Raw genomic sequence first — 82,630 nt, forward strand, 5'->3', positions numbered from 1 at the left:
TATAAAGGTGTAAATGTTGAATTAGAACATGGAACAAGATATCCAAGAGCAAATGTGACAAATAATAATCCTATTCTAACTGGAAAAATTGCACTGGCACATTTATTAGAATTCCCTGATTATTATACAAGACTAAGTAAGCTTGAAGAGGAAGCCAAAAAGTACTGGAATAATAGAAAAAATTAAAAATTATTATAAGCTAAAGATATAAGATTATATGCAAAAGATAATATAACCATACGTAGGATTAATAATGAAAGAAGGGATTCATATGTTTTTTATTGGAGTTTTTGGTATAGAAGATAAAGAAGTTGAAATCATGACTTTGAATAATTTTACATGTAAAAGCTGTAACATACAGACAAATAGCAGATTGTACAAAAGATATAGTTTCTTTCACTTCTTTTTTATACCTTTATTCAAATGGAATATTGAATATTATGTTGTTTGTAATTCATGCAATTCGGTTTATTCTATTCCAAAGGAAAAAGGAAAAGCTATAGAAGATGGTGAAGATATACAAATTACATACTGGGATTTAAATGAAGTCAACTCTAATTATTATGGCTATACTTCATTTAATAGGTGTTCAAGCTGTGGTAGAGAAATAGACAAAAACTTTGATTACTGTCCTTACTGTGGAAACAGAATAAAACCATATTAATGAAAAATATAAAAACATATTATTTTATTAGTGTAATATATTTCTTTACTTAGAAATATATTAATAATAGATAATATGTTTTTAAGATCTTGAACATATCTTTAAAGTCTTGAAACAAAAATAATAGGAGCGGATTTTAAATGAGTACTGTTAAAGAAAAAATAACCTCATACTGTCAAAAAAGTAAATTGAATATGAAAAAATTTTCTATTAAAGCAGTTGAGGAAGGATATTTAGCAACTGATGGTGAGGCTTCTCTTATTTTCAGCAAAGACGGAACCCTCCTCTGTTTACCAATGTATAAATTGTAACCGTTTCATAAAAACCATAGAATTAATGGGTAAGTAATGACTATTAATTCTATGGTTTTAATATTTTATTATTTGAAAAAACTAATACTGAAACATTAGAATGAAGAGCTAAGTAAACCTTATATGAGTAGCTTGAAATATTTTCTATTGTTAAACTAGCATATAATCTGCATTAGTGTTATAATCGTGAAAGTGACAATTTGGAAGGAGACTTTATATGTACAGTAAGTTTTTTTTATACGAAGGAAAAAGTAAAAAAGTTGAAAACGGAAGACCATGGATATATAGACATGAAATAAATGAATATGATGGCGATTATGAAAATGGAGACATTGTTGATGTTTATAACAGCAAAGGATATTTTATAGCAAGAGGATACATAAATGATGCAAGTAAAATTGCCATAAGAGTAATGACAAGAGATATTCATGAAAAAATAGATGAAGAATTCTTTAAAAGAAGATTTAAAATAGCTTGGGATTATAGAAAAACTGTTATAGATACCTCTTCATGTAGATTTATATTTGGAGAAGCTGATTTTCTTCCAGGTCTTACAGTAGATAAATTTGAAGACTATTTTGTAATTCAAATATCTACATTAGGAATGGATAGACATAAAGATTTAATAGTTAAAATATTAGTTGAAGAATATGGTGCTAAAGGTGTTTATGAAAGAAGCGATATTAAAACTCGTGAAATTGAAGGATTAGAACAAACAAAAGGATTTTTAACAGAACCATTTGATACTAATGTTCAGATTATAGAAAATGGTGTTAAATACATAGTTGATATAGAAAATGGTCAAAAGACTGGTTTCTTCTTAGATCAAAAAGAAAATAGAGCTGCAATTCATAGAATCTGTAAAGATAAAGAAGTGTTAGACTGCTTCACTCATACTGGTTCATTTGCACTTAATGCAGGTATAGCAGGTGCTAAATCAGTTCTTGGTATAGATGTATCACAACATGCTGTAGATTGTGCAAGAAGAAATGCTGAATTAAATAATCTTCAAGATACAGTTAAGTTTGAATGTCATAATGCATTTGATGTTCTTGGTGAGTGGTCTAGAGAAGGAAAAGAATTTGATGTTGTTATTTTAGATCCACCAGCATTTACAAAATCAAGAGATACAGTGAAACAGGCTATAAGAGGTTATAAAGAAATTAATCTTAGAGGTGTAAAGATGGTTAAGAGTGGTGGATATTTTGCTACATGCTCATGCTCTCACTATATGTCAGAAGAACAATTAAAGAAAACTGTTTACGAAGCTGCTCATGATGCAAGAAGAACTCTTAGACAAATAGAAATACGTACACAAAGTTCTGACCACCCAATACTTTGGAATAGTGATGAAACATTCTACTTGAAATTCTTTATATTCCAAGTATTCTAGTATATTTTTATTATAAAAATTATTTATTTAGAATTGTAGTTTATTGAAAATAATTGAAAATATGGTAATATATAGATAGAAATAACAATTAATATAAAAGTATTAATATAAACATAGGGGGATGATCATTATGTCATACAGATACTTACTAGATATAGCATTAATCCTGTTGAGCACAAAACTTTTATCATTATTAACTAGGAAATTTAATCTTCCTCAAGTTGTTGGTGCTTTGCTTGCTGGGGTTATTATGGGGCCTGCGATGCTTAATATATTACATGGAACTGAATTTATTAAGCAGATGGCAGAATTGGGTGTAATTGTTCTCATGTTCACAGCAGGTATGGAAAGTAATCTTGATGATTTAAAAAAATCTGGAAAGGCTTCTTTTATTATAGCTACACTTGGAGTAGTAATTCCTTTAATAGGAGGAACTATTGTAGCATATTTTTTCAATAATGGCGAAATAACTAATGTAAGTATGACACTACAGAACATTTTTATAGGAATAATTTTAACAGCCACATCTGTGAGTATTACAGTAGAAACTTTAAAAGAGTTGGGCAAGCTTACTACAAAAGCAGGAAATGCTATTCTTGGTGCAGCTATTATAGATGATGTACTTGGAATACTTGCATTAACAGTAATAACAAGTTTAGCAGATCCAAATGTAAATATAGTAATGTGTTTCCTTAAGATAGTTTTATTTTTTGTATGTGCACTTATAGTAGGTCATTTTATACACATATTATTTGATAAATGGACACTTAAATATAATGTTGATAAAAGAAGATTTGTTATAGCATCATTTGCAGTTTGTTTATTGTTCTCATTTTCAGCAGAACAATTTTTTGGAGTAGCAGATATAACTGGAGCTTTTATAGCCGGTCTTATATTCTCTCAAAATAATGAATCATCATATATGATGGCAAGATTTGAGACTGTTTCATATATGCTTTTATCTCCAATGTTTTTTGCAAGCATAGGCATAGGAATAAGTGTTTCTAAATTAGATATTTCAACATTAGTTTTAACTATACTTCTTACTCTAGTAGCTATTTTAACAAAAATTATAGGTTGTGGATTAGGAGCAAAATTATGTGGATACACTAATAAAGAAGTAATTCAAATAGGTACCGGTATGATTTCAAGAGGTGAAGTTGCCTTGATTGTTGCTAGTAAGGGGCTTGACTTAGGACTTATGAGTAATTATTTTATACCACCAGTAATAATAATGGTCATAATAACAACTGTTGTAACACCAGTATTATTAAAGATTGTATTTAGTGATAAAAATAAAATTATAGGGGTAAAAACTCAAAATTATTCTTAAAGAAATATTCTTTACATTTAATAAGTTTAAGTGAATGTTATTATTATCTTGACTAAATTATTAATATAGTATATCTTATTATGAGGGAATGAAGTCTCCCGTGATAATAAATCTAAAGTGCGTAAATGCTGATGACTTCTGTGGTTAAAAATCGCAGAAGTATCAGCTTTTTTTCTTTTAGTTAACATATTATATGTTTTAGCATTTTAATTTGAATCTTTATATGTAACTGTATTAGATTTAAATTATATAAATTAATAAAAAATAGACAGAGGTGAAAAATGATTAAGAAATTATATGAAGATTATAAAAACATATTGATTTTAGGCCTTATGGCTTTATTAATTGGTGCTGTTGTAGGGATCATTGATACTATCTTTGGAAAAGTATTATTAGAAATTTCAGATTTTAGGACTGAAAATTTTAATAGACTTATATGGTTTCTTCCAATAGCAGGTCTTATAATAATAGGCTTATACGATAAAATAGGGAAAGATTCTATTAAGGGAATGTCACTTGTATTTGGTACAGCTCATGGAACTGAAGAAAACATACCAAAAAGACTTGTACCACTTATTATGTTAACAACATGGATTACTCATTTATTTGGAGGAAGTGCAGGAAGGGAAGGTGTAGCAGTACAAATTGGAGCAACTATTTCTCATATATTTTCTAAGATAATAAATATTCCAAACAGTAAAAGAATATTTATAGTTACTGGTATGGCAGCTGGTTTTGCAGGACTTTTCCAGACACCAATAGCAGCTGTTTTATTTGCTCTTGAAGTGTTGATAGCAGGTACTTTAGAGTATGGAGCATTATTTTCAGCCGTTATAGCATCATTTACAGCAAGCTATACTTCACATTTTTTAGGACTTGAGAAATTTTCATTTGCACTTTCAGAAACAGTGAATATTAACTTGTCTTTTGTAATTAAAATAGGACTTATAGGTATTATATTTGGGGTTACAGGTGGAGCATTTGCTTATGTTCTAGGAACTACGAAAAAATATTTCAGCAAGCTCATTCAAAACCCATACTTAAAGATTTTTACTATTGGTATATTTTTGACTTTAACATTGTTTTTATTTTATAAGGGTAGATATTCAGGGCTTGGAACGAATCTTATATCTTTAAGCTTTAGCAATGGTCAGATTTATTATTACGATTGGATATTAAAATTTTTATTTACAGTAATTACATTAAGTGCAGGATATCAAGGTGGAGAAGTAACACCACTATTTTCAATAGGTGCAAGCTTGGGAATAATACTAGGTGGACTATTAGGACTTCCAGTTACATTTGTAGCTGCTTTGGGGTATGCTGCTGTTTTTGGAAGTGCAACCAATACGTTATTAGCTCCTATATTTATTGGAGCAGAAGTATTTGGGTATAATTATCTTCCGTTTTTCTTTGTAACATGTACTTTAGCATATATATTTAATGGGAATAAATCAATTTATTCATCTCAAAAATTATTTGATTTGAAAAATATTAATATATAAAGTCTTTATTATATTACTAAAACATGATATCCTATAATTTGACATTATTTATAAAGACACGGAGGATAAGAGAATTTATGACAAAAGATATGACTATGGGAAATCCTGCTAAACTTATTGTTTTATTTTCAATACCATTACTAATAGGTAATATATTTCAACAGTTTTATAGTATGGTTGATACTATAATCGTTGGGCGATATGTTGGTGTTAATGCATTAGCGGCAGTAGGCTCTACAGGTTCCATGTTTTTTCTTATAAACGGCTTTGTAGTAGGTATAACAAGTGGTTTTGCAATACTTGTAGCCCAGAAGTTTGGTGCAAAAGATGAAAAAGGATTAAAGCATGCAGTAGGAAGTGCTGTTATTTTATCAATTTTAGTAATAATTATTTTTACAGTTGGAAGTTTATTAAGTGCTAACCCACTTTTAAAATTAATGAACACTCCTGAAAATATATTTAATGATGCATCTACATACATAAGAATAATCTTTGGTGGAATATTTGCTACTTTAACATACAATATGCTATCAAGTATTCTTAGAGCATTAGGAGATAGTAAAACTCCCTTATATTTTTTAATAATATCATCAGTGTTAAACATTGTTCTTGATTTAGTATTTATAATAAACTTTAAAATGGGTGTTGCAGGAGCGGCATATGCAACTATTATTTCACAAGGTTTTTCAGCATTATTATGTCTCTTTTATATGCTGAAAAAATATAAGATACTAAGACTTAAAAAGGATGATTTTAAAGTTAACAAAGATTATTATATTACTCACTTAAAAATTGGAATACCTATGGCGCTTCAATTTTCAATAACTGCAATTGGTATAATGACAGTGCAAGGTGCTATAAATGTATTTGGATCTGTTGTTATTGCATCATATACAGCCTCTTCAAAAGTTCAGCAGATAGTAATGCAGCCAGCAATAACTTTAGGAGTAACTATGGCAACATTCTGCGGACAAAACTTAGGATCTGGTGATTTCCATAGAATAAGAGCAGGCGTAAGAAAAGGTGTGGAAATATCATGTATAACTAATATAATAGCTGCTTTTGTTCTGATGTTTGGTGGAAAATACTTTATGTCTTTATTTATAGAAAATCCAAGTAATGAAATTTTAAACTATGGACAATTAGTGTTTAATTACTCTGCATATTTCTTTGTACCATTAGGTTTGATATTCATATATAGAAATGCACTGCAAGGTATGGGACAATCATTTATTCCTATGATGGCAGGAGTTTTTGAACTTATAGCAAGAGCAATAGTAGCATTTACATTGCCTAAATTCATAGGATTTACTGGTATATGTTTAGCTGATCCATGTGCATGGCTTGCAGCAGCAATACCCTTAGGAATAGTTTATTATAAGAAAATAAAAGAAATAACTGAAGACAAAACTTCTGATTATGCAAAGATACAAATGTTAGATGTAGAATAAATAAATTATATAAAAAATAAATTGATAGCGTAAAGTTATTGATTTATTTTTTATTTTTTTGTTATATAATTGGTTGTATAAAAGGAGGTAGGTCGATTTGGATATATATACAATAGGTCATTCAAATTATCCCTTAGAAAAATTAGTAGATATGCTTAAATATTATAATATAAATACAGTTGTAGATATAAGAGGCACTCCTTATTCTAAATATAATGTTCAGTACAATAAAGAAGCTCTTGAAAAAAGTCTTAAAGAATTAGGCTTTATATATATTTATATGGCAAGAGAATTTGCTGCAAAGAGAGTCCCAAAAGTTTCATATAACAAAGAAGGATATTGTGATTTTGAAAAAGCAGTAAATGAAGATTCTTTCAAAAGTGGTATAGAAAGATTAAAAAAAGGATGTGAAAAAGGCTATAGAATAGTGCTTCTAGGAGCTATGCAGGATCCAATAAGATGTCATAGAAGTATATTAGTTGGTAGAGAACTAGAAAAACATGGATTTAATATTCATCATATTTTAGATGATTATTCTTTAGCAACCCAAAGGGATATAGAACAAAATCTCTTAGATAAATACCATAAAGATAGAACACAGCTTACAATAGAACACTTATTAGGTACATCATTAAGTGAAGAGGAACTTATCAATGATTCTTATAAAAAGGCTAATAAGGAAATTGGATTACGAGTAGAAAATATAAAAAATAAAAATATATAATTTAATGTTGTATATTTTTTGAATATTATTTATAAAATATAATTGATTAATTTATATCAATTACATGCCAAAACAAAGCAAACATCTAAAAAATATTGATTTTAATAATAAATCAATATTTTTTTATAAAACTATATCAGTATTGATATATATCACTATTGATAATTATATCTATAGTGATATAATAAATAATATAAAGATTTTATAAGGAGGATTTGCATTTGGAAAAAATAGCAATAATAACAGACAGTGCTAGTGATGTAAGTCTTGAACTTTTAAAAGAATATAATATTTCATTATTACCTTTTAGAGTATTTTATCAAGATAAAGAATATGCTGATAGAATTGAACTTACTCCAGAAATGATGTACGAAAGATTAAAGGATGAAATTCCTAAAACTTCATTACCAAGTACTGAATTAATAATAGAAACTTTAGATAATCTTGCAGATGAGGGATATACTCATGCAATATTTATTACAATATCTCAAGCATTTTCAGGAACATATAATGCTATAAGACTTATATGTGAAGATTATGATAGATTAAAAACATTTGTATTTGATTCTAGAAGCCTTACTATGGCAGAAGGTGCACTTGTTGTAGAATCAGCAGAATTAACTAGACAAGGAAAGAGTTTCGAAGAAATTTGCGACCTTTTACCTAAAATTAGAGATAATATAGAATTATTCTTTACAATTGATACATTAGAATATTTACAAAAAGGTGGAAGAATAGGAAGAGTAGCTAGTGCTGTTGGACAGTTTTTAAATTTAAAGCCAATAATAACTATTCCTGATGATGGTAAATTTTCTGTGGCATCAAAGGTAAGAGGATCTAAACAGGCTATTTCAAGATTAGAAAATATCTGTAGAGAATATCTTGAAAAAGATAAGTATAAAGTATGGGTTCTTGATGGAGATGCTAAAGAAAAGGCATATGAATTAGTTGAAAAAATTAAAGAAATGCCAAATGTAGTGGAATGTACTTATGCAGGGACAATAGGAGCTTCACTTGGAATAAATACTGGACCAGGATTAGTGGGATTTGCTTTGGAAAGGGTAGAATAATCTATGACTACATTGCCTAGTTATGATAAAAATTCTATAAAAGAAGAAGAAAAGAGATTATATGAGGAGTATAAAAAGAAATTAGCTGCTTTAAAAAAATCTCAAAATGACAAGGAAAAAAACACATCAATATTTACAAAAGGTCTTCTTCCTATATATGTTCTATATCTTTTATCTTTAGGCCCTACAAATGGTAATGAAATATCTAAAAAGATAGGAAAAAGAACAAATGAAAAATGGGTTCCAAGTACTGGAGGAATTTACCCTCTTCTAAAAAGAATGGAAGCTGATAACCTTATAGAAGGTCAATGGGATAATCCTAATAAGAAATTTCAAAAGACTTATATTCTAACTGAAAAAGGATTCCATGAATTTGAAAGTAAAAAAGCAATACTTAAGGATAAAATAAAAGATTCATTAGAAGTATTTGAGATAATTTTTCATGATTTATATAAAGAATAAATACCATAATAATATTGCATAATAAATAAGAAGAATTTTATATATTATGGAGGATTTTATAGTAAATGAGTAGAAGAAATTTTTTAAATATTGGAGAGGTTGGCAACTTTACTAAAAAAGCAGTTGAAAATTTCGAAGAAAACATAGTTAATAGAAAAAATTATTTAGAAAAAGTAAAAGAAGATTCAAAAAGCAAAGAATAGTGCTATCTTAATCATATTGAAGTTCGGATTTCAATTCTGAACTTCTTTTAAATTGAAATAAAGTTCTTTTTTCTTGTATAATTAAAATATTAAAATAAATATTATTATTAAACATAAGGTTACAACATAATTAAGGAGCTGAGTTAAAATTTGAAAAGGGTTATAATAATAGGGGCTGGACCAGCAGGAATAATGGCAGCATTAGAAGCTTCTAAAAACCATGAAGTTATTTTGGTTGATGGAAATGAGAAAATAGGTAAAAAATTGTTTATTACAGGTAAGGGAAGATGTAATGTAACAAATGCAAAAGATATTTCAGAATTTTTTGATTACATACCTGGAAATTCTCATTTTTTATATAGTGCATTATATAGTTTTACTAATGAAGATACTATGAATTTTTTTGAAAAAGAAGGAATTAAATTAAAGGTTGAACGTGGAGATAGAGTTTTCCCTAATTCTGATAAATCTTCAGATATCTTAAAGGGGCTAAATAGTGCATTGAAAAAGACTAATGTTAATGTAAAATTAAACTCTAAAGTTACAGATATCAATTGCAAAAATAATAAAATTCAATCTGTAGTAATAAATAACAAAGAAATTTTAAAGGGTGATTATTTTATATTAGCAGCTGGTGGAGCAACTTACCCACTTACTGGTTCTACAGGTGATGGAGCTTTATTTGCAAAAAAATTAGGTCACACAATTGTACCTTTAAGACCAGCACTTGTACCACTTAAAGTTAAAGATAATACTACAAAGAATTTAAATGGATTATCATTAAGAAATGTAGAATTGAATATTAAGGAAAATAATAAAAAATCTATATACAAAGAATTTGGTGAAATGAACTTTTCTGTTCTAGGTATATCTGGTCCTATTGTATTAAAGGCAAGTAGATTTATAGAAAATGGCAGATTATACACAGCACATGTAGATTTAAAGCCTGCTCTTAATATAGGGGAATTAGATAAAAGAATTCAAAGAGATTTTTCAAAATATTTGAATAAACCGTTTAAAGAATCATTAAATGATTTACTGCCACAAAAGATTATTCCAATGATAATAATGAATTCAGGAATAGATGAAGATAAAAAAGTGAATGAAATAACAAAAGAAGAAAGAAAAGCTCTTGTAAATTCAATTAAAGACTTTACTTTTGAAATAGGTGGCCTTAGACCAATAGCAGAAGGTATAGTTACAAAAGGCGGAGTAGATGTAAAGGAAATTGACCCATCTACAATGAAGTCAAAAATAATAGAAAACTTATCTTTTTGTGGAGAAGTTATAGACGTAGATGCATTTACTGGAGGATATAATGTTCAGATAGCATTTTCAACAGGATTTATTGCAGGAAATAATATAGAAAATTAGTGATTTTAAATTAACTATTTTATAGCAAATATAGAGTTTAATATAATTTTTTGCAAAATAATAGGTAAATATATTAAAGATATTCTTGTTTGAGACAATAAAAAATTATATAATCTTATTGTAGGCGTTAAATTATGGGACTAAGAAATGAGGTAAATAAAATTGAAAACATGCGTAGCAATTGATGGACCAGCAGGTGCTGGTAAAAGTACAATAGCAAAACTTGTTGGTAAAGAACATAATCTTATGTACATAAATACAGGAGCTATGTACAGAGCTGTTGCTCTAAAAGCTAAAGAAAACAATTTAGGTCCAGATAAGGTTTCTGAAATAATAAACCTTATAGACAAAATGGAAATGCATTTTGAAAATGATGACTTAATAGTTGATGGAGAAAACATTCAAGATAAGATAACAATGCCTGAAATAAGCAGTATAGTATCTGCATATGCAAGCATTCCTGAAGTGAGAAAAGTTCTTGTAAAACTTCAAAGACAAATGGCTGATAAATTTGATGTAATTATGGATGGAAGAGATATTGGTACAGTAGTATTAAAAGATGCTAATTTTAAATTCTTCTTAACAGCCAGTGCCGAAGAAAGAGCAAATAGAAGATTTAAAGAACTACAAAACAGAAATATTGAGTGTTCTTACGATACTATTTTAAAAGATATAATTGAAAGAGATTACAAAGATACTCATAGAGAAACTGATCCATTAAAGAAAGCAGATGATGCTATAGAAATAGATAGCACAAGCCTTGATATTAATGGAGTAGTAGAAGTAATAAATAATTATATATATAACAAAAGATAATTTTACATGGATAACTAAATAATATTATCCAGAGAATAAGGTGGTAGCTAGTATGAGAAAAGTGACACTTGCTAAAAATGCAGGATTTTGCTTTGGTGTACAAAGAGCTGTAGACGAAGCATTAAGAATACAAAAAGAGTATAATAAAAAGATATATACATTAGGTCCTTTAATACATAATAGTGACGTAGTTAAGTTTTTAGAAGAAAATAATATTTTTTCTATAGAATTAGATGAAATATCTAAATTAAATCCAGGAGATATAATTGTTATAAGATCACATGGTGTACCACAAAAGGTTTTATCTACACTTGAAGAGGCTGAGCTTACAGTAATAAATGCAACTTGTCCTTTTGTGAAAAATATTCAAAAGAAAGTTCAGAAATATTCTAATGAAGGTTATCATATAGTAATATTAGGTGATAAAAATCATCCTGAAGTAATAGGTATTAATGGATGGTGTGATGATTCAGCTACAATTACTAAAGATGGTAATTTGGAAGAGAACCTTCCAGATAAAGTATGCGTTGTTTCACAAACTACTGAAAAGAAGAAAAATTGGGATAATACTTTAGAAAATCTTAAAGATGTAAAAGAATTATTACCATATAATACGATTTGTGCAGCAACTGACGTAAGACAGAAGAGTACATATGAACTATCTAAAGAAGTAGATGCAATGATTGTAGTTGGAGGTAAAAATAGTTCTAACACTACAAAATTATATCAAATTGCAAAAGAAAACTGTGAGAAAACAATTCATATAGAAAACTTAAGTGAATTGCCAGATGATTTTATTAATGATGATATAAAAACAATAGGTGTTACAGCTGGTGCTTCAACACCAGATTGGATTATTAGGGAGGTACTTGATAAAATGAGTATGGAAAACAATGTAAACAACGAAGATCAATTAGCATTAATGAATGCAACAGATATGAAAATTGTAATTGGTACTGAAATTAACGAAAAAGTAATAGCAAAAAATAATGATGGTATCGTAATTGCAATGAGTGGATATGGAATGGATGGTTTAATTCCATACAACGAATTAACTTCAAAAGATAATGCAAAAGAATTTGCTGAAACTATAAATATTGATGATACAATAAAAGCTAAAGTTATAAAATTACAAAACAATGATGGATTTGTTGTGTTATCAAGATTAGAATATGAAAAAGATGAAGCTTTCAAAGAATTACAAGAATTATTCGATGAAAAGAAAACTTTTGAATTAACAGTAAAAGAAGCTAAGGAAAAAGGACTTGTAGCTTACTATAAAGGTGTAAGAGTATTTATACCAGCATCTCAAATAGATACTAAATTCACTGAAAACAAAGAAGATTTTGTTGGAAAAACAATTGAAGTAAGATTAATTGATTTCAGTGCAAAAAATCCAGTTAAAGTAGTTGCTTCAAGAAGAGTTTTACTTGAGGAAGTAAAAGAAGCTAAAGAAGCTGCTGCATGGAATACTTTCAATTTAGGAGATGTAGTTAAAGGTGAAGTTAAGAGATTCACAAACTTTGGTGCTTTCGTTGAAATTAATGGTGTAGATGGATTATTACACTTATCTCAAATTTCATGGAATCATGTTAAGAGTGTTGAAGATGCATTAAAAGTAGGTCAAATCGTAGATGTTAAAATCATAGGATTAGATAAAGAAGCTAAAAAGCTTTCATTAAGCATGAAAGAATTAATGCCAAAACCATGGGAAAATGTTGCTGAAAAGTACCCAGTTGACTCAGTTGTTTTAGGTAAAGTTGTAAGATTAAGCAAGTTTGGTGCTTTCGTAGAATTAGAACCAGGTGTAGATGGATTAGTTCATATATCAAAGATTTCTCACAACAGAATTGAAGATCCAGCTGAAGTTTTAACTATAGGAGAAGAAGTTAAAGCTAAAATCTTAGGCGTTGATGAAGAAAATAAGAGAATAAGCTTAAGCATTAAAGATATTTAATATATAAATAAAAATGCAGGTATCATATAATTGGTACCTGTTTTTTTATTATTCAAAAGGATACTTTTAATAAACAGTCATATTTCTAAATATACTAGAATATATAGGTTTTGATTTATTGGTTCTATAATTATTTGACTATATTTTCCACCAGAATTATAATTTAAGTAAATAATAAAATTAAGAGGAAAGAGTTATGATAAGTATAGAAAAGCTTTCAATGTTTAACATAGATAAATTTAGAATACTTTATGAAACTATAGAAGACTCGTATTTATGCGATAAAGGTTTTTTTGATATTTATGATAAGGAATCATTTTTAGTAAAATTCATAATAAGAAAGCAAGTAAAGTTATTTAAATCAAATGATAATTATGTAGGCTATTTGTGGCACGAATGTCCTGATGATAGCAGTAAGTGTTGTACTATTTATGGGATAAGCTTTAAAGATGATTTTATAGAACATATAACCTCTAATTTTTTAGATCATTTATCATTTAAAGCATTAAGGTTTGAGATTGTCCAGAATGCAAAAAATAAGCTTATAATGAACAGATTAGGATTTAATATTCAATTTAAAAGTATTATTATGAGTCTTGATTTATTAGAGCATTCTAAATTGCCTGAATTTAAACTTCCTGACAATCTTAAAATCAAACATTTTATTAAAAATAAAGATGAAGGATTAAGGTGTGATATTCAGAATAGAATATTTGGAGAAAAGAGTCGTGTACCATTAACAGTAAGTGATATTTATCAGGAAGAAAATGAGGAATATTTCATTGAAGATTTTAGTGTGTTTTTAAAGAATTCTAATGATGAAATTTTAGGTTATGGTCAAATAATACTTTCAAAGAATCAGTATACAATTGTGAATTTCGGTATACTAGAACAATATAGAATGAGAGGTTATGGAGAAATACTTTTAAAGTACCTTATCAATTTATGTAGGCTCAATTCTATATATCAGATTTTTATAAGAGTTGAAGAGGCGAACATCAAAGCTATTAATTTATATACTAAAGTTGGATTTGTTAAATGTAACTCATGTATCTCATGGGTTAAGTTGTTTAAATAAAACTGAAAGATAAGAGGTTGACAGATATAATATTTCAAATAAAATATTATTAGAAATATAAAGTGAGGTACATGATGTGGAAAGAGCAAGAATAGATGACGTAAGAGAAAACATAAAACACTTAACTAAAAAACAGCAGGAAAATGTTATGCTTATAGCAAAAACACATGGTGTAACTAAACGCTTCTTAGAAATTATAGACAAGAAAGATGATGATGAATCGGTTATAGATATGATTCAGCTTTATATAGATGAAATGAAGCAAAAAAAGTAATGAGAAAACTTTATAATATAATAATGTAGCAACAAACTATTAACTGAATATTATATATTATACAAATGAATCACATATAATTAGGTTGACTTATATATTTTTTATATTAAAAACAATATCTATTTTTAGGTATTGTTTTTTAATTAATTTGCCCACACAATACAATCACATCTTCTGAAAAATTTCCTAAAGCATTATATATTTTTGCATATAAATAGGAATTTAAAATTCTAGAATTCCACTTCTAATTATTAAAATTATCATTATTCAAAAATATAATAGATATTTATTAAGGTTTTATGTATAAATTTATTTTTATGTAACACACTAAACAAATGAGATAATAATATAAATTTTAATAGCATGGTGATGTACAATGAAAGAAAACAAATCGAAGCCACAAAATTATATGTTAAGACAAATATTCTGGAGTATTATAGTTGTTATTGCATTTATAAAGTCTATTGAAGGGCAAAATCATATTTCTAAAAGAAAATACCACAAGAAAAAAAGACATGGCCATAATAAAATTATATGTATATGTAAGTGATTTATAGCTGCTTAATAAATTAAATTTATAATACTATCATATAACTAAGTGTAGTTTTCATAATAATATTTTAAGTTTAAATGTAAATAAGTTTATAAATATAAAACTTTTTTTAAAAAAGTATTCAAAATTACCAAGCCTTAATTATAGTATACTAAACTTTTATCAAAAAAATAATTATAACCTATAGAATTATAATTTATAAACTTGAATAAAATTAACTGTAGGTAGGAATAATTAATAACAGGTTATTTGAATTGAGGTGATGATAATTTGACAGAAGATAAGCAAACTTATAAGAGAGTATTACTAATCTTTGTAGCTATTTTATCTATATATGGAGCATATTCAAGTGGTAATAAATATAATGATTATTTTTATAATAAAGAGAGCTTAAAGCAACTGAATAGTAGTGAATGTGTTACAGCAGATAATTTATCATTTGATAATTCTGATAGTGATATTAAAAATATTGATAACATTGATAGTAGAATATCCTATGATAATTTTTTGAAATTAAAAATGGGAATGTCTTATGATGAAGTGAAAAATATATTGGGGGATGGTAAAGAAATACCACCAAGTGAAGCGCATGGTAAAAAAACAACAATATATGAATATAACGGTGAAGGTATAAGTAATATAACAATTACTTTGCAAGATGATTGTGTCATATCTAAAACACAATTAAATTTAAAGCATAGTGATGGTAAAGAGTTATCTTTAAATGACTACAATAAGATAAATAGCGGAATGTCTTATGACAAAGTCAAAGATTTAATAGGAGATGGAGAACTTACAACAGAATCATCTGTTGCAAATTCTATAATAGATGTATACAGTTATATTAATAAAGATGGTTCTAGTGCTAATTTTACGTTTGATAATGGCAGTCTAAGAATGAAATCTCAGTACAGTCTGAAATAAAGAGTCAATTTAGTTATGGCTCTTTTTTATATGGATTTAGAATTTTAATAAACAAAGGATTATTCATTATTTTTTGATATTTATAGTAGTCGTATATTATTTCTCTGTAAAATATATGTAAAAAGTTTTATGGCATATATAAGACTTTAATTAATATAAATTATTTGTTATAATACATAAGAAACTGTATATATTGCACGGAGGAGATAAATTAATGAGTTCTGATAATAAAGAATTAAAATATTACATAGAAACTTGGGGTTGCCAAATGAATGAAGAGGATTCAGAAAAAATTTCTGGAATGCTTAAAACTCAAGGATATACACAAACAGATGATAGGGAAGAGGCTTCTATAATTATATTTAACACTTGTTGTGTTAGAGAAAATGCAGAAAATAAGGTATTCGGTAACTTAGGTATAATTAAACATCAAAAAGAAAAGAATCCTGATTTAATAATAGCTATATGTGGATGCATGATGCAACAAAAAGGAATGGCTGATGAAGTATTAAACAAATTCCCATTTGTTGATATTATATTTGGTACTCACAATGCTTACAAATTCCCAGAATACTTAAACAGAGTAAAAACTGAAGGAGTTCAAATAAAAGAAATATTTGATAAAGAAACAGATATAGTTGAAGGTGTTCCAGTAGATAGAAAGAGTAATGTTAAAGCATTTGTTACTATCATGTATGGATGCAACAACTTCTGTACATACTGCGTAGTTCCTTACGTAAGAGGAAGAGAAAGAAGCAGAAAGCCTGAAGATATCATAAAAGAAATAGAAGGATTAGTTGCTCAAGGTTATAAAGAAGTTACTTTACTTGGTCAAAACGTAAACTCATATGGTAAAGGCTTAGAAGAAGAAATTACATTTGCAGATCTTTTAAGAAAGATTAATGAAATCGAAGGATTAGAAAGAGTTAGATTCATGACTTCTCACCCTAAAGATTTAACAATGGATGTAATTTATGCAATTAGAGATTGTGATAAGTTATGTGAACAAATACATTTACCAGTACAATGTGGTAGTGATAGAATATTAAACATAATGAACAGACATTATACTAGAGATTACTACTTAAATCTTGCTAAAGAAATAAGAAAAGAAATCCCAGATGTAACTTTCTCTACAGATTTAATAGTAGGATTCCCAGGAGAAACTGAAGAAGACTTCCAAGATACTTTAGACTTAGTTAAACAAGTACAATATGATGCAGCATTTACTTTCATATATTCAAGAAGAAACAATACACCTGCTGATAAAATGGAAGATCAAATTTCAGATGAAATCAAACATGATAGATTCAACAGATTAGTTGAAGTAGTAAATGAAAGCATAATTGCAGGTAATAAAGCTATGGAAGGTAAAGTTGTTGAAGTTTTAGTAGAAGGTGTAAGCAAAAACGATGAAAGCAAGTTAACAGGAAGAACTAGAAATGCAAAACTTGTAAACTTCCCAGGATGCAAAGAATTGATAGGAAAATTAGTTAACGTTAAAATAGTTAAAGCTAATTCATTCTCATTAGTTGGAGAAATTGTAGAAAATAATTAATTATTATCATAATCTGATAAAACATAATAATGAAGAGGAAATTGGATTTAAATAATTCGATTTCTTCTTTTTTGTTTATAAATTTAATACTAGCATAATTATGAAGAATTTTTATCGGATGAAATATATAAAGTTATAAATAAAAGGTTTGTGATAAAACTTATCCATGATGGTACAGCTATGGCTTCTGCATTTAATAATTATGATAATTCTGTATGTATTTCTCTAGGTACACGTTTTGGAGTTGGCTTCCCTGTAAAAACAAAATAACTATAGACTAATATATCTAAATATATTGATAGCAAAAAAGCTTTCCCTGATTGTTTTTGGGAAAGCTAGAACTATAAATCCAATAAAATAATTAAATCAATTAATTATTTTATTATATCTACAAATTCACATTCTATTACTTTAGGTAAATCATTAGGGTTCATTTCTATTTGTGAACCTATTTTACCGCCACTAAATACTATTGTAGGATAAGTTGTTGCAGTATTATGTATAAATGTTTTAAATACTTTTTTCATTCCTAAAGGAGAGCAGCCGCCTCTTATATATCCAGTGATTTTATTTATATCTTTAACATGTATCATTTCTATATTTTTTTCACCTGCAGCTTTTGCGGCTTTTTTCATATCGAGTTCTTCTGCAACAGGTACTACAAACACGTAATTCTCTTTTGAATGTCCAACAGTAACTAATGTTTTAAATACGCTTTCTTCATCTTTTCCTATTTTATGAGCCACAGCAATGCCATCTATTTTACCATCTTCATTTTTATAGCTATGAGTAGTGTATTCAACTTTATTTCTGTCAAGCAGCCTCATAGCATTTGTTTTAGTTTCTTTTACTTTAGCCATAATTAGATCCTCCTGCATACATTTATAATGTATAAAAAATTATTACATGATATATTCTATCATAATTTTAAATTTATATCATAGATGTTTAGGTAATAATTGTATCAAATAAACACCCTTCCATTTTTTAGGATACCTCCCTCTGTTTTTTTATAAAATAGTGCAAGGGGAGTGCTATATTTTTTGTAAATATATTTTTATTAATAAAAATTATTATTTTTTATTTTGGTTTTATTATATATATTAATATGTATATAATGTATATGAAAATATGGTGATATAAAGTATTAGTATATAGATAATATGATAAATAAAAAATAATATAAAATATAAAAATTTTAAAATATAGTTTTTATAACTTTATTATGTAGAAAAGCAAAAAAATAAAATTAAAATTTCAAAAAATATAAAAAGTATATATTTAAGTATATGGTTATTTTGAATTTTGTTTTTCTGTCAAAATCCAAGTTTTTAAAGATAAAAAACGAATAATTATTTATAAAATTTATACTAAGAGATATAGAAACGATGTAAATAGGATTATGTTTTAATAGTAATTTTTGTTGCTGGTCATGTATAAATATTATCTTTAAATATCAAAAAATCCATAATAATTCAGAATAAATAATAACTTTATACATAAAAATGTATAAAAATAAATTTTGATCTATAAAACTAATGGACTGAAATTGTGATTATAATCAATAAAATTTGCATTTGATTTTAAATATTTATTCAAAATGAATGATTAAATATAATTTTATTCTTTTTGAAAGGTTATATAAAATGCAAAATCGAGGTCCAGAATTTATTTAAAATAATAAAAGCAGTAAGAAGTATATAAAAAATAATTATGTTATAACAAAAATATAAAGTTATAAATTGGGAACTAAAAAATCAAATCCACTTCTTTTTGTTTTTAAAATATTATTTCGTTAAATGTATATTTAACGAAATAATTGCAATGAAATTAACTTTTTGATATAATAGAACTAAAGCAAGTGTTTAAGCCACTTTAGAGTACTTTTACAATATAGATATGATGTTTAAGACATTATTTCTTGAAATAAACGAAATGAATAAGGTGAAGAAAATGAAATATGATATTAAAGTATTGCACAATGATGATCTTCCAGAATGTATGGCTGATTTTATAAATTATTTAGAAACAATTAAGAGTAAATCTGAAAATACAATTTATGCTTACAAAATTGACTTGATGTTATTTTTTAGATTTCTTTTAATATACAGAGGAAAAGTTGATCAGGATAAAGTTGATTTTGATGAAATAAAGATTAATGATATTGATGATGATTTTTTAAGAAGCATTAAATTAAGAGATTTATATGCATTCTTATCATTTACAGAAAAATTCAGAGACAATGGATCTCATGCAAGAGCTAGAAAAGTTGCTACATTAAAATCTTTCTTCAAATTCTTGCATGGAAAAGCTAAGATTATAAACGAAAATCCAACATTGGAGCTCGAATCTCCAAAAATCAATAAGCGTCATCCAATTTATTTAACCTTAAATCAAAGTATTCATCTACTTGAATCTTTAAATAAAGAAGATAAAAATTATGCACGTGATTACTGTATACTGACTTTATTTTTAAACTGCGGAATGCGATTGTCTGAATTATGTGGTATCCAAATTGATAAAATTAGAGATGATACTTTGACTATCATAGGAAAAGGTAATAAAGAAAGAACAGTTTATTTAAATGAAGCATGCTTAAAGGCTATAAAAAATTATATGGCTGTGCGTGATAATTCTAAAGCTTCAGAAGAAAGTAAAAAATACTTGTTTCTTTCTACAAGACATCTTCCAATAAATAAGCGTACTGTTGAAATTATGATTAAAAAACATATAACCAATGCTGGATTTACTGACGAAAAATATACCCCTCATAAATTAAGACATACTGCTGCAACTTTAATGTACAAGTATGGGAATGTTGATATAAGAAGTTTGCAGAGCATTTTAGGGCATGAAAATGTATCAACGACTCAAATTTATACTCACGTTGATGATGATGATCTTAGAGAAGCTGTTAAATCAAATCCTCTATCTAAATTATAATCACTCTCCTGCTTTTTAAGAAGTTTTTATAATTAATTAAATATAATTACAAGGACGAAATACGATAAAATACTCTTATTTCGCCTTTGTATTTGATTTGATGCCGAATAAATATATATTTATTCGGTATTGTTATGTAAAATATATCATGAAGTAAATTTAAAGCTTTAAATTATAATATTGGTGACCCATAAAGTGTTCCGAATCTATCAACATATGTTGGATTATTTCCTTCATACACTATTAAACTGTTACCTTTTCTATAATAATATGGTTTTGTATTATATACTGCATTATTATTTATAGTAGTTCCGTCTGCTGAAATGGTTGCTATGTCAGCATCTAAATCTGCAGCATTATCATATTCATAAATACGTACCACATCATTATCTAAAGTGTAATTTGTTTCTTTACCTTTAAAGTAATTTTTAGCTTCGCCCGTATAATCTCCAACTTCATAACCTGCATTTACAATATCATCTTTAAAGTTGGTAGCAGAATATTTTATTTTATCTCCGACACCTTCTACTCCATCCTTGACAGCCTCGGCTCCATTTCTAACCATGTTTCCCGCTTCTTCTTTGCTTTCACTAAGTTTTTGTGTTGCAGTATTTCCGTTATCTGTAGCATTGTTAGCGTTATTTTTAGTAGATTCGCCGCAGCCTGATAATAATAAACCTACTCCTAAAAGTGCAGTACAAGTTAATGCTAAAATAGATTTACGTTTCATATATATCACCCTTTCTAATAAATTTAAGCTTCAAAATTAGTTTATCTATATTACTAAAAACTATTCATAAACTATAATTTTATTTTTGTAGGATATTTGTATATTAAAAAACAGCATGATATTATATCACACTGCTTTTTATTTGAATTATATTTCTTTTTTAATAAATCTTCTAACGCCAGGATATACTTCTTCGGTCATTTCTTCGAAATCAATATCGTTAAGAGCAGCTATTTCATCTATATATTCCATATGATCAAAAGCATCTTCATACTCTTCATCTATATCCTCTTCTAAACCACCATTAAAGTCATCTGAATTATTTAATGAAGACCCAAACTTTTTGTAGATTTCATCTAAATCCATGTTTTCTTCTTCTATTTCTTCTAATTCAGCTTCATCAAGGGATGCTTTTAGGTCTTCTAAAAATTCCTCTTCAAGAACAGAATTTTCTTCTTGAGTTTTAGCAATATCCTCTATTCTAATTGCTTTTGTATCAATTCCTTCTAATTCAAGGCATTTACCACAATTATCGCAAATTTTATTTTCATATATGTCACAGTAATCATCATCTGTGTATTTATAACCCATTTAATGCACCTCAATTCTATTAAAATAAAGTTATCTTTATATATTAACAGATTAGTTTGTTTTAGTCAAATAAAGCATATAAAAATTTTATTCTTTAGCATTTTATAAATTATTATAATGACATTAGCCTCTTATTTCATTTAACTTTTCTTCAACCATTTTAATAACTTTATCTGCATCTTTTTTGTTGTTTACATAATCATATTGATCTATGTCTATTATTAAAACTTCAGAAGCATCATAATGTTTTTCTACCCATTCATCATATCCGCTCCAAAGTATTTTATAATAATCAACTAAACTTTCATCTAGTTCATATCCTCTTCCTCTATCTCTTATTCTTTTAAGAATAGTTTCAAAGCTTCCTCTAAGGTAAATCATTAAATCAGGCGCCTTTTTAGGAAGTTCATCTAATTCCTCAAGCATGTTTTCTAATAAACCTTCATACATACTAAATTCTAAATCTGATATTCTGCCTAAATCCCTATTTACTTTTGCAAAATACCAATCTTCATATATACTTCTATCTAAAATATTATTTTTATGAGTAAGTGCGGCTTTAATACTTTTAAATCTTGTATTTAAAAACCAAAGTTGAAGTAAAAAAGGATATCTCTGCTTTTGTATCTCTTCTTCACTTGCTGTATAAAATAACGGAAGTATAGGATTGTCATCTACACTTTCATAAAATACTTCTGTATTAAAATGTTCCCCAAGCAGCTTTGCTAAACTAGTTTTACCTGCACCGATCATAGCTCCTATAGTAATCACCATTTTCACCTTATCCTTTCGTATTTCATAAACAAAATATTTGTTTATTAATCACATAGTTCTTATAATTAATATTTTTAAAAACCTGAATAAGTATATCATTTAATTTTATCTAAGTAAATGACCATTTTTCTGTTAAAAATATTCATAACAATAATATATTTATTAAATTTACTATATTCTTATTTTATAATAACACTTAAGAAATAAATTGCTTATAGTATTGCATGTAATTGTGTTAATATGCTAAAAATCTATAATTATACAGAAATATTGGGAAACACAAATGATAGAACATAGGTTTGCTATAGCTTATTTTATATGATATAATTATGCTATGAATAGAGAGGTGTGTGTGATGGCAGAGAGAAAAGATAAACAATTAGAAATATATGAATTTTTAAAATCTTATACAGAAAGTAAAGGTTATCCTCCATCAGTTAGAGAGATATGTGAAGCTGTATCATTAAGATCAACTTCAACTGTGCATGGCCATCTAAAAAGACTAGAAAAGAAAGGTCTTATAAAAAGAGATCCATCAAAGCCAAGAGCACTTGAAATAGCAGAATTTTCAACTCCAAAAACTGAAATGATTAATATACCTATAGTTGGTAAGATTACAGCAGGGTTACCAATACTAGCAACGGAAAATGTTGAAGACACTTTCTCCCTACCACTTAATTTTATTAAGCACGATAAAGAACTATTTATGCTTAGAGTTTCTGGGGAAAGTATGATAAAAGTAGGCATTAATGATAATGATTTAGCTATAATTGAAAGCTGTAATGATGCAGCAAATGGAGAAATAGTTGTAGCATTAATTGATGATAGTGCTACTATAAAGACATTCTATAAGGAAAAAGACCATATAAGACTTCAACCTGAAAATGATACTATGAGCCCTATTATAGTTGACAATTGTTTGATTTTAGGAAAGCTTGTTGGTATATACAGAGCGTATTAAAAACATAGTATTATTTCAACAAACTTATGAAATATAAAAATAATTGATTATAATAAACAACAAAAGCACTCAATTTTTATTACAATATTGTGTGCTTTTTATATATTTATCTGACTTATTCTAAATAATTTAGATAAATATATAAAAAGAAGGATAAACTTTAAGCTTACCCTACTCTTTTATCCATACTTTTAACAAATTAATTATTATGAACTTCTAATACTTTACTTAATCCTATAAGTACACCAATCTTACCGTGGTCAAAGTTTAATCCACCTTGCATATAAGCTATATATGGTTCTCTTACTGGACCATCTGCTGATAATTCTATTGTAGAACCTGATATAAATGCTCCTGCTGCCATAACTATTTCACTATCATATCCTGGCATAGCCCATGGCTCACATACTGCAAATGCATCTATTGGAGATCCAGCTTGTATTCCACTACAGAAATTAACTAATTTCTTTGGATCACCAAATTCTATAGCTTGAATTATATCTGTTCTCTTATCAGTTGATTTAGGAAATACTTTAAAACCTGCTATCTCCATTACTCTAGCTGTGAATATAGCTGTTTTAACTGCTTCCATTGTAACATGAGGAGCACTAAATAATCCTTGATAGAAGCTTCTCATAAGGCCATAAGTAGCTCCGTATTCTCCGCCTACACCTGGCACAGTCATTCTGCTTGCAGCTGCATCAACATATTCTTGTTTACCTACTATGTAACCGCCACCTGGTGCTATTCCTCCACCTATGTTCTTCATAAGTGAACCAGCCATAATATCTGCTCCAAATTCTGTTGGTTCTATTGTTTCAACAAATTCACCGTAACAATTATCAACAAATATTATTACGTCTTTTCTTACTTCTCTTATATGTTCAATAACTTCTGCTATTTGAGATACTAAGAATGATTTTCTTGAAGCATATCCTGTACTTCTTTGTATATGTATAAGCTTTATGCTTTCGTCCTTTAAAGCTTCTTTAATAAGATCAAATTGGAATTTACCTTCTTTATCTAATTCTACTACTTCAGTTGTAATTCCATATTGATCTAATGAACCTGGATTTTTCTTTTTAGATAAACCTAAAACACCAAGTAAAGTATCATAAGGCATACCAGATACACATAATATCTTATCTCCCGGTCTTACATTGCCAGCTATAGCACATCCTATTGCATGAGTACCACTAACAATATGAGGTCTTACTAGTGCAGCTTCAGTTTTAAATATTCTTGCATATACTCTATCAAGAGCATCACGTCCTAAATCATCTAAACCATATCCAGTTGTATTTGTAAAGTGTGAATCACTTATTCTTTCTTCTTGGAATGCATTTAAGACTTTTAATTGATTGAATTCTCTTATCATGTCGTATTCTTTGAATTGTTCTGCTATATCATCAATGGCCTGTCTATATATCTCAAAAGTCTTGTCGCTAATATTATAGTTTTTCTTTAAAAATTCTTCTGTCTTTTTTAACATGTTTCTTTGCTTCTCCTTCATGTAATTACTTTTTATATACAATTTAAAAGTTTTAGTTTTAAAACTCTAACTATTAAATACGGTAACTATTCCAAAAAATAAATAGGCAACGGATGCCTATTTATTTTTGTTTTCATATTCATCATCTGTAAATAAGATTGGTTTACTTGGTGTTATTGTAGATATAGAATGCTTATATATCATCATTTGCTTGTTATCACAATCTAATATTACAGTAAAATTATCAAATCCTTTTACTAACCCTTTTAATTGAAAACCATTCATCAAATGTATTGTTAATGGTACTTTAGACTTTCTTGCATTATTTAAAAAAATATCTTGAAGATTATTAGTTGATTTATTATTGACCAAAACTATACACCTCCACAGTGAAATTCTAATTTTATTATAACTCTACTTTATATTTATGTCATCAAGAAGTTTAATTATACCTCAAGCTCAGTTAGTATTTTATTTATTATTTCATCATCACTCAATATATCTTTATCTAAGAAAATACATCTTTTATCACGTCTGAACCAAGTAAGCTGTCTTTTAGCATAATTTCTAGAACCTTGTTTAATCATGTTTACAGCCTCTTCTAAAGAGATTTTATTCTCAAGATAATATAATATTTCTTTATATCCTATCCCTTGCATTGACTGCATATCTGAAGTATACCCTAAATTTTTAAGCTTTATGCACTCATCTAAAAGACCGTTTTCCATCATTAGGTCTACTCTTTTATTAATACGATTATAAAGCTTTTCTCTATCCATATTAAGCACATAATAATGGACATCATAATCGCTTTTATAAAAATCCTCTCCAGCGTTATATGAACTAAAAGGTTTTCCAGTAAGTTTATATACTTCCAGTGCTCTTATTACTCTTTTTCTGTTATTAAAATGAATCTCCTTATAACTTATAGGGTCAATATCTTTTAACATATCATGTATGTATTCATTTCCCTTTTCATCTGCAAGTTTTTCTAGTTCAAGTCTATATTCTTCATCTTTTTCTGCTTCTGTAAAAGTCATATTACATGTAAGTGAGTTAATATATAAACCTGTACCTCCAGCTATAATTGGAAATTTACCTCTGCTGATTATGTCTTTTAATGCTTTATCTCCATGTTCTTTAAAATCTGCTACTGAAAATGGTACATCTGGTTCTATTACATCAATTAAATGATGTTTAATGCCTCTCATTTCCTCTTTTGTAACTTTTGCAGAACCAATATCCATGTATTTATATATTTGCATAGAATCAGCTGATATTATTTCTCCATTTAGTTTTTCTGCAAGTCTTATAGAAAGTTCTGTCTTTCCTACTGCTGTAGGCCCTCCAAGAACTAAAAGTTTTTGTTTCATAGTAAACCTCCAATTTGTAGTCGTTCTTATATATAAAAACACATTAAGAATAATATTGTCTACTATATATAAGATTATTTAGTTTATTATTAATTTTTAAACGATTCTCTTAAATTTCTTATCTATATCTGTACTAGTAAACTTAACTATTACTGGTCTTCCATGAGGACAATGAAATGGATCATCTATATATCTCAAATCCTCTACAAGCTTAACCATTTCCTTCATATCTAACTCATCATTACCTTTAATAGCTGCCTTACATGCCTTAGTTGCTATAGCATTATGTTTAACTTCTATAGTTTTACCATTACCTAGATTCTTTAAATTATCTAATATTTCTAGGAATAGTCTTTTAGGATTTAATTTACCTAAGAAATATGGAACTTCTTTTAGTGCTAATGTAGTACCACCAAATTCCTCTAAAGTAAATCCTGCTTCTTTAAACACTTCTTTGTTTTCTTCAAAATAAGAGTAATCGTCCATTGTAAGATCCAATACACTTGGTACCATAAGTGGTTGAACTATAATATCTCCATTTTCTATCTCTTTTAAATATTTTTCAAAGTATATTTTTTCATGAGCAGCATGCTGGTCTATCATATAAAGAGTGCCATCATATTCACCTAATATATAGGTCTTATTATACTGTCCTATTATAGTAATGGGTGGAAATTTTGCAGTTCTTTTTTCCTGTGGTGTTATATTGTTGTCTATAGAAGCTTCATTTGCAACAGATATATTTTGAGATACTGTATCTTCAGTATCATCTACATGATTAGATTCCTTATATGATAAATTACCGTATGTTAAGGAATCCTTGTTATCTTCATTATTAAATTTCATATTCATATTAGACGCAAAATAATCATTATCATTTAATTGTTTATCAATACTAGATGAATATTCTTCATATTCATTGTTTTCCTGAATTACTTCTTTAGTTTCAAAATTACTACTATAATTAGTTTCTTCTTTGTGAGATTTTAAATCAACAGGTAAAATAACTTCTTTCTTTGTATCATTTTTGTTATCTGATACCATTAAATCATTATTTTTATAATTATCATAAGTTGTTCTTGAACTTACACTATTATATGAATCAATTGAAGAGGAATTTGTAGAAGAGGTACTTGCTTTATAAGCATTATTAGCTAATTTAACTTTTTCCTCTTCCTCTTTGATTTTAAATGTTATTTCTTCAAATGATGGAGCAGGTTTTACTTCTGTTTTTTCCTCTTCTTCTATAGCAAAATTATCAAATACTTCATCCCTTAAAGATTTATGAACTGCACCAAATATCTTTTTAAAAATACTTCTTTCATCATTAAATTTCACTTCTGCCTTTGTTGGATGTATGTTTACATCTACATATTCAGGATATATTTCAATGAATAGAATAAAGAAAGGGAATTTATTTACTGTAGAAAATGATTTAAACGCCTGCTCAACAGCAACAGCTAAACTTCTATTCTTTATATATCTCTTATTTACAAATATGCTCTGATTATTTCTTGATCCTCTAGCTATTTCTTCCTTACCTACATATCCATAAACAGTAACAAGGTCATCACTTTCTTCAAAATATAATATATTATCACTTATATTCTTGCCATAAATCATTCTAATAGTATCTTTTATATCTCCATTTCCAAAAGTATGTATAACCTTTTTAGAATTATTAAACAGTTTAAAGCTTATATTAGGATTTGCTAAAGCAATTCTTGTAATTATATCATTTATAAGTGAAGCTTCCTTAGAAGTTGATTTTAAGAATTTCTTTCTAGCTGGAACATTGAAAAATAAATCACGTACTTCGATTATAGTTCCATTATTTATACCACATTGTGTTACTTCTGAGAACTTTCCTCCTTCAATGCTTATCTCATAACCAAACTCATCATCTTTAATCTTAGATTTTAAATTGACCTTGGCTACTGAAGCTATTGAAGGAAGAGCTTCACCTCTAAACCCAAGAGTATGTATATTGTATATATCCTCTGATTCTTTTATTTTACTTGTAGCATGTGGTAAGAATGCTTTTTTTATATCATCCTTATATATTCCATCACCATCATCTACAATACGTATAAGAGATGTGCCACCATCTTCTATTTCTATTAAAATACTTTTTGCATTTGCATCTATAGAATTTTCAACTAATTCTTTAACCACAGACGAAGGTCTTTCAACCACTTCACCAGCAGCAATCTTATTAGCTGTATCTTCATTTAAAATATTAATTCTTTTCATTTATATATATTCCTCCTAAGTGAGAGTCCAAATCTTGCATTTCGTTTCTCGAACTTACACCTCTAAACGTATGTGAAGAGGTGTTTCCTTATAACGCTAACTGTTTTTCATAAAATATCGTTGCCATTTGTGGCAATGATATTATTATAATACAATCAAAGCTTTTATTAAATACAGTATGACTACTACTTTTACCAGTACTATAATCAAAGTTTATCATATTAATTGTTTTTATATAATTTCGTTGCCATTTGTGGCAACGGTATGAATTTTATAACCTTTAGTAATACATGTAAGTAAAAAAGTAACCTTTTAATATTATAAAAATATGTAGTTTCATGTACTAAAATAAAGGACTTACCACTGAATAATGATAAGTCCTTAAAGTTATTATAAAGTTAATGTTTTACTATTCAGCATTAAATACTTCCATATTTAAAGCATTATCCTGTTGAGCAACAATTGTTGTACATACTGCATCTCCAGTTATATTTACCGCTGTCCTTGTCATATCCAATATTCTATCAATACCCATTATTAGTCCAATACCTTCAACTGGTAAGTTAACAGAAGCAAATACCATAGATAAGGTTATAAGTCCAACACTAGGAACTCCTGCTGTACCAATTGAAGCAAGTGTTGCTGTTGCAATAACAGTTATATAATCTGTAGGTGTTAAGTTGATACCAAATGCTTGAGCTACAAATACAACTGCTACTCCCTGCATAATAGCAGTACCATCCATATTTACAGTTGCCCCAAGAGGTATAGTAAATGATGATATCTTCTTAGATACACCCATTTTAGTTTTTAATGTTTCTATAGACATTGGAATAGTAGCATTTGATGTTGCTGTTGAAAATGCAAATCCCATAACAGGTAAGAATTTTTTAATAAATTTAATTGGATTAAGCTTAGTAAATAATTTAAGTAATACAAGATATACTCCAAAGCATTGTAATCCAAGAGCTATGAATACACCAAGCATGTATTTGATTAATGGTAAGAATGCACTAAATCCTATTCCCGAGAATGTCTTTGCTATTAAGCAGAAAACACCAATAGGTGCAAGCTTCATAACAAGCATAGTCATTTCCATCATTATTCTATTTGCTTCATTAAAGAATTTCTCAATTATAGGAGTTTCACCAGATATTTTTGCAAGTATTATACCAATTATTAAAGAAAATAATATTATTTGAAGCATATTACCTTGAGCTAGTGAATTAATTGGATTCTTAGGTACTATGTCAAGTATTACATCTGCAAAACTTTTAGATTCTGGAACTGTTGTCTGAGCAGATTGAAGAGATGATACATCTAATCCAATACCAGGATTTATAAGATTACCTACAGTTAATGCTACTGTTATAGCAAGTGCTGTAGTGAAAAGATAAAAACACATTGTTTTAACCCCAACTTTTCCAAGTCTCTTAGTATCGCCAATAGACATGCTTCCACATACTAATGAGCAGAAAACAAGAGGTACAACTAGCATTTGCATTGCTCTTAAGAAACCATTACCTATAATATAAAATACCCCGTTTACAAAAAACGATTTTATTGATCCATCTGGAACTAAATAGTGCAAAATCACACCTGCTAATGCCCCTAAAAGCAGTGCAATAAATATTAGGGTTGTTAAACCTATTTTTTTCTTTGTATTAACTTGTTCCATACATATTCCCCCTTATTTTATTACTTATTCTTAATGCTATTTAACATATCTTCTTCCCATGTAGGAAATTCATAAAGATTTGATACTCTTAACATAAAATCATCTAGCTGAATATTTTTAATTTCACTTTTTTCACTTTTTTCATTTTTTTCGTTAAAATTAATTTTTTCAGGAGTATATTCTTCTAATTTACTGATAAATTCTAGACGAGTGCAGTAACCTCTGCTATGTGCATGATATACTCCATATTCTGGTGTGTTCATAAGCATTACAATAAATTTTGCAAGTTCAGAAGTGCTTGTAGGACAGATTTTTCTGCTTGAGTCATAATTATTATCGATATAATTATGTTGTTTGTCATATACATACCCAGTACGTACTATAAAATATTTTTGACTTAAATCCCTTACAAATTTTTCACCCTCTAATTTTGATTTTCCATATACACTTGTTGCATTTGGTTCATCAAATTCTGTATAAGGTGTATCACTTTCAAGTCCAAATACATTATCAGTAGATAAGTGAATAAATCTAGCACCTATTTTCCTTGAGCATATAGCTAAATTTCTTGCGACTATAGCATTGATCTTATATGCTTTTTCAGGATTCTTTTTGCATTCATCAATATCATTAAAATCATAGCAATTAATAATGGCATCCGGCTGATTTAAATAACAAAATGCTAAAGCTTCATCAATAACATTTACATCAACATCTTCAATACTTGTACTTAAAGTATTAATGAACTTTTGATCAAGAGATATTAGAATTGCCTGTCCTAATTTAGTTTCTGGACCTACAAGCCATACTTTGTGAATTTTCCTCATGATTATTCCCCCTAATATTATTTTTAATGTATATATGGATGCATAATACACAAGTGCACTTTTCATCCATAATTTTAATATTTTAACTATATTATACAATTAAAGTGTGTATTTTTAAACTCTTTATTGTAAGACTAGCAATACATAATCATATTTTGAAGCATTAACCCACTTTTATCAGATATGTAAGGTTCTCCTTCTTCAACAAAGCCTGCTTTTTTATAAAAATTTATAGTACTAATTCTTGCATTTAAATATAGCTGAGTAAACTTTTCTTTTTTTGCTTTTTCTATATGCTTGTTTAGCATTTTATGTCCAATCTTAAGATTTTCATATTCAGGAATAACAAATACATTAGTTATTTTTCCTTTTCCATCAATGTTAGTAAGTCTTGAGTACCCCACAATCTTATTTTTATCAAGAGCAACTAAATGATAGCTTATATTATCAAGAGAATCATATATATACTTGTTAATTTTATGATATGGTTCAAATAATATCTTATATCTTAAAAGTGCAACTTGCTTAAACAGTTTATCTTTAACACCTATATATTTTATTGTTATATCTTTCATGATATCAGCCCCTATTTGCTTATTGTTATAATTAATTATACACTATATTCAAAATATGTGGATATTTATTCAAATATTAATATTTTTATATACTAAAGTAAATAATAACATAATGCATTATCAACACTAAAAAATAAATATTTAATGTATAATTTCTTTGTTTTAATGTATAATTAAAATAAAAAAACAGAAAGGTGATAACAATGATAAATTTAAAAGAAAACTCATATAAAGGTAGAACAATGAATTTAAGTTTAGATGATGGCACTGAATTACAATGCAAAGTTATAGATATCATTGAATTTAACTCTAAATATTACATAGCTCTTGTAAATGAAGATGGACATAGAGCTTTCATGTATGAATATCATGAAGAAAAAGATTCTGATGATTTTGAACTTCTTAACATAGATAATGAAGAAACATTTAATAAAGTAAAAGAAATATTCAATAAAATTATAGATGAAGATGAAGCAAATGAATCTGCTGATGTAGAATAATAAAATAGTCTTTATTTAAAAAGCTACACACCACTTTTTATGAAATAAGCGGTGTGTAGCTTTTGCATTGTAGACAAATAAAAAGAAATCTGAAGATTATAACTCTAACCTTCAGATTTCTAAAATAATCACCGCCTATTTAATTATAAATTTTAATATAAATATTATACCTATTACTACTGTAGTAATACTAATATCTTTTGCTTTTCCACCAAAAATCTTAAGTACTATGTAAGATACAACTCCAAATACTATACCATCTGATATGCTGTAAGATAATGGCATCATGATTATTGTTAAGAAAGCAGGTATTGCTTCTGTAAAATCACTTAATTCTATTTCTTTAATAGGTTCGATCATAAATAATCCTACTAATACTAATGCTGAACATGTAACTGCTGAAGTTATAGCACCAAATAGTGGAGCAAAGAATAATGATAATATAAACATTATTGCAGTTGATACTGCTGTTAATCCTGTTCTACCACCTTCAGCAACTCCTGAAGCACTTTCAACAAAAGTACTTACTGTACTTGTTCCTACGCAGGCACCAAATGTAGTTCCAATAGCATCTGCAAATAAAGCTTTCTTTATGTTAGGTACTTTTCCGTTTTCATCTAACATCTTAGCTTTTGTAGCTACACCAACTAAAGTTCCTATAGTATCAAACATATCCATGAATAATAATGTGAATAAAACTATCACCATGTCTAATGAAAAGATATTATGCCATTCAAATTTGAATAATAATGAATCAATTGATGGAGGCATACTTAAAATACTTGTTGGTACTGTTGTAACTCCTAATGGAATACCTATTATAGCTGTTATTAACATTCCTATAAATAATGCACCTTTTATATTTTTAATATAAAGAATACCAGTTATTAAAATACCAATTATAGCTAAAAGTCCCGATCCGCTTGTTATATTTCCTAATTCTAATATTGTTCCACCATCTTCAGGATGAACTATTACTCCTGCACCTTGAAGTCCTACTAATGCAATAAATAATCCAATACCTACAGAAATAGCTTTTTTAATATTTGTTGGAATAGAATCTACTATTGCTTCACGTACATTAAATAATGTTAAAAATATAAAAATAAGACCTTCTAAAAGCACTGCTGTTAATGCAAATTGGTACGAATATCCCATACCTAGAACTACTGTATAAGCAAAGAATGCATTAAGACCCATACCTGGAGCTTGAGCAAATGGAAGCTTTGCGTAAATACCCATGATTAAAGTAGCTACTACTGCTGACAATGCTGTTGCAGTAAATACTGCACCACTATCCATTCCTGCTGCTGATAAAATCGATGGATTTACGATTAAGATATATGCCATAGTCATAAAAGTCGTAAGTCCAGCAATAAATTCTGTCTTAACATTCGTATTATTTTTACTAAGACCGAAATAATTGTCTAGTTTACCATTTGTTTTAAATAAGTTTTTCATTGTCTCACTCTTTCGTATATGTAATTGTCACTTAATTATAGTAAATTATATTTTAGATTTTTTCAATACTTTTTTCGAATGTTTTTTATTATTTTTTTATTTTTTTTCGTATTTTAACTCTTAAAACACTAATTATACCCTTTATTTTTGAATTATTAACAAATAATATTATAAATTGAAAAGAAAAAGAAGAACATAACCCTTATGTTCTTCTTTAAATATATTTTATGTTATTTTTCTTGCATTAACTTATAAATATAATAAATATTTACAAATACTATAATTAAGTTAACTATTGCAACAGGATAAGCTTTTATTGTAAAACCATAAAACACGAACAATATACTTCCTATAAGATTAATAAATCTAAGTTTGATAATATTTTTCATAAACATTGATAATCCTATAAGAATTGAAGCCGCATATCCTACATATTCTATCCATGGAACATTAAACATAGTTTCACGCCTTTCAATAATAATATCTTTATTTAGTATGCGTAAATTATGTTATTATATTAATTTATTTTTGCCCTAAAATTATTCCACTTTGCTTTGGAATGATTATTTCATCACATACATTAATATCAGAATAATACAACTCTGAAGATTCTTCATTTAGTAGAAGCTGCCACTTACCCTCTGGAAGTTTTATATGGATATTATCTAAACTACTGTTGTAAGCTATATAAAGTTTGTTATACAAATCAAGAGAATCATCATAATTTCTAAGTGTATATGAAACTAGTCCTTCATGAATTGTGTCATCAAAATCATATAGCTCTAAATTATCATTATTAAAACTATTAAGTGGTTTAAATAGTTTTCTTAATACTATAAGCCCTCTGTAATATTCAACTAAATCCTTGAATTCATAAGCTCTATTCCAATCTATCATGTTAAGCTCTGGTGATAAGTTATAGCTGTTATCTTCTCCATGCTTTGTTCTTGCAAATTCCTCTCCAGCTTGAATGAAATTCATTCCTTGACATGTAAAAGTTATGACTGCAGCGAGTTTATTTAATCTTATTATTTCTTCATCATATGATTCATAGTCTTTATCTTTTCGTAATGTTTCAATTAACTTATCATATAACGTAAAGTTATCATGGGCAGATACGTATGATATAATCTGTTTTGGTGATTTTGGCGAATATTCCTTGTTATTTTTACACCACCCTAATACACATGATTTTATCTTATCTTCAAATCCTTTACCGCCATTAATAAATCCAGGTACTTCACCATAAAATACATGTCCCTTTATAGAATCTCTAGTATCATCACAGAAAATACTTATATTTTCATCTAATAAAGCTATATTTTTCTTTAATGCAGGTATGGCGTTGTTTTCCATTGATGTATCATCTGCAGCCCATGGCTCACCATACATTAATATTTTTTCTCCATTTGGAAGCTCATTTAAAGATTTTCTTATTTCATTCATGGTTTCAACATCATGAAGTCCCATTAAATCAAATCTAAAACCATCAATATGATATTCTTTTGCCCAGTATACAATAGAATCAACCATATATTTTCTAAACATTACTCTATCACTTGCAGTATCATTTCCACATGCAGATCCATTAGACAACGTTCCATCTTCATTTACTCTGTAATAATAATATGGAACTGTCTTCTGCAATGAAGTATCTAAATTATAAGTATGATTATATACTACATCCATAATCACATTTATTCCTGCTTTATGAAGAGCTTGTACCATTTGCTTAAATTCTTTTATTCTAACGCTACCATCGAAAGGATTTGTAGAATAAGAACCTTCTGGTACATTATAGTTTACAGGGTCGTATCCCCAATTAAATTGAGTGTCATCCTTTAAGCTTTCATCTACTGAACCAAAATCAAAACAAGGTAATAAATGAACATGAGTTATTCCTAGGGATTCTAAATAATCTATACCTGTTTTATGAATTTTATCATTGTTTAGGGTAGTTCCAGTTTGAGTAAAAGCAAGATATTTACCTCTATATTCATCTTTTATTCCACTTGCTTTATCATAAGAAAAATCCTTAATATGAAGTTCATATATTACTGGATATCTATCATCTCTGTCTCTTATATAATCTTCCTCCCAACCTTCAGGATTTGTATCCTTTAAATCAAGTATCATACTTCTTTTACCATTTACTCCACAAGCTATACTATATGGGTCACATGTATAATTAACCGAATCATTAACATAAATCTTGTAATCATAGTATAAGTTGTTAAGATCATCATAAACTATGCATTCCCATATTCCTTTTTCCTTAGGCTCCAGTTCACGACAAAGGATTCTATCCTCTTCATTATAATTTCCGCTCTTATAAATATTTAATATTATCTTTTCAGCAGTTGGTGCCCATATTTTAAAAATAGTTTTTTCTTTAGTATAAGTTATTCCTAAATCATTATTTGAATATGTGTATTTTTCAATAAATTCATCTGAAGAATAAAGTTTTTTTAATTCAATAGGTGTTAGCATGTTTCTTCTCCTTTTACTTCTAATATTTTATATACTCTTAATATTTCGCCTACGCTCCAAGCTTGAGCAAAGCACCCCTTTGATATTGAAGGATTCATACCATCATAAATTTCTGGAAGCTGGCCTATACATCCTTCTCTTAAGGCTGCTTCCATTATACTTAACTGATTTTTGACTATTTCTATGGATTTTTTTGAATAGCCATTAACTTTTAAATATGCCATATAATATGCACCAAGAGGATATACCCATGTTGTTCCTTGATGATATGCTAAATCCCTATTGTATTGGCTTCCTCCATAAAAACCTTTGAATTCAGGATCATCACAAGATAATGTTCTTAGTCCATAAGGTGTATATAATTTTTCAAATACAGTATCAACTACTTTTCTTTCTTTTTCTGGAGATAATATTGAAAAATGTCCAGATACAGCCCATATCTGATTACACCTTATTTGATTATCATAATCATGATCTGAAACCACATCCTTAAGACATGATTTTTCTTCATTCCAGAACTTTTCATTAAAGCTCTTTTTTACTTTTAAAGCTAGCAATTCATAATCATCTACATTTCTGCCTAAAATCTTTCCTAAATCAGCCATTATATTTAAAGAATTATACCAGTAAGCATTAATTTCAACAGGTTTTCCATGTCTAGGTGTAGGAAGAATATCATTAATTCTTACATCCATCCATGTAACTTGATCTAAGTTGCTTCCAGCTTCAATTAGTCCATCAGAATCCATCTTTATATTAAAATCTGTACCATTCTTATACCAGTAAATAATATCTTCCATTATTACATAAGCTTCTTTTATAAAATCTAAATCTTTTGTCAACATATAATACTCATAAACTGTATTTATAAACAACAGCGAAGCATCTACTGTATTATACATGGCATTATTTTCACCTTCAGGGAAGAGGTTCGGCATAATTCCTTTCTTACAATACTGCATAAAGGTTCTTAGTATACTTTTTGCACATTCATAATTATTTACTGCAAGAGTCAATCCGGGCAGTGCTATCATAGTATCCCTTCCCCAGTCACTAAAAAACGGATATCCAGCTATTATAGTTTTACCATTTGTAGATTCTCTATTAACTATAAAATCATCTGCAGCCATAGCTAACATCTTACCAACTTCACTTTTTATTTTACTTTGAGATTGTAATTTCTTTCTATAGTTAATTTCATTAAGTATCATTTCATCAATAGTTTCACATATTTCATCTGTACTATAAATAACATAGAATTCTTTATTGGATTTTGGTTCAATAGTAAATTCTATTGTGTGGTTATAAGCATTACGTCCAATTTTATCCCTTCCATCTCTTTCATCATGAGAATAAAGAATATTATCAATATATTCGGTTTCAAATACGCTTACTTTTCCATTAGTTTTATAGTTTAAACTTATATTATTACTTTGAATTTTATTATCATCAGTAATAAAATTTTGAGTTTTTTCTAATAGATATCCTTTAGGAACAAATTCTAAGTATGGAGTCAATAGTAATGTTCCTTTTTCGTCTGAAAAATTGTTTACTTCATATTTTATACCTACAGCATTTTGTCCATACTTCATAACTATTATTTTATTTATTTCAAATCCATTTATATGATATGTCCACTTTGGAACATACTCAAACTCAAACTTACTTTCATAAAAAAAGCCATTCCTATTTAATTTTGAATTTAAATATTCCTGGCTTGATAGATCATATGAGTTATTTTTAACCTTTAAAGTTTCTCCTATATTAGAAACTAAATTATATCTATTATTGGGTGCTTTTAGACATGCCATTAAAATAGCATGATCATTTCTAGCATTTGAACCAATTATGGTTAGAGAAGAGAAACCGCCTAATCCATTTGTTAGGATAAAGCAGTTTTCTTGTCCTCTTTCCATTGAACTCCAATCATTTTTTCCATATATAAATTTCATATTTTAATCCTTTCCACTACTATATTTTACCTCTTCTCTTACTTCATTAGTAATTGTACCGCCACCTTGTCTGTACCACTCTTCAACAAACTTATCAAAGTAATCAATAGATTCTTCACCTGTAATTATCTTCAAATATGTCTGTTTTTCTAATTCCTTCAGCTTCCACCAAACTTTTGACATAGTATCAGTATTTTTATTATAAAAGTATGTTTGAACCTTATTCAGCTTTGAATTAAATAAAAGAGATGTAGCACTAATTCTAGATTTATATGCAGCCCAGTCTTCCATAGACGCATCTTTTGGATTTTCTAAATATCTTGCACATTGCTCATAATACGAATATTCAATAAGCTGCAGTTCATCAACATCCTTTTTACCTTCTAAAACTGCTGTTATATTCTTATATCCATTTACTAAAGCCTCTTTGTAATCTACATTTATTGAAAATGGTCTTGCAGTAGGATCTACATTATCAACATAGTATTGTTTTATTTCATATGCTTCTTTATTGCTATTGTTAAAATAATCAAAAAGAGCACTACATTCCTTCATAACAATTTCAGGATGCTCGAATCCTTTTCTTACAACAATAAACTTATTGCTTGGATTTTGAGAGCAAAAGCTTGTACTTCCATCATTATTTGTAGGTATCATATAAGGCTCCCAGTCAGCATTAGGATCATGCTTTAAAGAACCTATTAATGGATTATTAGGTGACCACCATAGTCCAAAAAATGCACCACATTCTCCATTTATAATAATATCCTCAATATTATTCTGATTACGCAACAAAAATTGTTTATCTAAAATTCCACTTTTATATAATTCATTTAAATAGGCTAAAGCATTTTTAGATTCCTTTTGTACTGATCCATAAACTATATCTCCATTTGAATTCTTTATCCATTTCTTTGGATATGAATTAAAAGAGGCAAAAATCACATCAGCTTGTCCAGTATAACTATATCCACGCTCATTAGTTAATTCTGGAGAACAAACAAGTCCTATTGTTTTTCCATCTCCATTATTGCCAGGATCCTTATCAATAAATTCATGTATTATATTAACAGCATCATTTAATGTTTTTGGTGGCTCTAATCCTAACTTATCCATCCAATCTTTCCTAAGCCACAGCATATTAGGACCATTATCAATATTTGTTTCAGGTAGTGCCATAAGCTTTCCATCAAAAGTCACATTGTCTAAAATATCTTTACCATAACTTTTATAAATATCTTTAATTCTTGGACTAGCACATTTCTCATAAACGTCGCTTAAATCCTCAATCATATCATTTTCTATAAGAAGTTTTAAATAAGAATAATCATTAACAACCATTATATCTGGGATGTTATTTTCTGAAATAGCCATATTAAGCATATTATTATAATTATTTTCGATATCTTCAAATACATCTACATTTTGTATGTTAATTTTATTTTTCAGATATCTAGTATAAGCATTATTTTCATAAGTATCACCATCTGGCATATTAGAATTATTCTCTCCTGTCATTTTACCTAATGTATAAGTTATTGTTTCAGGATATCTGCCAAAGGGAGTATTACACGCTTCTTCATACTCTTTATCAAATTGCTCTTTATTATGAAATGATTGGGTGTTATTATAACACCCAATCATGTTTTGTAATATATATATTAATGCAAATATAAAAATTAAAGGCTTTTTCATATTTCTTCCTCCCAGAATACATAATTTGTCATATTTTATATAATACATCAAATTATATTCTGTAACAATATTTTTCTAACCTTTTACAGCACCTGCACTACCTTGTGTATAATATTTCTGTATTGAACAGAATAAAATTGCTATTGGAATAGAAACTAATACTGCACCAGCTGCAAATCTTGTATAGAAGTTTGTTATATTTTCTTTAGTAAGCATATTCCATAAACCAATTGCTACTGTGTAATATTGAGTATCTGTACCACAAATAACTTTTGCAAATATAAAGTCTATCCAAGGAGCAATGAATGCTGTAACTATAGTTTGTACTATAATTGGTTTAGATAATGGTATAGTTATTCTTGTAAAGATTTGCCATCTTGTACATCCATCAATAATTGCTGCTTCATCAATTGCTTTTGGAATTGTATCAAAGTATCCTTTAGCTACGAAGAATCCAATACCTGCTCCTCCTGAGTATACAAGCACTAAAGATACAAGTTTTAAAGCTCCTTCAGTTAATCCCATAGCTTTTAAGATGTAGTAAACTGCAATCATTGTTAAGAAACCAGGAAACATACCAAGAATTAATGATATATCCATTAGTTTTCTTCTGCTTTTAAATCTCATTCTTGACATTACATAAGCCACTGATAATACGAAGAATGTAGATAATAAACAGCTGAATATTGCAACAACAAATGTATTACCAAACCATCTAGGGAAATTAAATAAATCAGTTTCAGTAAATAATCTTACATAGTTATTTATTGTATATGATTTAGGTAAGAAAGTTGATGTATATGCACCACTTTCACCTCTAAATGATATTAAAATTACCCAAGCTATAGGAAGTACCCATATGAAAACTAAAACTGCAAGAAATAAGTGTACAAGTGTGTTGGTTATTGCTTTTTTGCTCTTCATTATTGGAATCCCTCCTCATTTTTATATGATCCAGTTCTCTTAAATACAACAAGTGCAGAAACGGCTGATAGTATAAATATAAATATTGCTATAACAGCACCTAAGTTGTAGTCTTTTTGATCTATAGTTAATTTATATAACCATGTAACAAGTAAGTCTGTTTTACCAGCTGACATCTTGTAATATTCCATTGTTGCTGGTGCACCACCAGTTAATAAGAATATTACATTAAAGTTATTTATGTTTCCAACAAAATCAGTAATTAATTTTGGTGCAGTTACAAATAACATATATGGTAATGTAATTTTGAAGAATATTGTTACAGGGTTTGCTCCATCTACTCTAGCAGCTTCATATAAATCTTCTGGAATATTTTGAAGAATACCAGTCATAGTTAAAATACCATATGGAATACCAACCCATAAGTTAACAATTATAAGAGTTACACGTGCCCAAGTTACATCAGTCCAGAAAGGAAGTGACTGACCTTGTGCTAAGAAGCCTAAATTTCTAAGTAGAATATTAACAGCACCTTCTGGTTGAAGCATTGTATTCATAATTAGTAATGATACGAATTGTGGAACGGCTATTGATAATACAAAACCAAATCTCCAGAATGATTTAAATTTAGTTCCTTTACGATTGATTATTAATGCAATTACCATAGAAAAGAAATAATTCAAGAATGTAGCAAATACTGCCCATACTACTGTCCATCCTAATACATGCCAGAATGTACGTCCAAGTTCACCTGAAAAATCTAATAATTGACGGAAATTTGTCAATCCAACCCAGTGGAATAAGTTTCCTGGCGGTTGATGGTCTCTATCATAATTTGTAAAGGCCATAGTCATCATAAATATTACTGGTATAATAGTAAATAATATAATACCCATTGATGGTAAGAATAATAAAGTTTTATGAAGGTTACCATCTAAATATGTTAACATTTCCTCTTTGAATGTAGGAATATGTTGATTTCTCATACTCTTAACTTGTACTTTATATGCAGACTTTACAGCTGCTCTCCATATTACTACGAAACCTGCTATCATAAAAAATGTGGCAACACCATATAGCAGAATAAGCATTGAGTTATCGCCTATAATATACTCATACACTTGTTTAGATTCATTAAATATTTCACCTGTTTCTTTTTCACCAAGTGATCCTAACATATATATTGAATTAAATCCTTTTGTGATTAATTGAACTATGAATAAAATTTCTGTTAATAAAAATAAGATACCTTTTGTATACTCTTTATGAGCAAGGTTTCCAGCACCTAATATAAACATTGATAGCTTAGTAAATTTATCACCATATTTAAATGCATTTGAAACCGTATATTCTGCATTCATTTTATCAATTGCAGAAGTATTCTTTGAAGGTTCTTTTGGTTCGAATTTTAGCACCTTACATTCCTCCTTTTTATATAAGGGGCCTTTATATAAGGCTCCTTATAAGTTTAATAAATATTACTAATACTATTTGTTCATGCTTTCGCCCATATCTTTAGTCCTTTGCTCAGCGTTTTCTAAAGTTATATCCCCTTGGATAATAGATTTACCCATTGCTTCTGCTGGACTCCAGTAGTTGTCCATTTTCTTAACCATTGGTTGAGTTTTAGAAGCATTGTTTATTTCTGCAATTACAGCTGAAGCAACTGCATCATTTTTAATTTCATCAGATTCTGTAACTGATTTCCAAGTTGGAACATATCCTCTAACTTCATAGTGTAATTTTTGTGATTCTTCTCCACCTAAGTATGCTGCAAGTGCTACTGCAACTTCCATGTTCTTGCACTTAGGATTTACACCAACTGCTTTTGATCCTGCAAAAGATCTTAATTGTTTTTCTTGTCCATCTAATGTTATTGTTGGAAGTTGAGTTACTCCCATGTTATCACCTAAAGCTTTTTTAATTGCTGCTGCATCCCAAGAACCAGTAGTAAATGCTCCTAATTTACCATCTGTAAATTTAGTTAATGAAGCACCTGTTGAATCAGCTGGTTCACAGAAATACTTAGGATTATTCTTTAAGTTTACAAGATATTTAGTAACTTCAGGGTGATCCCCAAATGTCATTCCAGCATTTTCGTCTGTACCATTTGGTCCGAATAATTCTCCACCACCTGCATAGTAGAATGAAGAAATATACCAGCTATTATTAATTGGACATGAGAAGTTAGATACTCCATCTCCTAAATCTTTACTCATCATCTTATCAAGATTCTTTACATCATCAGCACTATATTTGCTCTTATCGTAGAATAACATAAATGTATTTGGTGTAAATGGGAATCCATAAACTCCATCTTTATATGTTACTGAATTAACCATTGCTTCACTGTTATTTGCTTTCATCTCATCAACATATTTACCACCAAGTTTAGAAATAGCTCCCGCTTCAACCATACTTGGAATTTGGTCATTTGCATATAAGAATACGTCTGCTGTAGCATCTAAGTCCTTTAAAGCTTCTTTATTAGCATCACCTTCAGATACTGCTGCATATTCAAACTTTATGTCCCATTCTGAATGCTCTTCATTAAACTTATCACAAAGATAAGGAATAATACCGTTTGGATATTTATCACTTGGAGTTTGATCTTCTTGTGGAGCCCAAACTTTTAATTTAATAGTTGTATCTGAAGAACCAGCTGAACCTGATTCACTCTTGTTAGCTGTGCTTGAAGATCCACATCCTAACATACAAGTTGCTGCAATTGATGCAGTTAATAAAATTGACAATACCTTTTTAACTTTCATATTTACGCCCTCTTTTCTTTTTTTGATTTCGTTTTCTGAAATCGTATTCTTGTTTACAATATAATTTTACTTTTTGTGGGACAAACGGTAAATATAAAAAAATTTAGAAACATATCAATATTTTACTTTTTTTAAAAAACTTATCATTTTTTTATAATTCAGCTGGTATTTTCACTATTATCTTTGTTCCTATTTCCAGTTCACTTTCAACCTGCATACTATAATAATCACCATAATATAGTTTTATTCTTTCATTAACATTACGTACACCATATCCTTTAGACTTATTAGTAAGTATAGTGTTTATCTTATTCTGTTCCATTCCTACTCCATTATCTTCTACAATCAAATATATATTACTATCTTCTTTTATTCCTGTTATTTTTATTTTTCCTCTTCCATCTGTTTTCAAATCTATTCCATGATCTATAGCATTTTCAACTAATGGCTGCAATATAAGATTTAAAACCTTATATTCTAATATTTCTTCATCTATATCCATAATCACGTCAAATTCATAATCATGCATCATAAGCTGGATATCTAAATATGATTTTGTATTTTTTAATTCATCTCGTATTGTAAGTATATTTTTCCCCTTATTAAGAGCAGTTCTATAAAAAGTAGATAAAGTCAAAGTAATTTTACTTATTTCTTTTTGGTCAGCTTCAATAGCCATCCAATTTATTAATGATAGTGTATTGTAAAGAAAATGAGGATTAATCTGAGCCTGAAGCGCTTTCATCTCATAATCTTTTTGTATTATTTTGCTTTCATAAACATCTTCTATTAAAGATTTAATTTGAAATATCATATTTCTAAATCCTCTTATTAAAGATCCGATTTCATCTCTTCTAGTGCTGTTTATAGTGACATTCATATCTCCCTTTTCTACTTTTTCCATATCAGCTCGTAATTTCTCTATGTCTAAAACCATAAATTTAGATAAAAAAGTGGATGTAGTAATGGATAATATAATCAAAAATATAATAACTCCTGCTGTTTTTGTAAATAAACTATTAATAGAATTATATATAAGACTTTCTGGTTTATATAAGATAATTGACCAATTTTCACAATTTGAACTACATTCAACAATTGCATAATTGCCAAGTTTATTATTTTTCTTATTATCTTTATATTCTTCATAGGTCATCTGCATATTTTGATTTATATCTTCAAAGCGTGATACTTCTAATATGTTGTTGCCATCTTTATCTATTACAAATATGCCATAATTTGAATCCTTCATGTTGTTAAACGACTCAAATAATTTACTATAATCTACGTCTAAATATAATACTCCAAAGCCAGAATTCAAATGAAGAGTAGGCATGTTTCTAGCAGAAAATGCTTTCTTATTTTCTTTTGATACGTACCAATGAATATTGCTATTATCTTTTAAATCATCAAACCATTCTTTATGTTCGATTTCTGATATTGGAGCAATAGTAGTATCATGTTTTACTATACCTTTTCTAGCATAGATAGTTACTCTATTAATATCACTGTGAAAATATTTCAACGAAGAAAGCATTGGATCCAGAATACTCGAAAACTGATCATACATTTCATAATAACTATTATAATTATGGTTTACCACATTAGAAATGGTCTGATTAAAACCTATATAATCTGATAAATTATTATATATTCTAAGTTGGTTGTCCATATTTGATACTGCTTGAGATAAATAATTCCTTATATTTGCTTTTTCCTGATTTATCACTATTTCTTTTGTCTGGTTATACCATATTACTGCTAGCACAACTATAGGAACAAATCCAAGTATAATATAAGTCAAAAGAAGCTTGTATCTAAATTTCAGATCACTTACAAAACCTTTAATCTTCATCTAAAGATTCACCTTCATTCCTATATTTTTGAGGACTAATTCCAAAATATTCACGAAAACTCTGACAGAAATAAGATACATTCCTATATCCAACTGCATAGCTTATATTAACTATTTTTTCATAACTATTCTCAAGAAGATCCTTGGCTTTATTCATCCTGCATGCCTTAATATATTTGCTTATATTTTGACCTGTTTCCTTTTTAAATACATAACTTAAATAACTTGGAGCAAGACATACATTTGAAGCTAATATATCTACACTGAGATCTTTTTGGTAGTTTTCTAATATAAACTTTTTTACACTTTCAATTTCTTTATGCACTATAGTTGTATCATTAGAATCACTTGTATTTATCATATCAATATATTCATTTATAACGTTAATAACATTAGTAAAGTCTGGCGCCTTGTATAGTCTGGCTAAATCATTTTTGAAATCGCTTTCCTTTACGTCAGTCATGTTTTTATACAATTCTTTTAGTATCTCAGAAAAAGTAAATTTAAGATAAACTTGTGGCATATTATCTTCCTTCTTGAATTTATTACATAACATATTAAGGTCTTTCTTTAATAAATCTATTTCTTTTAATTTTATATCTTTCTTAATTGATTTTAATATACTGTCATTGCTGAGATTAATATCATTTTCAATTTCTTCGCTATCTAAAAATACATAGGTATCAGTATAATAGAACTTTCTTTCCATGGTTAATTCCATCTTACTGAATGATTCAGAAATATTAGCAATATCTTTTAGTTCTTGTCCAACTGTTATATAACAGTTTACTTTATATTCTTTATAAACAATATTATGAATACTATGACCTATTTGTTTCAGAGTTTCATCACTTTCTTTATTATCAATAAATATGAGTAAAGATTGTCGTAAATTTAAATTTAAGTATTGGAATTCATAATTAAGATTCTTATGTATAAAATTTTTAAAATCAATTTTATCATCTCCAAAGAAATCATTATTAAATTCAATTAAAAACAGTCTGTTATACAATTTCAAAAAATCTAAATTAATTATTTCTTTAGTCCTATTTACTACATCAGTATAATTTGCTCCGTTAACTAAAGAATATAATATATGCTCTTTCATAAAGTCTAAATTCATATTTTTAATTTTGTTTTCTTTCTTTTCTTTATCAATATCCTTTATTATTTTATTTATTGTTTCTTTAAATTCACTAGGATTAACAGGTTTTAATATATAATTTAAAACACCCATTTTTGTAGCAAACTTTGCGTATTCGAATTCTTCATAACCACTAAATATCACAATTTTGTTTTCTATATTATTTTTCTTTACCTCATTAATTAATTGAATTCCATCCATAAAAGGCATTTTTATATCTGTAAATAATATATCAACATTGTTTTTTTGAAGAAACTCTAAAGCTTCTTTTCCATTAGATGCTTCATATATTTCTAATTCAATATTAGTTTGTTTTAATAAAAATTTAATACCTCTACGTTCTATTCTTTCATCATCTACAATTAGTATACTGTACATTACCATCACATCCTATTTTTATAAATTAAACAATATAATTTCATCAACTGTTTTACATATAATATTAAATTAAGTATATTGTAACATATAATGTTATTATTTAACAAAATATATTTATATTTACCAATTTTGTGAATTTATATTTATTATTGTTTCTTATAGTAACAAAAGCATATAGAAAATCATAAACCATAGTGTACAATTAATTAGTAAAATGAAGTGAACTAAGATGAGCATTGTAAGTAAATTATTCTATAAAGGATTAATACTTGCAGGTAATGAAATGCAGAAAAGTTTTAATGTATATACACAGCATCCACTTAAAACAAACGAGGATTTACTTTTTAATATAATTTATGAAAATAAGGATACCTTATATTTTTTGTATAGGAAAAATCAGCTTTTAAATATGGTTTCAGAAAAAACAACCGAAAGCCATGTGAAAAATGCATTGCAGAAAGTAGCACACACTCTTAATTTTAATTTGATTGATTATACAACTTATGCAGATAACAGTATTACTCCAGGTCGATATATTTTTTATCTTGAAGTACAGAACTTTAATGCTAAGGATGGGATTTATATGGTTGAATCAAAATTAGATATAAAGTGTGCTTCTTTCTTCATACCTAGCTTCTCCATAGTCTTCCATGAAGCAGTGTTTTGTGGGCAGCATTCTGCAAATATTCTATGAGTGCCATGTTCAAACATATATGCTATAGCAGCATTACTTGCTTCACTCCCATAACCATTTCTCTGATATTTTTCATTTAATACATATCCAAGTTCCCTTGAGTTAAAATCTCTATTTCCTAAGTATACATTACCTATGACCTTATGATTTTCCTTACGCTCTATGGCATAGAATTCATCACTTTTAGACCTAAATTCAATTTCTTTTTTTCCTTTTTCCCTAGTGAAATCTTCATACCCCTCAAATTCAGTATTAACTCTTTGGAGTATGTATTTACATAAATCCTCTTCATCCTTTAATTCAAAATTACGAATAATTAAATTTTCAGTTTCTATTCTCATAAATTCCTCTCCATATATCTATTTATTTTCTTTAAGCTCTGTTTTAAAAAAGTGTTGTTTTTAATTTAGTGAACTTTTTGGTAATATTTTTGGGGGATTGTACTTTTATTATTTAAAGATTTTTATTACTCAAAATTCTTCTGTATAAAAATTATTTATTACTTATGAAGACCTATATTATTGTCTTTCATTTCAAATAAAAGATTTATAAAACTCTTGTAATAAGGTATAAAACATCCATCATTAATCATTGCTATTATTTCATCCTTACCTGCATATTTAACGTTCTGAACTTATTCATATTGAAGCTTCAATGTGCTTAAGTATATATCTGCATGAATAAGATAAAAATCATCAAAACCATTTTTGAAATTAACAGTAAAGTATGGACGTTTATTATGTAAGTCAACCTTATAGCCTATTTCTTCAAATAATTCTCTTTCTGCAGCTTCAGTACTTGATTCGTTTGCTAATGCACTACCTCCAACCGTAAAATCCCACATGTTTGGCCAGCAGTCTTTAAACGGTTGCCTTTGTTGTATAAGCATTTGTCCTTGAGAATTAAATATGCACACATGAATCACCATATGATGTGCACCTTCTTCAAATTCATGACCTCTTATAATTGTTCTGCCTGTCTTAATTCTATTTTTGTCATAAATATCCCAAAGTTCCATTTTAGCACCTTCTTATCTTATTATTTTAAAAATTATTAGAGTATTTTTTATTTATTAATATCTATTTCTTAAATAACAAATGATAATATGTAATTAATATTACATATTATCATATAAAATTATAAGATATTCACACAAAATTGTATATTTGTTACAATTATACCATTAAAGTATTATCTCAAATAGATTATTGTATTAAATTTAATGATAAAATAAGAAAATCTAAATTAATTAAAAAAGATATTAGGAAAATAAAAAAATATATATAGGTGATACGTTTCGGCTTTTCTTTAAAAAACATACGACAATTTACGACATCAAATATAACTTGGGGTGATTAATAATATTTAATGTACAGATATGAATATTTTGAATTGACAATAACATATAAACAACTATGCCCCCAGCATAATTATAGCTTTACATAGAAAAAAGCTAGATAAACATTTGATTTTCTCAAATATTTATCTAGCTACTATGTAACGTTATAACCCTTCGTATGCAAAAATATAATATTATATTTTTATTATACTGTCAATAAAATTTAATAAACAATAAAAATTATTTATTTAGTGCTTTAGATTCTGAAACAATCTTATATAATATATTCATTGCTTCCATAGGATTTAAACTTAATATATCTATAGAACTTACTTCATTTATAAATGAATCCTTTTCTACAGCTTCAAAATTCATCTGCATTGTATCGTTATTATCGTTCTTTTTATGCTTTCTTGAATTTCTTTCATGCTCTAATTCTGCTTTTAATTTATTTAATTCTTCTTCTAATGATACTGCTTTTTCTTTAAGATAATTATTTTCATTAATAGTATCATTAAGTTGTTTTTCCTTATCACTTAATTCATTAATTTTATTTACAAGAGCTATTTCAACCTCTTGTTCTCTCTTTTCATATTCAGCAGAATTTTCAGATGAATTATCTTTTTCATAGCTATTTGAGCTTTCAAAATCAACTGCACTTTCTTTTATAGAATCACTGCTTAGTATATCTGTTTTATTGTTTCCTTCTAGATCACGTAAGATTTCACGAGCTCTTTCAATAACTTTATCTGGAAGTCCAGCAAGTTTAGCTACTTCTATACCATAAGATTCATCTGCTCCACCTTCAATTATCTTTCTAAGGAAAATTACGCTGTCTTCACTCTTTTTAACTGCAACAGAGTAGTTTTTAACGCCTTTTAATACACCTTCAAGTTTTACAAGTTCATGATAATGTGTTGCAAATAAAGTCTTACATCTTAAATTGTCATTTTTAGTTATATATTCAATAACTGACCATGCAATAGAAAGACCATCATAAGTAGATGTACCTCTTCCTACTTCATCTAAAAGAACTAAACTCTTGCTTGTAGCATTTTTAAGTATATTTGAAACTTCCCACATTTCAACCATGAATGTAGATTTACCACCAGCTAAGTCATCAGATGCACCTATTCTAGTAAATATCTTATCGCATATAGATATATTAGCTGAATTTGCAGGAACAAATGAACCTATTTGAGCCATTAATGTTATTAATGCTACCTGTCTCATATATGTAGACTTACCTGCCATGTTTGGACCTGTAATTAAAAGAAGTTCTTTATCGTCTTGATTTAAAGTTGTATTATTAGATACAAATTCTCCTCTTCCAATAACTTTTTCTACTACTGGGTGCCTTCCTTCATTTATTTCTATTATGCCATCTTCATTTATTGTTGGTTTAACATAGTCATTTTCAAGAGCTACTAAAGCTAATGTAGAAATACCATCTAAGTTTGCTATTATTCGTGCACTCTTTTTAAGTCTTCCTATATGTTTTTCTATTTCATCTCTTACTTCCATGAATAATTCGTATTCTAAATTCACAAGTTTTTCTTCTGAACCTAAAATCTTATCTTCCATAGTTTTAAGCTCTTCAGTAATGAATCTTTCTGCGTTTGTAAGAGTTTGCTTTCTTATATATCTACCTTCTGGTATTGAACTAAAGTTAGCTTTGCTTATTTCTATGTAGTATCCAAAAACTTTGTTATATCCTACTTTTAGCGACTTAATACCAGTAAATTCTCTTTCACGGTTTTCAAGAGCTGCAATCCACTCTTTACCGTGAATCTTACTTTGTCTTAATTCATCAACTTCAGCATTATATCCAGTCTTTATTATATTACCTTCTTTAATAGTTAAACTTGGATCTTCTTTTATTGAATTTTCAAGTAATGTTTTTACATCAGTTAACTCATCAATATTATCATAATAATCAGTTAATAATTCAGATTTAGCATCTTTTAAAAGTTCTTTCACCTGTGGTATTCTGCTTAAGGATGCTTTTAGTGAAAGTAAGTCCTTGGCATTTACATTTTTATTAGAAATCTTACCTACTATTCTTTCTATATCATAGATTTCTTTTAGGGCAGTTCTTAAATCTTCATTAAATCCAATAGAACTGAAAAGTTCTTCTACTCCACTTAATCTCTTTTCTATTTCAGACTTTATAATAAGAGGTTCATCTATCCATCTTCTTAAAGTTCTTCCACCCATAGTTGTTGCACTTTTATCAAGAACCCAAAGAAGTGAACCTTTTTTAGTCTTCTCTCTTATGCTTTCAGTAAGTTCAAGATTTCTTCTTGAGTTACTGTCTATTGTCATATAATTGATTATGTCATACTGCTCAAGTAAATTTATATTTGTAAGGCTCATCATTTGAGTTTCATTTATATATTTTAAAAGAACTCTACTTGTAAGCTCTCTTTCCTTATCAAGGCCACTTGCTTCTAAATCACTAAACTGCATTTTAAGCTCATCCATTGATACAAAGAATGTATTAAAATCTTTCTTTGTTATAAGCGCAGGACATATTCCCTTTATATCATTAATAAGCTTTTCATCTGCATTTATATCTACAATTATTTCCTTAGGATTTACTTTAGCAATTTCATCAAGTAAACTCATTCTTATATTTTTGAAAGATGTTGTCTTAAATTCACCTGTGCTGATATCTGATAAAGCTAATCCTATTTTCTCTTCATCTTCATATATAGCCATTAAATATGTATTATCATTTTCTAAATTTGAATTACTATCTACAAAAGTGCCAGGAGTTATTATTTTTACTACTCCTCTTTTTACGATTCCTTTAGTCTTTTTAGGATCTTCAAGCTGTTCACATATAGCAACCTTGTAACCTTTATTAACAAGTCTAGGAATATATGCTGCAGCTGCATGATGTGGGATACCACACATAGGTGCTCTTTCTTCAAGACCACAATTTTTGCCTGTAAGCACTAATTCTAATTCTCTTGATACTGTTACAGCATCATCAAAGAACATTTCATAAAAGTCACCTAATCTATAAAATAGGATACAGTCGCTATACTGCTCCTTAGTTTTCATATATTCAACCATCATTGGCGTTAAAGCCATAATTTCATCCTCCTTTTGAACTCTATAAATTCAAAATCTATAAAAATTCATACAAATATCTATGAATAAAATGTAAATGCTTATTCAAAACAGTATTATTGTATCACAGGGGTATTTACTTATCAAATCAGCATATCCAAATTATCATAACTACATTTTTTATTATTAAATTAATAAAAAGACATATTTTGAAGTTATATTATAAACAATATAGTTTACTTCAAAATATGTCTTTTGCCTTACTATTAATATAATAAATATTTATAGTTAAATACATTATTATACTAATAGATTTAAAAATAATCCACTTAAATACATTTGATTTGCTTGTAACATTGAGCTGTTATTAGGGTTATAGAAATAAGTATTATTAATATAATCATTTTTTAGTTTTGAATCAGGATATAATTCTTTTGATTCTTTGTTGTGCTTTGAGTATTCTTTCATATTGTTTACATAGTCATTTCTTTTTTCATATGCAGTATTATTAAAAGAATTATCAGAAGTATTAATATTTTTTATTCCACTAACAGTTGGTATGTCTTCATTTATTTTATCCATTCGATAAATTACATTATTGTAGCTTCTAATATAATTCAAATATATCATTATAATCACCTCTATCTACACACATAATAATATTTTTATATACTATATTATACATTTTTGTAAATACTATTTAAATATATGATTTTTATTATTTTGTAATTTTAAAATTTTTTTAGCGACTGAAAAAATAAACTGGTCACTAAGAACCAGCTTATTTTCAGCTAAATTATTCATTGTATTCATAATTAGTTATTTCTTTTATTGTGTTATCAGGATTTGCAAATACAACCTTAGGTTTATATGATTTTGCTTCTTCCTCTTCCATCATTGCATAAGCAATTATTATAACTTCATCACCAGGTTGAACTAATCTTGCAGCTGCACCATTTAAACAGATAATACCCGAATCTCTCTTTCCTGGTATAACATATGTTTCAAGTCTTGCACCATTATTATTATCAACAATCTGCACTTTTTCATTTTCAATAATTCCTGCAGCTTCCATTAAAGTTTTATCGATTGTTATACTTCCCATATAATTAAGCTCAGCTTGTGTAACTACTGCTCTGTGTATTTTACCTTTTAACATATTTAACATCATTATTCTTGTCCTCCAAAGTTTATTTGTTTATTATTTCAAAAATGTATATTAACTATTTAATTTCATAAGAAAAATTATCTATAAGTCTTGTTTTACCAATATAAACAGCCATAGGAACAAGAATATCTTTTTCTATAGTTCCACTTAAGCTTCTTAAATCTTCACTATCAACTACTTCTACATAATCAATTTTTGCAAGTGGTTCTTTATTTATCTCAGCTGTCATAATTTCCTTTAATTTATCAGCATTTCTTTCACCATTATCTAATGCTTCTTTCGCAAGTTTTAAACTTCTACTTAATACTAAAGCTGCTTTTCTTTCTTCTGGTGATAAGTAAGTATTTCTTGAACTCTTAGCTAGTCCATCCTCTTCTCTTATTATTGGACATGGTACTATTTCAACATCAATGCTTAAATCTCTTACCATTCTCTTTAATACTGCAACCTGTTGAGCATCTTTTTGTCCAAAGTAAGCTCTATCTGGTTTAACTATATTAAAGAATTTAGTTACAACTAAACATACACCATCAAAATGCCCTGGTCTCTTTGCTCCACACAAAACATCTGTAAGTCCTGAAACACTTACTGTTGTCGACCTATTATCAAAATACATTTCAGAAGGTTCTGGATTGAATACAGCTACAGCACCTGCACCTTCGCAAATTTCAAGATCCTTTTCTATATTTCTTGGATATGAATCATAATCTTCATTTGGTCCAAATTGAGTAGGATTTACAAATACACTTACAATTACTTTGTCATTTTCTTCTACAGCCCTCTTTATTAAGCTCTCATGACCTTCGTGTAAAGCCCCCATTGTTGGTACATATCCTATGCTTAATCCTTGTGATTTCCATTCTTTAACTAGATTTCTTACTTCATTAATTTCTTTAACTAACATTTTCCCCATCCTTTACTTATTAGCTATATATTTAAAACTAAACAAACTATATTTTTATGCGTTGCCACTTTTGCAACAGCTTATATATTGTAGACTTATGAATTATCTAAAAATTATTAATATAATTTATTTAATTCTGTTTCATCAATTTTATAAGTGTGCTTTTCTTCAGGGAAGCTTCCATCTTGAACTTCTTTAATATAGCACCCGATTGCTTCTTTCATAACAGTACCTATATTTGCATATTGCTTGACAAATTTAGGTACGAAATCACTGAACATTCCTAGCATGTCTTGATAAACAAGTATTTGTCCATCACAGCCTTTTCCAGCACCAATTCCTATTGTAGGTACTGAAACAGCATTTGTAATAAGCTCTGCAACTTTAGCTGGAATTCCTTCAAGAGTTATAGAAAACACACCTGCTTCTTCAAGCTTTTTAGCATCTTCTATTAATGTTTTAGCTGCTTCCTCAGTTTTTCCTTGAACTCTGAATCCACCAAATGCATTAATTGATTGAGGAGTTAATCCTAGATGTCCCATAACAGGAATTTGTGCATATACTATAGCTTTTATCTTATCTGCAATATTAGCTCCACCTTCAATTTTAACTGCATTGGCTCCTCCTTCTTTTATAATTCTACCTGCATTTAATACAGCATCTTCAACTGACACATGATATGATAAAAACGGCATATCAGCGACTATAAGAGCGTTTTTAGCTCCTTTTTTTACTGCTCTTGTATGATAAATAATATCATCAACAGTAACACCTAAAGTATCTTCGTCACCTTTAACTACCATTCCTAATGAATCGCCTATTAAAATTCCATTAATACCACTTTCGTCAATTATCTTTGCCATTGAATAATCATAAGCTGTAAGCATAGATAACTTTTCTCCATTTTGTTTTGCCTTTTGAAATGTTAATACTGTATTTTTCACTATTCCAATCCCCCTAATAGCTTATATATTTCTCTGTGTTTTTCTGAATTATTAACTAAATATTTTACTGCATTTTCATAATTTGAATTTGTCTCTTCCTGGGTGATGTTTTCGCTGATATTACTCATATTTAAATTTCGTTTTCCCACAAGCTTTAAAAGATTCATAGATAAGCTTTTATATAATTCTCTATGCTCATCTTTAATTGCTTCTAAATGCTTTTCTACAGTGTTTGCATCACCTCTTAAAACAGGACCAGTTAATGAATTTGTAAATCCATCTCTATGAATGTTATCTATGTTACCTTGAATTAAAGGATATAATGCATTTATAGCATCATGTTCACTTAATCCCATATTACGCAAATAGCTTGTACCTATATTTAAAAGAGAAAGAACCAAATTAGATACCATTACATTGGCAAGGTGATAAGCGGAAGAATCTTCTATATTTCTTATGAAATATTTATTTTCTAATGATTTTATAAGCTTTAATATTTTTAATTCTTCATAGCCTTTAAAATCAAAATCACCTTCTAAAGAAAAGTACATCTTTTCTAGCTTATTTAATTCAATATTTTTATTTGAAAATGCAAGCATGGGATGTATAGAATAGATCAATGCACCAGATAATTTAGTATTAGATAAAATAGTTGATTTTAAAGAGCCACTAGCATGGCATACAGACTTGTTATTTAAATCAAATTTTGAAATTTCTCTATCTATGATTGAAATGACATGGTCAGGTGTTGTAATAAATATTATATCGCTGTCTTTAATAAGTTTTTCTAAAGTATCATAATAATTTGAATTTGTAATTTTTGAAGCTTCTTTGGTACTCTGCACATTTCGTCCATAAAAGCCACTAAGTTTTATTCCTTTTTGAGTAAAGTAGCGCCCTAAATTCACGCCTACCTTCCCAGGACCTATAAATCCAATTTTTATAAGGTATCACCTCCAAATTAGTGACACAACAGCCTAATTTCAATCTCATTCTTATAGATATGAGTTGTTAAAAATAATAATCTAATGAAAAATATCTGGTGTAGCTCTAAAAGATACTACCCAGACATATTTTAACACTATAATATATTTTTTACAATATTTAATTATATCTCAATCAATTTCCTTAATGACGTGATCTTTAGTTTTTTATTATATTATGTTATTTAGCACTTCATAGATTTTATATTTACTTTGATAAATAAAGTCTTATTATTTATTACCAGGAATATGTGAAATCAATAGACGAGCTGACTTTGTTGATTTCCTGTTGAGTTCTTCTTATATATTTTTGAGTTGTAGCTATACTACTGTGATTTAATAATTCTTTTAAAAGCTCAATATCTCCATCAGTTGCATTATATACTGTCATACTGTATAGTTTACGAAAACTATGGCTACTTATATTAGTGAGTTTTAAATAACTGGTGATTATTGATAGCTGTTTATGTACTCCTCTTCTCTTAAGTTTTATAATACATTCATCTGCTTTTATGTTGTGATTTAACGCATATTCATATATAATTCCCTTGAGATTTTTATTAATATCTCTATACTGTAATTTACCTGTTTTCTTTTCTATTATTTCAAGTTTATCATTTTTTAAAGTAGAAGGCGTAAGCTTTAGTACATCGGATATACGAAGTCCTAAGTTGGCTTGAAGCAGAAAAGTCATAGCAAGCTGCTCATTAGGTCTAAAGGTCCTTGTTTTCCCATTATCATCATATTTAAATCCACTTTTACATAAGCTCATTATTTTATCATATTCTTCTTTTTCAAGTGGTCTTGCTGCTTTTTTCTGTCTTGATTTTTCAGGTAATTTGGCTTTTTCACGATTCTTAGTACTATCTTTCTTTTTTGTTCCATATTCATTGTAAAAATAATTGTTGCTTTTTTTATCTTCATTTTCGTGATTTAAATCTTCATTATTTAAACTACTCATTGCATTAAGCATCTTTGAAGCATTTTCTAAAGATAGTGTTCCTATGCAAAGTAATTTTATTATATTCTTTACTTTAGTTATTTTGCTTTTATCTATAAATTCTACTAATATATCTAATGCACTTTCTTCGTCTATGTCTCTATTTTTAACTGCTAATAATATTTCTTCCATGCGTCAACCTCTTAAGTTTTGTCCTATTTATATAATGATATTTTATTATAATTTTTCTGATTCTTCAAATATCTTTATGTATAGACAGTATATAATAATAAATAATATTATTATGTGCATCTATATCAATTAAAAATATCATAAAAAATAGTACTCATTATATCCGAATAAGGTGCACATTATGTTTTTTCGAATTTTTAGTTAATTTTAAAGATATCATTAAAACCCTGATATATAGTTGCTTTACAAAAACACTAATAAAAAAGTACCCAATTTCTATATTTTGAGTACTTTTTTGCTTGGTGCTAATTTATCATTTTAAAGGTAGAATATAAGCCTCAAAACATGTAATATTTTTACTTTTATTTGAAATGTTATACAATTAAATTTATTTGAAAATATAAATTTCAAATCTAATAAAAATACACAACTATACCTTTTTGTATTTTTAAAATCTACAATTTTAACATAACCAAATTGTAATTATTTTAAAATTGTAGAAAAATATACAATATAAAATTTTTATATAATTCTATATTTTTAAATTGAAAAATAAAAATCAGAAAAATTCAAAATAATATTTTATAGTTGAAATTTTAATGCAAAAAACAGAGGGAGCAATATAGTTTAAATAGAAAAATAATTACTACCAAATACATCTGACACACAAATCAATTTGTTTTTTCTGGGATTTCCATTAATCTGGTAATAACATCCTATTTTATGACATTCATTATCAATAGTAAAAATAGAAGTAGCCATAGTACTATATAAATCTTCATCTCTAGGAGCAATATCTGTTGACCTACATATAGATAAAACAGATTTTCCATAATACTGATCTTTAAGTAATTTTATTACCCCTCTAAGATTACATTCTCTATTTAATATTTCTTGCGCTCTATTTAAACGGAGGTAAGTACTATGATTTTTTGCATAATGAACTGCCCCATGAATGTATCTAAAGTGATTAGTTGCCACAAAGAAATTAGATATTCCTGATGAATCAAGCTTAACAACAATCACTTCAGAATTATATGCCTCTATATAATAACGTTCTAATTTATCTCCAATTATCAAAATATCTGGACTTAAAAATGTATTATAAAACTCTTTCATATACTCAACTGCTGCTTTAGCAGTTTTAAAGTCAGAAATAATTTTTTCGTACGCTTCAAAGACACTATAATCTTTTAAATCTTTTTTGCTATTATGATATTTTATATTAATGTCATTTTCCATATAAGAATCTGTAGCCACAAAAGATACACCATAATTATTTACACCACACCAAGTTCCGGTATTATCAGCTCGCTTAAAGGCAAGGTATTTTATATTATCTTTTTGCTTCAATTTAGGTACATCAAAAAAAGTTTCTTTATCCAAATCACATTGCTTAAACATAATCATAGTATCTCCATTAAATAAAGTACCAATTGTACACATTTACTTATCTCCTTATAAAGTAATAGAACAGCTAATAATGATTATTAAATTTTGCTGTATATTCTATTCAAAAATATAATAATTATTACATTTTAATTTATACTTTTACAGTGAAAATGTGTATAAATTTTAAATGAATACTTTTACTTTTTGACTTTTATTAATAATTTAGGTATAATATGTAATATAATTCTTATCTATAATAATATACTCTTCTAGGCAATGGTGCTCAAATTTAGCTGCTCATTGTCTTTTTATATACAAAAAGTACAAAACCAACTTGTGAGGTGATTGAGCACATGGAAGAATTCAATAATATAATGGATTATTTAAGTCATGTAAATACTATATCTATATTTGTAAGATTAACACTTGCAATAATATGTGGAGGAATTTTAGGCCATGAACGTGGCAAAAAGAAACGTCCAGCAGGTTTCCGAACACATATTGTAGTATGTATAGGTGCAGCCATGGTTATGATTACCAATCAGTATATGAATGAGATATTGGGATTATCAACAGATGCCAGCAGAATGGGTGCTCAAGTTATTAGCGGAATTGGATTTTTAGGCGCAGGAACAATAATTGTAATTGGGCGAAATCAAGTAAAAGGACTCACTACTGCAGCTGGATTATGGGCTTGTGCTTGTATGGGACTTGCTATAGGAATAGGTTTTTACGAAGGTGCCATAATATCATGTGTTTATTTATTCATAGTAATCACTCTTCTCCACAAGCTGGATTTATATACAAGAACTCATACAAAAACCTTTGATGTTTATATAGAAATTGAGGACATTGTTGGAATTACTAATTTTTTAAATGTAATCAAAGCTGACGGTACAAAATTATCTAATATAGAAGTAAAAAAATGTGATGATAGAAATGAACATAAAATATGCTTAACTTCAACTCTAACATTATCTCAAAAAATGGATCATGGAGAATATTTATTGCAACTGCATAACATTGAAGGGGTAATGACTGCTGAAGAAGCAATATAAAAAAATCAATGTGGAAATTTTTCATATTATCCACATTGATTTTTTATTAATTAAACAAATCTAAAATATCTTGCTCATGAAGAGTATTTATAAATGTACCAGAATTTAAATCATCACCTAGTACTGAATTTATAAGCTCTCTCTTAGTATCTTGAAGTTCAACTATCTTTTCTTCAATAGTTCCAGAAGCAATAAGCTTTATAACTTCAACAACATTTTTTTGCCCCATTCTATGTGCTCTATCTGTAGCCTGGTCTTCAACTGCTGGATTCCACCAAGGATCAAAATGTACCACAATATCAGCACTAGTTAAGTTAAGTCCAGTTCCGCCTGCTTTTAATGATATTAAAAATACCGAATTATCTCCCTCATTAAATTCTTCTACCATCTTCATTCTTTCTGAAGAAGAAATAGAACCATCTAAATAAGAATATTTATAATTCTGCTCCTTTAAAATCTTAGCTATATTCTTCAAAACAGATGTGAATTGTGAAAATACAAGTATCTTATGACCTTCAGATATTGATTGATCTAATAACTCCATTAATGCCTCTATTTTTCCGCTTCCACCTAGATAATTATCCATAGTTATAGATGGATCAAGACATATTTGACGAAGTTTTGTAATATATGATAGAATTTCAATTCTACTTTTTGAGAATTCATTATTTTCTACTTTTTGCTCAATTAAGTCTTTTGCATAGTTAGAATATGTTTCATACACTACCTTTTGCTCATCACTCATAGGAACTAAAAGACGTTTTTCTATTTTATCAGGAAGTTCCTTTATAACATTCTTTTTATATCTCCTTAATATAAATGGCTTAACCAATCTGTTTAACTCTTCTAATATTTCAGGTCCCTCTTCAAGCCTTCTAAAGTACCTAGTAGTAAATTTCTTTTCATCATATAAATATCCAGGCATTACGAAATCAAATATAGACCAAAGCTCCATAAGAGAATTTTCAATTGGTGTACCCGTTAAAGCGAATCTTGTTTTTGATTTTATACTCTTTACAGATTTTGCACTTAATGATGAAGGATTTTTTATATTTTGAGCTTCATCTATAATAAAATAATCAAAATACATATTATAATAATCCAGGTCTCTTCTCAAAAGATTATAAGTTGTTATTATAACATCATATTCTTTATAATTTTTAAGGATTTCAATTCTTTCTTCTGGTGTCCCATTACATAACATAACTTTCATGGAAGGCGCAAATTTTTCAAATTCCTTCTTCCAGTTATAAATCAAAGATGTAGGCGCAACAATCAAGGTTTTGCTTTCTGGTTTTGATAATAAAAGTGTAATAGTCTGAAGGGTTTTTCCTAGCCCCATCTCATCACCAAGTATTCCTCCAAAACCTAGATAATCTAAGGTTCTAAACCAGTTATAGCCTTCTTTTTGATATTCACGCAATGTAGCCTGTAATCCATATGGAGGTTGAAACACCTTTCCTTTTATATCAGATAATCTTGATTTTAATTCTTTTAATTCATCACAAGTTTCGATATATCTAAATTCTTTTTCTTCTAAGTAATCTTCAAGATATGCACCCTTGTTTATTTCAATTTTAATTAGATTGTTATTTAATTCTTCATCTTGTAATAGACTATCTATTAGTGTTAAGGCTTCTTTTATATCTGGCTGTTCTAAATCAAGGTATTCTCCACTTTCAAGCTTATAATATTTTAGATTATCTCTAAAGCTTCTTAAAATTCTAGCAGTTTCCTCTTCACTTATATTTCCAACCTTGAACTTCATTTCAAAGTAATCAAATTTACCTTTTCTAACTTCACCTTTAAAGTCAACTTTTTTTATGTCTTTTATGCCCTTAAAGTTCTCAGAGTAAAATATTTCGCCATATTTATGTAATCTATCAATTTCATATTTAAAGAATCTAAATGCATCATCTTCTTCTCTCATAAAGTACATTTTTCCGTTTACTTCTTCAAAGCCAAGAGATTTCAGCATATTATATACTTCATTTTCCTTATGAATATCTCTATAAATAACCTTTTCCTTATACTCATCAAAGTAATTGAATTCATGGCCTTCATAAGATACCTTGTAAATAAGACTTATAGCCTTATCTCTATCAAAATAAAATCTAAAGTGAACTGGACCTAAAACAACCTTTTCTCTTATAGTTTTAGATAAAGTTAAATCCTTAGACACCTTTTGAACTGAAGGAATAAGTTCTTTTAATACCTTTTCCTCAACTGCTTTATTAAATTCTATAGATTTAGTTGAATTAAAGGCTTTCAAATATGGACTGAGTCTTTCACACTGTTCCACTGAAGGAATATATATTGTAGTTCCATATAAAAATACATCCTCATTTTGATTAAGACTTTCAGGCATACCATCCTTAACTTCTAAAACTAGATTATTGCCTTTACTCTCTAAAGAAAATGGTATGGGAATATTGCCTGTTATTACTTCAGACTCTAAAACTCTATAAAAGAAACCATCTCCAAGAAAAATTCTATGATTTTTAACTATAAGCAGAAACTCTTTGATAAGAATATCAGGTATTGTCATATATTTTCCATCTATAAGTTTATCCTGTCTCCTGAAGTTTCTATCATAATCACTTAAATTTTTGACATTATATATGAATTTTAAAAGGCGTTTATCTTCATAAGAAAGTTTCTGGCTACGTATATCAAAGGTAAAATCCTTTCCGTACTTTATAGGTACTTTATTATACATAGATAAGATGAAGTTATTTATATCACGCATCATATACATCTTATTACTTTTATTCTTAAGTCCTATTTTAAATTCAGCTTGTATCTTAGATGACCAGTTATTCTTATTTAAAATTACTTCGAATTTTAATTCTTCCTTATCCTTATCTTCAAGAAGACTACTTAAGAGATTATCACCATAAATTCCAGAATTTTTACTATTATTGCTTATAGTATTATCTGCTACTACACTTATCAATTTATTTCTTAATTCAATATCATTATCGATTCTATTTAAAAATTCATAAAAAGTAGCTACTATATGCTTACAACAATAGTTATCTTTTTTAAATTCATTTTTCTCAAAATCAAGACAGCTACAATGAGTACCTATAATTTCTTTTGTAACATTATCAAATTCAAGGTTACAGCTATATTCACTAAAAAGGCTTTCTGATACAACTATTGAATTTATATATATACAGTCATCATTTACATCTATATCAATTTCTTTTATTAAATCGTTTTTAAAAACACGATTACCTTTTATAAGTGTAGCATTACTCACATTTTTATTAAAGCTTTCCATTAATATTTGCTTTATCAATTTTAATCACCTGCTAATACTTTAACACCATTATAAAGCTGGCATGGTTACATGGTTATAAACATATAACAATACCAGCATTTCTAAATGTATTAAAGTTATAAATTACTTTTTTATTTCTTTTATATTTTTTATAAGATTAACAGCAATATACTGAGATTTAGAAATTCCTTTTCTAAAATATCTGATTTGCTTATATTTTACTCTTTGTAGTTCCATATCAAGAACATCAATTCTTTCACCTTTAAAAACCTGAGGTTCAGACTTGCCTTTTAAATAAACATGTAATTCCATATTAGTACCTTCCGTCTGCTTTTATTTACGCTAATTATTAGCTTTATAATTTTCTATAGCTTCAGCTATTTCATTTAAGTATTCCCATCTTTCATATTTTAAATCAAGTTTTTCTTGAACTTCTTCCTTTTCTTTCATAAGTTCATTAAGCTTACCATAATTAGATGAGTTTTTAACCATATCATCTTCAATAGATTGAAGCTTTTCTTCTAATTCACTTATATCATTATCTATTGTTTCAAATTCCTTTTGCTCTTTAAAAGTAAACTTAGGCTTATTATCTTTTATCTTTTCTTTAGTACCTTTTGTTTTTTCTTCTTTATTTTTTATGCTGTCAGTATTTTGTGTAGCTTTAAACTTTTCAATTTCTTTTGCGATAAGGAAATCACTAAAATTACCATGATATTCTTTAATATATCCGTTACCTTCATATGAGAAAATCTTATTACATATTCTATCTAAGAAGTATCTATCATGGGATACAACCACTACTATTCCCATAAACTTATCTAAGAAATCTTCAAGTATTTTTAATGTTTCTATATCAATATCATTTGTAGGTTCGTCTAGAATCAAGAAGTTAGGAGATTCCATAAGAACTCTTAATAAATGAAGTCTTCTTCTTTCACCACCTGATAGCTTTTCAATTGGAGTATATTGCATTGTACTATCAAATAAGAATCTTTCACACATAGTTGAGGCAGTTATTTTAGTTCCATCTTCTACAGGAATATATTCTCCACCTTCTTTTACATAATCGATAACTCTCATTTTAGGGTCCATATTGGTATCATCTTGAGCAAAGCAGCCTATTTTTACTGTTTCACCAATTTCTATAGTACCACTATCCTGTTGAAGCTTACCTCTTAATATATTAACAAGTGTTGTTTTTCCAGCTCCATTTTCTCCAACTATACCTATTCTGTCATCTCTAAGGAAAATATAGCTAAAATCTTTAATAAGGGTTTTATCTCCAAAGGATTTACTTATATCATATAGTTCAACGATCTTTTTACCTAATCTTGAACCTACAAATGATATTTCAACGTCTGTATTTCTTTTTATAGTTTCAGTTTTTACTAATTCATCAAATCTTTGAAGTCTAGCTTTTTGCTTTGTAGTTCTAGCCTTAGCCCCTCTTTTAACCCATTTTAATTCATTTCTTATAAGGGCATTTCTCTTGTCTTCTTGGATTTGTTCAGTTTCTAATCTTTCTATTTTCTTCTCTAGGAAAGCCGTATAATTTCCAGGATAAGAATAAAGATTTCCTCTGTCTAATTCTATTATTCTATTAGCAACTCTATCAAGGAAATATCTATCATGGGTAATCATTAATAAAGCACCTTTTCTAGAATTTAAATACTCTTCAAGCCATTCAATAGATTCAGCATCTAAGTGGTTTGTAGGTTCGTCTAATATTAATAAATCACATGGAGTAATAAGTGCTCCTGCAAGAGCAACTCTCTTTTTCTGTCCACCTGATAAATTTCCTACTTTTTCATTATAATTTGTAATTCCTAGTTTATTAAGTACTGTTTTTGCAGTACTTTCAAGATCCCAAAGATTTAAGGAATCTATAAGCTCTTGAAGTTTTAATAATTTATTATTTAACTTTTCAAAATCATCTTGTGAAGCATTATGTAACTTTTCTAATATTTCTTCATATTCTCTAAGTGTCTTCATTTCCTTTGTTTCACCTTTGAATATCTGCTCTAGAACTGTTGCATCTTTATCAAAAGGAGGATTTTGTTCAAGGAATTCAATTCTCATATTTTTACCCTTTGTTATATTTCCATCAAAGAATTCCTCTTTACCTGCAACTACCTTTAAAAATGTAGATTTACCTGCACCGTTTATTCCTATTAAACCTATTTTATCTCCTTCATTAATGCCTAGTGAAACATTGTTTAATAGCACTTTTTCACTATAGCTTTTACTTATATTTTCTAAAGTAATTATATTCATTAACCAATAATCTCCTTTGTTGCTTTGAAAATTGTCTATTTCTTATTTTATCACAAGTTGATGAATTTTAAAAAGAATCATATTAACATAACTCGTATTCCCTATGAAGTACCCATGTATTATCTACCCACTTAAACAAACTAATATTATCAAATTCACATTTAAAATCACATGGAAACTCATTTACGTATTCCCATACATCATTAAATTTAGGTGGAAGCTTTTTTGAAGCCAAAGTAATATGAAATATTTTATCTTTTCCATCAGTCTTCTTAAAATGAATAAATGGAATCTTTTCTAATACATCAATTAATCTATCATGAAGTTTCTTTCCCTCTTTAGACATTTTTACATCCATATATATAACTCTATTGTCAAAATGGTTATAACCTTTAATTGTATACAGCTTTTTCCTTTCTTTTGCAGAAAACTTTTCAAGAGCTTCTTCTAATTCAGATATATCACCATCATATTCAAATGGAGCTTTTATTGTAAAATGAGCAGGAAGCTTTGAGGATTTAGCTTTAAACTTATCATAAAGTTCAATTCTCATCATATTGTTAAAATCTCCACCTTCGCCTTTAACTACACTAACTATAACATAACGCATAATTTAATTCGATAATTGATCTCTAAATCATCAATTATCTTCCTCCCTTCAGAATTACTATTAATATATTATATATTATGTATTGTAACAATATGAATATATTCAAACAAAAAAGGTTCAAAATAATGTGGTAAAATCGCAAAATACTCTAATTATAAGCCTAATTAATTCATAATCAGAACAATAATTAACTGTTTTAATATAAATGTAATTAAAAAAAGGATTTGCTGATTCAGCAAATCCTTTTAGTTTATATCTGAAAGCTCTATATCAACCTTCTGTTCTAATTCCTTATCTATTGTTCTAGTAAGATCCATATTTTCTTCATCATTTTCATCACATTTTACTTTAGGAAGAATTATAATAAATTCACATCCATCCTTATACTCAGGATTAATATATATTTCACCATTATGTGCTTCTACAATATATTTAACAAGAGAAAGTCCAATTCCACTTCCTTCTGCATTTCTATGTAACGACTTGTCTACCTGTACAAATCTTTGAAAAATTTTCTCTCTATATTCATCAGGTATTCCTATTCCGTCATCTTTTACACTTATTTTAAGTGTATGTTCTTCTTCAGTACACTCAACTAATATATTTCCATCTGGAGCGGTAAACTTAATTGCATTAGAAAGAAGATTCAACATAACTCTTTCAATATTTTCTACATCACATTTCATTTCAAGATATTCAGTATTAGTATCAAAAACCACATTTCTATTTTGTAACTTAGGTGACTGTATAGTACACATAGTTATATTCTCAATGACACTAATTATATCACAATTAACAAAATGCATTTTAAATGCTCCTGCATCAAACTTACTAACATCGATTATATTATTTACCAGTCTTAACATTCTTGATGAATTATCCATAATTGTTTTATCATATTTTTTATAATACTCATATAACTTATCTTTATCATCAATCTTACTTCTTAGAAGCTCAAAGGAACATATTAATATATTTATTGGAGTTCTTAATTCATGAGATATGTTAGCAAAGAATTGGTTTCTTAATTCTTCTTCCTTCTTGATATTGTGCATTTCTATTCTCTGCATGATCACTTTTTCTGTAAGTTTTTCATTTTCCTTGGACTTTAATAATATTTCTGTAAACATGCTAATAACTATTATTGCAAAACCACAACCTAATAAAACTCTATTTAATGTGTACATCATAGATTCATTAGTATATAATCCTTTAATTAACAATATTCTACTTAAAAATATTACGAGAGTACCTATAAATGTAATAAAATAGTTTATACTTCTTTTATTCAGATATTGAATACAAAATCCTAATAATAAGAGATAAGTAACTATATTCATAATTATTTTACTTATTTCAATCACATTAATTATTGGATTAAGCATCCAATTTTTTATAAGATAAATGTCTGTAAATATACAAAAACGTGTAATTATAATTGAAATAATAACTGCTAAAATATTATGTTTATTTATATACTTGGTAATAGAGTTATTTTCAAAAAAAGTAAGAAATATTATAATTGTTCTAAATATATCTGATAATCCTAAAAACCCCCTACTTCCCTCCATCAACAAGAATATGTTTACCTTCTGTGAAAAAAAGGTCATAACTACAAATTCAAAATAAACAGAAACATATACTAATGAAAACATATTAAAATAGTCATCATTATATAAATAACTATACAAGAAAAAACTAAAAATCGATAAAAATCCAATAACTAGATTAATACCTACAATATCTCGGACTATAATCCAATTATAAAAAGTAGTATTATTAGCTAAATAAAGACTTAACTTAAATAAAACAAAAAAACATAGACTAGCTATACTACTAATTAATACAATCTGTTTGATGTTCATTAATTTTATTTTATTTAATAACATTTCTACCCCCATGTATATATTTAATTTTCTGTACTAAATTATACCATAATAATTCGACATTTTTTTCAAATCATCTAAATAATTTTATTGTTTTTTAATTTAAACTTGCAATATTTTTAAAAATGAATTTTTTCTGTGATTTTTTTTAGATTCATTTTCTAGTAATCTAAAATAGCCTTAATTTTTTGTAAGATACATAGACACTTCAAGAAATAATTGGAACATTTATGTTTAAATGTAAATAAAGAGGTTAAATAATTAACAAAATTTCTATTATTGCAGGATATTTTCATTTTTGTGTTTTCATATACTAAATTTTAGAGTATAATGTGTTTTGTAGAGAAAAATGTTATGTAATCTTTTGCTATTAATTTTTCTTACATATTATAGTTATTATAATAAATATACAAGTATACGGAGGTCGTAACAATGTTAGTATCAGCTAAAGAAATGCTAAACAAAGCTAGAGAAGGAAAATACGCTGTTGGTCAATTCAACATCAACAACTTAGAATGGACAAAAGCTATTTTATTAACAGCTCAAGAAAACAACTCACCAGTAATCTTAGGAGTATCTGAAGGTGCTGGAAAATATATGTGTGGTTATAAGACTATTGTTGGAATGGTTAACGGAATGTTAGAAGAATTAAACATAACTGTTCCAGTTGCACTTCACTTAGATCACGGTAGCTACGAAGGATGCTACAAAGCTATGGATGCTGGATTCTCTTCAGTAATGTTTGATGGATCTCACTATCCAATCGAAGAAAACATCGAAAAAACTAAAGAATTAGTTGCTAAAACTTCAGAAAGAGGATTATCTTTAGAAGCTGAAGTTGGTTCAATCGGTGGAGAAGAAGACGGAGTTATCGGAAGAGGAGAAGTTGCTGATCCTGCTGAATGTAAGCAAATTGCTGATTTAGGAGTAACTATGCTTGCTGCTGGTATCGGAAACATCCACGGTAAATACCCAGCAAACTGGCAAGGACTTGATTTCGATGCTTTAAAAGCAATCAATGAAGCTTGTGGAAATATGCCATTAGTATTACACGGTGGTACTGGAATTCCAGAAGATATGATCAAAAAAGCTATATCATTAGGAGTTTCTAAGATCAACGTTAACACTGAATGTCAATTATACTTCCAAGAAGCTACAAGAAAATACATTGAAGCTGGAAAAGACTTAGAAGGTAAAGGATTCGACCCAAGAAAGCTATTAGCTCCAGGTTACGAAGCTATCAAAACTATCGTTAAAGAAAAAATGGAATTATTCGGTTCAATTAATAAAGCAAACTAGTATTTCTTGTATAGGTAAGAGCTGTCATTACGACAGCTCTTTTCTGATTTATTTACCAATAACCCAACTACTCTAACACAACGTTGAATTCACTTCTTTTAAATCCAACAATCTAATTTCCTTTTTACTCAAATCATTATCTTATTTATTAATTTTCTGCATATACTAAATATTGCAATTTATTATTCGTACTTATGCAGAACGTTATACCTTGTTATTATCATCTCTGTATTAATTTCTGTGTAAATATAAATAAATTTTTGAATTTTTTAGCATTATAATTAATATTTTGTTTGATTTATATAGGTTTTTCTGCTAATATATAGTTATTATTAATTAATTATTAATACTAATAAACATTCGGATAATGGTATAATATTTGAAAAGAGGGATTAACAAAATGAACAATAATTGTATTACTGATTCTATAAAGTATATAGGAGTAAATGATAAAACATTAGATTTATTTGAAAGCCAATATAAAATACCAAATGGTGTATCATATAATTCTTACGTTATTTTAGATGAAAAAATAGCTGTTATGGATACAGTGGATAAAAGAGCACTTAATGAATGGTTAGATAATTTAGATACAGTTTTAGAAGGTAGACAACCAGATTATCTTGTTATTTCTCATTTAGAACCAGACCACGCAGCAAATATTCAAATACTAGCTGAAAAGTATTCAGACATGAAGCTAGTTGGAAATAAGAAGATATTTGATATGCTTCCACAATTCTTTGATTTTAATATAGAAGATAGAAAAGTAATTGTTAGTGAAGGTGATGAATTAAACTTAGGAAAACATACACTTCAATTCTTTATGGCTCCTATGGTACATTGGCCAGAAGTTATGGTTGAATATGAAAAGACAGAGAAAATATTATTTTCAGCTGATGGCTTTGGAAAATTTGGTTCATTAGATGTTGAAGAAGATTGGACTGATGAAGCTAGAAGATACTATATTAATATAGTTGGTAAATATGGCGCTGCAGTTCAAACTCTACTTAAAAAAGCCTCTACATTAGATATAAAAACAATTTGTCCGTTACATGGACCAGTATTAAAAGAAAACTTAGGATATTATATAGATAAATATGTTAAATGGAGCTCTTATACTCCAGAAGAAGAAGGTACAGTTGTTGCATATGCATCAATTCATGGAAATACTGCTGAAGCTGCTAAAAAGATGGCAGAAATACTAAAAAACAAGGGTGCTAAAAATGTAGTACTATATGATTTATCTAGAGCAGATATGTCACAAGTTATTGCTGATTGCTACAGATATGATAAATTAGTAGTTGCATGTGCTACTTATGATGGTGGATTATTCCCTTGCATGGAAGACTTCTTAAATCACTTAAAGCATAAAAATTTCCAAAACAGAAAAGTTGGTATAATAGAAAATAGTTCTTGGACACCTACAGCAGGAAAATGCATGAAAGATATGTTTAATCAAATGAAAGATATTAAAATCTGCGATACAATGGTTTCAATAAAATCAGTTGCTAAGGCAAAAGATATTGAAACAATGAATACTCTTGCTGATGAATTATTAAAATAAACATTTATATAGTTATTATTTAACTGTATAAAATATATAGCTCTACTAAAAGAACGTGTTGTAAAATCACGTTCTTTTATTTTTATTTAAATTTAAATATCTGAATTATTTAGAAGTATTATTCTTCAGCTATTTCATAGAATAAACTACCTAAGTCAGATTTAAGCTTATCGCATTTATCCTTAGACAGATATTGTGTTTCTATCCAAATTCCCTTTTCATTGCTTCTCACATAGCATTTTACATCGCTAAAGTATGCATCTAATATTGATTTTATATCTACCCCATCATACCCATCATAAGCGCATTTTAAATAATTTGTGACAATATAATATTTGTTTTCAACTGTACTCTGCCCTGTTATTCCCTTAACTATTGCATTGGAAATTTTCTCAGCTCCTATTTGTTCATATAGAGATGAATCTGAACTATCTACAAAACATATTTCAATAAGCATAGATACTGAAGATGTATTTCTAATCATTGCAAGATTAGAACCATCTTTAATTCCTCTGTTATTAAAACCTAATGACACTATATTATTTAGAACATTTCTTGCTTCCTTTACTTCTTTTCCTTTATAGGTGAATACTTCTGTTCCTTTTCCTCCGCCAGCATTAGCATGAATGCTTATGCACATATCAACATTATTGTTATTAGCTTTTGTATATCTTTGCCATAGACTATTACTAACACTTGAAGCGCTTGATGGTCTGAGTTCAATCACAGAATGTCCTAAAGATTTTAATTTACTTATTACTTTGGATCCAACTGCATTTATTATTGTTTCCTCTGCAATATTTCCTACGGCTCCCCTATCTGGATTTACACCATGACCTAGATCTATTCCTATTTTCATATAATAATTTCCTCTCCTTTTATTAAATATTTTCTTATCCTAATTCTTTATTCTTTAAAATTATAAGTTGATAATTATCTACTATAAATCACACAGATGTTCATATAGTTTCACATATAGTTTCACATATAGTTTATAATATGAATTTTAATTTATTTAGTTCATATATCCTCATAATAATCTCATCATTTTTATTTACAACAATATGTAATACATATAATATATATTTCAAAAAAACAAAACAGCTCCATAAAGTAATTTATGAAACTGTTTTATATATAAATTAGTTATTGTGAATATCTAAAGTACATATAAGATTTTATTCTCTTACATTTACATATAATTTTATTTATCATCTTATTTATTACTCAATAAATATACTTGAATTTGAATGTTGTTCTTTGATTAGTTTTGGTAATATAACCTTTAGTTTACCATTTTCAAATTTAGCTCTTATACTATCTTTATTTACATTATCTAAATAAAATGATCTAGAAAATTCGCCGTAACATCTTTCTTTTCTGATGTAATTATCTCTGTTGTCATTGTGAACTTCTTGTATCTTTGCTTTTATGATTAATTTATTATTAATATAATCTAAACTTATATCTTCTTTATTTACTCCTGGAAGTTCTGCGCATACTAAGTATTCTTTATCTGTTTCTCTTACATCAGCATTAAATCTACTTATTTCATTTGTTATATCCATTGGAGAAAAGAAATCATCATTAAAGAAATCGCTCATTAAATCTGCAAATGTTCCTCCTACTTCATTTGTATTATGAGTTCTAAAAGGTATTAATCCAAACATACAAACGACCTCCTTTAATTTTATATTTTTTAGTTTGTTATAAGCTTGAATCATACTTATAATATATAGCTTTTAAATTTAGAATTATATATTATCTCAAACAAATTATTTATAAACCTTAATTTAAAATCTATCTTTATCCTTTGTACAAGTACATTATATTTCTAAAGTCAAAGATAGTCAAAGTTGAATTAATAAACAAATTTAGATTTTTTATACATATAAAATAAAAAAATAAAGATATATAGGGCATACTAAGCTTTACTCAATATATCTCTATTTTTCTATATATTTCATATTTTTATTTAACAGAAGTTACAGTTATAATATTTTTTAAGCATATTGTTTAGCTATAGTTAACTTTTGAAAATATAATGCCAAAAATATCGAGGCTGAATTATAATATACTAAACTTTTACTGAAATTTCTTTATTTTTATATAATCTGTTGTATAACATATAAAACGGCAGTTAATTAAATTATATTTTAATTAACTGCCTTGATTAGTTCTTATACAATTAATAGAAGTATACAAGTCCGTCTTCAGGTTCTTCAGCCTTTGAAATCTCTTCAACATATAAAACAGGAAGATCTTCATCATATTGATCTAGTCTTCTCTTATGAACTACAGCTGTTACTTCAATCCATTCTTTATCTTTAATCTTAACATCATCTTTAAATCTGCAGATTAATCCAAGTGGTGTAATATCATCTTCACAGCATGTCATAGCTTCTCTACCTAATACACAAAATTGTGGTGGATATTTATCTGGATTAAATGCCATCATCTTGGCTTTTATTTTTTTATTTTCATATTTTGCTGGATTACCCATCATATCCTCAAAAAGAATTCCAAAATCATATTCTTCTGGTTCAATAATTTCAGCATTTATATCGTAAGGAAGTACATCTTCTGAATTATCAATTTCTCCATTTTCATTTTCAAAAATAACTCTCGCCTGTCTATTTACAGCCTTTATACTTCCTCTTAAGGAAATTTTCTTTGTATCTTTGTTACATCTATTAAATACAACTAAATCAGAATATCTAAATTGGTCTACTATTATTGATCCCATATTACTCATATATGCACTAAATGTACTAGAATCAATAGTAGTCATAATTTGAACTACTTCTAAGTTTTCAGGTAAAACATTATCAAATAAATTATCAATGCTCCACATTCCATTATATTCTATAAATATCTTTTTAGGTTTATATTTATTTTCTAGCTCTTTTAAGTATTCTTTAGTTAATTCCTCTTCATCTTCTATTACAACTAAAGTAGTCTTATCATTCTTTAATTCATTTTTATCGAATTCAACTTCTCCTTCTTCGCATACAATAAGAAGATTTTCTTCTCCTCCTAAGAAGTCCTTATCTCTAAAAATTTCTTTTAAGAAACTAGTCTTACCACTTTCTAAAAAGCCAGTCACTAAGTAAACTGGTATATTCATACCTTCCGCCTCTTTTCATATTAAGTTAAATATTAAGATTTTAACAATCAATTATGTTAAATACATATTCTTATATATTTATGAATATAAGAATATATATTTTTTATTAATCAGATTATTTAATATGGAATAATTCTTCAATCTTATTAGTATCAAGATTTGTTCCAATTACGCATAATCTTCCAGTATAATCTGCCTCTCCTTCACGGATTTCAAATTCACCTGGAACTAAATCAAAGTTAAACCAGTTTCCTTCAGCATCTGGAACCATTCCTTTAGCACGTAAAATTATTCCGTATTCTTCACTTCCGCTTAACTTATTAAGTATTTCATTTAAATCTTCTTTGCTATATTTCTTTGGAGTTTCAGTTCCCCAGCTTGTAAATACATCATCTGCATGATGGTGTTCATGGTCATGATCATGTCCGCATGGGCATTTTCCATCGTGATCATGGTGATGTTCATGATGATGATCGTGTCCACAAGAACATTCTTCATGATGGTGATGTTCATGATCGTGGTCATGTCCGCAGCAGCAGTCTTCATCATGATGGTGATGTTTATGCTCATGAGCTTCTTTCATTAATTCTTCTTCTAACGAATTTTTCTCTTCCATAGCAGCTAAGATTTGTTTTCCACTTATTTCATCCCATGGAGTTGTTATAACTACAGCATTTTTGTTATGTTCTTTTATTAAGTTAACAACTTCTTCAAGTTTTTCTTGAGAACATTTTTGACTTCTGCTTAAAATTATAGTATTTGCATTTTCAATTTGGTTATTAAAGAATTCTCCAAAATTCTTCATATACATTTTGCATTTCATTGCATCAACAACTGCACTATAGCTGTTAAGTTCAATATCTACTTCATCTTTTACTTTTTCAACAGCTTTTATTACATCCGATAATTTACCTACACCAGATGGTTCTATTATAATTCTATCTGGATTATACTTGCTTATTGCATCCTTTAAAGCTGAACCAAAATCACCAACTAAAGAACAACAGATACATCCAGAATTCATTTCAGTTATTTCAATTCCAGTGTCTTTTAAAAATCCACCATCTATTCCTATCTGTCCAAATTCATTCTCGATTATCATTAACTTTTGTCCGCTTAAAGCATCTTCAATTAATTTTTTAATTAAGGTAGTTTTTCCAGCACCTAAAAATCCTGAAAGAATATCGATTTTTGTCATAATTAATTCACCTCTATAATAACATTACCATACTAATATTACAAAATTATCTAAAAAATAATATTAGTATATAATTACAAACATAACTTCATATTATAACTATTTAAATATTTTTGCAAGTTTAGTACAAACTATTTCATGTAGTAATATTAACCCTTACTAATTGTCCTTCTATAAGTATGACAAATATAGAGTAATTAATCGGTATAAAAAGATATTTTGAAGATAATCAAATGACAAATATACAAGATGATTTTCATAATATCAAATATTATATTATAATATAGTTAATATGTATTCTAAAGGATGGAAAATACGATGAACTATATAATATATGATTTAGAATTTAATCAGGCTTATGATAAAGACAAAAAAAATTCCACTCTCCCATTTGAAATAATACAAATAGGTGCGTTAAAGTTAAATGAGGACTTTGAAATTTTAGACAGTTTTAATAGACTTATAAAGCCTACTTTATATAAAGAAATACATCCCTATGTTGAAGATCTAACTAAAATAACAACAAATATGCTAAAGAATAATAATAGTTTCCCAAAAGTATATAAGGATTTTTTAAAGTTTATAGGTAAGGAACCTTTTGTATCATGTGTATGGGGAGTATGCGACATAAGAGAACTTATAAAAAATATACAATATCATGATTTAAATATGGTAGATGATTTTAAACGATATATTGATGTACAGACTGTTGTATGTAAATTATTAAAATGTCAAAAGGGAATAAAAATAGGTTTAAAGGATGCAGTAGAATATTTTAAAATACCTATAGAAAGCGAATTTCACGATGCTTTAAATGATGCTTATTACACAACTCAAGTATTTCAAAAGCTTCGCTCAAAGAATTTCAAACCTGCAATATATAATCCTCCTGCTAATAGAAATTCATTAGTTAAAACTAAAGTAGATAATGAAAAATTAATAAACCAATTTGAAAAAATGTTTGGTAGGACAATGACATCAGAGGAAAAAACAATAATTAAGATTGCTTATAATATGGGAAAAACTCATCAGTTCCTAAAGCCTATAGAAAAGTAAATATCATTATGAAAAAAGAGTAGCCAACCCCATATGATTGACTACTCTTTTTTCTCCTTTTGCTGATGAAAAGCATTCTTGTAGTTTCAAGCTTTTGAAATATGCTCTTTCCCCTATAATGTTTTGATTTTCCTCATCAATAGCTTTAATGATAGGATATGATTCATAAAGTAATTGAATATTTGTATTTTTCATATACTATTCTCCTGATTATAAATTTTTTATATTTCTGATTCTATTAATTTTATTTATATTTCAACACCTAAATAATAAAAATATATATTTTGTGACTTAGTCACACATATTCATTTTAACTTTAATGTATAGTATTAATCAAATAATAATTAATAAATTAAGGCATAGATAATCCAACAATAATTAGAGAATTTAAGAAAAAGATCATGGAAAATCATAATGGTACTATTAACTGTGCTGAATTACTTAAAATGAATGCTGAAAAAGGTGGCAAAAAGAAAGAGCATTGTGATGGTATGATAAGAGAATCAATTAAATTAATTGATGAATATACAGCCGAATAAATTATATGTAAAAATATCCAAAGATTTAACGATATTCTGAGAAATCTTTGGATATTTTATTTATATTACCAAAATTCTTAAATTTTCAACTATTTAGCCCTTTAATCCTCTAGATTGACGATCCATATCTTCAATTACAATATCAAATATTTCACCTAATGTTGAGCAATACTCAAGAACTTTCCAAGGTTCATTTGTATGATAATGAATTTTTATAAGTTCATCATCTCCTACTGCAAGAAGGCAGTCACCTTTAAAGTTTTCTACAAAGTAATCATTTATTTTATCTTCATCAAGATTTTTTCCTTCTATTAATAATTGTGTATCATATCTGAATTCAGTCATAATTATAATTCCTTTCAATTAAGCTTCAATTTCATTTGATTATTGTCAAAATATTATATCACATATTTATGAATATTTTATGTATGATTTTTAAATTTATCTATGTATACTTATGATTATTAATAGTCTTATCTATTGTTTAAATACATTATATCTTATTTTTTATTAATTTAGCCATTGCTAATGCAAGATTATCTTGATTATGATTGTCTCTTATGAAATAATAAGTTTCTTGATTAGTCTTAATGGTGATAATTTCCTTGATTTCATTATGTCTAACTGAAAACTCTTCTATATTTTCTAGTGGTATTCGAACAATATCACTTATTTCTTCTAAATTTCCTATTAAAGCATTTCTTTTATAATGCATATAAAGATACTCTTTGGTAAGGATTAAGTTTACTTTATCTAGACTATCTTCACCTGCTCCTGTTAACAAGTTACCTGCCAGGTCAAATGATAGTTCTTTTTGGCTTATTGGTTTCCTTACTGTGATTTTTTCTATTATTTCCTTTTCGTTAAGCTTTACATTAACCATAAATATAATACTCCTTTCATCTTTGGTTTAACATTTACAATAGTTATATAGTAATTATTAGTTTCTTTATATAACTGAGATTTTATACAAATCTCTCGTAAAAATAAGCAAGTATTTTAACTTATCTGAATTTTAAGTATACATTTTTATTTCCATATCTTATTGTTTATATTTTAACATATTATTTATTAAATTAATATTATCATATACATTTAGTTGATAGTATTAATAATTTTTTTATAATTATTAATACTATATTCATAAATTATTAAAATAAATTTCATTATCATTGGTTATACTATTTCTAAATTAACTTAAAGGAGAAGAATGTATAATGGCTGATTTAAAATTTTCTATAACAGATACATTAGATATTGCAAAAGATAATCAAGAATTAAAGGATATTTTAACTAAATATTTTAACGCAGAAAGTGGCGGAACAGGAATTTATTTTGCTATGGCTAAAGTAGCTCAATATACTGGTTATCCTGAAATTGCTGAAGTTTTAAAAACAATGGGCTTAGAAGAAGCAGAACATGCTGCACAATATGCAATCTTATCAGGTAAAGTTTCAGGTGACATAAAAATTGATATTGAAAAAATGATGAGAGGTGAAGCTGGAGCTAGTAAACCATTAGGTGAATTAGCAGAAAAAGCTGAAGCTGCTGGCCTTGGAGAATTAGCTGCAATTATAAAAAATGCTTATAAAGATGAAGCAAAACATGCTTGTATGTTAGAAGGATTATTAAAACGTCTATAATTATTTAAAATATTGTTTATGTATTAACCAACTCCAAATTAGCATTTAGATAAAATATAAAAAGTATCCTATAGCATAATTTTTTAATCTTTTCTTCTATAGGATACTTTCACTTACAATCTTAGCCTTTAAGAACAATATTAACTATAATAATCAAACCCATATAACATAATATTAGCTTATATGATTTAGGGATTTTCTTCATAAATTCTCATTATAATTTCAAATCTTCAACAGTCTCTATAAACTTTTGTACTGTAAATTCTTTATTTCCTAAAATGGTTATTTCTAAATTACTTTCAGGATATACAGCTGATAAGAATTTAACTCCTGGATCAGAGCCTGTAATATAGTATTTAAATATTGAGTCCTTTTTCTTTTCTATCCAGATTCCATAACCATAATAGAAGTCATCACAATCATGAGCATGAATAGCAAGTAATTCATCTGTTATTTAATGATGAATACACTAAGAGAAATATGTGACAATAATAATAATAATAATAATAATAATAATAATAATAATAATAATAATAATAATATTGATGATGATAATATTGAAGTTATAAATGCATATGAAAACAATCTAAAACATATTAACCTAACCATTCCAAAGGGAAAACTTGTAGTATTTACAGGTGTGTCTGGTTCAGGAAAAAGTTCTCTTGTCTTTGATACTATTGCTACAGAAAGTAATAGACAATGGCAGGCATCTTACCCTCTTTATCTAAGAAATAAAATGCCTCATTATGAACGTCCAAAAGTAGATGCTATTCACAATTTAACACCATCTATAGTTATTGATCAGAAATCAATAGGTACTAGTAATCGCTCTACTGTAGGAACTGCTGTGGATGTTGCCCCATTAGTTCGTCTACTCTTTTCGCGTATAGGTCAGCCTAATGCTGGTGGTTCTATGTCATACTCTTCTAATCATCCTCTTGGAATGTGTCCTAATTGTACTGGGCTTGGTGAGCAGTTGGAATTAATTGAAGATAGTTTATTTGATAAAGAAAAAACTTTACGTGAAGGTGCTATTTTATTTTCTCAATTTTCATCAGGCTGGCAAAGCTATCTATATCTTACTAATTCCTTTTTAAATCCTGATAAAAAATTGAAAGATTTTACTTCTGAAGAATGGGATATTTTACTCTACAATGCTAAGGAACCATTAAAAATAGAGATACGTTCTAATAATACTGGAAGAATTGACCGTGTAGATTATGAAGGTGTACTTTCTCGTTTTCGCAGGCTTTATGTTAATAGAGATATTTCAAAATTAAAAAGGTAATTCTATTGCAAAACAAATTACATATTGTATAGAACGTATGATAGATGTGGGACTTGGATATTTATCATTATCACGTAAAACAGACACACTTTCTGGTGGTGAAATTCAGCGTATCAAACTGGCTAGTGAACTGCACAAAGAAGGTAATATTTATATTCTAGACGAACCAACTACTGGCCTTCATAACCATGATATTGAAAAATTGCTCTCACTTCTTCGTCAGTTAGTAGATAACCATAATACTGTAGTTATAGTTGAACATAGATTAGAATTAATTGCTCAAGCAGACTGGATTATCGATATTGGACCTGGTGGTGGAAATGATGGTGGTCAAGTAATGTTTTGTGGTACGCCTAATAATCTTTTACAATGTAGTAATTCTAAAACAGCAGACTATTTAAGAGCTTCAACTATTGCATAAACAAAAATACCCAAGTAAAATTAAATACTATACTTGGGTATTTCAGTTAATAGTGTTCAAATTAATGAATCAACAATTATAATTATCTCTTTCAACATCATTGCCACTTTTGGCAACGCAAATTAATTGTTTGTTTCTGAGTTCTTATCTACAAATTCTTTAACTGTTTCTTTAATTTCTTTTGTATCAACAGAAGATTCTTCTCCTAGTTTATTAAATTCTTTTTGATCTTTTTGAGTATACTCTAGGTTTTCATCAGTCTTTCTTTTATAAAGTTTTATCATTCTTCTTCTAATAAATTTTTCTTCACGTATATTTTCCTTTTCTCTTAACCAAGCTATTACAAGCACAACTAATAGAATAACACCTATATATCCAAGTATAGGATACATCATAGATATAAGTCTTCTAAAGCCTAAGAAGCTAAGAGCAAAGCTTGCAATTGTAATTCCTGTTAACAATATTCTAGTTCTTCTTTTAGGATTTTCACTATTACTTCCTGCCAATCTCTTTGCTAATGCATAGTTTAAACTAAAAGCAGTATTAAAAATTAAGGCAAATATTGTAAATGTATATAAGTAAGCAAAAATAGGATGTACATGATTAGCCAATACCAACATAGGTATTTCAGCATCTTTTACAACATCAATTTTTGCAAAAAGTGTTGTAGCTACTGTTCCAATGATGATGCCTATTATTACTCCACCAATTGTTCCACCCTTCTCTGCTACACCTATACGTACTACAGACCCACCTAGAACAAAAGCCATAGATACGCCTGTCATGGCACAAAGTGCATAATAATTTATTACTGAAAATACAATATTGGACATAGAAGATTTTATAGTTCTAGCTGTTACATCAAGGACAGTGAAATCATAAGACTTTCCCCAAAATGTAAATGCAGCGATAACAAAAATCATTACAACAAGTATTGGTGTAAATATTCCTAACACTCCTGTAATCTTATCAAAATCTAAATAAGAAACTAATATGATAAGAATAGAACAAATTAATGCACCTACCCATGAAGGTATACCTAATTGTTGCTTTAAATTTGCTCCTGCTCCAGCAATCATTACAAAACCAATTATAAAATTAGAAAGAATAAGAGAAAAATCAATAATCCTTGTTATTAAAGGATTTGTTATCTGCATTAAGACATCCTGATGATTATCAGATTGATAATAACATCCAAGAGTGACGATAATACGTCCAAAAAGAATATTTATGATACCAAGAAATACAATTCCAATCATTCCGGTTTTACCAAAACTCAAGAAATATTGTAGTATATCTTGACCTGAAGATAACCCTGCTCCGACAATCACACCAACATACGCTAGTGCTATTCTTATTGAAACTTTATTCAAAAGCACACCTCCTAGCACTCATAATTATACATTATTATGATTTATATTTCAAATTTCACATTTTAACGACTATATTTTTCTACAACATAGTCAATTATCATGGTGATTTTTTAATACTCTACCTATCATCACCCATATTATTCCCAGATACTGTTTTTTGATACCTGTCAACAGTCATGTATAATTATAAATTTACCAACATCAAAAAACTAATGATTTAGTCTTTTGTTCAATAATCCATTTCTTCACTACGGATAACATACTCATTTCTAAAATAGCTTCCATTGATCTAGATTCATGTTTAAATCTAGAAACCGTTAATAATGCTCTAATAATTCCATTATCAACTTGTGTCTCACCATTATCATTTATAAGGTATGGTGTTTTTCTAACCAATAATGATCTAAGTAACATGGCTCTTCTAATAATAAATAGTTGATCCATATTATCAGTTTTATTTGGTCCAAGAATATTTACATATCCTCCTAAACAGCTGATAAAATCAGGTCCTTTAGCATTTTTAAAGTTATTTTTAAATGCTTCTATCTTTTCTTTATCATTTATATTTTCTCCACAGAATGATTCATATGTACTTGATGTACCATTTATTATTGTCATCTTTTGAAAACTTATGTAACTCTGCAACAGAAACCAAAATGCTATCTACTTAAGATAGATTTTCATTTCTAAGACTTGGAGATGATACATTAAGTCCTGTTGCTAATGAGATAAGCTTTGATAATAGTAGGGCTCTTCCTTCTTCATATCTTCTACTCACATTTGGAAATAATTTATAGCTACTACAGCTTCCTTCTGCCAAAATAATAAATTTAAATTAATATCACCAGTTAAATTTATAGCTGAGTGTATTCTTTTTCTCTTATACCATCCTTCTATGTATGCAAATATAGCCAACTGTGCTTCTTTGAAATCTTTATATGTTGTAGTATAAATTTCTTCTTTTTTTAAACTTGCATGAAATTTAATACGCGCCATTTCTTTCTTTAATTTCATAATTTCATCTACTGTAATAACTTCTTCCTCACTAACTTTGATTTCTTTACATCTATTAATCCAACCATTTATAGTTGAATTTGCAATTCCATACTCTTTAGCTATTTCATTAACAGTCATTCCCGACTTGTATAACTCAACTATCATATCTTTATATTCTTGATCATAACGTCTACCACTACCCATATTAGACACATCCTTTCTTAACTAAATATTATTTTAATTAGTTCGACTTATCGTGTCCACTATTTTATACTAACACTAGTATCAAATGCTTCATCGTTTACGCTTTCCCTATTTGGTAAAACCATAGAATTACTTGGCACCTTTGATTTAC

General features: G+C 27.7%; 76 protein-coding genes and 1 pseudogene (1 of these 77 running past the window's edge). 30 read left to right on the forward strand and 47 right to left on the reverse strand.

Annotated elements, in window-relative coordinates; all coding sequences use genetic code 11:
* The 18 genes from HF850_RS00565 to miaB form a co-directional block, all read left to right on the forward strand.
* On the forward strand, positions 1 to 186 hold the 3' portion of the coding sequence (locus tag HF850_RS00565; RefSeq protein ID WP_169103527.1) for a DUF5661 family protein. 138 nt of this gene lie to the left of the window's left edge; 186 of the gene's 324 nt are visible here — the last part of the coding sequence; its start codon lies off the left edge, out of view; its stop codon occupies positions 184 to 186.
* Between the two features lie 85 nt (positions 187 to 271).
* On the forward strand, positions 272 to 664 hold the full coding sequence (locus HF850_RS00570) for a zinc ribbon domain-containing protein (RefSeq protein WP_169103609.1): 393 nt from the start codon (positions 272 to 274) through the stop codon (positions 662 to 664).
* Positions 665 to 804: 140 nt separating this feature from the next.
* Positions 805 to 975 carry a hypothetical protein gene (locus HF850_RS00575; protein WP_169103528.1) on the forward strand — a complete coding sequence of 57 codons (171 nt, stop codon included), beginning with the start codon at positions 805 to 807 and terminating at the stop codon, positions 973 to 975.
* Positions 976 to 1,192: 217 nt separating this feature from the next.
* Entirely contained in the window at positions 1,193 to 2,368 is a 1,176-nt protein-coding gene (locus HF850_RS00580) for a class I SAM-dependent rRNA methyltransferase (protein ID WP_169103529.1), read from the forward strand.
* Positions 2,369 to 2,495: 127 nt separating this feature from the next.
* A complete protein-coding gene (locus tag HF850_RS00585) occupies positions 2,496 to 3,701 on the forward strand; it encodes a cation:proton antiporter (RefSeq protein ID WP_347564365.1) in 1,206 nt (401 codons plus the stop codon).
* A 281-nt stretch (positions 3,702 to 3,982) separates the two neighbouring features.
* Positions 3,983 to 5,206, forward strand: a complete 1,224-nt coding sequence (locus HF850_RS00590; protein ID WP_169103531.1) for a chloride channel protein — start codon at positions 3,983 to 3,985, stop codon at positions 5,204 to 5,206.
* 77 nt (positions 5,207 to 5,283) lie between these two features.
* Complete coding sequence (locus HF850_RS00595) at positions 5,284 to 6,657, forward strand: MATE family efflux transporter (protein ID WP_169103532.1); 1,374 nt, start codon at positions 5,284 to 5,286, stop codon at positions 6,655 to 6,657.
* Between the two features lie 97 nt (positions 6,658 to 6,754).
* A complete protein-coding gene (locus HF850_RS00600) occupies positions 6,755 to 7,381 on the forward strand; it encodes a DUF488 domain-containing protein (protein ID WP_169103533.1) in 627 nt (208 codons plus the stop codon).
* Positions 7,382 to 7,602: 221 nt separating this feature from the next.
* On the forward strand, positions 7,603 to 8,451 hold the full coding sequence (locus tag HF850_RS00605) for a DegV family protein (RefSeq protein WP_169103534.1): 849 nt from the start codon (positions 7,603 to 7,605) through the stop codon (positions 8,449 to 8,451).
* Positions 8,452 to 8,454: 3 nt separating this feature from the next.
* Positions 8,455 to 8,913 (forward strand): PadR family transcriptional regulator, encoded by a 459-nt coding sequence (locus HF850_RS00610; protein WP_169103535.1) that lies wholly within the window; start codon positions 8,455 to 8,457, stop codon positions 8,911 to 8,913.
* Positions 8,914 to 8,978: 65 nt separating this feature from the next.
* On the forward strand, positions 8,979 to 9,116 hold the full coding sequence (locus HF850_RS00615) for a hypothetical protein (protein ID WP_169103536.1): 138 nt from the start codon (positions 8,979 to 8,981) through the stop codon (positions 9,114 to 9,116).
* Positions 9,117 to 9,266: 150 nt separating this feature from the next.
* Positions 9,267 to 10,490 carry an NAD(P)/FAD-dependent oxidoreductase gene (locus tag HF850_RS00620; protein ID WP_169103537.1) on the forward strand — a complete coding sequence of 408 codons (1,224 nt, stop codon included), beginning with the start codon at positions 9,267 to 9,269 and terminating at the stop codon, positions 10,488 to 10,490.
* A gap of 162 nt (positions 10,491 to 10,652) precedes the next feature.
* Entirely contained in the window at positions 10,653 to 11,306 is a 654-nt protein-coding gene (gene cmk, locus HF850_RS00625; protein WP_169103538.1) for a (d)CMP kinase, read from the forward strand.
* 52 nt (positions 11,307 to 11,358) lie between these two features.
* Positions 11,359 to 13,263 carry a bifunctional 4-hydroxy-3-methylbut-2-enyl diphosphate reductase/30S ribosomal protein S1 gene (locus HF850_RS00630; protein WP_169103539.1) on the forward strand — a complete coding sequence of 635 codons (1,905 nt, stop codon included), beginning with the start codon at positions 11,359 to 11,361 and terminating at the stop codon, positions 13,261 to 13,263.
* Between the two features lie 196 nt (positions 13,264 to 13,459).
* Positions 13,460 to 14,341, forward strand: a complete 882-nt coding sequence (locus HF850_RS00635; protein WP_169103540.1) for a GNAT family N-acetyltransferase — start codon at positions 13,460 to 13,462, stop codon at positions 14,339 to 14,341.
* Between the two features lie 76 nt (positions 14,342 to 14,417).
* Positions 14,418 to 14,615, forward strand: coding sequence for a hypothetical protein (locus tag HF850_RS00640; protein WP_169103541.1), 198 nt, complete (start codon positions 14,418 to 14,420; stop codon positions 14,613 to 14,615).
* Between the two features lie 823 nt (positions 14,616 to 15,438).
* Positions 15,439 to 16,092, forward strand: coding sequence for a DUF3862 domain-containing protein (locus tag HF850_RS00645; protein ID WP_169103542.1), 654 nt, complete (start codon positions 15,439 to 15,441; stop codon positions 16,090 to 16,092).
* A 214-nt stretch (positions 16,093 to 16,306) separates the two neighbouring features.
* Entirely contained in the window at positions 16,307 to 17,650 is a 1,344-nt protein-coding gene (gene miaB, locus HF850_RS00650; RefSeq protein WP_169103543.1) for a tRNA (N6-isopentenyl adenosine(37)-C2)-methylthiotransferase MiaB, read from the forward strand.
* Between the two features lie 374 nt (positions 17,651 to 18,024).
* On the opposite strand, the gene ybaK is transcribed toward miaB, so the two are convergent.
* Complete coding sequence (ybaK, locus tag HF850_RS00655; protein WP_169103544.1) at positions 18,025 to 18,510, reverse strand: Cys-tRNA(Pro) deacylase; 486 nt, start codon at positions 18,508 to 18,510, stop codon at positions 18,025 to 18,027.
* Positions 18,511 to 19,603: 1,093 nt separating this feature from the next.
* Here ybaK and HF850_RS00660 point away from each other — a divergent pair.
* Positions 19,604 to 20,593: a tyrosine recombinase XerC gene (locus tag HF850_RS00660; protein WP_169103610.1), complete on the forward strand. Its 990-nt coding sequence runs from the start codon at positions 19,604 to 19,606 to the stop codon at positions 20,591 to 20,593.
* A 172-nt stretch (positions 20,594 to 20,765) separates the two neighbouring features.
* On the opposite strand, the gene HF850_RS00665 is transcribed toward HF850_RS00660, so the two are convergent.
* The 3 genes from HF850_RS00665 to HF850_RS00675 all read right to left on the reverse strand — a co-directional run bounded on the left by HF850_RS00665 (position 20,766) and on the right by HF850_RS00675 (position 22,688).
* Entirely contained in the window at positions 20,766 to 21,323 is a 558-nt protein-coding gene (locus tag HF850_RS00665; protein ID WP_169103545.1) for a lipoprotein, read from the reverse strand.
* 147 nt (positions 21,324 to 21,470) lie between these two features.
* Positions 21,471 to 21,914: a hypothetical protein gene (locus HF850_RS00670; protein WP_169103546.1), complete on the reverse strand. Its 444-nt coding sequence runs from the start codon at positions 21,912 to 21,914 to the stop codon at positions 21,471 to 21,473.
* A 123-nt stretch (positions 21,915 to 22,037) separates the two neighbouring features.
* Positions 22,038 to 22,688, reverse strand: a complete 651-nt coding sequence (locus HF850_RS00675) for a deoxynucleoside kinase (protein WP_169103547.1) — start codon at positions 22,686 to 22,688, stop codon at positions 22,038 to 22,040.
* A 355-nt stretch (positions 22,689 to 23,043) separates the two neighbouring features.
* Between HF850_RS00675 and lexA the strand changes: the two genes are divergently transcribed.
* A complete protein-coding gene (gene lexA, locus HF850_RS00680; RefSeq protein WP_169103548.1) occupies positions 23,044 to 23,649 on the forward strand; it encodes a transcriptional repressor LexA in 606 nt (201 codons plus the stop codon).
* A gap of 199 nt (positions 23,650 to 23,848) precedes the next feature.
* On the opposite strand, the gene HF850_RS00685 is transcribed toward lexA, so the two are convergent.
* The 8 genes from HF850_RS00685 to HF850_RS00715 form a co-directional block, all read right to left on the reverse strand.
* Positions 23,849 to 25,141, reverse strand: coding sequence for a methionine gamma-lyase family protein (locus HF850_RS00685; protein ID WP_169103549.1), 1,293 nt, complete (start codon positions 25,139 to 25,141; stop codon positions 23,849 to 23,851).
* A 117-nt stretch (positions 25,142 to 25,258) separates the two neighbouring features.
* Positions 25,259 to 25,513: an RNA chaperone Hfq gene (gene hfq / locus HF850_RS00690; RefSeq protein WP_169103550.1), complete on the reverse strand. Its 255-nt coding sequence runs from the start codon at positions 25,511 to 25,513 to the stop codon at positions 25,259 to 25,261.
* Positions 25,514 to 25,587: 74 nt separating this feature from the next.
* Positions 25,588 to 26,514, reverse strand: a complete 927-nt coding sequence (gene miaA / locus HF850_RS00695) for a tRNA (adenosine(37)-N6)-dimethylallyltransferase MiaA (protein WP_169103551.1) — start codon at positions 26,512 to 26,514, stop codon at positions 25,588 to 25,590.
* 96 nt (positions 26,515 to 26,610) lie between these two features.
* A complete protein-coding gene (mutL, locus tag HF850_RS00700; RefSeq protein WP_169103552.1) occupies positions 26,611 to 28,767 on the reverse strand; it encodes a DNA mismatch repair endonuclease MutL in 2,157 nt (718 codons plus the stop codon).
* A gap of 88 nt (positions 28,768 to 28,855) precedes the next feature.
* Complete coding sequence (locus HF850_RS15945; protein WP_279285819.1) at positions 28,856 to 28,987, reverse strand: hypothetical protein; 132 nt, start codon at positions 28,985 to 28,987, stop codon at positions 28,856 to 28,858.
* Between the two features lie 189 nt (positions 28,988 to 29,176).
* On the reverse strand, positions 29,177 to 30,445 hold the full coding sequence (locus HF850_RS00705) for a dicarboxylate/amino acid:cation symporter (RefSeq protein WP_169103553.1): 1,269 nt from the start codon (positions 30,443 to 30,445) through the stop codon (positions 29,177 to 29,179).
* Between the two features lie 20 nt (positions 30,446 to 30,465).
* On the reverse strand, positions 30,466 to 31,272 hold the full coding sequence (locus HF850_RS00710) for a sugar nucleotide-binding protein (RefSeq protein WP_169103554.1): 807 nt from the start codon (positions 31,270 to 31,272) through the stop codon (positions 30,466 to 30,468).
* Between the two features lie 134 nt (positions 31,273 to 31,406).
* A complete protein-coding gene (locus tag HF850_RS00715; RefSeq protein WP_169103555.1) occupies positions 31,407 to 31,847 on the reverse strand; it encodes a GNAT family N-acetyltransferase in 441 nt (146 codons plus the stop codon).
* Positions 31,848 to 32,050: 203 nt separating this feature from the next.
* Between HF850_RS00715 and HF850_RS00720 the strand changes: the two genes are divergently transcribed.
* A complete protein-coding gene (locus HF850_RS00720) occupies positions 32,051 to 32,347 on the forward strand; it encodes a DUF1292 domain-containing protein (protein WP_169103556.1) in 297 nt (98 codons plus the stop codon).
* A 135-nt stretch (positions 32,348 to 32,482) separates the two neighbouring features.
* Here the strand turns inward: HF850_RS00720 and HF850_RS00725 are convergent, their stop codons facing one another.
* From HF850_RS00725 to HF850_RS00770, 10 genes are all read right to left on the reverse strand, one after another.
* A complete protein-coding gene (locus HF850_RS00725) occupies positions 32,483 to 33,808 on the reverse strand; it encodes an NCS2 family permease (RefSeq protein ID WP_169103557.1) in 1,326 nt (441 codons plus the stop codon).
* 230 nt (positions 33,809 to 34,038) lie between these two features.
* Positions 34,039 to 34,266 carry a YgjV family protein gene (locus HF850_RS00730; RefSeq protein WP_169103558.1) on the reverse strand — a complete coding sequence of 76 codons (228 nt, stop codon included), beginning with the start codon at positions 34,264 to 34,266 and terminating at the stop codon, positions 34,039 to 34,041.
* A 64-nt stretch (positions 34,267 to 34,330) separates the two neighbouring features.
* Positions 34,331 to 36,298, reverse strand: coding sequence for a type I pullulanase (pulA, locus tag HF850_RS00735; protein ID WP_169103559.1), 1,968 nt, complete (start codon positions 36,296 to 36,298; stop codon positions 34,331 to 34,333).
* Positions 36,292 to 38,250, reverse strand: coding sequence for an amylo-alpha-1,6-glucosidase (locus tag HF850_RS00740; RefSeq protein WP_169103560.1), 1,959 nt, complete (start codon positions 38,248 to 38,250; stop codon positions 36,292 to 36,294). Before HF850_RS00740 ends, pulA begins: the two co-directional genes overlap by 7 nt.
* A 3-nt stretch (positions 38,251 to 38,253) precedes the next feature.
* The gene (locus HF850_RS00745) at positions 38,254 to 39,945 is read right to left on the reverse strand and encodes an extracellular solute-binding protein (RefSeq protein WP_169103561.1); all 1,692 of its coding nucleotides are present in this window, start codon (positions 39,943 to 39,945) and stop codon (positions 38,254 to 38,256) included.
* A gap of 75 nt (positions 39,946 to 40,020) precedes the next feature.
* The gene (locus HF850_RS00750; protein ID WP_169103562.1) at positions 40,021 to 40,869 is read right to left on the reverse strand and encodes a sugar ABC transporter permease; all 849 of its coding nucleotides are present in this window, start codon (positions 40,867 to 40,869) and stop codon (positions 40,021 to 40,023) included.
* Positions 40,869 to 42,284: a sugar ABC transporter permease gene (locus tag HF850_RS00755; RefSeq protein ID WP_347564360.1), complete on the reverse strand. Its 1,416-nt coding sequence runs from the start codon at positions 42,282 to 42,284 to the stop codon at positions 40,869 to 40,871. The genes HF850_RS00750 and HF850_RS00755 overlap by 1 nt, the downstream gene beginning before the upstream one ends.
* A gap of 72 nt (positions 42,285 to 42,356) precedes the next feature.
* Positions 42,357 to 43,640 carry an extracellular solute-binding protein gene (locus HF850_RS00760; protein ID WP_169103563.1) on the reverse strand — a complete coding sequence of 428 codons (1,284 nt, stop codon included), beginning with the start codon at positions 43,638 to 43,640 and terminating at the stop codon, positions 42,357 to 42,359.
* Positions 43,641 to 43,791: 151 nt separating this feature from the next.
* Positions 43,792 to 45,495, reverse strand: coding sequence for a histidine kinase (locus HF850_RS00765; protein ID WP_169103564.1), 1,704 nt, complete (start codon positions 45,493 to 45,495; stop codon positions 43,792 to 43,794).
* Entirely contained in the window at positions 45,485 to 47,017 is a 1,533-nt protein-coding gene (locus HF850_RS00770; RefSeq protein WP_169103565.1) for a response regulator, read from the reverse strand. The genes HF850_RS00765 and HF850_RS00770 overlap by 11 nt, the downstream gene beginning before the upstream one ends.
* A 283-nt stretch (positions 47,018 to 47,300) precedes the next feature.
* Between HF850_RS00770 and HF850_RS15525 the strand changes: the two genes are divergently transcribed.
* Positions 47,301 to 47,711 (forward strand): GH3 auxin-responsive promoter family protein, encoded by a 411-nt coding sequence (locus HF850_RS15525; protein ID WP_347564366.1) that lies wholly within the window; start codon positions 47,301 to 47,303, stop codon positions 47,709 to 47,711.
* Here the strand turns inward: HF850_RS15525 and HF850_RS00780 are convergent.
* The 10 genes from HF850_RS00780 to HF850_RS00825 all read right to left on the reverse strand — a co-directional run bounded on the left by HF850_RS00780 (position 47,597) and on the right by HF850_RS00825 (position 58,705).
* Positions 47,597 to 48,052, reverse strand: a complete 456-nt coding sequence (locus HF850_RS00780; RefSeq protein WP_169103567.1) for a GNAT family protein — start codon at positions 48,050 to 48,052, stop codon at positions 47,597 to 47,599. The genes HF850_RS15525 and HF850_RS00780 overlap by 115 nt on opposite strands.
* A 293-nt stretch (positions 48,053 to 48,345) precedes the next feature.
* Positions 48,346 to 48,729 carry an NUDIX domain-containing protein gene (locus tag HF850_RS00785; protein ID WP_347564361.1) on the reverse strand — a complete coding sequence of 128 codons (384 nt, stop codon included), beginning with the start codon at positions 48,727 to 48,729 and terminating at the stop codon, positions 48,346 to 48,348.
* Between the two features lie 561 nt (positions 48,730 to 49,290).
* The gene (mutS, locus tag HF850_RS00790) at positions 49,291 to 52,149 is read right to left on the reverse strand and encodes a DNA mismatch repair protein MutS (protein ID WP_169103568.1); all 2,859 of its coding nucleotides are present in this window, start codon (positions 52,147 to 52,149) and stop codon (positions 49,291 to 49,293) included.
* A gap of 279 nt (positions 52,150 to 52,428) precedes the next feature.
* Entirely contained in the window at positions 52,429 to 52,710 is a 282-nt protein-coding gene (locus HF850_RS00795; protein ID WP_206151544.1) for a hypothetical protein, read from the reverse strand.
* Between the two features lie 214 nt (positions 52,711 to 52,924).
* Positions 52,925 to 53,299, reverse strand: coding sequence for an aspartate 1-decarboxylase (gene panD, locus HF850_RS00800; protein ID WP_169103570.1), 375 nt, complete (start codon positions 53,297 to 53,299; stop codon positions 52,925 to 52,927).
* Between the two features lie 52 nt (positions 53,300 to 53,351).
* On the reverse strand, positions 53,352 to 54,200 hold the full coding sequence (gene panC, locus HF850_RS00805) for a pantoate--beta-alanine ligase (RefSeq protein WP_169103571.1): 849 nt from the start codon (positions 54,198 to 54,200) through the stop codon (positions 53,352 to 53,354).
* A gap of 116 nt (positions 54,201 to 54,316) precedes the next feature.
* On the reverse strand, positions 54,317 to 55,144 hold the full coding sequence (panB, locus tag HF850_RS00810; RefSeq protein ID WP_169103572.1) for a 3-methyl-2-oxobutanoate hydroxymethyltransferase: 828 nt from the start codon (positions 55,142 to 55,144) through the stop codon (positions 54,317 to 54,319).
* Positions 55,144 to 56,052, reverse strand: coding sequence for a DUF2520 domain-containing protein (locus HF850_RS16070; RefSeq protein WP_347564362.1), 909 nt, complete (start codon positions 56,050 to 56,052; stop codon positions 55,144 to 55,146). Before HF850_RS16070 ends, panB begins: the two co-directional genes overlap by 1 nt.
* Before the next feature lie 313 nt (positions 56,053 to 56,365).
* Positions 56,366 to 57,259 carry a tyrosine-type recombinase/integrase gene (locus tag HF850_RS00820; RefSeq protein ID WP_169103573.1) on the reverse strand — a complete coding sequence of 298 codons (894 nt, stop codon included), beginning with the start codon at positions 57,257 to 57,259 and terminating at the stop codon, positions 56,366 to 56,368.
* A gap of 627 nt (positions 57,260 to 57,886) precedes the next feature.
* The gene (locus tag HF850_RS00825) at positions 57,887 to 58,705 is read right to left on the reverse strand and encodes a hypothetical protein (RefSeq protein ID WP_169103574.1); all 819 of its coding nucleotides are present in this window, start codon (positions 58,703 to 58,705) and stop codon (positions 57,887 to 57,889) included.
* Positions 58,706 to 59,004: 299 nt separating this feature from the next.
* Here HF850_RS00825 and HF850_RS00830 point away from each other — a divergent pair, with 299 nt between their 5' ends.
* Positions 59,005 to 59,709, forward strand: a complete 705-nt coding sequence (locus HF850_RS00830) for an MgtC/SapB family protein (protein WP_169103575.1) — start codon at positions 59,005 to 59,007, stop codon at positions 59,707 to 59,709.
* Between the two features lie 46 nt (positions 59,710 to 59,755).
* Here the strand turns inward: HF850_RS00830 and HF850_RS00835 are convergent, their stop codons facing one another.
* From HF850_RS00835 to HF850_RS00855, 5 genes are all read right to left on the reverse strand, one after another.
* Positions 59,756 to 63,013: an SNF2 helicase associated domain-containing protein gene (locus HF850_RS00835; RefSeq protein ID WP_169103576.1), complete on the reverse strand. Its 3,258-nt coding sequence runs from the start codon at positions 63,011 to 63,013 to the stop codon at positions 59,756 to 59,758.
* A 105-nt stretch (positions 63,014 to 63,118) separates the two neighbouring features.
* A complete protein-coding gene (locus tag HF850_RS00840; RefSeq protein ID WP_169103577.1) occupies positions 63,119 to 63,307 on the reverse strand; it encodes a hypothetical protein in 189 nt (62 codons plus the stop codon).
* A gap of 30 nt (positions 63,308 to 63,337) precedes the next feature.
* Entirely contained in the window at positions 63,338 to 65,272 is a 1,935-nt protein-coding gene (locus HF850_RS00845; RefSeq protein WP_169103578.1) for an ABC-F family ATP-binding cassette domain-containing protein, read from the reverse strand.
* Positions 65,273 to 65,354: 82 nt separating this feature from the next.
* On the reverse strand, positions 65,355 to 65,882 hold the full coding sequence (locus tag HF850_RS00850) for a 2'-5' RNA ligase family protein (protein WP_169103579.1): 528 nt from the start codon (positions 65,880 to 65,882) through the stop codon (positions 65,355 to 65,357).
* A 245-nt stretch (positions 65,883 to 66,127) separates the two neighbouring features.
* A complete protein-coding gene (locus tag HF850_RS00855; RefSeq protein ID WP_169103580.1) occupies positions 66,128 to 67,771 on the reverse strand; it encodes a HAMP domain-containing sensor histidine kinase in 1,644 nt (547 codons plus the stop codon).
* A 429-nt stretch (positions 67,772 to 68,200) separates the two neighbouring features.
* Here HF850_RS00855 and fba point away from each other — a divergent pair, with 429 nt between their 5' ends.
* Positions 68,201 to 69,067 carry a class II fructose-1,6-bisphosphate aldolase gene (gene fba, locus HF850_RS00860; protein ID WP_169103581.1) on the forward strand — a complete coding sequence of 289 codons (867 nt, stop codon included), beginning with the start codon at positions 68,201 to 68,203 and terminating at the stop codon, positions 69,065 to 69,067.
* Positions 69,068 to 69,467: 400 nt separating this feature from the next.
* Positions 69,468 to 70,631: an FprA family A-type flavoprotein gene (locus HF850_RS00865; protein WP_169103582.1), complete on the forward strand. Its 1,164-nt coding sequence runs from the start codon at positions 69,468 to 69,470 to the stop codon at positions 70,629 to 70,631.
* A gap of 118 nt (positions 70,632 to 70,749) precedes the next feature.
* On the opposite strand, the gene HF850_RS00870 is transcribed toward HF850_RS00865, so the two are convergent.
* From HF850_RS00870 to HF850_RS00885, 4 genes are all read right to left on the reverse strand, one after another.
* Positions 70,750 to 71,490, reverse strand: coding sequence for an N-acetylmuramoyl-L-alanine amidase (locus tag HF850_RS00870; protein ID WP_169103583.1), 741 nt, complete (start codon positions 71,488 to 71,490; stop codon positions 70,750 to 70,752).
* A 364-nt stretch (positions 71,491 to 71,854) separates the two neighbouring features.
* On the reverse strand, positions 71,855 to 72,301 hold the full coding sequence (locus HF850_RS00875; protein WP_169103584.1) for an Hsp20/alpha crystallin family protein: 447 nt from the start codon (positions 72,299 to 72,301) through the stop codon (positions 71,855 to 71,857).
* Between the two features lie 518 nt (positions 72,302 to 72,819).
* The gene (locus tag HF850_RS00880) at positions 72,820 to 73,758 is read right to left on the reverse strand and encodes a GTP-binding protein (RefSeq protein WP_169103585.1); all 939 of its coding nucleotides are present in this window, start codon (positions 73,756 to 73,758) and stop codon (positions 72,820 to 72,822) included.
* 115 nt (positions 73,759 to 73,873) lie between these two features.
* Complete coding sequence (locus HF850_RS00885; RefSeq protein WP_169103586.1) at positions 73,874 to 74,956, reverse strand: GTP-binding protein; 1,083 nt, start codon at positions 74,954 to 74,956, stop codon at positions 73,874 to 73,876.
* Positions 74,957 to 75,274: 318 nt separating this feature from the next.
* Between HF850_RS00885 and HF850_RS00890 the strand changes: the two genes are divergently transcribed.
* The gene (locus HF850_RS00890) at positions 75,275 to 76,012 is read left to right on the forward strand and encodes a 3'-5' exonuclease (protein WP_169103587.1); all 738 of its coding nucleotides are present in this window, start codon (positions 75,275 to 75,277) and stop codon (positions 76,010 to 76,012) included.
* A gap of 6 nt (positions 76,013 to 76,018) precedes the next feature.
* On the opposite strand, the gene HF850_RS00895 is transcribed toward HF850_RS00890, so the two are convergent.
* Positions 76,019 to 76,207, reverse strand: a complete 189-nt coding sequence (locus HF850_RS00895) for a hypothetical protein (protein WP_169103588.1) — start codon at positions 76,205 to 76,207, stop codon at positions 76,019 to 76,021.
* A gap of 182 nt (positions 76,208 to 76,389) precedes the next feature.
* On the opposite strand from HF850_RS00895, the gene HF850_RS00900 reads away from it, so the two are divergent.
* The gene (locus HF850_RS00900; protein WP_347564367.1) at positions 76,390 to 76,551 is read left to right on the forward strand and encodes a C-GCAxxG-C-C family protein; all 162 of its coding nucleotides are present in this window, start codon (positions 76,390 to 76,392) and stop codon (positions 76,549 to 76,551) included.
* 93 nt (positions 76,552 to 76,644) lie between these two features.
* Here HF850_RS00900 and HF850_RS00905 read toward each other — a convergent pair whose 3' ends face one another.
* Together HF850_RS00905 and HF850_RS00910 are read right to left on the reverse strand one after the other, a co-directional pair.
* The gene (locus HF850_RS00905) at positions 76,645 to 76,896 is read right to left on the reverse strand and encodes a kinase to dihydroxyacetone kinase (protein WP_169103613.1); all 252 of its coding nucleotides are present in this window, start codon (positions 76,894 to 76,896) and stop codon (positions 76,645 to 76,647) included.
* A 148-nt stretch (positions 76,897 to 77,044) separates the two neighbouring features.
* The gene (locus HF850_RS00910; protein WP_169103590.1) at positions 77,045 to 77,434 is read right to left on the reverse strand and encodes a hypothetical protein; all 390 of its coding nucleotides are present in this window, start codon (positions 77,432 to 77,434) and stop codon (positions 77,045 to 77,047) included.
* A gap of 334 nt (positions 77,435 to 77,768) precedes the next feature.
* Here HF850_RS00910 and HF850_RS00915 point away from each other — a divergent pair, with 334 nt between their 5' ends.
* From HF850_RS00915 to HF850_RS15460, 3 genes are all read left to right on the forward strand, one after another.
* A complete protein-coding gene (locus HF850_RS00915; RefSeq protein WP_169103591.1) occupies positions 77,769 to 78,194 on the forward strand; it encodes a ferritin family protein in 426 nt (141 codons plus the stop codon).
* Positions 78,195 to 78,654: 460 nt separating this feature from the next.
* Positions 78,655 to 79,485 (forward strand): hypothetical protein, encoded by an 831-nt coding sequence (locus HF850_RS15455; protein ID WP_206151545.1) that lies wholly within the window; start codon positions 78,655 to 78,657, stop codon positions 79,483 to 79,485.
* Positions 79,486 to 79,522: 37 nt separating this feature from the next.
* On the forward strand, positions 79,523 to 79,906 hold the full coding sequence (locus HF850_RS15460; RefSeq protein ID WP_206151546.1) for an ATP-binding cassette domain-containing protein: 384 nt from the start codon (positions 79,523 to 79,525) through the stop codon (positions 79,904 to 79,906).
* A 122-nt stretch (positions 79,907 to 80,028) separates the two neighbouring features.
* Here the strand turns inward: HF850_RS15460 and HF850_RS00925 are convergent, their stop codons facing one another.
* The 3 genes and pseudogenes from HF850_RS00925 to HF850_RS00935 form a co-directional block, all read right to left on the reverse strand.
* A complete protein-coding gene (locus HF850_RS00925) occupies positions 80,029 to 81,279 on the reverse strand; it encodes a hypothetical protein (protein WP_206151547.1) in 1,251 nt (416 codons plus the stop codon).
* Between the two features lie 237 nt (positions 81,280 to 81,516).
* Positions 81,517 to 81,882: pseudogene (locus HF850_RS00930) on the reverse strand (Ryanodine receptor Ryr); the annotation flags it as partial.
* A 171-nt stretch (positions 81,883 to 82,053) separates the two neighbouring features.
* Entirely contained in the window at positions 82,054 to 82,479 is a 426-nt protein-coding gene (locus HF850_RS00935) for a transposase (RefSeq protein WP_169103594.1), read from the reverse strand.
* Between the last annotated feature and the right edge of the window lie 151 nt (positions 82,480 to 82,630).

Source organism: Clostridium sp. SM-530-WT-3G (assembly GCF_012843905.1).
Lineage (GTDB): Bacteria > Bacillota > Clostridia > Clostridiales > Clostridiaceae > Clostridium.

What these genes read in the sequence shown, in the direction of transcription:
- HF850_RS15945 (WP_279285819.1), bottom strand. Translation starts at nt 28,987, where the DNA reads ATGATAAACTTTGATTATAGTACTGGTAAAAGTAGTAGTCATACTGTA.
- fba (WP_169103581.1), top strand. Translation starts at nt 68,201, where the DNA reads ATGTTAGTATCAGCTAAAGAAATGCTAAACAAAGCTAGAGAAGGAAAA.
- lexA (WP_169103548.1), top strand. Translation starts at nt 23,044, where the DNA reads ATGGCAGAGAGAAAAGATAAACAATTAGAAATATATGAATTTTTAAAA.
- HF850_RS00740 (WP_169103560.1), bottom strand. Translation starts at nt 38,250, where the DNA reads ATGAAATTTATATATGGAAAAAATGATTGGAGTTCAATGGAAAGAGGA.
- HF850_RS00730 (WP_169103558.1), bottom strand. Translation starts at nt 34,266, where the DNA reads ATGTTTAATGTTCCATGGATAGAATATGTAGGATATGCGGCTTCAATT.
- HF850_RS00580 (WP_169103529.1), top strand. Translation starts at nt 1,193, where the DNA reads ATGTACAGTAAGTTTTTTTTATACGAAGGAAAAAGTAAAAAAGTTGAA.
- HF850_RS00750 (WP_169103562.1), bottom strand. Translation starts at nt 40,869, where the DNA reads ATGAAGAGCAAAAAAGCAATAACCAACACACTTGTACACTTATTTCTT.
- HF850_RS00675 (WP_169103547.1), bottom strand. Translation starts at nt 22,688, where the DNA reads ATGGTGATTACTATAGGAGCTATGATCGGTGCAGGTAAAACTAGTTTA.
- HF850_RS00670 (WP_169103546.1), bottom strand. Translation starts at nt 21,914, where the DNA reads ATGGGTTATAAATACACAGATGATGATTACTGTGACATATATGAAAAT.
- HF850_RS00665 (WP_169103545.1), bottom strand. Translation starts at nt 21,323, where the DNA reads ATGAAACGTAAATCTATTTTAGCATTAACTTGTACTGCACTTTTAGGA.
- HF850_RS15460 (WP_206151546.1), top strand. Translation starts at nt 79,523, where the DNA reads ATGATAGATGTGGGACTTGGATATTTATCATTATCACGTAAAACAGAC.
- HF850_RS00935 (WP_169103594.1), bottom strand. Translation starts at nt 82,479, where the DNA reads ATGGGTAGTGGTAGACGTTATGATCAAGAATATAAAGATATGATAGTT.
- HF850_RS00715 (WP_169103555.1), bottom strand. Translation starts at nt 31,847, where the DNA reads ATGAAAGATATAACAATAAAATATATAGGTGTTAAAGATAAACTGTTT.
- HF850_RS15525 (WP_347564366.1), top strand. Translation starts at nt 47,301, where the DNA reads ATGCAGAAAAGTTTTAATGTATATACACAGCATCCACTTAAAACAAAC.
- HF850_RS00635 (WP_169103540.1), top strand. Translation starts at nt 13,460, where the DNA reads ATGATAAGTATAGAAAAGCTTTCAATGTTTAACATAGATAAATTTAGA.
- HF850_RS00590 (WP_169103531.1), top strand. Translation starts at nt 3,983, where the DNA reads ATGATTAAGAAATTATATGAAGATTATAAAAACATATTGATTTTAGGC.
- HF850_RS00855 (WP_169103580.1), bottom strand. Translation starts at nt 67,771, where the DNA reads ATGTTATTAAATAAAATAAAATTAATGAACATCAAACAGATTGTATTA.
- HF850_RS00820 (WP_169103573.1), bottom strand. Translation starts at nt 57,259, where the DNA reads ATGGAAGAAATATTATTAGCAGTTAAAAATAGAGACATAGACGAAGAA.
- HF850_RS00885 (WP_169103586.1), bottom strand. Translation starts at nt 74,956, where the DNA reads ATGACAAAAATCGATATTCTTTCAGGATTTTTAGGTGCTGGAAAAACT.
- HF850_RS00630 (WP_169103539.1), top strand. Translation starts at nt 11,359, where the DNA reads ATGAGAAAAGTGACACTTGCTAAAAATGCAGGATTTTGCTTTGGTGTA.
- HF850_RS00725 (WP_169103557.1), bottom strand. Translation starts at nt 33,808, where the DNA reads ATGAAAAACTTATTTAAAACAAATGGTAAACTAGACAATTATTTCGGT.
- HF850_RS00705 (WP_169103553.1), bottom strand. Translation starts at nt 30,445, where the DNA reads ATGGAACAAGTTAATACAAAGAAAAAAATAGGTTTAACAACCCTAATA.
- HF850_RS00595 (WP_169103532.1), top strand. Translation starts at nt 5,284, where the DNA reads ATGACAAAAGATATGACTATGGGAAATCCTGCTAAACTTATTGTTTTA.
- miaB (WP_169103543.1), top strand. Translation starts at nt 16,307, where the DNA reads ATGAGTTCTGATAATAAAGAATTAAAATATTACATAGAAACTTGGGGT.
- HF850_RS00760 (WP_169103563.1), bottom strand. Translation starts at nt 43,640, where the DNA reads ATGAAAGTTAAAAAGGTATTGTCAATTTTATTAACTGCATCAATTGCA.
- HF850_RS00880 (WP_169103585.1), bottom strand. Translation starts at nt 73,758, where the DNA reads ATGAATATACCAGTTTACTTAGTGACTGGCTTTTTAGAAAGTGGTAAG.
- HF850_RS00830 (WP_169103575.1), top strand. Translation starts at nt 59,005, where the DNA reads ATGGAAGAATTCAATAATATAATGGATTATTTAAGTCATGTAAATACT.
- miaA (WP_169103551.1), bottom strand. Translation starts at nt 26,514, where the DNA reads ATGAAACAAAAACTTTTAGTTCTTGGAGGGCCTACAGCAGTAGGAAAG.
- HF850_RS00785 (WP_347564361.1), bottom strand. Translation starts at nt 48,729, where the DNA reads ATGGAACTTTGGGATATTTATGACAAAAATAGAATTAAGACAGGCAGA.
- HF850_RS00850 (WP_169103579.1), bottom strand. Translation starts at nt 65,882, where the DNA reads ATGCGTTATGTTATAGTTAGTGTAGTTAAAGGCGAAGGTGGAGATTTT.
- HF850_RS00910 (WP_169103590.1), bottom strand. Translation starts at nt 77,434, where the DNA reads ATGGTTAATGTAAAGCTTAACGAAAAGGAAATAATAGAAAAAATCACA.
- HF850_RS00895 (WP_169103588.1), bottom strand. Translation starts at nt 76,207, where the DNA reads ATGAAAAATACAAATATTCAATTACTTTATGAATCATATCCTATCATT.
- HF850_RS00615 (WP_169103536.1), top strand. Translation starts at nt 8,979, where the DNA reads ATGAGTAGAAGAAATTTTTTAAATATTGGAGAGGTTGGCAACTTTACT.
- ybaK (WP_169103544.1), bottom strand. Translation starts at nt 18,510, where the DNA reads ATGGCTAAAGTAAAAGAAACTAAAACAAATGCTATGAGGCTGCTTGAC.
- pulA (WP_169103559.1), bottom strand. Translation starts at nt 36,298, where the DNA reads ATGCTAACACCTATTGAATTAAAAAAACTTTATTCTTCAGATGAATTT.
- HF850_RS00765 (WP_169103564.1), bottom strand. Translation starts at nt 45,495, where the DNA reads ATGAAGATTAAAGGTTTTGTAAGTGATCTGAAATTTAGATACAAGCTT.
- HF850_RS00875 (WP_169103584.1), bottom strand. Translation starts at nt 72,301, where the DNA reads ATGTTTGGATTAATACCTTTTAGAACTCATAATACAAATGAAGTAGGA.
- HF850_RS00905 (WP_169103613.1), bottom strand. Translation starts at nt 76,896, where the DNA reads ATGACTGAATTCAGATATGATACACAATTATTAATAGAAGGAAAAAAT.
- HF850_RS00915 (WP_169103591.1), top strand. Translation starts at nt 77,769, where the DNA reads ATGGCTGATTTAAAATTTTCTATAACAGATACATTAGATATTGCAAAA.
- mutS (WP_169103568.1), bottom strand. Translation starts at nt 52,149, where the DNA reads ATGGCTTTAACGCCAATGATGGTTGAATATATGAAAACTAAGGAGCAG.
- HF850_RS00575 (WP_169103528.1), top strand. Translation starts at nt 805, where the DNA reads ATGAGTACTGTTAAAGAAAAAATAACCTCATACTGTCAAAAAAGTAAA.
- mutL (WP_169103552.1), bottom strand. Translation starts at nt 28,767, where the DNA reads ATGAAAAGAATTAATATTTTAAATGAAGATACAGCTAATAAGATTGCT.
- HF850_RS00660 (WP_169103610.1), top strand. Translation starts at nt 19,604, where the DNA reads ATGAAATATGATATTAAAGTATTGCACAATGATGATCTTCCAGAATGT.
- HF850_RS15455 (WP_206151545.1), top strand. Translation starts at nt 78,655, where the DNA reads ATGAATACACTAAGAGAAATATGTGACAATAATAATAATAATAATAAT.
- HF850_RS00780 (WP_169103567.1), bottom strand. Translation starts at nt 48,052, where the DNA reads ATGAGAATAGAAACTGAAAATTTAATTATTCGTAATTTTGAATTAAAG.
- HF850_RS00570 (WP_169103609.1), top strand. Translation starts at nt 272, where the DNA reads ATGTTTTTTATTGGAGTTTTTGGTATAGAAGATAAAGAAGTTGAAATC.
- HF850_RS00710 (WP_169103554.1), bottom strand. Translation starts at nt 31,272, where the DNA reads ATGAGGAAAATTCACAAAGTATGGCTTGTAGGTCCAGAAACTAAATTA.
- HF850_RS00845 (WP_169103578.1), bottom strand. Translation starts at nt 65,272, where the DNA reads ATGAATATAATTACTTTAGAAAATATAAGTAAAAGCTATAGTGAAAAA.
- HF850_RS00770 (WP_169103565.1), bottom strand. Translation starts at nt 47,017, where the DNA reads ATGTACAGTATACTAATTGTAGATGATGAAAGAATAGAACGTAGAGGT.
- HF850_RS00685 (WP_169103549.1), bottom strand. Translation starts at nt 25,141, where the DNA reads ATGTTAAAAAAGACAGAAGAATTTTTAAAGAAAAACTATAATATTAGC.
- HF850_RS00825 (WP_169103574.1), bottom strand. Translation starts at nt 58,705, where the DNA reads ATGTGTACAATTGGTACTTTATTTAATGGAGATACTATGATTATGTTT.
- HF850_RS00745 (WP_169103561.1), bottom strand. Translation starts at nt 39,945, where the DNA reads ATGAAAAAGCCTTTAATTTTTATATTTGCATTAATATATATATTACAA.
- HF850_RS00840 (WP_169103577.1), bottom strand. Translation starts at nt 63,307, where the DNA reads ATGGAATTACATGTTTATTTAAAAGGCAAGTCTGAACCTCAGGTTTTT.
- HF850_RS00610 (WP_169103535.1), top strand. Translation starts at nt 8,455, where the DNA reads ATGACTACATTGCCTAGTTATGATAAAAATTCTATAAAAGAAGAAGAA.
- HF850_RS00865 (WP_169103582.1), top strand. Translation starts at nt 69,468, where the DNA reads ATGAACAATAATTGTATTACTGATTCTATAAAGTATATAGGAGTAAAT.
- panC (WP_169103571.1), bottom strand. Translation starts at nt 54,200, where the DNA reads ATGTTAGTTAAAGAAATTAATGAAGTAAGAAATCTAGTTAAAGAATGG.
- HF850_RS00870 (WP_169103583.1), bottom strand. Translation starts at nt 71,490, where the DNA reads ATGAAAATAGGAATAGATCTAGGTCATGGTGTAAATCCAGATAGGGGA.
- HF850_RS00890 (WP_169103587.1), top strand. Translation starts at nt 75,275, where the DNA reads ATGAACTATATAATATATGATTTAGAATTTAATCAGGCTTATGATAAA.
- HF850_RS00720 (WP_169103556.1), top strand. Translation starts at nt 32,051, where the DNA reads ATGATAAATTTAAAAGAAAACTCATATAAAGGTAGAACAATGAATTTA.
- panD (WP_169103570.1), bottom strand. Translation starts at nt 53,299, where the DNA reads ATGATGTTAAATATGTTAAAAGGTAAAATACACAGAGCAGTAGTTACA.
- HF850_RS00795 (WP_206151544.1), bottom strand. Translation starts at nt 52,710, where the DNA reads ATGGATAAAATAAATGAAGACATACCAACTGTTAGTGGAATAAAAAAT.